The sequence below is a fragment of the Nocardia sp. BMG51109 genome, assembly GCF_000526215.1.
In the GTDB taxonomy this organism is placed as follows: domain Bacteria; phylum Actinomycetota; class Actinomycetes; order Mycobacteriales; family Mycobacteriaceae; genus Nocardia.
This window is the reverse complement of sequence record NZ_JAFQ01000004.1, coordinates 4,706,423-4,821,765: the sequence shown is the minus strand read 5'-3', so window position 1 is coordinate 4,821,765 and position 115,343 is coordinate 4,706,423. Positions and strand designations below refer to the sequence as shown.

Below are 115,343 nucleotides of genomic sequence, written 5' to 3'. Positions count from 1 at the left end.
GGCCGAGCTGGCGCGACTGCGAAGGCAGGTCGCCGAGCAGGACAAAGACATCGCGTTCCTGAAAAAAGCGTCGGCGTACTTTGCCGCGATGCAGACGAACCGGCCCGGTTCGGCCTGATGGTGAAGTACGCCGGCCCCGACGATGTCACCGGTGTTGCCGGTACCGGTCAGCCTGCAGGGCAACGGTTTTCGGTTCGCCGCATGGCACGACTGTTGCAGGTATCGAAGTCGGGCTACTACGCGTATGTGAAACGCAGGGCGGCAACGGTTCTCACCGACCGCCAGCAGCGGCACGCGGATCTGGAAACGAAAATCGCCACGGTTCATCGCGAATCGCACGGCACCTACGGATCACCGCGGATCACCGGCGAGTTACGTGATCAGGGTGAGCGGTCACCACACTGCCGCAGCAACTACGCAACTCGCTGACCTGGGACCGGGGCAAGGAACTGTCCGACCATGCCAGATTCACCATCACCACCGGAGTGAAGGTCTACTTCGCCGACCCTAAGAGCCCCTGGCAGCGCGGCACGAACGAGAACACGAACGGTCTTCTGCGGCAATACTTTCCGAAGGGCACCGACCTATCCCGATGGGACGCCGAGGAGATCGGAGCGATCGCACACACCCTCAACACCAGGCCCCGCAAGACACTCGGCTGGAAGACCCCCGCCGAAGCGTTCGACGAACATCTACGATCACTCCAACAAGCCGGTGTTGCGACGACCGATTGAATCCGGCCAATTTCGTTCCCGCCGATTTGTCCACGCGCTCAACCGTTTCGGAATGTCCGGGTCGATGGGCCGGGTCGGTGCGGCCGGTGACAATGCCGCGATGGAAAGCTTCTTCAGTCTGCTGCAACGCAACGTGCTGGACCGGCAGCGGTGGGACACCCGCGAACAACTGCGGATCGCGATCGTCACCTGGATCGAACGCACCTACCACCGTCGGCGTCGGCAAGCCCGCCTCGGCCGATTGACTCCTATCGAGTTCGAAACCATCATGTCCCCAGCAGCCCGGCAGGCTGCTTAACCGCTGTCACCTGATCGTGCAGCAGCCCCTTGCTGAGCTGACCGATGACTTAACCATACTGAACAAGATCCACATCCGAATCGCCGAGTTGGAGCCGGAAGTACCTGCGCGACAACCACTTCAGCGTCTCCTCGGCTACGTCACCTGGAAGACCGAGCACGAGCTCGAACTGGTTCGGCACCAACGCACGATGACCGAGGTTGAGCGGCCGACCATGACGATGACGCACCCGGAGATGGAACCGCCGACGATGGAAATGTGATAGACGGCGAATCTCAGCCGAAATCACGCTCCGATTCAGCGGCTTCCCTCTCCAACTCATCAACCTCCTCCATGCAGCCGTCGCACAATACCGGGTATCGTCGGCGGCGGCCGCGGGTATGCACTACACCTTCACCTTCCCGAAGCTCCGTACCGCACTTGGCGCAGGTTGTTTCGAACCGGTTTCTCACGACGACTCCCTCCGTCCAGCAGCCCCCGACCACTCCGGCGACCCTCTGCCACACACCCATCGTGCCCGGCTCTACCGACATGCATGGGAATCCGACGCAACCCCCGCATGCTCACCACCACCCGGTATCTGGGGGACGGCGGCTCCGCCCGCGAGGTCAGGTGCGGAGTTGTCGGAAGTAGGCGCGGATGTCGTCGACGAACAGGTCGGGAACTTCGAAGGCGGGGAAGTGCCCGCCCTCGGTGTAGTCACGGAAGAAGGCGACGCTGTCGCCGGCGCCGAGGGCCTTGCGGAGGAGGTGGTCGCTGTAGAACAGCGACTGGCCTTGGGGCACCGGTGAAGACCCGCCCCCAGCCGGTGTTCCCGGCGTGGGCCATTTCCCAGTAGAAGTCGGCTGCCGCGGACCCGATGCGGGTGAACCAGTACAGGCTCGCGGTGATCAGGACGTTGTCGCGGCTCGGTGTCGCGGGGTTGGCCCATTCCTCGAGCTTTCGGCGATCCAGGCCAGCGGCAGGATCGGCGAATCGGCCAAGCCCACCGACAGGGCATTGGGCTCGGTCGATTGCAGCACCCGGTAGCCCTTCATCTGCGACCAGCTGTATTGCGCCGCTTCGAGTTTGTTCTGCTCGTCGGCGGTCAACCCTGCGAGGACGGGAAAATCCTAGCCGACCATGCCGAGCTGGAGACGGTCGCCGTGGGTGTGCGCGCCGATCACCCGCTCGGGCAACAGGCCCGCCACCCGGCCGGTTACCCCAGCGCCGACGTCCCCGTCCTCTACACCGAAACGCTCGCACCCGAACCGGGTCATCAGCTCCCTCCCCGAACGCCATCGCGGTGCGGTCGAGGTTCCAGCCACGCGCTGACAGCGGGCTGGAGAAGGCGAATCCCGGCAGCGAGGGGACGACGACGTGGAAGGCGTCGGCCGGGTCCCCGCCGTGGGCACGCTCATGCCGATTTCAGTGCGGTCTCTGGGTGGCGACGTGGAGGGAGTCGACGGCCTCGATGTTGAGCGGTCGGTCGCGGCCATGACTGTGGTTGGGTTCTCCCGTCGGTTCGGCTGCTGTCCGAGTCGAGTGTTCGGGTTCGGTGGGTGGCACATTGTCGGTGGCGGCCTGCAAGGCACCGAGCACGGTGGCGGTAGATTCCACGACGGCGCAACGTTTTGCTGCCCAGCAGAGGGCAGTGTGGTGGTGTTCGGCATCGAAGTCGGCTACTGCGTCGGACACCATGAACGGTCGGATGTCGCGCATGAATGCGTCGCAGGCGGTGGCGAGACAGCCGATGTGGGCGTAGATACCGCAAATGATGAGTTGGTCGCGTCCGGCGCGGATCAACTGCTCGTGCAGGTCGGTGCCGAAGAATGCGCTGTATCGGTATTTGGTCAAGCAAATGTCGCCTGGGCGCGGAGTCAGGTCCTCGACGATGCGGTCGCCGATTCCGTCTCCGGCGATCCCGTTACCCCACATCTCGCGCAGCAGGCCGCGTTCCCGTGCGCTCTGCCCGCCTGGTTGTGTGCTGTACACGACCGGAATACCCACGGTGTGACAGAGATTCCGGAGTCGTCCGATGTTGGTCAGCAGTTCTGTCAGCGGCGATCGGTCGCGCTCGAACGGCGCCAGGAAATGGTTCTGCATATCGTGGATCAGCAGTGCCGCACGGGACGGGTGCACCGGTCCGGACAGCGTATTCGCCGGCAGGCCATCGGTTGTGGGCATCGAGTATCCGGAGATGGCGGGTAGGGCCATAGGTGATCTTCCTGTCGGGTTGGAGGAGTCGTGCGGACGCGCACCGGTTGGATACGGCGATGGTGCTCACGTCGGGTCGGTGATTCCCAGCGCTGTCCGGATCGTGGCGAGTTTTGCGGTGGTTTCGGCCAGTTCGGCGTCCGGGTCGGAGGCGGCGACGATTCCGGCTCCCGCGTATAAGCGAGCAGTCGATTCGCCGAGGACCGCGCAGCGGATGGTGACCGCCCATTCGCCGTCGCCGCTGCCGTCGCTCCACCCGACAAGCCCGGTGTAGAAGCCGCGATCATACGGTTCGATCGAATCGATCGCGGCCAGTGCCGCGTTCCGGGGGCTACCGCATACTGCGGGTGTGGGATGCAGGGCAAGTGCCAATTCCAGTGAGCCGATCGAGGTGTCGTCGAGTTCGCCGACGATCGGGGTGCCCAGATGCCACATGGCGGCGGTCCGGGTCAACTGCGGTGTGGCCGGAACGGACAGCGCCCGACAGCGCGGCCGCAGTGTCGCTGCGATGGCGTCGACGACGAAGGCGTGTTCGGTGGTGTCTTTGCTCGATGCGAGCAATGCTTCGGCCCGGCGGCGATCCTCTCTCGAATCGGACGATCGGGGCAGCGACCCGGCCAGCGGATGACTGGTGACGGTGGCGCCGTGCCGTGCGACCAATAGTTCCGGGCTCGCGCCTACCAGGGTGGCGGGGGTTTCGTCCGGGGCGGGTAGTTCAGTGGCGAACACGTAGGCGTGCGGATCCCGGGCTGCCAACCGGGCGACCACCGACGGCACGTCGGCAGCACAGTCGACGTCCACGGCACGTGAGAGCACGACCTTGTCCACCACCCCGCCCTCGATCATTGCCAGGGCGCGCCGTACACCGGCACGGTACCCGGGCCCGTCGGGCGTGTGACCGATGACGGACCCACCGGCCCCGGGCGAGGCATCGATGTCCGGTTCGAGGACGGGACATACCGTATCCGCACAATAGATAGCGCTGGGACGGTCCGGCCGAAACGGCAATGCCCCCACCACGATTGGATTCGGCGCGCCCGCGTCGTGAGCCGCACCCAGCGCACCGGCTACTGCCGTCGGCAGTTCCGGACCGGTCGGGGCTTCGATCCGCCGCAGTGGTCCGCGGGCGCGAAATCTGGTGTGGGGCGAGAAGAAAAGAAAATCACCTGCCCGATGGTCGAAAGGTTCGATCGCGCTCGCCGACGATTTCCCTGTGGTCGTGGTCATCTGTCCCCGTACGAGTGAAAGGTGGTCGTTGTGGTGGGTCCGGATGGCGCTACAGGCCGGCGCCGCCGTCGACGACGATGTCCTGCATCGTGATATGGCGGGCGTGGTCGGAGGCCAGGAACAACACGACATCGGCGATGTCCTCCGGGGCGGCGATCCGCCCGAGCGGTATTCCCGCCCGGAACCCCTCGAGTGAACCGGCGATGGTCTTCCGGGCGCCGGTGTCGTCGGTCCACAACGCCCGCTGCATGGCGGTATCGGTGGAACCGGGAGAGACCGTGTTGCAGCGAATTCCGTAGCGCGCCAGTTCGAGTCCGAGGCATCGGGTGTACTGGACGGCGGCGGCCTTGGCCGCGCAGTAGGCCGCGAAATTCATGCGGGGAACTCTGGCGGCGTTCGACCCGACAGTGACGATATTTCCGCTGCGGCGCGGCACCATCGTGGCCGCGGCGCGACGACAGCAGTGCATGACGCCTGCGGCGTTCACGGCGAAGGTCGCCGCCCAGTCGGCGTCGGTTACCTCGGCCGCGGGCGCGATCCGCAGAATCCCGGCTGCGTTCACCAGCAGATCGATCGGCCCCTGGTCCCGCTCGATCCGATCGAACGCCGCCTGCACCGCGTCGGGGTCAGCGACGTTGCAGCCCGACACGGCGACATCCGCTGTCGGGATGGTTTCCGGTTCGGGACGAACGTCCAATCCCGTAACCGCCCAACCGTTCTTCGCCAGCAACACGGCCACAGCAGACCCGATTCCACCCGCAGCCCCGGTCACCACCGCCACACCCGACACCCGGTCCGTCCTTCCCGATCATGGTCCGTTTCGGGCCGTACGGCTGCCCGGCCGCTGCTAGCATCGCCTCGATGACAAGGGCAGATCCTTGCTCGCAGGACACATTCGGTCAACTTACGAGAGGTGCTCGCGTGTCGCTCGGTACCGCAATCGACGAAATCCTGCAGGCACCGGTCGATGCCCTCCCCGACGAAGACGCCCTCATCCGCGCAGCAATCCTTTGGCACTTCTCACCCGAGACCGGTGCACCGTTCTGGCTGCGGCGCGCCGAATCGCTCGGATTCGATCCGCGGGACCAGGTGCACACTCGTACGGATCTGCTGCGTTTCCCGGACGTCAGCAGCGAATGGCGGACCGCTCCGATCGAGGATCTGGTGCCGCGCGGCATCGCCGAATCCGGATCGGCGATCCCGTACGTCTACGACAGCGGCGGCACTACGGGCGCACCGAAACGGATCGCCGAGTTCGAGTACTGGCGGCGCACCGCCGCCTGGACCAGTGACCGGCTCGACGCCATCGGTATGCCGCGCGGCGGGAACTGGCTCTACCTCGGCCCGACCGGTCCGCATGTCGCCGGGGCCTTGTTCATCGACATGGCCCGCCGCCGCGGCGGCGCCTGCTTCACCGTCGACTTCGATCCTCGCTGGGTGCGCCGCTGCGCGCAGGAGGGGCGCACCGACGACGTCGACCGCTATATCCGGCACATCCTCGACCAGGCACGCTGGGTACTCGAAACCCAATCGGTGCAAATCCTGTGGGCCACACCGCCATTGCTCACGGCCATGGCCGACACTCGACTCGGCAATCTCGTTCGTTCCAAGGTCGGCGGCATCCTCTGGTCCGGCACCTCCACCGATCAGGAAACCCTGCGGCTGCTCGACGACGAAGTGTTCCCCGATCTCCCGCTGGCGGGGATATACGGCAACACCCTCATGGGAGTCGCACCGCAACGCCCCCCGCTGCCCGACGACGAATACCGGTGTGTATTCCAGCCGTTCCATCCGCACGTGCTGCTCGACGTCATCGACCCCGACACCGGAAACCAGGTCGATCACGGGCGGCGCGGACAGGTCCGGCTACACCATCTGAGCCGCGAGATGTTCCTGCCGGCCGTGCTCGAACGCGATCTCGCCACCCGGCTGGCACCGGCTCCCGGTTCGGCGGGCGACTGTGTCGCCGACATACGGCCCGCCCCGACCACAAATCGGCCGATCGTCGAAGGCGTGTACTGACCGTGGAATCCGTCGACATCATCCGCGACGGCACCGACTATCGATCCCTGCACCGCGAACCGCTTCCCGACGTCACCGGCCGGCCCGTCGCCGATCTCGGGCTCGCGCCCGAACTACTGATCCGTCGCATCCTCGCGACCGGAACCGCACTGGCAGAACCGGATTCGCGCCTGTTCGACGCCATCGCCGCCGCCGGGCAGCTGTTCGCGACCGGGAACGTCGCCGGAGAATCACCGGAACAGTACTGCCACCATCAATCCCGAACATCGGGGATCCCGATCCGGGCGGCACACCGAGCCCTGCACACGATCGCCGAGGCCACTGCTGGACTCGCCGACGCCCTCACCGCGCAGCAGCCGCGCGCCACCGGCAGCGACGGTGTGGCATGGGCCCGGCGCGGCCACACTCTCGCCGTGCTCGCGCCCGGCAATCATCCACTGCCGCATGCCGAGTGGCTGCCCGCTCTCGGCCTCGGTTACCGAGTGCTGGTCCGGCCGTCCCGCCGCGACCCGTACACACCACGCCGACTGATCAGGGCCCTGCTGGCCGCCGGTGTCGCTCCGGAGCGCCTCGCTCTGCTGCCCACCGACCACGCCACCGCCGCAACACTGGTCCGCGCAGCCGATCTGGGGCTCGTCTACGGCGGCACGGACGTCGTGACTGCATACGCCGGTAACCCGGCCGTGCGTGTCCAGGGCCCGGGCCGGTCCAAAGTCTTGATCACCGGCGACGCCGACCCCTACGACTACCTGGACGTGCTCGTCGAGTCGGTGGCCGGGGACGGCGGAACCCAATGCCTCAACGCGACCACGATCCTGCTCGAACAGGGCTTGGATCATGCCCGCTTCGCGCGGGAGCTCGCCGAGCGTCTCGCCGCCCTCGTGGGGCGGCCACCCGAACATCCCGATGCCGAGTTGCCGGTGCGAACCGTCGCCGAAGCCCGAGCAGTCGCCGACCATGTCACCAGCGTTGCCGGAGCCCAACTCGTCGGTGACAGCAGGCACCGGTACACCGACCTCGAAGACGGCAGCGCCGCACTACTTCCCGCCGTATTCCACACCGACACACCCGGCGCCCCAACCGCGACCGAACAACCCTTCCCATGCGTGTGGATCGCGCCCTGGACACGCAACATCGGAATCGGCGCCCTCGCAGACAGCCTCGCGCTCACCCTCCTGAGCCGCGACGCCACCCTTGCCGCACGCTGCGCCGCCACCCCGACGATCCGTGCCGTCCACCTCGGCCCCACCCCGACCACCACATACCACCCGCACCGACCGCACGACGGCTACCTGAGCCACTTCCTCATGGAAGCTCGCACCTACACAAGCGATTGGGGCCGCAGCACGGGCGTGCGCAGCACCCCGTCCGACGTCGATTCCCCATAACGACAACACCACCTTGGGTCCCGACACGGCCATACCGACGAACGGATCTCGGCGAAGGCCCACCCCAGGGCTCAGGTACGCCACCACAGCACGCGACGAGGCAGCGGGCGCCGAAGGTCTCGCGGTGCATCTCCTCGGCGACCCGCCGAACGCACGGTCAGCGCAGGCCGCCCGGCCCACCGACCCAGCAGCCCCCCGGCCCTCGAACCTCAGCCCTGACCGTCCACCAAATCACCGGGTGATGCCGAAATTCGCCTGGATTTACCTGGTCACACGATGATTCACTGGCCGACCGCAGTCCTCTGACCGGCTGCGGATCCGGTTCGTGGCTTGTCAGCGGCCCCTGTAGGTTCCCCGCTGGGCTTCCTCATGGGCGGCCAGTTGTTGGTCGTCCGGCACACCGCCAGCATCTCGCCCGTGCGCACGCTCGTGCCGAATAGAGCGAGTCTCGTGTAGATCATCCGTTTCGGGTGAAGCGGGTGTGCTCGGCTGGTGGATACGGTCCCCCGGGAACTGAGGAAGAGATCCGGGTGGAAGGGGAGCTGTCGATGTCCGGTACCGGTGCGTTCGGCGATCCGAGGGTGCTTCCCGACTACGCGAGCGCGGTGGGGCGCTCGGCGTATCTGTGGGGCTGGCCGCTGGTGAATCTGCACAACCGGCGGGTGTTCATGCAGCAGCTGCCCGCACCGGGCCTGCTGGCCGGGATCGTGCCCGCCGGCCCGCCCGGAACGCTCGGCATGCTGCGTGACTACGTGCGCCCCGAGGAACGAATCGTCGCGTGCCCGAATCAGGATGTCGCCTACGGATTCGGGGTCCTCGACGCCGAGCGCGGCCCGTCGGTGGTGCAGGTACCCGATTTCGGTGACCGATTCTGGGTGTACCAGGCCGTCGACCAGCGCACCGACTCGTTCGTGCAACTCGGCAAGATGTACGACACCCCACCGGGCTTCTACCTGCTCGCACCCACCTCCTGGGACGGCACGGTCCCCACCGGCATCACCGGCGTGTTCCGGTACGACACCCGCGCCGCAGTGGTAATCCCGCGGGTGTTCCTCGACGACACCCCGCGAGACCGCGAAGCGATCACCCCGCTGATCGACCGGATCAGCATGTACCCGCTGTCGGAATTCGACGGCAGCACGAAAGTCGTGGACTGGTCACAGGCCCCCTCCTACGGCGGCGGGGACGCCACCGGCGACCAAGCAGAAACCCAATGGGTGGACCCCGAAACCTACTTCTCCGTGCTTCCCGAAGTGCTCGATGAGGTGCCGCCGCTACCCGGCGAAGAAGCCCTCTACGCGTGGTTCCGGTCCATCCTTGCCGCCGCCGACCGTGACTCCGGTGTCGCAGAAGCGTTGCGGCAGGCCGCCATCGACGCCGACACCGTCGTGCGGGAACTCTTCGAATTCCGCAACTACGGACTCCCCGCTGGCGGCAACTGGACCACCCAGCGCAACGGGGCCGCGTTCGGCACCGACTACCTGTCCCGCACTGCGGTCGGCAAGTCGAACATCTTCGTCAACACCCCGAACGAAACCTCCTACTACTATCAGGATCTCGACAACACCGGGAACCGGCTACACGGCGCCAACACCTACACCGTGCACTTCCCCGCAGGTCAACTACCGCCGGTGCGCGGATTCTGGTCACTGACCGTGTACAACAAACACCACTTCTTCCACCCCAACGACCTCGACAGGTTCTCACTGGGCACCAAGAACCAGAACCTCACCTACGGCGACGACGGCTCCCTCACCCTCACCATCGGCGGGCCCGCCCCCAGCGACGAGAAACAACTCACGAACTGGCTCCCCGCACCCGACGACGAATTCACCCTCTACCTACGCGCCTACTGGCCCGACCACACCATCCTCGACGGCACCTGGAAACCACCCACCGTCACACTTGGTCAATAACCCCGCACTCTCCTCTGCCGCATAACGTTGTCGGTTGGACGCCATCATGCGCCTCCGGGCGCTGTACCAGGCCGGTCCGGATGTCTCGCCACACCGCGGTGCGAGTGTTGCTGCGGATTCCGCTCCCGCACCGACCGATTCCACCGGTCGTCAGCGTGGACGACTTCGCGCTGCGGCGCCGAAACCGATACGGCACAGCGGTCATCGACGCGGTCACCCACGAACGGATCGATGTTCTGGCCGACCGCAAGTCCGACACGCTCGAAGCGTGGCTGCGTGACAACCCCCGGCGTAGAGGTCGTCGTCCGCGATGGATCAGCCACCTACGCCGAAGCGATCCGGCGCACACGGCCCAGCGCGTTGCAGGTCAGTGACCGCTGGCACCTGTGGCATGGCCTGGCCCGATCGGTGAAGGAGGTCGTTGCCGCGCACGGCCGATGCTGGGACGCAGCCGGGACGCAGCCGCTCTGAGAGAAGGGGCGAGCGCGGGCTGGTCACGTACTCGTCGAAATGCCGGCGACGGCGAATGCGCTGCCGTTGCGCGTCCTGCCGTTGCTGATCGAGTTGCGTCAGCGTCAGCGGCGCGTACTCGGCGACGCATCCCGAAAACCATCGACGACACGAGGTCCCGATCAGGCCCGGTCAACTGTCAGCGCAATCATGAGGTCCGGATTCATCCTGAAATTCGAGGATGCGCTCGCCGGGCCCGTGTTGCCTAGTCCGGACGTCGAGGCCGCCACCGCCGGAGGGCTGCGGCACCGACCACCGCTCGTCGCGTCAGTGCGCGCGCAGGATGGATTCGAATGCTGCGGCGAGACGGTCCAGGGGCGCGTTGTCACCTTCCGCGCGGCACAGCACCAGCGCGCCTTCGATCCCGGCGATCAGCATTGTCGCCAGGTTTTCGGCGTCGGGGTCGGGAGTTCCGTTGCGACGCAGACAGTCCCGGAACGCACCCTGCCAGCGATCGTAGATTCCGCGGGCGATCTCACGCAGTGTGTCATCGCCGCGGTCCGCTCCGAGCGTGACGGCCGCGACCGGGCTACCGGGCGGATGTTCCCCGCTGGTCAGCATCATCTTGACGCCTGCGATGATCGCGCGCACCGCCGAGATCGGATCCTGGTTGACGCACCACGACTCGATGAACGCGCCCACCGTGGCATCGGTGGCGGCCAACACTTCCGCGGCGACCTCGGTCTTGCCACCCGGGAAGTGATGATAGATCACACCGCGATGAGCACCGGCCTGACTCGCGATCTCCCGAATGCCCGTCGCACCGTAGCCACGGCCACGAAAAAGCAGCGCCGCCTGCTCGATCATCTGATTGCGAGTATCCCGCGCCACCTGCGTCCCTCCACAACCTTGACTAAGCCGATCGACATAGACAATACTCACCCATGCCACTAAGTCGATCGTCTTAGCACTGGTCCGCCACATCGCATCCGCGAGAAGGACACGCTCATGAGCCACAACGTCACGGTCACAACCCATTCCAGCGTCATGGTGGTGACCATCGATCGCCCCGCCAGGCGAAACGCCGTCGATCTACCGACCGCTCGGGCGCTGATCGACGCGTTCGAACGATTCGATCTCGACAACACCAGCAACGTCGCCGTCCTGACCGGCGCCGGGGAGGCGTTCTGCGCGGGCGCCGACCTCGTGGCAATCGACCGAGGCGAGCGCAAACCACTGGTACCGGACGGAACCTTCGCGCCCATGGGGCCGGTGCGGCTGACTCTGTCCAAGCCGGTGATCGCGGCGATCGAGGGACCCGCCGTCGCCGGCGGTCTGGAACTGGCCGCATGGTGTGATCTGCGAATCGCGGGCAAGTCCTCCTATTTCGGTATGTTCAACCGCCGGTTCGGAGTGCCGTCTTGTGATCTCGCCAGCATCCGGCTCCCCCGGCTGGTGGGCTACGGGCGCGCCATGGAACTCATACTCACGGGCCACAGAGTCCCGGCCGACGAAGCACTGGCGATCGGGTTGATCAATCAGGTGGTCGACGACGGCACCGCCCTGTCGGCCGCACTCGAACTCGCCGCCGAGCTCGCCTCGGTTCCGCAAACCGCGATGCGCAACGATCGACGGGCGCTCATCGAGGCCGCCGACCTCAGTGAATCGGATGCGATTGCCAACGAAATCCGATTCGCCCTGGCAACACTCGAATCGGGAGAGCTACAAACCGGAGCCGCCGAATTCGCGCAGGGAGCCGGCCGAAACGGCCGCCGGAATTGATCGCGAACCACGAACGGAGCGGGCGATGAGTGAACAGTCGCAGAATATCGAGTACGAAAAGGTTGATCGAATTGCCGTTATCACCTTGAATCGCCCGGATCGCCGCAACGCCATCGATCCGGGAATGGATGCGCGGCTGCGGGAGATCTGGGCCGATTTCGCCGCCGACGACGACGTCGATGTCGCGATCTGGACAGGCGCGGGAACGTCATTCTGTTCCGGCGCCGACCGCGATACCTGGTTCATGCAGTGGCTGTCCGCTACCCCGGCCGATGTCCAGCGTCATGCCACTGCGGTCGGATTCGGCGGCCTCACCCGGGGCCTGCACCACATCACCAAACCGGTGATCGGCGCCATCAACGGCTGGGCACTCGGCGGCGGATTGGAGTTGGCCCTGGCCTGCGATATCCGCATCGCCTCGGACCGCGCCATGTTCGGCAGCCCATTGGTGGGTCTTGGTATTCATCACGGCGATGGCGGGATCTCCCGGCTGGTCAACACATGCGGAGTAGCAGTCGCGCTCGATCTGGAACTGAGCGGCGAACCGATCGACGCCGAACGCGCACTGGCATGCAACCTCGTAACTCGGGTCGTTGCCCACGATGAACTCATGTCGTCGGCACATGCTTTGGCGCGCCGTATCATCGACCACGATCAGGGTGCGGTGCGATCGGCCAAACGCACCGTACTCGACGTCGTCGGCCGTCGCCTCGACGACCAACTCGAGCGGGAGGCGCTGGCAGCGTACGCGACTGCCGGCGGTAGCCACACGAAACAGGTTTTCGACACCATCAGCAACCGCCGGTGACCGCAGGCAGTCGACAGCCCAGAGACGCCGCCGGCTGGTCAGGTAATCGGCGATCTCGGAATCCGGGCGTCGCTCTGCCGCCAGGAAAGCAGCATTCCCCCACACACCCCACAGCATGTTCTTGACGTCGTGAATCGCGGCGAAAAAGGGCGGCATCGACCGCGAGGACCTGACGCCGCCGTTCCGCGGACAACACCCGATGGTGTTCGATGGAGCGCCGGTAGACCAGCCGCGCCAGCCGGCCCGCTTCGGTGGTCACCGAGTCGAACGCGGCCAGCAGCGTGTCCGGCTCGGCGTGGACGAGGTAGTCACCATCGGCGATCAACTCATCCAGCCTGCCGGCGGGGGCAGCGTGAGTGGCGATGTGCCTCAACGCGTATGGGGGTGCGGATTCCCATACTCGGCGGCCGTCTTCGGTGACCGGAATTCGATCCAGCAGGGCGTCCACGAGATCGTCGCAGGGGATGCCTGGTGTCTCGGCACAGGCGAACGGTCGCGAACTCCGTGGGTTCGCCTCACCGGCCGAATCGGGCACAGCGCCATACCTCCAACCACCGGCGCCGACCGTACCGCCGGGCGGCCCACCGAGGCCCGTGAAATTCGGTGCACCGACTCGGCCGTATCGCGCCGTTCACCGCAACGGACCGCCCGGCCGCGGAAAATCGCCCTGGGTTCGGGCCCGGGAAGCCGTTCGGGTGCCGATGTCTTCGTTCGCCGCTTCCCGCTTGACCTGCTCGAACATTCGCTTCAGCCGCGCCTCCCGCTCCTGCGCGTTCGTGCCGTCGAGCTGGCCGGCGAAGGCGCGGCGCGCGGACTCCACCAGGGAGTCGGGGATGTTCGGGTAGGCGCGGGCGATCTCCCACAGGGCCGCCTCGGTCTGCCCGTCCAGACCGGAATCCGAGGCCAGGCCGCGTCCCGCGCGCACCGAGGCGAGTTCCTCCTCGAAGCTGCCGCGCAGTTCGTCCTCGGTGGGGTGGTTCATGCGCACGTCGACTCCTTACCGTCTCACCGGCGGTTCATCTGCTCGATGCCCGCTCGAATTGCGGCGCAGTTCGTCGTCTCTCGAGTCTTCGTTGCGCATCGTCTCTCCCTTCTTCGAATGTCTCGCGCCGTCACCGGCCGAAGATTCGCGCGCGGCGGTCCGGGTCGGCGCAGACGTCGCGAATCAGCAGCCCGATGTCGTATCCGGGCGACATCGCGCGATACCGCAGCTCACAGGCGACGGCCCCGCCGACCACCACCATGAACCGAGTCAGGTTCTCCCCCAACACTTCCCAGACCACCGACACCGAGGCAGGCTCGAGGTCCAGCAGCCGGTCACCCACCCGCAACGCCAGCCCGTCGACGTTCCGATAGAACACCACGGACACACCACCCAACTCGCCGTAGACCCCACCCGGCGCCTGCATCACCGCCGCGACCGCCTCCAGCCTGCCGGTGGCCGGGTCGAACCGGGCGTACTCCCCGAATCCACCGTAAGCCTGCACTGTGATCTGCGCATTCGCCTGCTTCGGCGTGGTGGTGAACATCCGGCGACGAGCAGCGTTACCTCTGTCCATGGCCGGGGCGCCGGGCGGTCCGGATGGCCTCATCGAATCCGGACGGGACCACGGCGGGGGCGGAGGAGTCGTCCATCCGGTTCCCGAGGGCGGAGCCGTTGGGGTCGTGGGTTGTGTCACCTGATGCCCCGCACCCCAAACATGTTGTGCTGAGCGGTGATCCGTGGAAGGAACCTGGGGCGCAGACTGCTCGGAACCGTAGGGCACCGGCGGCGGCGAACCCGACCAGGCAGAATGCACCGACGCACCGTGTTGGCCCGACTGACCCTGTTGCGGAGAATACCACTTCTGCTCCGGAGGAACCGGCCACTGCGTCCTCGGCTCATCCCGCTGTTGCCCGGAAGGCATCGGCGGCTGCCCGGCTACTGGCTCCTCAGGGACGGCCCGGGGCGTTCTGGGGAGCGTGAAGTCGCCCGGCGGGCTGGATTGGGTCGGCGGCACCGGTGTGTCCGGCGGCCCCGGAGGCACAGGGGAATCCGGAACCTGCGGAGGCTGGGGCGGGTACGGAGACGTCGGCGATTCCGGCGGCACCGGCAGTTCGGGCGGCTGCGGCAGCTCAGGCGGCACCGGCAGCTCAGGCGGCTGCGGAAGGTCGGGCGGCTGTGGGAGTTTCGGAGGATCCGGCGGGCGGGCAGGTTCGGCGGGCTCCGGAGGTGCTGGTGGCACTGGCGTGTGTGGGGGTCTTGGGGGGTGCGGAGGCTCCGGAGAGTGTGGAGGTTCCTCAGGTTGGGCGAACGAGAGGCATGGGTCTATGGGGGTGTTGGGTTCTACCTCGGGGAGTTCAAGATCGTCGTCATGCGGCGGGTGGGGGATGTTCGAGCGGAGGATGGGGCCGCGAGGGCGAGGGGTTTCCTCGTCCGGTTGGCTGTGGTTGCGATCGATCCGGTCTTCCAGCTTGGCGTGCCAGAATTCCAGCTCCCGCGCGAGGTTTCGGCGCTGCTGCATGAGCCGGTCGTATTCCGCGTTCGCCCACCGGGTTGCGTCGTCATCGTCCGCGGGCGGCCGCGTACCGTCGGGCTCCGGGCCCTCGGCCGCATCCACACCCCGCAGCGTGTCGGCGTCGTTTCCCGTGTGCGACCGCACGATTCGGCCGAATCCGCCGTGCTCGAACCGCGCCACACCGGTCAGCAACGCATGCAGCACACGGGCGGGTTCCGAAGCGTCACGACCGTTCAGCGCGACGTCGAGGAAAGCGTCCGCGAGTGCCTCCCCCGCCCGCAGCGCGCCGCGCTGGAAGCTGTAGCGGCTGAGCTGCCGCAGCCAGGCGTGGTACTCCTCGGCGTCGACGTGGCCCCGCGTCGACTTGTAGTGCGCCAGCAGCACATCCTCGGCCAGATCCCGCGCCCACTTACCGCCCGCGTAGTCCAGCGCATGACCCAGCTCGTGCACGATCGTCGCGTACACCGGCCGGTCGGCCACGCCGCGCGGCGAGTATCCGGTGCGCTCCGCACGCTCCTTCGACGCCCGCAACTCCTCCGGGTGCGTAGCGAAATGCCGGTCCAGCGTGATGGATTCGGCGTAGTAGGTGCCGTCGGTACGCTTGCGCCAGGCCGCCTCCGCGTGCCGGTTGCCGTCGAGGTCGGCGATCTCGACGCGACGCAGGTCGATCTGCGGATGCCGGCTGAGGATCTCGTCGACCGCCCGCGCGTATTCCCGCAGCGTCACCACGTCCGTCTCGGAGTCGAAGCCACGGATCTCGAGCCACGGATACCGTTTCCCGAGTTCATTCACGATGCCGCCGCGATCCAGCGCCGACCACACGTCATCGGTAGGCGGCTGCCGGTTCGACAGCGACTCGTCGGGACGCACGAACGCATCGTCCGGGGAGTCGTTGCGGTGCACCGTATCTCGCGTGGCCGGGGCCTCGGTACGGTGCACCCCATCCCGCACAGCCGGGGAACCGGCGCGGTGCACCACGTCTCGCACGGCCGGGGCCTCCGCGGGATCCGTTCCGCGGTCCCGGGTTTCGTACCCGGACTCTCCATTCCGGGGCGTACCGTTGCCGGAATCACCGGTGTCGGAAGGTGGTTCGTCTCGGCGGAGCAGTCGGTCGGCGATACGTTTCAGCCTGCCGCCGCCCGCCTCGTCCGAGGGGTCCAGGGCGGCGGTGCCGTCGCGCAGCGTCTCCGCGATCCGGTTCACCAGCCGCTGCGGATCCGCATCCGACATACCCTCCAGGTACCGCGACAGCACGTCGCCCGCATCGCCCCACGGCGTCGGCGCGGGTACCCGCCATCCGCCGCTCCCGTCACGCTCGAGCCACACCGACAGGTCGACCCCGCCGACCTGGAACGTGTGCAGATCGTAGCGGAGCGTGTCGCGCGGCGTCAGCCCGTCGGTCGAGGTCGTCGGGATGCGGCGCATCTTCAGCTGTTCGGCCACATGCGCCGGATGCGGCTCACCCAGAGTGGGATCGTTACGCGCCTGTTCGAAACCGATATCCACGAAGTCGCCGACGAGCCCGCTGGGCGACCGATCGAACCGGGACCTTGCCGGGGTGTCGAAGGCGTAGGGACCGAGTTGCGCCAGCCACGCGTCGTATCCCAGATCGGTGAGGCCCTCGCTGCGATACCGCAGGTAGTGCGCCAGCATCTGGGTCGTGGCCTCACCGAATTCGGGCATGCGGTACTGGCCCTCGGCCGTGCGCCGATCGGTGTCGACGAATGTCAGCAGCCCGTTCTCGCCCACGACCATCGACCGGTACTCGAGGCGATGCGCACCGTCCCACAACGCGTCGATGTACTCCGGCCGCTGCTCGGCCAGCCGCCGCAACGCGTCCAGATGCCCGCCCGCCTCGGCGATCACCAGCAGCCTCGGCCGCGGATCCATCGCCCGGGAAGGCAGCAGCGCGACATTATCGGTCAGCCGCTCCCCCGCGGACGTGCGATCCAGTTCCCTATCCAGCGCGGTACGAGCCACCTCCGACAGCTGCTCCGGAGTCCACTTGTACGTTGATTTCTTTGCCGCAGTGAGTGTTTCGAGAGAAGTATCGGTCTCACGGATCTCGGGCGGACTACCCCAGCGCCGGTGCGGGCCGTCGATCGCGGCCCGGACCACGTCGAAGGCGATCTCGGCGCGGTTCAGCCCGACCTTGTCGATGTAGCGGCGCAACGCCTTTCGCCCCGCCTCGTAGGCCACCTGTTCCGGCGGGGGTGCGTCGGCCGAGCGCTCCGCCGCCCGCACCGCCTTGCGGTATGCCTTGTCGTAGGCATTGCCGTACACACGCTCGGCGGGACCGACCGGCGCCGGCGTCCCCGCCTCCCGCATCACACGGATCGTTTCGATCTCGTCGGCGAAATCGTGCGCCCGCTCGCCGCGCAGCGCCGGGCTGTCGACCGGACGCGGCGGCGGCACCTCGTCGGCGAAGTCGTAGGCGGGCTCGGCACGCACCGCCCGAATGTCGAGGGGTTGCGGCGGCACCTCGTTGGACGGCGGAATCCCGTGCGCCCGATCCCATTCCGCGGCATAGAACGTGGCCGGATTGCCACCGTCCACGGTCGGCCCCAGATCATGCAGCCGAGCCCGGACAGCACGCACACCAGCACGGAAAGCCGCCGCCTCATGCGTCCACGGATGCACGGCGTCGCTGTCACCGAACATCCGCTCAGCGGCCCGCAACGCGTCCCGGTGAGCGTCGAGATACGCGACCTCCAGCGGATCCCGATACTTATCCCGCCCACCGTCACGACCACGCGCCTGCCGGATATCCTCGAACGCCAGCGCATGCGCCTCAGCCTGCCGATCCAACATCCGATCGACATAGCCCGCGCGATCCAGAATCGACCGCTCCTGCGGCCAACCACGCTGCTCACCAGCCAGATCCGCCATCACGGCGGCGCGGATCAGATCGCCCATCCGAAACTCCGGCGCGCCGTAGGTGGACAGGCGGACGGAGCCGGTGGCCGGGTCGTAGCCGAGCGCGGACGTAACCTCGGGCTCACCGCTGAACCGGATATCGATGCCCAGACGATCCAGGAACGACACCGCCCACCGGCCGACGGGGCTCCCACGGAGCGGACTCTGGGTCGAACTACCCGGCGGCAACCGCAAGCCATTCCATTGGTCCGCGGCCCAATCGGCAAGTGTCGGCCCGGACCGCGGTGTCGAATCACCCTTCGCCGCCGCGGCCGGTTCGTTGTCGGGTATCCCGGCGGCCGCGTCGTCCGAGACATGAACCAGCCGCACGACCCCCGACTCGTCGATGGTGATCCGGACCAGATCGGCGGGCCCCAGTTCGGTGTGCAGCACCGGGGCCCCGAGATCCGCTGCCAACGTGTCGAGCAGATCCAGCCCTACTCGTTCGGCGATCTCACGCTCGATGGCCTCGCGACGACCGGCGATCTCGGCGTGCCGCGGAATCAGGTCCTCCATGAGGAGCCGATCGGGCCTCCGGCTGTGGTCCGGATTCGGGTCGCGCTGCCGCATCTGCTCCAACTGCTCGGCCCGCGTCCCGGTAAAGGCGGGCCCCTGCACTCCGCCCGACAGCATGTTGAGGATTTGCGTCACGCCGTCGAACGCACGATCGAAGCTCTCCTCCACGGCGCGTAACCGGCGGGTCGCGGCGGCGTGCTCGCGCACCAGCCTCTGCACCTGCTGGGCCGAATCCGCCGAGTGCGGAACATATTCCGGCCATGCCGGCGGTGCGGCGCCCTGCGGCGGTGCGGGATCGTGAGCGGCGTCCCACTCCCGGCCGGGCGCTTCGCGCTCGTCGGTCGTCGCACCCGGGCGGCCGAAGGCGTCGAAGTCCCCGTTGACCAGCAGCGCGTTCGTCCCGGCCTCCCGGCCGAGACCGCGCAGCGACTCCGCGGACAGGTTCACCCCGGAATTCCGCGCCTGGTCCACGGCGGCGTTGTAGGCGTCGCGATACACGCCCCGCATCTCGTCACGATAAGAGAGCTGGGCGGGACTCAGCCCGAACGGACGGTCGATCCCGAACCCGGCATCACGCAGCTGCTGCTCGAACTCGGCCTTCCGGCCGAAGGCCGCCGCCTCGATACGATCATGCGCCGCAAGGTGATCCGACCGATCCATCGCCGCGATCCGCGCCGGAGTCACCTCGACATCACCCGAGACAATCGCGCGAACCCGCTCGGCCGCCCGCACCACCGCGGCCGCCTGCTCCGCATGCGTCCGGCCGTCGGTGGCGATCAGAATGTCCATCGTCCGGCCGTTGAACGAATCGACCTCGGCCGGAGCCTTCCCGAGTTCGGAGAACCGCACCGACGCTTCCGCCTCACGCAGCACATCGGCGGCCTCACGACCGACCTCGGTGTGCGACAACAACTCCCAGACCTGAACGAAATTCGGATCCGGAACGTGGGCGAGCCAGCCATCGGCCTGGGTCTCGGGATCGTGGGCGGCACGGTGCGCGTACTCCCGCGCCTGCCGCTCCCTACTCACTTCCTCGCCGCCGGGCGAATCCTCGTGCGGCAGTGGGCCGTCCATCGCATCGGTGCCGCTGCGCGCGCCGGCGAGCGGCTCGACCTCGCCGATGCCCACGCTCCGCGGATCGGTCTGCCGGTGCTTGCCGAGCATCCGGTCCGTGGCGCGGGCGATGTCGCGCACGATCTCCGCGTTGACGCCGTCCTGGTCGAATCCGGAGACGTCCAGGCCGTGCCACTCCGCGAGGATCTCGGCGATCTCCTCGGGCGTAGGGCGCGCCCACTCGTCACCGTTCCGATCACGCGCACCGTCGTCGAAACGGCCGTGTGCATAGTCGGATTCGGGCTGCCGGGATACGTTCGAATCGGGGTCGGCACCGGGGTCGGGGGCGATGGGCGGGGCGTTGCGGGCGGCCGCCTCCAGCAGGTCGTACAGTGCGTGGGCGGGCTCGCTCGCCCGGTCCCCCCACAGCATGACCTCGGCGAAACCCTCTGCGAGTCCCTCGCCGGGCCGGAAGTCCGTCTTCGTCGCCGGGTCGGTGAAGCTGTAGCCGCTCAGCTGCTTCAACCACTCCTCGAATTCGAGAACGTCCGCGCTCGGATTCTTGCGAACGTAGACCCGCAGCAGGTCCATCGGGGGATCGCCCCCCAAACGCACCCGGGTCATCTTCGACCCGGCGTTATCCAGCACATGGCCCATCTCGTGCAGGATCATGGCGCGTACCGGACGCTCGGCGAAGCTCCGATGGAAGCGGCCGTCGCCGATATTGAGATCGACCGAGCGGTGGAATTTGGCCAGGTCCGTGGCAATAGTCCGGTTGACGGTCATCACGGAGTACTGCTGGGTATTGTCGTGGGGCCGTGGAATCGCCGTGGTCTTGGCGAATTGCCCCTCCGCCAGCTCACCGATCCGGATCAGCCGCAGGTCCATCTGCGGATACTCGGATCTCGGGAATCGGGTGAACATTTCCTCGACCGAGCGGCCGATCTCGCGGGCCACGTCCGGGTCGACGCCGTCGTAGTCGAGGAAGTCCACCCCGAACTCGTCGCGCAGGCGTTCGGCGACGCCGTCGGGGTCCAGCGGCAGCCAATCGTCATCGATCCGGGAGCGGCCGTCGGCCCCGCTGTCACCATCGGTCGGCGACATCTCGCCCGCTATCGCGTCCGATCTCGCATTCTTGGAATCTCCTGTGTCCGAGGTGGATCCGTCGGCGGGCAGCCGCCCGGCGCCTCCGCCCGGCCGGTCGGGTTCCGGGCGTGGCCCATCCGCGGGCACGGCGTCCGGCGGATCGTCGCCGCGATCGCCTCGCCCATCCGGATCACCGAACAGGCCCCGGCGAAATTGTGCGAGCCAGTCCTGGAGATCCTGGAAATCCTGCTCCAATTCCTCGTTCCGGCGTCGGAACTCCGCCTCGATCTCCTCGCGGGTCAGGAACGGATCCTGCTGCCGCTCAGAATCGTTCGCCTCGACGTCGGAAGCGCGCAACCGCTCGACCTCGTCCATCAGCCGCTGGTGCTGCCGCTCCGCCTCCGCCTCGTTACGGCGGAAAGCATCGTTCAGCTCGTCGATCTCGTGTCGCGCCGCGTCCCGGATCGCTTGGGCCGCCTGCTCCCCCTGCGACTCCCGCACCCGGCGCATGAGTTCCTCGTGCTGCCGCGCCGCCTGCTCCTCATTGCGCCACGATGCCTCCTTCGCCTGCGCCACGGCCCGTTCCAGCGCCGCGTCGAACGGATTCACCCTCGCAGCCGAATCCCGCTGCACTCCACCATCTCTCGCCACGTCAGACGGTGCCGAACTCTCGGGAACAGTGGTCTCCGCGCGCGGCACCGCCCCCTCGGCAGGCGCCGCTCCCGCAGACGAGGTGACCTCCCCGCGCGGCACCGCCCCCTCAGTGGGCGGCGCGCTCTCAGGCGGCGGCGTTCCTTCGGGCGGCGGCGCACCGTCAGGCGAGGGTGAAGTCTCAGGGGGCGTGGAACTTTCAGGCGGTGTGCCCTCGAGAGGTGGCGCATCACCCTGGACTCGGGGGGACGCGGGGGGTGGGCCGTCGGGCGGGGCGGAGGGCTTGCCGGGTTCGTCGCCCGCGCCCACGGCACGGTTCCGCCGCAATTCCTCCGCGAGGGCGGCCAGCCGGTTGATCCGGTCCTGCCGCTGCCGGACTTCCTCGCGCAACTCCTCGACCGCGGCCGGGAGATCCTCCGGACCCTCGTGCTTATCGATGCGGCCGTCCCGGTACGCCTCGTAGACCTTTGCCTGCGTCTCCGGATCGGCGTCGGCCACATCGACGCCGACCAGTCGCGACCAGTCGCCGGCGGGTTCGAGGCGCGGATCCGAATCGTTCCAGGACACACCGTCTTCGGCCGCCACCCGGGCGGCCGCCTCGGCGACGGCCCGGCCGAACTCCCGCGGATCCGCGGATCCCACGGCGTCGGCGATGACGTCGCGCAGGCCCGGCAGTGCCTCGGTGTCGTGCACGGGGGCTTCGGTGTCGGCGCCCCGCGGGTCGGCCGGAACTCGATTGCCGTCGGCCCCGTGCGAGTACGGATCGGCCTCGAGCAATGCGCCGGCGAACTCCTCGAATGCGGCGCGCACCTGCTCGGTGTTGCGTCGAAGGTGTTGGTCGAGAACCAGATTGAACAGTTTCTTCGGGTCCAGGCCGTGCTCGACGGGGAGCCAGTCGACCGGCCCCTTGGGGGATATCTCGGGTCTCTCGGGCGACAACTCGGTGAGATCGGTGTCTTCGCCCAGCAGCCGCCGCACGAACCGGTCACGGGCGACGTCGACAGCCGGTTGGCCGACCCGGCGCACCAGTGCCGCGTAATCGGTAAGTGCCTGCAACTGCTGGCGGCGCACCGCATTCCGCTGCTCCGGGTCGGTGATCCGGTCGGCCACCGCCTCGGCGGTCAGCTCCTCCTCCGACAGGCCGAGCAGCTGCGCCAGCGGAGACCGGCCCTTGCCGTTGTTGGACAGCAGGTCGTAGAAGTCCTGAATGTCGTTCATCGAGCGCGCGAAATCGCTGAGCGCCTCGAGCTGCCCCGCCCGCACCGCATTGTCCAGCTTCAGATCTGCGATGGCGCGCTCCAGAGCCTGCGGACTCTCCAGCATGCGCGTCAGATCCTCGGGGGTGAGCCCGAGGTCGCGCGCCACGTCCACCAGGTCGCCCAGCATTTCCTGCGGGGACCGAGGCCGGGCGATGCCGCCGTCCGCGGGGCTCGGATCGATGGAGTGCGGGACCGCGCGCCACTCGCCGTCACCGTGCCGCACCATCGTCGCGACGAGTTCGCCGTCGTCGATGGTGCCGCGGTGGTGCCGAACCTCCGGGGTGTCGACCCGGTCGAGGTGGATATGCCCGTCCTCGTCGCGCACCTGCCGGTAGTCGACGACGACTTCGCCGTTGTTGACGGCATCGGCGAGATCGCGGTCTGCGGCAAGCACGTCCGCGAGCACCTCGTCACGATCGCGCGGCCCGTCGATCACCACCAGCCGGTCGGGATCGCCCTCGCCGACGGGAATCCGGGCGGCCTGGTCGTCGAGTGTCTCCCCGACGGGCGGCTGCTCCGGCGGCAGCTCCGCCTCGGCCGCCTCCATGAGTTCGGCGAGCCGCTCGGCGCGGGCGTCGTTCTCCTCTCGCAATCGGGCCAGCGTCCCGTCCAGCACCGGCGTGCCGTCGGGGTTGCGCCCGATGACCTCGTCCAAGCCGAGGCCGAACATCTGTCGCCACGACTGCAATTCGTCGGCCAGCTGGTCCCGCCGTAGCGCGTGCTCGAACCATCCGGGCGTGCCGTCGTCGCGGCCGAATTCGGGGTTCTCGCCGACGTTGGTCCATTCCGGCAGCGGATCCGCGCCGTTACCGACCTCCTGAGTCTGCCGCAGGCCCATGCCGTCGCCACTGGCGGCCATGAACTGGGTGAGGAAGTGACCGGCCGGGTTGTCATCGAAGAAACTGCGCGGGACCGACTCCATATCGATCGGAACCGTCACCCGTCTCTCTGTGCCGTCGGCGTCGCGGAATACGTAGGGGCGGGTCTCCTCCTCCGCATAGCGGCGCGCGGCGTCGGCGAGCCCCTCGATCGCGGCCGCGGCACGCAGGCAGCGGTATTCCTGTTCGGCGAGAGCGGCGCGGATGGCCCGCGGATCGTCGTCCGGGAGCCGGAAGCCCAGGCGCTCCGCCATCTCCTGCAAGGTCTCGTCGTCCGGTGGCGGCCCGTCGTCGTGGTCGGGATCGGGTCCGGACTCGGGCGGCGGATCCGGAATCGGCGCTTCCTCGAGTGCCTTCACCTGGTCGGTGTCGATCAGATAGTGGGTTTTCAGATCCCTGATGATCTGCTGTCGCAGTGCGGGATCGGTGACCGTGTCGAAGTGGTCGAGTATCGCCTGCACGGCCTCGTCGCCCGCCTCGGTGTCGAATCGCGCCAGGTCGAGCAGGATCTTGTGACGCAGTTCCGGATCGATCCGGTGGCGCGTGTCCGGGTGCTCCAACAGGTCGCGAAGATCCTCCAGGGCGTCCTCCGGACGGAAGTGGTCTTCGTCGAGGCTCTGGTGGAGCCGAGCGTGCACCTCGGCGAGATCTTCGTCGGACAGCCACCACTTGTACTCCACGCCGTCGGAGTTGTACGTCGGCACATGGTCTCCGGCGTGCAGGATCATCCGCGACGACAACTGCCCGAAGAACGGCAGATACTCCCGGCCCTTCCAGACGACGACGCTTTCCTTCAGCATCCGCGCCACCGGATCCTCCGCGCTACCGCTGTCGCTGCCGGGGCCTGCCTGTGGCCCGTCCGGCGGGGTCGGAGACGTCGGCGGGGTCGAGGACGGCGGGTGAGGATCCAACAGATCGGGCGCATGGACGATGCCGTCCTTGATGGCCGCCTGGCCGCGCGAGTCCCACCGCGACCCGGACGGATACTTGGCCGCCCCACCCTCGTATCCGCGCGGTGTGATGAATTCGCGGATGCTCCGCAACAGCCGACGCAGCCGCGACTTCTGTTCAGGCCCATCGAAATCCCGGGAAGCGGGCGATCCGGCGACCTCGTCGGGCGCGGGTTTCCAGCCGCCGTCGCCGTCGGGAACGCAGCGCACCGTGACCTGCTCGCCGTCGATCTCTATGGTGATGTCGCGCGACCCCTCGGGCACCTCGATGGAGGTCGGCGCGAGGGGACTCCGCTCGTAGTAGTCGGTGTCCTTGTTGTCGGTGTCCTTGTCACCAGCGTCCTTGTCACCCGGATCCTTATCGCCCGGATCCTTGGCGGCGGAGTTCTCGTCGACGGGGTCCTTGCCCTGTGGGTCGTCGCGGTTCGAGCCCGAACCGTCGTCGCCCGGGTCGTCCGGGGAACCGGCCGGCTTGGAACGGTTGGACGGTGGCTCCTTCCCACCGCCACCCGCGCTGCGGGCGGGCTGGGGCGGCGCTTCTCCAGCCGCCACCGGGGCGACGAACTGGGCGGAACCGTCCGGCTCTTCGGCCTTTCCACTTGCGTCCGGGTCCTGTCTCGGTGCCTGCGGAACCTCCGATCCACCGGACGTTGCCTGAACCCCGGACTGACCCGCACCGTACGGCGGCAAACCGGAGACACCGGCACGACCCTCCCCCTCCGGCGTTGCGCCGGAACGGTTCTGACCATTCGGACCCGCGTTCTCCCCCGCACCACCGGCTTTCGGCGGCGCACCGGAACCACGCTCACCACCGCCCGGCTTACCCGCTTCCGGAGCCCCGCCCTGTGCACGCTGATCCCCACCGGTGACGTCACCCGGCCCACGCACCGGACTCGCCCCACGTGCGGAAGACGAACCACCACTCTGACTTTCACCACCGGGAGGCGAACCCACACCCGACGACGGCGCGGCACCCGCGACCGGACCCGACGGTGCGGCACCGGCAACGGGAGCCCCCGAAGCAACCGGCGCAACCGAATTACCCCCACTCTCAGACGATTCCGAGACCGGCCGCACACCCTCGCCCCCGACCTTCGACACACCGTCCTGCACCCCACCCTCAACACGCGAGCCTTCCGACCCACCCTCGACACGCGAATCCTCCGCACCACCCTCGACACGCGAACTCTCCGACCCACCCTCGACACGGGAACCCTCCGACCCCGCCTCCACACGCGAACCCTCAGCCCCACCGGAGACATCCGCCTGCTGCGACGACGCCCCCGCACGACCGTCGGACTTATCACCAGAATCCCCGGAATCGCCCGAATCCTTCTGCCCCGCACCATCCTCCGCACCAGAGTCCGCCCCCGGACGATCACCGACATCAGACGACCCACCGGACCGCTCCGGCCCCTGCTCACCCCCAGCCGCACGATCCCCCTGCTCGGACGACCCACCTTCACCCGGCCCCCGCTCAGAACGACCGGGCCCCGCACCACCCACAGAATCCTGTTGCCCCGCACCATTATCAGACGACTGCGCCCCCTCCTGCGGGGCACTGTCCTGCCCACCTTCGGGCGTCTGCCCACTGGACCCAGCCGGCTGAACATTCCTCCCCCCGGCCTTCCCCGAACCCTCACTACTCGAATCATCCTTCCCACCAGGCAAGTTCGACTCCCCCGACCCCCGAGGCGCACTCCCATCACCCCCACCCGGAACCCCCATCTCGTCGAACATATTGTTCAACTGAGCCCCAAACCCCGGCCGATTCATCAGTTCCGGGCTATGACCATTCCAGAAATGCGTCGCCCCAGCTTTGTTCGCCCCACTGATCGCCCCATTCGAAGCCCCAGCGGAAAACATGTGCGGATCGATCCCAGCAGATTTCGCGTTTCCCCACGCCTGATCCCAGCCGTGGTGGTAGGTATCGAGGGCCAGCTGGGTCCCGGTCGCGGCCACATACCCCGCACCAGCCCCCGCCAGACCCGCGGTAGTTCCGGTAATCGCACCGCCAGCCACCTTGGCGCCCAGCGAATCACCGAGTTTCTTGCCCAGCGCATTACCCAGCTTGTCGCCGAGCGGACCGGCCGCCGCGCCACCGGCCGCCGAGCTGACGCCGGTGACAAGGACCTGCCCCCAGTCGATTCCGCCCTTCCGGTGCCCGGCGCCCACCTGATACGCCTGGATGCCGATCTCCTGCATCAGGCCCAGCGCCGTATCGATGGCGACATGCCTAGCCATGAACTTCAACGTCGCCGAGGGGATCATCTTGGTGACGATCCGCCGCACGGCTTGCTGCAACGCCTCACTGAGCATGCGCAACCCGATCCGGGTGAACGCGATCGCCGTGGCTTGCACGGCGGGCGCGGTCGGCGGCCAGATCCACGCCGCCGCGATCTCCGCCGCCAGCAACCCCAGCGACGTGATGAACATCAGCTGGGTGTACTCGATCTCCGTGCCGACCTGATAAGCCGACTCCGCGATCAGATCGAAGTTCTTGGCCAGTTCCTCCACGGAGGACTTGCCGTGCATCAGCTGATCGAACGCCTTGGTGATCTCCTCGATCCCCGCGCCCGACGGATAGGCGTTCAGCGAGGCCACCTTGGCATCCAGGATGTCGTCGGAGATCTCCCGCAGGCCCTCCGCGGCCTCACGCCACGGTTGCGCGACCCCGTTCCACATCCGGTCCGGATCACCGTCGGGCCATTCCGATCCCGCCACCCACTCCAACCAAGTGAGCCAGCCGGGCAGCTCAGCCATGCCGATCCACCCCGACGTCACGCATGTTCGTCTTTGATCACCCGGACCACCTGCGCAACACGGGAATTGATGACGGCAGCGAACCTGTCGGCGTCAACGGGTGTGGCAATCGGGTCGCCGTTGTCGGTGGTGATCGAATAGCGGCCGTCATCGATCACGTCGCGCCATTCGAGCTTGTGGTGGGTGATACCGCGCGGACCGAACCGTGATCGGCCCTGAACGATGTCGATCCGGCCTATCAGGGAAGTCGGCCTGCGCAGAAATTCCTCGGACCGGTGGTGGATCGGCGGCTCGGAGACGACTGATCGGCGATATTCGTAGTCGACATCGTCCCGGCCGCCGTATGTGGGGAGAACGATTTCCTCGACGGTGCCCGGCTCCGCATGCGGCAATTCGCCGATGGCGGTTCGTGCCAGGTCGACTGCGGTGCACTCGATGACGACGTAACCGCCGCTGTGCCAGATGCTCTCGCCCGGTAGTTGTTTCACCACGAACCCCGCGCCTGCCGCGCGGACGCCGAGCAGTCGAACCATCGCCTCGGGATTGCCCCGGTCCCGGTCATCCCAGCCGAACACCGCGATCCGGATATCCGGCCTGGACAAAGCTGTGATCACATCATGGATTACGGGGCCGAAGTCGGCGCGGATCCGTGCCCGGGCCTCGTGTTTGGCCTGCTCGTAGTCGTCGTAGTACGGAATTCTGGCGAGGGCCGCGAACGGCCACGGCAGGGCACCTTCCCGCTCGGATTCCCAGAGGCCGACCAACTCCACATCCGAGAATCGCCACCGTCGGCTCATTGCTCGATCACCGGTATGGCAACATGTCTCGGCGCGCCGATCGCGTCATCTGCGTTCGCGCGGTTGGTCAGGTCCTTCAGGCGCTCGTGGCCCTTGTTCTGTCCTTGTCCGGCGCCTTGGCCCGGTGAGCCCCCACCGCCCGGAGTACCGGCTCCCGGCCCTGACGATGCGAGACCTGCTCGCGGTGTCGGCGCTGCGGGGGCTCCCGTGACGCTTGCGCGCGGAAACATTCGCGATTGCGGATTCTGTGCGCGGGCTTCGGGTTTGGTGGCGTTCGCGGCAGGGCCGCCGCCTCGGGCACCGCTCGACGACTGTCCTGTCCGCGCACCGGCGCCTGTCGGAGCGAGTCCGCCGGGCACCTGGGTCGACGTGGGCGGCGGCCCGGCTTTGGTGGCTTCCTCGAGCGCCCGTTGACCGGCCTGCATCGCTTGCTGCGCGGCCTGCGCCGCCTGCGCCGCCCCTGGCGTACTCGCCTGCGGGGTCAGCTGCCCGGTGTCAGGTCGAGACGGCGCGCCGTGGCGGTTGTCGAGACCGGGACCAGGGCCGAGCCCCGAACCCGCCGGACCGGTTCCAGCGGGACCACCGGGACCTCCACCGGCAGGACCACCGGGACCTCCTCCAGCGGGACCACCGGGACCTCCTCCAGCGGGACCACCGGGACCACCGGGACTCGGCTCCGGAGCGCCGGATTTCGTCGGGACCGCACCGTCCAGGATCGGCATCTGCGCCGCCGCACCTTTGACACCCGGGACGTACACCGCGGCGAAAAGCCTATTCGCCTCGTTCACCTGCTCGTGGGCCCGCTTCGACCGCTCTGGATAATCCTCACCCGGGTAGAGAGCCACCTCGGCCGTCGCCGGCAGACAGCCCTGCATGAAATCCCGGGTCTGCCACATGACTTTCACCGCATACTTGAGATTGTCGCTCACATCGTGCATCGCGGTTGTCAGGGTGTGGGATTGCTTTCTGAAAGCCGCCGCGGCGGCTCGCGCTTGGTCGGCGCCACGGCCCTGCCAGTCGTCGTCATTCCAGTCTTCACTGGACATTATTTCGAATGTTTTCCCCACTGCCCGCGATAGCATCGACCATCGAGCGGCGCTTTCGGTGCCCGGCGCGACATTTATCTCCCGTGCCAGTCTGTCGATCTGCGACGGGTCGATACCAGCCTCGATAAGTGGTGGCGGAACTCCTTTGCGACCACCTGCGGATCCGATCGGCGCCTGGTAGAAGTTGTTCGTCCGCGGCCGCGTGTCTCGCTCGGTTGCCACCGGTGGCGAACCCTCCATGCGATAGGACTTGTTCGAGGGTTGGTTGCCGAATCTGGGGATCGTGAAGGTCTGCCCGCCTCGCAGGTCGACGTCGTACCGGTCATACGCGACGGGGCCCTTTTTCAGGAGATCTCTGAATCCCTTGGTCGATCCGGCCTCGGCTTCGGCATGGATGCGGCCCGCGGCCAGCAGGCTGTCCACCATCGCCTCCAAACTTTCGATATTCCGACCGATCATGCGCCGCAATTCGTCACATTTGGAATTGAACAGCCTCTCCAAATCCTTACCGGATTGCAGTGGCCCGAACGCTCCGGTCACCGTGAGATTGTCTGTCTCTGCCTTGATCAGCTTCAACTGATCGATGGCCGTAGCGGTCGCATTCGCCCGCTTCTGCGCCGCTTCCTTTCCGAATTTCAGCCCTTGGCCCGATGCGGCACGCCACAGGTCGGCAATCTCGTTTCTGTGTCCCATGGGACTTCCCCTTTCGGAAACCCTGTCCGTCACAGTGTGCCGGGGCGACATCGGATGATCCTTGTTTTTTCACGCACTGCGGTTGTCCATTTGCGCATTACACCGTTTCGGTGACGTCACCGCGCCGACCATTTCGAACGGCTACTCGTCCGAAGCCACCGTGGTCGACGGGCCGAGCGGCCGGTCGATGCAGCCCTCAGATCTCCACTATGTGGGTTGTCGACATGCCGGCATATCCTGCGTCATACTTGGCGTGGGTGATTCGGGGGTGCAACGCGATGCTTGTGACAGAGTTCAGTACGGAAGGGCTGTCGGCTGAGGACCAGCTCGAGTGCTGGCTGGATTTAATGGATCAAGACCTTGTTCCCACTCGGGTGCGCAGTACCTCTGGCGCGGGCTTTCCCGCTTCGACACGAACGGTGACTTGGGACGGTATGCAGGTCGCGCAGATGACATACCCGTCGCTGCATGTACAGCGGGCACCGAAGCTCATCCGGCGGTCCGATCCGGAGGCATACCAGGTCAATGTGGTACTCGACGGTGCCGGTGCTGTTCTCCAGGATGGCAAGGAGGCCACCATGGGCGCCGGTGACCTCTCGGTGTTCAACACCTCTCGCCCGTTCGAGGGTTGGCGAACCTGTGGGCCCGCGGATCGGACGATCACCGTGCAGATCTCCCGATCTCTGCTACCGCTGCCGGCCAAGACGATCGATCGCCTCACGGGCACGACTTTCGGCGCACGCCACGGTATGGGCGCCGTTTTCGCCCGCTGGTCGTCCGATCTGATCACGCGGGCGACGGAGTTCACCGCCGCTGACACCTCCACGCTCACCTCCGTCACCGTAGATTTGCTGTCGGCAGTGCTCGCCGCCCACTCGGATACAGCGGACACACTGGACCCCGAGTCGCGTCGACAGGCGCTGCGATTGCAGATCAACGACTACATCGAGCACAGACTCGGCGACCCCACCTTGACACCGACGACGATCGCGGCGGCGCACCACATATCCCTGCGCACCCTGCAAAAACTGTTCGCGGCCGACGGCACGACCCCGGCCGCCTGGATCCGCCTGCACCGCTTGGAACGATGCCGCCGCGATCTGGCCGATCCACGCCTACGCGGCCGGCCCATCCAGTCGATCGCCGCCCGATGGGGGTTCACCGACCCGGCCCATTTCAGCCGCGTCTTCCGCCGGGCCTTCGAGGCATCGCCCAGCGACTACCGACACCACGCCCTGCTGCGCGAACAGACAAGTTGAGTGCGCAAATCGGTAAGGACCCGGCCCCCGCGCCCCGACACACTGACCAACGTCATTGAATAATGCCGAGAAAGGGCGACCCGTCCTCTCTATCGCACCACCCGAGAGTCGACGGCCGTGGAGACCGAGATGTTCACCGACCGCCGGAATTTAATCACGCTGCTCACCCTGATCCTGCAAGCCGGCACCGACTCGACATCGACCGACGCCCCCTTCCGCACCACGTTCTGGTGGATGACCGGCGCGGGCGTGGTCATCGCCCTCACCGCCAGGATGCTGCCCGGCAGGCCGGTCCCGCATCCCACGCCGGCACCCGACGCCGCAGCCGTGTCCGAACCCCGGTGATCCGGCCCGATCTCATGGAAATGTCCTGCGCCCCACAGCCTTACACGGAGACGATCATGCCCCGGACGTACGTGATCACCGGCGGCACCGACGGCATCGGTGCCGCGGTGGCCCGAACCCTGTTCCGGCGCGGCGACCACGTCGTCGTCATCGGAACCGACCCCGCCGAGGCGGCCCGCCTCGCCCGCGAAGCACACGATTCGACGGGCAGCGCAGACTTCCTGCCCGCGGACCTCAGTCTGGTGTCCGACACTCAGCGTGTCGTCCGTGCGCTGACCGAAAGCTACGCCGTCATCGACGGTGTGATTCTGTGCGCCCGCTACTTTCAGACCTACCGGCGGCAGACCCCGGAGGGATTCGAGCACAACTTCGCGCTGTTCTACCTCAGTCGTGTACTGATCAGCTACGGACTCGTGCCCGCGTTGGAGAAGTCGGATCACCCGGTGGTCGTCAACGTTGCCGGGCCCGGCAACGACACCCCGATCGACTGGGACGACCTACAGTGTGCCCGGAACTACAACGGCGTGCACACGATGTTCGTAACAGGACGGTACAACGACCTCCTCGGCGTGGCCTTCGCACAGCACCACGGGACCGGACCGATCCGATACGTCTTGTTCCACCCGCTGACGACGTCGTGCCGCCACTCGTCCAGGTTCTCGACGAACCTCCCGCCGAGCCGCTCAGCGCGTTCCACCTGTACTCGAGAATCAGCACCGAGAACGACTTCTTCGCGATCGAGTCGGCTGCTCGGCTCGCCGCGGCAACGGAGGACACGCTGGGCTACCTCGAACAATCGCCGGCCGTGCGGGCACAGCCTCGCCACCGAAGTGTGCAGGCTCGACGTCCGATGCCATGCTCGTTGATATCGGTCGGCGACACAGCATCCCGGTCGGTGGCTCATGGCATCGGTCTGCTGACCACTCCGGCGGTAGGTCGGGTGCGCAACACGTGGCCGCGCTCGCCCCGGGCGCACATGTGGTCAAAGCATTTCATCTGTTTCCCGCGGAGCAGTGGAGCGATCCGGAGAGTCGCCCTGTGACCGTGACAATCTGCGGAGACCACGACCATGCCTTGCACGTCACCCAGGCTCTTGCCCGTGACACCGGCACTGAGACCGCGGTGCTGGGCAGGCTCGACCGCGCCCGGCAGTAGGTGAGAGACCGCCGCCTCCGGCCTGTCGTAACAGGTCGGTGGAGCTGAGGGCAGCCTGATCCGGGTGTTGCCGGGAAATGTGACGACGACGATGCGGTCGCCTCGGTGGGCGTTAGTCTCGGGCGAGAAGTGCTCCGCCGAGGCCGATCAGGGCGATTCCGGAGAGGCCGGAGATTGTGCGGCGGGTGTTGGTTCGCTGCAGGAGTTGTTCAAGTTTAGCGAGCAGAGTGACCACGGCGCTGTACCAGGCGAGGGCGAGGATCCAGAAGGTCGCGGCGAGCAGGGTGTGTTGTGCGAGGGCACCGAGCGGTGTGAGGTCGAACTGGGGGAACAGCGAGAGGTAGAAGGCGGCGACCTTGGGGTTGAGCAGGTTCGACAGCAGACCTTGCCGGAAGGCCGTGCGCCATGAGTGATCGTGGCGAGCAACGGGTTCGACGTGGGTGTCGTTGTAGGTGGCTGGGCGGGGGCTATGGCGATGGGCGAAGAACTCGCGGATTGCGCTGATTCCGAGGTAGATCAGGTAGGCGGCGCCGGCGATGCGCAAGGCGAGGTAGAGCGGTGCGGAGGCGGCCAGCAGGGCAGTGAGGCCGGAGACGGCGGCTGCGGCGAGCGCCGCGTTGCCGGTCATGATGCCGATTGCGGTGGCGGCCGCGCCGCGGCGGCCGGCGAGGGCGGCGTTCTTCAGCACCAGGGTGAGGTCGGGGCCGGGTATCACGATGATGAGGATCGAGACGGCGACGAAGCCGAGAAATTGTGAGAGCACGGCACCTCCTCTGCCATGGATTCGAGTGTCCGGATATCGGCATCGTTGATACCGAAGCATGCGCGGACGTAGGGCCGCAACGGGGGTGGTGGTGGGACACGTCGCCGGGGATGGTGGCCAGATGGTGCTGGTGGAGCAGGATGTCGGCGGCGTGGCGACCGCTGGCCACGTTCATCGCCGAGCAGTCGATGAGTAGGTAGTAAGCGCCGTCCGGCTGTTCGGGGTGAGCCCCAAGCGTGAAAACAGTGTGGCGACGACGTCTTTGCGGTGTCCGAGATCGGCGCGCATGGCGTCGTAGTAGGGGGCCGGGAGGTCCAGCGCTGTGATGGCGATGTCCTGCAAGGGGGTCGGTGCGCAGACAGCGAGCAGGTCGACGGCATTGGCGATGCCGACGGCCAAGTGGGCGGGGGCGGCGGCGTAGCCGAGTCGCCAGTCGGCGACGCCGGAGGTTTTCGACAACCCGGAGATGGTGATCGTCCGAGCCCGGGACGACTCATCCAATGCAGCCATGGGTCGTTCAACAGGGTCCGGTGACCGTTCGCTGGCTGCGGCGCCGCCGCCCAGCATCGAGGTCGGCGACCGGGGGCTGGTGTTCGGCAGCGTTCTTCTCCAGTGTGAGCAGCTGGATCACTGATGCGTAGAGCTATAGCTGGGCTTCGAGGTCGGCGCAGTGTGCGAGCAGTTCGGGTCTGGTGGAATTCCCATGCGTCACTGATGATCTCGGCGAGGTCGGTTCGCTGTGGCTCCCAGCCGAGCATCCGGTGTGCCTTGTCGCTGGAGGCCACACTCACGATCGCGTCGCCCGGCCGCCGGGGTCCGGTGGTGATCGGGAAGTCGGTGCCTGTCACGGATTTCACCGCGTCGACGACTTGGCGGAACTGGTTGCCGCGGCTGACAATTGGATCAACTGGTTCGATAATTGCCGACGGCGCTCCGCGATCGGGATGATCAGTCCCGTCCGTTACGAACAGCCCCGACAGTCGCCGAAAAAGCTGCGTGATCCCCTGCCCACCACTCGGAGGGAACCTCAGGGGAAGAGCGGGCGCGGTCTGTGGTGTATGCAGCCGTTGTCTTTGGAGCGGGTGATTCGGTCTCTGCTGGTGGCTTTGGCGCGGTACATGGCGATGTCGGCGGCGTGCAGGATGTCTTCGGGGGTGCGGGGGTCGCCGTGTCGTGTTGTGGCGGTTCCGATGCTGGCGGCGATGTCGATGGGGTGCCCGTTCACGGTGGCCGGTGTGTTCAAGGTGTGGCGGAGCCGGGTGAGCTGGTCGGTGTGGTCGGCGGGCCCGGTCAGCAGAATCAGGAATTCGTCACCGCCGAGGCGGCCGACCACGTCGTCGTGGCGTGTGGCTGCACGCAGGCGTTCGGCGACCACGCACAGCACGGTGTCGCCGGTGTGGTGGCCGTGGGTGTCGTTGACGGCCTTGAAGTTGTCCAGGTCCACGTAGAGCACCGTCAGGGAGGGCCGGTCGCTGTCTGCCATCGCGGTGGACAGCTGGTCGAGGACGGATCCGCGGTTCATCAGTCCGGTCAGTGGGTCGTGGGTGGCTTGGTGTTCCAGGCGCTGACGGGCTGTGCGGATCTGGGTGACGTCGTCGATGAAATAGACGACCGACGGTTCGGAGTGATTGTCGAGCAGCTCGGATGCGGCGACGTCGGCCCACAGGATGCTGCCGTCGGCGCGTTGGCAGGGGTATTCGAAACGCACGCGGTCGCCACCGGAGGCGCGGTGTGAGGGCAGGGGCCAATCGTGCGGCAGGCCGGCCGATGCGAGCGATCGCCCACGCAGGTCGCGATGCGTTCGTCCGAGCATGTGGGTGAGGGCTGGGTTGGTGTCGATGATCCGGCCGTCGATGGTCGTGATGACTATCCCCACCGGCGTGGTCGAGAACAGTGTGCGGAAGCGGGTCTCGCTGGCCTGGTAGGCCTGCATCATCCGGTGGCGGGCCTCGTCGACCGCGCCGTGGATGCGGGCCTGTTCACTCTGCACCCGACTGCGCAGGGCTTCGGAATGACCCGCGACCAGTCCGCCGAGCAGGCGGGCCAGGCGGGCCCGCCGGTCGCCGGCGGGTTGACAGTCGAACCGGACGCACCCGATCCGTTCTTCGAACCTGCCGATGATCAGCTCGACCGTTCCGGCGAGCGCGGCGGCGGAGATGAGGTGCGTGACCGCCAGCTGCCGTCCGACGGCTTCGGCGGCGGCGACGTCGGGGTCGGGAGCGTGTAGTTCGGCCGCGAGCCGCGCGGTGGCGGCGGCGAGCTGCTGGTCCAGTTCGGTCGGATGCTTCCCGATATAGCCGGTGGCGATCACCCGTGCCCACTCGGCTGCGAATGCCGCGGTATCGACGGGGTGAGCATGCGGTGACGGCGTCGGCCGGTTCGGCATATCGACACAACCCCCTCTCGACTGAGTACACCGCACACCATGCCCCCGGCGGACCCACTCGCCCGCCATCATGTCGCCCACAGCGGTCCTTCCGGTAGCCCGGTGAGCTGCGCACTCGCATCCTCTCGCGGAGCATCGCCGGCCGCAAGCAGGGCCCCGCCCCGGTGTGCCTGTTGTAGGCTTCGGCGACAGAGAACGACATCGCGGAGGATGGTCCATGGACGGCGGCGGCACGGTGGAGCGCCCGCAGTGGGCGCCCGCGACGATCGACATCACCCGGCCCAGCGCCGCGCGCGTGTACGACTATTTCCTCGGCGGCTCACACAATTTCCCGGCCGATCGGGCGGTCGCCGAGCAGGCGCTGTCGGTCAAACCCGACCTGCCCGAGGTGATGCGGCAGAACCGGGGCTTCCTGCAACGGACGGTATGCCACCTCGTCGAGCAGGGAATCACCCAATTCCTCGACATCGGCTCGGGTATCCCGACAGTCGGGAACGTGCACGAGATCGCCCACGCACTCGACCCGGACGTCCGGGTCGTCTACGTCGACCACGATCCCGTCGCGGTCACCCACGCGCACCAACTACTGACCGACGAGCGAAACGTCACAGCCTTACTCGGCGACCTCCGCGATCCCGGCACCTTCCTCGACGACCCGCAGCTCACCGGGCTGATCGACTTCGATCGTCCGCTCGGACTGCTGGTGGTCGCCGTCCTGCACTTCGTCTTCGACGCCGACCACCCCCACGACATCGTGTCGCGGCTGCGGGACCGCACCGCACCCGGCAGCTATCTCGCGATCGAGCACGCCACCCACGACTGGATGCCCGCCGAGGCACGCGAACTGCTCGGCGTGTGGAACAAGAACTCGCCCGAACCCATGCAGTGGCGATCCAAGGCCGACATCACCAACTTCTTCGGCGATTTCGAGATCATCGAACCGGGTATCGTCAACGTCCATCTATGGCGGCCCGACACCTCCACCCCCATCGACCCGAACCCGGAACGATTCGCCGCCTACGCCGGGGTCGCGAAGAAGCACTGACCAGCCGCCGCGCGGCGACCAAACGGCCGCAGCGGATCACCTCACATTTCACAGCGGCGCAGCCGGCACCGATCGTCGCGGCGCGGGCGGCGAGCGCGGCATTGCCACCGAAGATCGCCAGACCGCCGGTGAGCTCCGCAATCAACGCTGATCCGAACCGCACGCCAACGCGTCACCATCCACGATCCCGCAGCCCTGCGTAACCACTACCTCGCGGGGTGTTGTAGCCAAGCCAGCAGGGCGTCGGTCACCTCCGAAGGCCGCTCCTCCATGACGTAGTGATCGGCTCCCGCGATCCGGGTGAGGGTGGCGTCCGGGAACTGGTGTGCCAGATCCTCGGCAATCGTGAACGGGCACGCGGTGTCTCGATCGCCCCAGATGATCGCGCTCGGGCAGCGAATCGCGGACAGCTCGGTCCGCTGCGGCCGAACACTGTAGCCGGCGAAATAGTCCGCGTACCGTGCGCGCCCTGAACGGGTATCGAGCCATCCGACATAGTCTTCGAGTCGGGCGGTGTCGAAAGCGCCCTGCCGCACATAGCGTTTCATCGCATGCCGATGCACCGTACCGAGCGGCGCGGACAGCAGGGCCCGCCGCAGAATCGGCTGTCGCGCCTGCACACCCAGCATGGCGAACAGCAGATAGTACGGCAGGGGAAAGGTTCGGTGGGCTCGCGAGTTCAGAATCGCCAAACGCCGCACACGATCCGGGTGAGCGGCCGCGAATCCCACTGCGAGATAGCCGCCGTAGTCGTGCCCGGCCAGGTCGACCCGGTCCACACCGAAGGAGTCCAGCAGCGCGGCCACGAGCGCAACCTCGGATTCGTAGTCGCACCTCGAGCCAGGCGGACGCTCGGACGCGCCCCACCCGAACCAGTCCGGAGCAATCACTCGCCGACGTGCCGCGAGCGGGCCGATCTGTGCGCGCCAACAACTGTGATTCTCCGGAAAACCATGCAGCAGCAAGACCATCTCACCCTCGCCGTGCTCCAGGTAGCACAGTCGCGCACCCGCCACAGTCCTCATCAGGAGCCTTTGTGTCCCCGCCATAACCTGACGCTAAGCGCAACCGACCTCGACCACATCGTCGCGTGGTGGGACTGGCCACTCCTCCCCTGGGCGGACATCCTCAACAGAACGAACAGTTGGGTAGACCGTCCGGCGAGGTGCCCGCGGTGTGCGAGTCCCTCCCCCTGGACCTCTCGCCGAACCCGCCGTGCACCTCTCGACGCGACGGGCTCTCCACGGTTTCTGTCGTCAGTATGTTTGCAGGGTCGTCCCTCGGTTCGGGATCATGAACAGGCGCGCAACAAGTGAGGCCCGGCCGGAGCCGGGCCTGACCTGTACCGATATTGGTGCGCGACACGGGCATTGATCCACGGTCAGGTACCGGGCTGCTTCATCGAGGGCCGGTACCGGGTATCGAGTCGTCCAGCTTGTTTGTGTCAGTCGATGCCGAGATCCAGTCGTACGTGGCCGTTGCCGGCCTGCCAGGTAAAGGTGAGGTGCGGCAAGGTCGCTTCGGCGCCGGTTTGCCGACGATGCAGAACACCCACGAGGTGGCTCGAGGGGTCGCCCCCGATGCCCGGGTCGTGTACGTCGACGATCCCCTCGTCCTCGCCAATGCCCGCGCCTTGCTGACCAGCACCACCGACGAAGGTGTCACCACCTACGTCGACTGCGACTTCAACGACGCCGAGCGACTCGTTCTCGACGCCCGCAACCTGCTCAATTTCACCCGGCCGATCGCGGTGATGTTCATCGGAGTGCTCGGTCACGCGACCACCACGACAAGTATGCGGCAGACGGTGCGCGCGATGATGGATGCGGTGCCGTCGGGCAGCTATCTGGTGCTGTGCGACGGCACCACCGACGACCCGGCCTATGTGCGCCTGTGCGAGGAGTACGCGAAAACCGGTGGGGTGCCCTACAATCCGCGCACCCAGGAGGAGATCCGGTCGGCATTCGAGGGACTGGAGTTCGTGGACCCCGCCTTCGGGCCGATCGCGCACTGGCGGATCACCGGCATGGGCATCGGCGAGGTTCCCGACATCGCCTCCTACGGAGCAGTCGCACGGAAGCCGTAGACCCCGGCCAGCCAGTTGGTTCAGAATTCGAAGCGAGGTGCGGCTTCGGAGAGTAGCGCGTACCCGGCGGTCGCCGACCAGATCGACCGAAGTGCCTCGGTGACAGCGGCAGTCAGCGCGGCGATATTGTCGGCTGCCGATTCGTGCATCGCTTCGGCCACGATCAGCACGGCCGAGGTGTTCTCCGAGACGGCCGAGTACAGACTCTGCCGATTCGTCCAGCGCCGCGCATGAACTCGGTCCGTCGCATCGGCGAAGACCACCTCATCCGGCTCCGGATGCTCGACCTCGCCGGAGAAGGCCAGATAGTTCTCGGCACCCGCCGCCTGTCGAACCTCGAGATATTCATCGATCTCGGCCACGTCGAATACGGCTATCGGTATCGCATAGGCGAGCGAGAGGGCGTTGCATACGTCGATGAGCGGATGGATGCGGGGCAGTGACCGCTCCTTGCGGAAGCGTCGCAACAGTGATTCTGAGGCACACCGATACTGTGTGGGTTTGAGACCCATCTTCGAGAAGGTGCGCCGCCAGGCCTGGATCTCGGGCAACTCCGATTCGGAGGCCACCGATAGACGTTGCTCGGCGATCGCCTGATAGTGAGTGATTTCCTTCTCGGGATCGGCGTCCTTGGTGATCCCGGCGACGAACAGGGCGCCGGCGGCGAGTTCCGGAAATTTCGCCCAGATTCCGTTCGAATGCTGGAAGTGCACTGCAATGACCTCGCGATCTGTGTGACACGGTGGCCGACGATACGGTGGCTGTCGCTGCGGGAAACCCTACACGCCCGGTGCCCTATGCTGGCGTGAACGCGAGACTCGTTGCGAGAGCGACGAATCCGGCGGCGAAGGTTCTGCGGATCCCGGTCAGGATCCTGGGCCGGTCGATGACACGGCGACGTACGAGGGCCGCGAACTTGCCGTAGGCGACGAACACGACGAACGTGAGCAGCATGAAAACGCCACTCAGCGCGAGCATGCGCAGGAACGCGTGCGGCTCCTCCGCGCTGACGAACTGTGGGAGAAAAGCGAAGAAGAAGAGCGTGAGCTTCGGGTTGAGCAAGTTGAGCAGAATCCCGGAAGTGATTGTCTTCGAGGCCGAACGGGGTGCTGTCTCCTCGTCCATGGTCAGTGCGCTGCGGTCACGCAGCATTCGCACGGCCATGTAGAGCAGGTACGCGACACCGGCGTAACGCAGCACCGCGAATGCGGTGCTGCTGGCATTCAACAGCGCCGCGAGACCGGTGATCGAGGCCAGCATGTGCGGGACGATGCCCAGCGTACATCCCAGGGCCGCAACGATACTCGGGCGGAAGCCGTGGGTGATACCGGTTGCCATCGTGTATACGACCCCGGTTCCGGGAGTCAGGACCACGATCAGCGATGTCAGCCAGAACTGCAAGCTCATGCTGTCTCCTTCGGAGATTCGACGTGCCGTGCCGCGCGCCGAGTTCGCCCGACGACCACTACGGCTTCAATTGTCCTGCAATGTATTACCGATTCGTCTACTGTCGGGAGGTGTTCGTCAAGATCTGCGGCGTCGGTACGCCCCGTGATGTCGAAGTCGCTGTCGGCGCGGGGCCGACGCGATCGGGCTGGTCTTCACCGACAGTCCTCGCCAGGTCGACATCGCCACTGCCCGGCGGCTCGTCTCCGCGGCCGCGGGCGCCGCACTCACCGTGGGCGTATTCCACGGTATAGACGCGGCCGCCGCCTCGCTCGGTGAACAGTCCGGCGTCGATGCGCTGCAACTGCACGGACGCTACCCGCGCTCCGCGTTCCAGGACCTGGCCGGGCTTCCGTTCGAGCTGATCCGTGCGACGACTCTTTCTCGGCGAGGTATGTGCGTAGCCGGTCATAGCTTCATCGTTGAACCTGCCGCTGATGTGACACACAGCAGCCGCGAGTCATCGCATGGTCACAGTGGACTGTCGCCGATGATCGAACGGGGCGAGGATGGGCGGAAGTCAAGCGCCGACTGCAAGCCCGACCCCACGTTAGCGATCAGCAGCGGCGACTATCGGCCGATGATCAGCCCGGCGCGGTTATTGCAAGATAGGGCACACACGTAAAGTCGGTTGTCCAGACAATTGGTGCGTTAAATCGGTCAGCGACGAGGTCTCATCTCTGCGCCACATCAAGTTCTTTTCGAACGACGGAAATTATTCCGGACTGTGCGGATGCTATATGTGCATGATTTACTGACCATAACTCGAATTGCTTCTCTGCTTCGTCATGATTTTCTTGTTCGAGCATCGCGAAGTACCGCTTCGCGTGATGCGTTATTTTGAATACCAGTATGTCGGCGGCAAGTATCTTGTCCGCTATGGGAAGATTTGAAACTATCATCAGAGAATGGTAGCTCATCATAATTTTTTGACGCGCTGCCGGAACATTTGCAAGTTTCTCTGCATATTCTTCCGGGGTTCGTTCGCCGATCTTCCGGGGAGATAGTGAATCAGCCACTTCTTCAGTTACGGAGAGTGCAGAAACTGCGATAGTCAGAACTGAATCTCTTCTCCATTTATCGTGCTCTCTTAGGGCGGCCTCCGCGTTGGACTTATCTGCGTTGGATTGAGCGGCAGCGAGTGTTTCTACATTTCTTTCATCGGCGGCCTGGATCGCCGTACGGTTGGTGTGATTGTTGATCAGCACTCCGATAAATGCGACGACTGCCACAACGAGCGAGGCGACGAACGGGATCCACGGCAGCCACCAGTTCGGGGAGTCTCCGATGACCTGGATGGGGATGGGTGTCATACAGGAATGATCGCGCTGTGCCGGTCTGCCGATACAACTGCGCACGATCGGCCTGGGCATCGCGGCACCGACCCGGACGAGATCGGCCGGTCGCGGGCCCGGGCTCGCCTGCGCTTATCGTTCGCCTCGCGTAGTTCACGATTCTATCGGGGTCACGGTTTGCTGTATTCGGCGGCTTACCCAAATTGATCAGGTGTACGCAATCATGATCCCCGCCGAACGCAAGCCCGAGCTAGATTCACTACGAACATCGGCGACGGCGGGCCGAGGATCGGCCTGGCGCTATGCTTGCTCGACAGAGTGCTCAGGCGAGGTCTGTTGCCCAGGCGGTTGGGATTTCTTCGTGAGAGTTGATATCGTCTGCTGGATCTTGCTAAATTCTTCCTCATCCATTTCGTTTCCCAGCTCGAAGCGTGCTGCTGCTGTAATTTGATCCGTTACTCGGATCACCTGGTCCGCGCTCACGCCCAACAGCACAAGCGCACATACAAGCGGTGGCAGCGCGAAGCGCCGATGCAGCTGTGGCAGATGGACATCGTCGGCGGAGTGTTCCTGGCCGACGGCCGCGAATGCAAGATCGTCACCGGCATCGACGACCACTCCCGCTACATCGTGATCGCCCATGTCGTTGTCGTTCCCACCGGACGTGCGGTCGCGGAGGCGTTCGTCGCGGCGATGCGCCGCAACGGTGTGCCCTCAGAGGTGTTGACGGACAACGGCAAACAGTTCACCGGCCGGTTCACGCGCCCGTTCCCGGCCGAGGTGCTGTTCGAACGCGTCTGCCGCGAGAACGGGATCAGCCAGCGCCTGACCAAACGCCGATCACCCACCACCACAGGCAAAATCGAGCGGTTTCATGCCACCCTACGGTCCGAACTGCTCAACGAGGTCACCACCTTCGCCTCGCTGGACCAGGCACAGGAGGCGATCAGCGCCTGGGCGGGCACCGACAACGAGACCAGACCACACCAGTCACTGGAAATGGCAAGCCCCGCAACACGATTCCGGCCGAACCCGCCCCAGCCACTGACTGTGACCACCGCCGACTGGCAGCCCCAGCCGCCCGCGATGCCCGAACCGGACAATGAACCGATTCCCACAGTCATCGACGAGGCGGTCGGCTGGCCGAGCGCGGCGCCCTGCGCGATCGAGTGGGAAGCCACGGTCCCACCCCGCGGCATCATCACCATCGCGAGCGCGCAGAGCTTGTGGCCCGGTCCCGCCTTCGCCGGTCGCGGCGTCACGCTCTGGGCCGACACCCGCAGCATTCACGTGCTGCTCGATGGCCACCACCTCAAAACGGTTCCTTCCAGACTCAACAGCGAGCACCTGCGGCACCTCGGCATGCGCGGCGCGCGATCAGCCGCAACCGCGCCGGCCGCCCCCGCGTTGCCCAGCACCAACGGCCGACGCCGACTGCCCGACAACACCGCGGTCGAGGTCGACCGCACCGTCAGCCGCGACGGCGTAATCCGTTTCCGCACAGAAACTTTCACCGTCGACCCGAACCCGACCGGGCAACGCATCACCCTGCGCCTCGACGGCCACGTCATGCATGGCATCGCCGACAACACCCTGATCAGATCGTGGCCCTATCCGATCACCCTCGAACAACGCCTCGAGCTGGTCGGCGCGCGCCAAGCCGACAACCCGCCGCCCCAGCCTCCAAGCACCGCTCAGCGCGCCGAACGCCGCGTCCCCCGCGACGGCGTGATCATGGTCGCCCGCCAACGACTAAGAATCGGCACCACCCACGCCGGGAAGATCGTCACCATCCTCGTCGAGGACACCCACTTCCGCGTCCTCGACGGCGACCACGAACTCGCCACCCACCCCCGAACGACGAACCACCCCGTCACCAGGGTCAAAGCCTGGTCAAGAACCCAGGAAGACGACAAGGATCTCCCGAGCACGAAAGGGTAAGCATGTCCTGAACCTTCACACGTCACTACATCGGATATGTGGTCTGGAAGGGACAGATCTACCCTGGCCGCCACGAACCACTCGTAACCCAGGAGCTTTTCGACCGAGTTCAGGACATCCTGCGGTACCGCAGCGCCAACGGCAGCCGCGACCATGTACACAACCACTACCTCAAGGGCTTCCTTTTCTGCCGACGGTGCCGCAACAACGGCCAGACCTCACGGTTGGTCTTCAGCAAGTCGACCGGCCGCAGCGGCAATCGGTACGCGTACTTCGTCTGCCGCAGGAGCAAAGAAGGCGACTGCGACCTTCCGGCACTGCCCGTGGAGAAGGTGGAGGAAGCAGTCACCGAGCACTACCGTGCCCTTCCACTTCCGCCCGACTTTGCTGCCGATACGCGAGCCCTGCTCGATAACATCGTTGCTGACGAACAGGCCTCGACCTACGAGAGACATGCCAGCCTCAATCGGCAACTGAAAGAACTCGACCAACAGGAAAACCGCCTGATCGACCTACTCGCTGACGGGACAATGCCACAGGCGAAGGTTCGTCACAAGTTGGCCGAGATCAAGAACAAGCGCCGACGGCTCGAAGCCGGACTCGCCGACACGACCGAGCAACTCGCCATCGGCACAAGCGTCCTCAGACACGCACTCGACCTCATCGAGAACCCCTACGCCCTCTACCGCGACGCCGGCCCAGACGTTCGCCGCCGCCTCAACGAGACGTTCTACAAACGCTTCTACATCGATGATCTCGCAGGCGCGACGGCAAAGATCGCCGACGAGAAGACCGCGATCTTTGCTGACCTGCACCACGCCACAGGCAAACACGGCAGCCCCAAAGAACCAGGTCAAAGCACATAGGAAAGCCGCGAGACGCACCACCGGTCGGCGGTTTGAATAAGCAAGTCATGGTGGGCGCAGAGGGGTTCGAACCCCCGACCGCTGGTGTGTAAAACCAGTGCTCTACCACTGAGCTATACGCCCGAGTCCGCGCCGGCTTGCGGGCGGAGGGAGGTGCTGGGTTTGCTGGGGTGCAAGCGCAGCGGGTTATGAATCTAACGCAGCCAGGGCTTTCTCCCAAGCTGCCTGGTCACGGGGCTCGCCGGGGCCGTTCATCTCCGCGAAGCGGATGATGCCGTCCTTGTCCACGACGAAGGTGCCGCGGTTGGGGAAACCGGTCGTGTCGTTGAAAACCCCGTAGGTCTGGGCGACCGCGCCGTGCGGCCAGAAGTCCGACAGCAGGGGGAAGGTGTAGCCCTGCTCCGCCGCCCAGATCTTGTGGGTGGGCGGCGGGCCGACGGAGATCGCGATGATCTCCGCGTTGTCGTTCTGGAACTTGGGTAGCTCGTCGCGTACCTTGCACAGTTCGCCCTGACAGATTCCCGTGAACGCCAGCGGGTAGAACACGATCAGGACGTTCTTGTGCCCGCGGTAGTCCGCCAGGCTGACGTCCTGGTTGTTCTGGTCCTTCAGCGTGAAATCCGGTGCGACCGTGCCCTCTTCGAGCGGCATGTGCAGTCCTCCTGTGATCGATGGCGACGTCCGACGTCCACGGGCCCGGGCGTGGCTACACAGGCGGGCAGCACGATCCCACCCCGCTCACAACAGTAGTCGAGCCGATGGTCAGCGCTGCTTCGAGGGCGTCTTGGGCTGCATCAGTTTGGTCCCGGTCCACGATCCCAGGCTGACCGGTGTGGTCGATGTCAAACCCGCGGTGGGCGCCGACTCGGCGATCTCGCTCGGATCGACGTGGCCGGGCTGGCCGGTCTTCGGGGTGAGCACCCAGATGACGCCGTCGTCGGACAGCGGGCCGATCGCGTCCATCAGCTCATCGGCCAGGTCGCCGTCCCCGTCGCGCCACCACAGCATGACGACGTCGACCACCTCGTCGGTGTCCTCGTCGACCATCTCGGAGCCGACCACCTCCTCGATGTCCGCCCGCAGGCCGTCGTCGGTGTCCTCGTCCCAACCAAGCTCTTGAACCACCATTCCGTGCGAAATGCCAAGCTTCTGAGCGTTGTTCTGCGCGTCCGCCGCGGCGACCACGGTGGTGTCCTCCTCAACTGCCGACAGTAGATAGGTGCAAGCGAACATGGTTATCGGCCGCAGCGCAAGCCGATCCGCCCAAAAATGCCCCGAAATGTCGCGTAAGAACAGGTATCTCGGCTGGTCCGAGAGGTCCTGTCTCAGCGGTTGGGACAAGAGTTCCGGACCGTGTTGAGCGCGTCGTTGACCCGGTTACTGGCGTCGTTGAGCGGTCCGACGGGCGCCGTGTAGGTCATCTTGCGCGCCTCGGTCGCCAGCTCTCGCGCCGCCGTCACGTACGCGGTGAACTTCTGCGACAGATCCACCGGTAGCGCCTCGCCGGAGGCCGTCACCCGGCCCTCCACGGTGCGCGCGGCGTTCTCCAGGGTCTCCGCGGAGGCGTCCCGCTTGGCGTCCTGATCGGGTGCGTTGGCGTCGTGGGCGTCGACGAACTCGTTGTACTTGGCCACCGCAACCCCGGATAGATCCCGGAACGGGCTGCAGTTGTCGGTGATGGCCTGCGCCTGCGCCGCCGCCTGGCGCGACGACGTCGCCGCGGCCGACGACGCGGACATCTCGCTCTTGAACGCCGTGGCGTCCGACTCGTTCACGGTCGCGGTACCGTGGACGGCGCTGGTGCAACCAGCTACCACCAATCCTGTGCCGACCGCGATGGTCGCGCACACCAACCCGAACCCGCGTGGGTTCAGCTGCTTCATCATCCTCCCCGCTATTCGACCTCGGCGGTGTCCATCCGGCGGTGCTGCTGGTGTACTCCGTGGCCCCGCGTCACCGCCTACCGGACCCGTCACACGCACACACTGCCTGGAGAACGGTACTGGATTTCCGGCTGACATGATGACCTGGGACGCATCATCGGCAAGTATGTGAGATGCGCCCCAACCGTAAGCGACGGATAGCCCGCCCACCAGCGCGGCTACCCGGGGTTAGAGCCATCAGCTTGTCCACCCCTGTACGAGGAGCTTTGATCTTGACAGACCTGATGCACCCGATGTCGTCGAGTTCCACCGCCAACGGCACCACCGCCGGCGAGGAGTCGGCACGCACGCGGCCGGCCGGGGGGCGCGTGCGCGTGATCCGGGAGGGGGTGGCGTCGTACCTACCGGACATCGACCCGGAGGAGACCGGCGAATGGCTGGAGTCCTTCGACGAGATGCTCGATCGCGAGGGCCCCGGCCGCGCCCGCTACCTGATGCTGCGCCTGCTGGAGCGCGCCGGTGAGCGCCACGTCGCCATTCCCTCGCTGACCTCGACCGACTACGTCAACACGATCCCCACCGAGAACGAGCCCTGGTTCCCCGGCGACGAGGAGGTCGAGCGCCGCTTCCGCGCCTGGATCCGCTGGAACGCCGCGATCATGGTGCATCGCGCGCAGCGGCCCGGAATCGGTGTGGGCGGCCACATCTCGACCTACGCCTCGTCGGCGGCGATGTACGAGGTCGGCTTCAACCACTTCTTCCGCGGCAAGGATCACCCCGGCGGCGGCGACCAGATCTTCTTCCAGGGCCACGCCTCCCCCGGCATGTACGCCCGCGCGTTCCTCGAGGGCCGGCTCACCGAGGATCAGCTCGACGGGTTCCGCCAGGAGTACAGCCACGGCGGCCCGGGCCACGGCCTGTCGTCGTACCCGCACCCGCGCCTGATGCCCGACTTCTGGGAATACCCCACGGTGTCCATGGGATTGGGCCCGATGAACGCCATCTACCAGGCCCGGTTCAACCACTACCTGCACGATCGCGGGATCAAGGACACCTCCGATCAGCACGTGTGGGCGTTCCTGGGCGACGGCGAGATGGACGAGCCGGAGTCGCGCGGCCTGATCCAGGTCGCCGCCAACGAGGGCCTGGACAATCTGACCTTCGTCATCAACTGCAACCTGCAGCGGCTGGACGGCCCGGTGCGCGGCAACGGCAAGATCATCCAGGAGCTGGAGTCGTTCTTCCGCGGCGCCGGCTGGAACGTCATCAAGGTCATCTGGGGCCGCGAGTGGGACACGCTGCTGAGCGCCGACCGCGACGGCGCCCTGGTCAACCTGATGAACTCCACCCCCGACGGCGATTACCAGACCTACAAGGCCAACGACGGCGCTTACGTGCGCGAGCACTTCTTCGGCCGCGACCCGCGCACCAAGGAACTGGTGAAGGGCCTGTCGGATCAGCAGATCTGGAACCTCAAGCGCGGCGGCCACGACTACCGCAAGATCTACGCGGCCTACGCGGCGGCGCTGGCGCACCAGGGGCAGCCGACGGTGATCCTGGCCAAGACCATCAAGGGCTACGGCCTCGGCAAGCACTTCGAGGCCCGCAACGCCACGCACCAGATGAAGAAGATGACGCTGGACGACCTGAAGGCGTTCCGCGACGTGCAGCGCATCCCGATCACCGACGAGCAGCTCGAGGCCGACCCCTACCTGCCGCCCTACTACCACCCCGGCAAGGACGACCCGGCCATCCAGTACATGCTGGACCGCCGGCGGTCCCTCGGCGGTTTCCTGCCGGAGCGGCGCACGGCGGCCAAGCCGCTGCAGCTGCCCGGCGACGAGCCCTACCGCACGGTGCGCAAGGGATCGGGCAAGCAGAACGTCGCCACCACGATGGCGTTCGTGCGCCTGATGAAGGAGTTGTTGCGGGACAAGGAGATCGGCAAGCGGATCGTTCCCATCATCCCCGACGAGGCACGCACCTTCGGCATGGATTCGTGGTTTCCCTCGCTGAAGATCTACAACCGCAACGGCCAGCTGTATACCTCGGTCGACGCGGAGCTGATGCTCGCCTACAAGGAAAGCCAAGTGGGCCAGATCCTGCACGAGGGCATCAACGAGGCCGGGTCGACCGCGTCGTTCACCGCGGCCGGTACCGCGTACGCCACCCAGGGCGAGCCGATGATCCCGCTGTACATCTTCTACTCGATGTTCGGCTTCCAGCGCACCGGCGACGGGCTGTGGGCGGCGGCCGACCAGATGGCGCGCGGATTCATTCTGGGCGCCACCGCCGGGCGGACCACGCTGACCGGTGAGGGGTTGCAGCACAACGACGGTCATTCACTGCTGCTGGCGTCCACCAATCCGGCGGTGGTGGCCTACGATCCCGCGTTCTCCTTCGAGATCGCCCACATCGTGCGCGACGGCCTGCGGCGGATGTACGGCGGCGGGCAGCCGGCGCCGGAATCGACCGTGCTGCCCGGCACCCACGCGCACCGGGAGGGCGACGGCTTCGGCGGCGAGAGCGTCATCTACTACATCACCATGTACAACGAGCCCTACCCGCAGCCGGCCGAGCCGGACGACCTCGATATCGAGGGTCTGCTCAAGGGCGTCTATCTGTACAAGCGCGGCGGCGCCGGCGAGGTCCGCGCCCAGATCCTGGTGTCCGGCGTGACCGTGCCCGACGGGCTGCGCGCGCAGGAGCTGCTGTCGTCGGAGTGGGGCGTGCAGGCCGACGTCTGGTCGGTGACGTCGTGGGGCGAATTGCGCAAGGAGGCGGTGGCCAAGGAGATCGCCGCCCTGCACGATCCCGGCACCGATCCGGGCGTTCCCTATGTCACCCAGGCGCTGTCGCAGGCCCCCGGTTTCGCGGAGGGCCAGGCGGGCCCGTTCGTCGCCGCCTCGGACTGGCTGCGCTCGGTGCAGGACCAGATCCGCAAGTGGGTGCCGGGCGACTACGTCACCTTGGGCACCGACGGGTTCGGTTTCTCCGACACCCGCCCGGCCGCGCGGCGGGTGTTCAACGTCGACGCCCAGTCGATCGCGGTCGCCGCCCTGCAGGCGCTGGCCCGCGCCGGCCGGATCGACCAGGCCAAGGTCACCGAGGCCGCCACCCGCTACCGCATCGACGACGTGGCCGGCGCGGAACAGTCGACCAGCACCGAGGAACAGTTGGCGTGAGCACCTCCCGTCGTCCCGGCGTGCAGACGACACGCCGGGACGGCGGGGGTCTCGGGCCCGGCCATACGGTCGACGGCGCACCGACGGAACCGGGGGCATGCGGGGCGCGCCGCCACCGCAGGAGAGTATGGAGTAGTGGAACGTAAACCGCCGCGACCGCGCCGGATCTCCGACACGTCCTCCGAGCACGAGGTATACCTGCCGACCGGCGCGCTGTCGCCGTATCAGCAGACCCGCGACCCGCTGCCGGACACCCTGCTCAAGCGGGTCAAGCAGTTCTCCGGCCGGCTGTCCACCGAGGCGATCGCGTCGATGGAGGACCGGCTGCCGTTCTTCGGCGATCTGGACGCCGCGCAGCGGGCGGGCGTGCAGATGCTGGTGCAGACCGCGGTGGTGAACTTCCTGGAGTGGCTGCAGGACCCGGAGAGCGACATCCGGTTCAGTCTCGATGCCTTCCAGGTGATTCCGCAGGATCTGGCCCGGCGGCTGACCCTGCGCCAGACCGTGGACATGGTCCGGGTGGCCATGGAGTTCTTCGAGCAGTGGCTGCCGGCGCTGGCCCGCAACGACCGGCAGCTGGTCGCGCTGACCGAGGCGGTGCTGCGCTACGGCCGCGAACTCGGCTTCGCCGCCGCCTCGGTGTACGCCAGCGCGGCCGAGTCGCGGGGCGCGTGGGACACCCGGCTGGAGGCGCTCGTCGTCGACGCCGTTGTGCGCGGCGACACCGGCCCCGAAATGCTCTCGCGCGCGGCCACCTTGAACTGGGACGCCACCGCACCGGCGACGGTGCTGGTCGGCACTCCCCCGAGCGACCAGGTCACCGTGGTCGGCTCGGTGCACACCCTCGCCGCCCGGCACGGACGCGCGGCGCTGGCGGTGATACAGGGTTCGCGGCTGGTGATGGTGGTCAGCGGCAATCTCGGGGATATCGGCTATCCGTCTCCCTTCCTGGTGGACCTGCTGGCCGAATCGTTCTCCGACGGCCCGGTGGTGATCGGGCCGACCACCCGCACGCTGTCGGCGGCGCACGTCAGCGCGGTCGAGGCGATGGCCGGCATGGAGGCCGTGGTGGGCTGGCGCGGGGCCCCGCGACCGGTGCATGCCTCGGAACTGCTGCCCGAACGGGCGCTGCTCGGCGATCGCGCTGCGGTCGACGCCCTGAACGAGTATCTTGTGCTACCGTTGTCCGCCGCCGGGTCGGCCCTGGCCGACACCCTGGATGCCTATCTGGATTGCGGCGGAGCCGTCGAGACTTGCGCCCGCCAGCTGTTCGTTCATCCAAATACGGTCCGCTATCGGCTGAAGCGTATCGCCGACATCACGGGCCGCGATCCGATGAATCCGCGGGATGCCTACGTGCTCCGGATCGCCGCCACAGTAGGTCGGCTGACACGAACTCGTAACGAATCGCCCACTTCTGTCCCAGAAGCCTCATCCACGACCTACTACGACGACGGGGTGTAACAGACCCGGCGAATCGGTCGATCGCGACATGCCACATGCTCTTTTGTGGGGTCCGAACAAAAGCGATCGACAAGCTTCATTCGCGTCGACATCTCCGCGGGAGCCTCACACGGTGTTTGGTAGAGAAGTGATCGCGTTGTACGCCCCCGGACAGGGCTCCCAGACTTCCGGCATGCTCGCGCCTTGGCTCGATCTACCCGGCGCGCGCGACCGCCTCGAACTGTGGTCCAAGGCCTCCGGCCTGGACCTGGTGCGACTCGGCACCACGGCTACCAAGGAGGAGATCACCGACACCGCAGTGACCCAACCCCTCGTCGTCGCCGCGGCGCTGCTCGCGTTCGCGGAGATCACGGAGGAATCCGTACCGGCCGACACCATCGTCGCCGGACATTCGGTCGGTGAACTCGCCGCCGCCGCCATCGCCGGCGTCATCACGCCGGACGACGCGGTGCGGCTGGCCGCCATCCGCGGTACGGAGATGGCCAAGGCCTGTGCGCTGGAACCGACCGGCATGTCCGCCGTCCTCGGCGGCGACGAGACCGCCGTGCTCGACCGGCTCGCCGAACTCGATCTCGTAGCGGCCAATCGCAATGCGGCCGGACAGATCGTGGCCGCCGGCCGGCTGACCGCGCTGGCGGAACTGGCGGAGAATCCGCCGGAGAAGGCACGCATCCGCGCACTGCCCGTCGCGGGTGCCTTCCACACGGCGTTCATGGCACCCGCCCAGGACGCTGTGACGGAAGCCATCTCGCAGATCGTTCCGGGCGAGCCCAGCCGGACCCTACTGTCGAATTACGACGGTCGGCCGGTCGCTTCGGGCAATGACGCCGTCGAGAAGCTCGCGGCGCAGGTCACCCGGCCCGTCCGGTGGGACCTGTGCACCGAAACCGTCCGCGCGGCAGGGGTCTCCGGAGTGGCCGAGCTGCCACCTGCGGGAACCCTGGTCGGCATCGCCAAGCGGGAGCTCAAGGGCACCCCGAACCTGGCGCTGAAGACTCCCGAGGACGTCCCCGCCATCCCCGCGTTGGCCGATCTGTCGGCAGACGGATAGCTTTCCTCGCGGCACGCAACGATGCGGCCGCGAACGAGACGGGCGGGAAACGTTCGACCGTCTCGAACCGAAGAAACAATCGGACGCTAGAGAGTAACTAGAAGGGAGCCACCAAGTGGCCGCTCTGACCCAGGAACAGATCGTCGAAGAGCTCGGCAAGATCATCGAAGAGGTGACCGGCATCGAGCCCTCCGAGGTGACGATCGAGAAGTCCTTCGTCGACGACCTGGACATCGACTCGCTGTCGATGGTCGAGATCGCGGTGCAGACCGAGGACAAGTACGGCGTCAAGATCCCCGACGAGGATCTCGCCAGCCTCAAGACGGTGGGCGACGCCGTGGGCTACATCCAGAAGCTCGAGGCCGAGAACGCCGATGCGGCCGAGGAGCTCAAGGCCAAGTTCGGCCAGGCCGAGTAAGGGCCGACACCGTGACCACTCCTTCCACCTTGAACGGGAACTTCCCCAACGTCGTCGTAACGAGCCTGGCGGCGACCACGTCGATCGCGGGTGACGTCGATGCGACGTGGAAGGGACTCCTCAACGGCGAGAGCGGTATCGACACGCTCGAGGACCCCTTCGTCGAGGAGTACGACCTTCCGGTCCGCATCGGCGGACACCTGAAGGTGCGCCCGGAGACCCTGCTCACGCGGGTCGAATGCCGTCGCATGGCGTATGTGGAACAGCTCGCGACCGTTCTCGGTCGCGAGGTGTGGCGCAACGCAGGCTCCCCTGAGGTCGACCCCGAACGACTCGGTGTGTCGATCGGCACCGGCCTCGGGGGCAGCGACGCCCTCATCGACTCGGTGGACAAGCTGAAGAACGGTGGCTACCGCAAGATCTCGCCGCTGGCAGTTCAGATGGTCATGCCGAACGGGCCGTCCGCTGTGGTGGGTCTGGAATTGCAGGCCCGGGCAGGAGTGGTCACGCCGGTCTCGGCATGTTCGTCGGGTTCGGAGGCCGTGGCGAATGCCTGGCGGATGATCGCGATGGGCGATGCCGACATGGTCGTCACCGGTGGCGTCGAAGGTTACATCGACGCGGTGCCGATCGCGGCGTTCTCCATGATGCGCGCCATGAGCACCCGCAACGAGGATCCGAAGGCCGCCTCGCGTCCGTTCGACAGCGCCCGCGACGGCTTCGTCTTCGGCGAGGCCGGTGCGCTCATGGTCATCGAGACCGAGGAGCACGCCAAGGCGCGCGGGGCCACCATCCACGCCCGGCTGATGGGCGCGGGCATCACCTCCGACGGTTTCCACCTCGTCGCCCCCGAGCCCTCGGGGAACGGCGCGGCCCGCGCCATGGAGCGCGCGATGCGCACCGCCGGACTGTCGGCCAAGGACATCACGCACGTGAACGCGCACGCGACCGCCACCCCGATCGGGGATACGGCGGAGGCGAACGCGATCAACAAGGCCGTCGGCAATCACGCCTCGGTCTACGCGCCCAAGTCCGCCCTGGGCCACTCGATCGGTGCCGTCGGCGCCCTCGAATCGGTGCTCACCGTGATGAGCATCCGGGACGGCATCGTGCCGCCCACCCTGAACCTGGAAGACCAGGATCCGGAGATCGACCTGGATGTCGTGCACGGCGAGGCCCGCCGGCAGGACATCGAGTACGCGATCAACAATTCGTTCGGCTTCGGTGGGCACAACGTGGCGCTCGCCTTCGGCCGGTACTGACAACCGGTCCCGATCCACTTCGTCACGACCCCGGTGGGGTTTTCGCGGCGGTCGATTCCGCCGCGAAAACCCCACCGGGACTTCGTCATTCGCAGCCGCGCGGGCGGCTCCACACCCTCCGAGGAGAGAACGCGATGACCACGATGGTCCCGGCCCAGGCGGACACCACGACCGATCCCCGTGATCCGATGAGTCGGCTGCAGCGCTTCTTCGATCCCGGAACCGTGTTACCACTGCACCCCCGCGACAAGTCTGGCGCGCTGGCCGCCATCGGCGAGGTCGACGGCGTGCGCACCGTCGCGTACTGCTCGGACGCCACCGTGATGGGCGGCGCCATGGGCGTGGAGGGCTGCAAGCACATCGTCTCGGCGATCGACACGGCGATCGATTCCGGTATCCCGGTGGTCGGCATCTGGCATTCCGGCGGGGCCCGCCTGGCCGAGGGTGTCGAGGCGCTGCACGCGGTCGGCACCGTGTTCGAGGCGATGGTCCGGGCCTCGGGCCTGGTTCCGCAGATCTCCGTCGTGGTCGGCTTCGCCGCCGGTGGCGCCGCCTACGGGCCCGCGCTCACCGATATCGTGATCATGGCGCCGGAGGGCCGGGTCTTCGTCACCGGGCCCGACGTGGTGCGCTCGGTGACCGGTGAGGATGTCGACATGGCCACCCTGGGCGGGCCGAAGACGCATGGCAAGAAGTCGGGCGTCACCCATATCGTCGCCGACGACGAGGACGATGCCCTGCACCGCGGCCGCAAGCTGGTGTCGATGTTCGCCGAACAGGGCGAGTTCGACATGCTGGCCGCCGAACACGGTGACGTCGACCTGAAGGCGATGCTGCCGGCGTCGGCCAAGCGCGCCTACGACGTCAAGCCCGTCGTCCACGAACTGCTCGACAATGTCGAATCTCCCGACGGCGACACCGAATCGTCGTTCGAGGAGCTGCAGGGCGGTTACGCGCGCAGCATCGTCACCGGTCTCGGCCGCCTCGCCGGGCGCACCGTCGGTGTGCTGGCGAACAATCCGCTGCGGCTGGGTGGCTGCCTGACCTCCGAAAGTGCCGAGAAGGCAGCGCGTTTCGTGCGGCTGTGCAACTCCTTCGGCATCCCGCTGGTGGTCGTCACCGATGTGCCCGGATATCTGCCCGGTGTCGGGATGGAATGGGAGGGCGTGGTGCGCCGCGGCGCCAAGCTGCTGCACGCCTTCGCCGAGGCCCGCGTGCCGCGCGTCACCCTGGTCACCCGCAAGATCTACGGTGGGGCCTACATCGCCATGAACGCCCGCTCGCTGGGCGCCACCGCGGTGTACGCGTGGCCGGAGTCCGAGGTCGCCGTCATGGGCGCCAAGGCCGCGGTCGGCATCCTGCACAAGAAGACCATCGCCAAGGCCCCGGAGGAGGAGCGCGAGGCGCTGATCGAGCGGCTGACCGCCGAGCACGAGGCCCTCGCGGGCGGCGTCGGCCGCGCCGTCTCGATCGGCGTCGTGGACGAGGTCATCGACCCCGCCAAGACCCGCTCCACCATCGCCGCCGCCCTCGCGTCGGCCCCCGCACGGCCCAGCAACAACAAGAACATCCCACTGTAAACCCTGTAAACCCTGTAAACCCTGTAAACCGTTGTGCCACAGGAGCGGACGGTCCGACGATCGGGCCGCCCGCTCCGTCGTCGGTACGGGTGTTTTCACAGCACCGCGGAGCGACACCCCGTGGGCTTCGCGGCTCCGCCCGGGAGACCGCCCATGAGATCCACGCGCCGACGGACCGGCGGGCGACAGTAGCCGCCGACCGGGCCGCGGGTGAGCGCGTCGGGCCATGTTCACGGCTCGGCCGGATCGGGGGCATCCGAGGTGCCTGTGACCGTCAACTCCACCAACATCAGGGCCGGGGCGTTCGGCGCCGGCAGGACGGTGCAGCGGGCGTCTACGACCACCCAGCCGGTGCCGATGCGGCGCAGGCGAATTCCCTCGAGATACGTGTGTGTGCAGGCGCCGCGCACCATGTCGCCGATCGCCGTGCAGATGCGGGCCATATCGTCCGGATGGGGTGTGTCCCGAGAGTCGGCGGTGCCGTGCCATCGGACCTCCGGTACCGGTTCGGTGATCCATCGGATCAGGCGTACATCGCGCACCGCGGTGAGTGCCAGGTGGTGGCCCTCCTGCTGCCGCCCCAGCGCCGACAGCGTGGCGCCTTCGAGTGAGATCGGTTCGGGAGCAAGCGAATCGGTCACATCGTGCAGCAGGCCGCGCCACAGCAGCCGGTTGTCCGGATCGGAGCGCAGGGCCAGGCGGATCCGGCGGGGCGCGCCGGCCATGGTGACGGTGATATCGGCCGTCCAGCGCAGCCGGTCGGGCGGGTCCAGGGTGTGCAGGATCAGCTCCATCGAGCGGTCGAACCGTTCGACGAACCGGAATGCCTCCGGCACCGTCCAACTCGCGCGGCCGGCGGGAAGGTCCCAGTCGAAGGTGTTGTCTCCGAGTCGAATCGAGCGTTCCGGCACCGAATATCCGAATGCCGCAACGGTATAGAGATCCGGCAGCGCCGAACCATCGGGCGTACTGCGCATCTGGACGCTGTGCACCCGACGGCCCGGACCGACCATCGGCGTCGCGGACACCGCCATCGTGCGCCGGTCGCCCGGCAGCCACGACGACAACCATGTGTCGACCGGCTCGCGGCGGTCGTGCGCATCGGCGAGGACGCCGAGCATTCTCGGCGGCAGCACCCGCACCAGCGAACGCCACTGTGCCGGGCGCCCGTCGACGGCCAGAGCCGTCCACGTATTGCGCTCCCCCAGCGTCTCGACCAGAACTCGCTCCCCATACACCACGTTCCCCCTCCTCCGTGTGTGCTGCAAGCACTGTTCCACACGGGCAGGGGCACATCCAGATCGTTGTGCGCCTCGCCGTCCGGACCGGACGAGGTGCCGGGCGGCCGCGCCGCTATCCGACGTCGCGGCGCAGCCAGGTCACCTCGGCGCCCTCACCGCCCCACCGGAAGGGCTCCAGATCGTCGTCCCAGGCGGTGCCGAGCGCCCGGTCGATATCGGCCGCGATCTCCGCGGGCGTGTGCCGGCCGCGCTCGCGCGCGATCCGCACTATTTCCCGCAGACGCATTTCCCCCACCATCACGTCGCCGTTGGCACTGGTGGCACCGCGCCACAGACCCAGGCCCGGGACGAAACTGAAGCGCTCGCCGTCGATGCCCTCGCTCGGCTCCTCGGTGACTTCGAAACGCAGCACCGGCCAGTCTCGCAAAGCGGTAGCAATCCGCGATCCGGTGCCCACGGGACCCATCCAGTCGGTGGTCGCACGCAGTTGACCGGGCGCCGCCGGCTGCGATGTCCAGCGCAATTTCGCGGGAGCCTTCAGTGCCGATGCGAGCGTCCACTCGATGTGCGGGCACAGCGCGGCCGGCGACGAATGGATGTACACCACTCCAGACGTCGTGTCCGCGAACTGACTCGATGCGCGCACCAGTACCTCCAGCCTCGACGTGGGACGTCTTCCCCAACATCCCGCCGAGAGCCCGGCGCGTTGCCCGAGTTTACTGGAGTGCCCGATGTTACGGGAGTTACTTTACGGCCGTGTCGCCCGGTACCGTGATCTCCGCGATCACGGCGTCGCTGAACGTCGGCCACACCGCGCGCGCCCAGTCGCCGAAATTCTCGTCGCTCAGCGCCACACACGCCACTCGGAGGGCCGGATCCACCCACAGGAAGGTGCCCGACTGGCCGAAGTGACCGAAGGTGCGCGGCGAGTTGGCGCCGCCCGTCCAATGCGGAGATTTATCGTCGCGGATCTCGAATCCCAGGCCCCAATCATTGGGGCGCTGCGACCCGTATCCGGGCAGCACCCCGTTGCGGTCCGGAAATTGCACCCCGGTGGCCTCGGCGAACGTTTGCCCGGAAAGCAGTGTCGGACTCAGCAACTCAGCAGCGAATCGCATCATGTCGTGCAGCGACGACCGCGCGCCGTGCCCGGCCGAGCCGCCCAGGACCGAGGATTTCATTTCGAGTGGCTCGAATACCGCCTCGTGCAGATAATCGGCGAACGCGATTCCCGTCCGATCGGCCACGAACTGCGCCAGCACCTCGAATCCGGAGCTCGAGTAGATGCGCCGCTCCCCCGGTTCGGCCATGATCACATTGGTGTCGAAGGCCAGGCCGGAGGTGTGTGCCAGCAGATGCCGCACCGTCGATCCGGGCGGACCGGCCGGCTGGTCGAGCTCGATCGCGCCCTCCTCGACCGCCACCAGAACCGCATACGCCGCAAGCGGTTTCGTCACCGAGGCGAGCGCGAACACCCGCTCGCCGTCCCCTTCCGCTCGGGCGGCACCGGAGGCGGTCACCACTCCCGCAGCGGCATGCCGAACCGGCCAGTCCCGTATCTGCTCCAGCGCTCGCACGCGCACGAGCCTACGACCCGCCCGCCGGGCGCACTCACACGGCCGTCACTCCGTCAGCCCGCGCGCGGTGTCGAACAGTTCGAGGGTGATGGCGTGCAGGTAGTCGCCGACCTTCTGGGGCGCCTTGCCGGCGAAGGCGCGCGCGTACGTGCCCTCCAGCACGATGCCGAGCTTGAAGCATGCCAGCACCGTGTACCAGCTGACATTGCTCAGATCGCGATCGGAGAACCGCCCGTAGTGCTCGATCATCTCCGCCGGGGTGGGCAGGCCGCCGACCTCGCCGAGCTTGCCGATCAGCGAGCCCGTCGTGGTCCCCGGTTCCGGGCGGGTCGCGATCTGCCAGCCCAGATCCAGCAGCGGATCGCCGATGGTCGACATCTCCCAGTCCACCAGCGCCGCCACCTGCGGGCCCTCGTAGGAGAACATGATGTTGGCCAGGTGACAGTCGCCGTGCAGGATGCCCGGCCGCCAGTCGGCCGGCCGGTGCCGCTCCAGCCAGTCGCCGACCTGCTCGACGCCGGGGATCTCCGGACCGGGGTAGCCCTCGTTGGCGCTGTAGGACTCGAGCTCGCCGAGCCAGCGCGGCACCTGGCGCTCCAGGAAGCCCTCCGGCTTGCCGTAATCCGCCAGGCCCAGGGCCCGATAGTCGAGCGCACCGAGCCGGGCGACGGCCTCCACCGCCGACAGCCCCATCTGCCGCCGGATCTCCGGATCGCCCGCGTGCAGGGCGGGCAGTTCGGTCTGCGGGTTGAATCCGGTGATCGGCTCCATCAGATAGAACACCGCCCCGAGCACGGACTCATCGGGGCAGGCGGCGATCACCTCGGGCGCGCGCACCCCGGTGCCGGTCAGCGCGCCGAGCAGCCGGCCCTCGCGGCGGATCACGTCGTTGCTCTTGGGGCGCAGGTGTTTCGGCCCGCGGCGCAGCACGTAGTCGCGCCCGCCACGGGTGAACCGCAGCATGATGTTCTGGGTGCCGCCGCCCAGCGCGGACACGTTGTCGAACTCGCCGCCGGGCAGGCCCTGCTCATCCATCCACTTCCCGACGATCGCGAAGTCCACGACGTCGCGATCCACATCGGCCGGTTGCACCTCAGACATGTCCCACATTGTGCACCAGCGGGCCCGTTCAACTGAAGGCACATGCCATCAATATGCCGTCCGGGGTCGTGAACAAGCACCCGATACGGTGTAGAGCCATGAGCACGACCGGTTCCCGTTCGGAGAAGAGCATCGAACAGGGGGCCGCACCCGGGATCGGGTGCGTGCACACCGTGCGGGACGTCCGGTGAGCGTCGACCGGTCCGTTCGCCCGCTCCGCACGCTGCTGGTCGACAACTACGACTCGTTCACCTACAACCTCTTCCAGCTCATCGCCGAGGTGAACGGCGCCGAGCCGGTCGTGCTGCGCAACGACGAGCCCGAACCGCCGACACTCGCCGGCTTCGACAATATCGTCATCTCACCCGGGCCCGGAAGACCGGACGTGCCAAGGGATTTCGGTATCTCCCGGCACCTGATCGAGCGGGCGGAGCTGCCACTGCTCGGCGTGTGCCTGGGCCATCAGGGCATCGTGCAAGCGGCGGGCGGGACGGTCACCGCCGCACCCGCCGCGCGGCACGGCTACCCCGACCGGATCGCCCACGACGGCCGCGACCTGTTCGCCGGGGTGCCCGGCGAGTTCACCGCCGTGCGCTACCACTCGCTGTGCGCCGCCCGCCCGCTGCCGGACGTCCTCGACATCACCGCGACCGCCCCCGACGGCGTGATCATGGGCGTGCGGCACCGCGAGCGCCCGCAGTGGGGCGTGCAGTTCCACCCGGAGTCGATCGCCAGTGCGCACGGTGCCGCGCTGCTGCGCAATTTCGCCCGGCTCACCATCGAACATGCCGTGCGCCCCGGGCAGGCCGCCCCCGGACGCACCCCGGCACCGGGTCCTCACGACCACCGCGCCCGAGCGAACGTCCGCGCTCCGTCGGTGCCGCGCCCCCGAACCGGCGAACCCCGGTCGATCGCCCCGGCAGCGCCGCACACGGTTCCCGAGCCAGCCGTACACCATCAGGTTCCCGAACCGACGGCACACGAGGCCGGCGAACCGACAGAGCAGCACACAACACCGGAACCAGCAGGACTCCACCAGACTCCCGAACCGATCCGGCTGCACAGGACTCCCGACCCCGCGGAGCTGCGTGAGGCCCCCGAACCGGCAGAACCGCACGAGGCCCCCGAACCGACGGCACGACATGAGGTCCCCGAACCGGCGGTTCTGCACAAGACCCCCGAACTGACAGCACTGCACGAGGTGGTCGACCGGGCGGTGGACACCGAAACGGCGTTCCTGCGGCTGTATCGGGATGCGGGGACCGCGTTCTGGCTGGACGGTGCGCATGTGGAGCGGGGGCCGGACCGGTTCTCCTTCCTGGGGGACGCCTCCGGCCCGCTGGCCGAGGTGGTGCGGTATCGGGTGGGCGACGGGTCCGTCGAGGTCGAGTCCCGCACGGGACGGCGCGGCGTCCCCGGGACGGTCCTCGACCACCTGTCCCGGCAGCTGCGCCGGCGGCGGATCCGAATCCCCGATGTGCCCTTCGATTTCGTCGGCGGCTACGTCGGCTACCTGGGCTACGAGGTGAAGGCCGACTGCGGCGCCGCGGCCGCGCACCGCGCCCCGGCGCCGGACGCGCAGTGGATCTTCGCCGACCGGGTGATCGTCGTCGATCACCTCGCGCAACGCACCCACCTGATCGCCGTCACCGACGCGGATCACCGTGCGGCGGGCCGGCGCTGGCTCGCCGAGACACGCGCGGCCGTCGACGACCTGCCCGGCCCGGTGCCCCCCGACGAACTCGACCTGCCCGCCGACGAGGAGCGCGTCGCCGCCGGGCTCACTCGCGGCCGGGACCGGTACCTGGCCGATATCGCCACCATCCGTGCCCGCCTGCATGCCGGGGAGACCTACGAGGTGAACCTCACCGACACCGTGCACGTCGACGCGGACTGCGACGGGCTGGCGGTCTATCGCGCGCTGCGCCGGAGCAACCCGGCCCCCTGCGCGGCCTATCTGCGCTTCGGGGAGCTGGAGATCGCGTGCTCGTCCCCGGAACGGTTCCTGAAGGTGGACCGCGCCGGGCGGGTAGAGAGCAGGCCGATCAAGGGCACCGCGCCGCGCGGCCGGACCCCGGTCGCCGACGAGAACCTGCGCCGCGCCTTGGAATCGGATCCGAAGACCCGCGCCGAGAATCTGATGATCGTCGATCTGCTGCGCAACGACCTGGGCCGCGTCTGCGAGGTCGGCAGCGTGCACGTGCCGGAGCTCATGGTCGCCGAGAGCTACACGACCATGCACCAGCTGGTGTCCACCGTCCGCGGGCGGCTGCGCCCGGACGCCGACGTCATCGACTGCCTGCGCGCGTGCTTCCCCGGCGGCTCGATGACCGGGGCGCCGAAGCTGCGCACGATGGAGATCATCGACGAGCTGGAAACCGAAGCACGCGGGATATATTCGGGCACCCTCGGCTTTCTCGGCCTGGGCGGCACCGCCGACCTGAACATCGTCATCCGCACCGCCGTCCGCCACGACGGCCACTGGCGCATCGGCGCCGGTGGCGCAATAGTGCTCGACTCCACCCCTCAGGACGAATACCGCGAGATGGTCCTCAAGGCCGCCGCCGCCCTCCGCGCGATCATCGCGGCGGACCGGACGAACCCGGCGGCCGCACCCGCCTAGCCGGACCCGGCGACCTGCCGAAATACGCCGACAGGCGCCCGCACAGTTCCCTCAGCCCGGCGTCGTCGATGCGCGGGGCATCCGCCCAGGAGTCGACATCGGACCAGTGCACCGTGGCGGGCGTACCGGGTGGCCTGGTGAAGACGTGCTGGTGAAAGTGCCCGACGCCGCGGCCGGTGACCGCCGAGAACACCGACTCCGGCCGGAGCCCCCGCCGTAACGCGGCGGACCGCCCAGCCCACCGCGACGGCCTCGGCGTCGGTCGGATCCGGCAGCGCGGGGGCGTGTCGGCGGGTCTCCACGAACAGATATCCCGGGATCGGCGAACCCTCGGTCAGCGGCCGGTGCGTCACCACCACCGAGTCGCCGGCGAACAGCACCGGCCCGGCCGGGCGCCCGAGTCCGCGGTGCTTATCGCAGATCAGGCATTCGCCCGGGATACCGACACTCCAGGAGCCGCACGGGATTTCGGCCGGATGCGGGCACGGTGGCCGGTGCGCGCCACGACCGGTCCGGCGTATCGGCGGCAACCGCTCGGCACAAGCGGCATTTCGTCGTACTGTGGGCCAAACACATTGAGATGTAGCATAATTCACGCGACGGGAGGCTGGCGGTAGGGTGGGATGCGCCGCAGCGCCCGCCGAGAAGACCTCGTGCACCGGCTGAACCCGGGTGTCCGCGACACCCACCGCCGCAACGATGCCGCTTCCAGTGCCGCCGGTCCCGCTCAGGGACCGTTCTCTTCCCTCAGTCGGGCACATCCGATCGATGAAGGGACTGAAGTATGCAGCGATCGGTCGCTCGGGACCGAGCCCGGACATCGATCGTCGCCGAACCGGGCGAGCAGCCCGCCGCGCGGCCCCGACGAGCGGACGGCGACGAAACCCTCACCATGCTGTTGCCCGGCGGCGATCCGGACCGGCTGCGGGCGGCCTGCGCCGTGGCCGTGCTGGGCGGCGTCGCCACCACGAACCTCGCCGCCGATCTGGCAGAGGCCGATCCGGACCGGATTCGCGACGTCGTCGCGGATTTCGCCGAGGTCGGCTGGGTCGCGCAGGAGCGCTTCGCGCATCCGGCGATCGCCGCGCGGGTGCTGCGCGAGATGCCCGTCGAACAACGGCGCACGCTACACGGGCGGGCGGCGGAACTCCTGCATCGCAACGGCTTTCCCGCCTCGGTGGTGGCGACGCAGCTCGTCGCGGCCGGCGAGACACGCGCCCCGTGGGCGACGCAGGTCCTGGTCGACGCCGCCGACCAGGCCCTCGCCGACGACGAAATAGATTGTGCCGTAAAGCGATTGGAACTCGCCTATCGAACCGGCCGCCGGGTGGCCGACCGGGCCGGTATCGCCGGCCGCCTCGTCTCGGTGGAATGGCGGCTCGACCCGTCCACGCGCAGCCGCAATTTCGGCCGGCTCAAGGCGGCGGTGTACACCGGCCGGGTGCCCACCGCCGACCTGCCGGGAGCGGTGCTGCACATGCTGTGGCACGGCTACGTACAGCATGCCGATCACGCCCTGGACCGCCTGGAACGCGCACCGGCGGGGACACTGACCTGCAACCCGCGCGTCGACTTCCTGCGCGCCTGGCTGCGCTACACCCATCCGACGCATCCGGAGCGACATCAGCAGCTGTTCGCCGACCGGACCCGGACGGGCGACGCCGCGCACCGGGAGTCGCCGCATCGCCAGGCCGCCGACCTGCTCGCGGCGCTGACCGTCCAGCATCCGCCCGCCGATCTGGCCGCCGCCGCCCAGCGCATCCTGGCCTGTCACCGGCTCGGCCCCAGCACCGTCGAGCCGCTGGTGGCCGCGATCGACTGCCTCCTGCACGCCGACCGCCTCGACACCGCCGACGCCTGGTGCACCGCACTGCTGGCCGAGACCGAGGCCCGGCACGCCCCGACCTGGCGCTCCATCTTCGCCGCCCTGCGCGCGGACACGCTGCTGCGCCGGGGAAACCTGGCCGCGGCGGTCGACAACGCCACGCTGGCGCTCGACCTGGTGCCGACCGAACACCTGGGGGTCTGGGCGGGGCGGCCGATCGGGACCCTGGTGCGGGCGCTGACGGCCCGCGGCGACCACGCCGAGGCCGCCGCCCACCTGCGCCGCCAGCTGCCGCAGGCCATGTTCGAATCCCGTTTCGCCCTACCGTATCTGCATGCCTACGGCCGGCACTGCCTGGCGATCGGGAAGCCGGACGACGCCCTGCGGCACTTCCGCCAGTGCGGCACCCTGATGCGGCAGTGGAATCTGGACTTCGCGTGGCTAGTGCCGTGGCGCAACGATATGGCGGCGGCCTGTCTGCGTCTCGGCGAGCGGCGCCGGGCCCAGTCACTGGCCACCATGCACCTGGAGCTGATCGGCGGGCCGGAGCGGCACGCCAGCGGCGGAGTGTCGCTGCGCCTGCTGGCGGCCACCGGGGATGCGCATCGGCGGGTGCCGCTGCTGCGCCGAGCGGTCGCGCTGGCCCGCTCGGGCACCGACGATCTGGAGCTGGCCACGGCCCTGTCCGACCTCGGCCGCGCACACCGCGCGATCGGCGACGCCGACAAGGCCGGCCCCCTGCTGCGCGAGGCCGCCCAGCTGGCCGAATCGTGCGGCTCCGGCGTACTCGTGCGCCGGTTGCGCGGCGACCGCACGGCTCAGCCCGCACCGCGAGCCCGGCCGACCCCCGGCCGTGCCGATTCGCTCAGCCCGGCCGAGCGCCGGGTCGCCGAACTGGCCGCGCTGGGTAAGCGCAATCGCGAGATCGCCGAGACGCTCGACATCACCACGAGCACCGTCGAGCAGCACCTGACCCGGGTGTATCGCAAGCTGTCGGTCGCGCGCCGGGGCGATCTCCGTTTCGCCATGGCCGACCGCGCCGAGGAATCGGCCGCCGGATAGTGAATACCGGTCGTGGAGGGGCACCACAATGGCGAGATTTGAGATGTAAATCCCTATTGTCCGATATTCCCCGCCGATTAACTTTCTCGCAACTCGGACCCGGGGAATCTCGCCGTTAACCCACGAAAAACCACGATCGGCCCATTCGGAAATAGTAGCCGAGCAGTGGCCGATGATTAACTCGAAGTCAGCTGGAGAAAGATCAAAAACCTTGCCACGCAAGGATGTTGATCTGTGTATGCTGAGGATCGACCGAGTTCCCATAACGACGTGGGACGACGCGAGGCGGTGTCGCAAGTGAACGTCAACAGGCTCGGGGTTAGCCATGCGGCTGTCAAAGCGATAGCCCTCGGCGTGCTGGCCCTGATGGCTACCGGGGCACTGGATAGATTGATGCTGGGTGTATTTATCTGCGTCGGCCTGGCATTGGGTTGGTTGAATACCCGAATCACCTGGTCTTCGGTAACCCGGATAACCCGATCGGAAATGCCGAATAAGCACGCCCTGACGGTTTCCATCGCGGTCCGATTGTTCGGTATCACAGCCCTTTCCCTGCTGGTTGCGTTCCTGGCGCGCCCGAGCGGAATCGGCATCTTCTTCGGGCTGGCCGTTTTCCAGGTCGTCGTGATTCTGAGCACCGTCCTGCCTCAGGTGAAAGGGCTTCGCCGACTGCCATGACGACTCACATTGCACTCCTCGCCCAGGAGGGCGAGTCCGAGCCGAAGATCGAGGTCGGCCACCACACCATGGCGCACTGGCTCGGCACGGACTTCAATGTCGACACCATCGTGTCCACCTGCGTGGCGGCGCTGATCGTCATCGTGCTGGCGATCATCCTGCGCATCAAGCTGACCTCGGGTGTGCCCAACGGTGTTCAGCTGTTCTTCGAGACCGTGACCGTCGGCATGCGCAATCAGGTGGAAAGCGCGATCGGCATGAAGGTCGCGCCCTTCGCACTGCCGCTGGCCGTCACGCTGTTCACCTTCATCCTGCTGTCGAACTGGCTGTCGGTGCTGCCAGTGCAGTACGGCGACGGCGAGCTGATCGCTCCCCCGGCGTCGGACGTCAATTTCGTCTACGCGCTGGCGCTGTTCGTCTTCGCCTTCTACCAGGGCGCGGGCATCGCCCGGCGCGGGCCGTTCACGCACGGCAAAATGCTGCTGAAGGGCCATACCGGTTGGGGCCCGATGATTTTCGTCAACGTCATCGAGGAGATCGCCAAACCGATCTCGCTGTCGCTACGACTGTTCGGGAACATGTTCGCCGGCAGCGTGATGATCTCGGTGATCACGCTGTTCCCCTTCTGGATCAGTTGGGGGCCCAATGCCGTGTGGAAACTGTTCGACATGTTCGTCGGGTTCATCCAGGCATTCATCTTCTCGCTGCTGACCGTCCTCTACTTCAGCCAATCGATGTCGCTGGAGCACGAGAACCACTGAGCCACGCAAATCCCCGATCGGCGTCTCCGGTCGACCGTTTTCGAGAACAGGAAGTGACATGGCAGATCCAACCACCGCGACCATCGTCCAGGGCGCCCTCATCGGCGGCGGCCTCATCATGGCGGGCGGCGCCATCGGCGCCGGCATCGGTGACGGCCTCGCGGGTTCCGCCCTGATCGACGGCGTCGCCCGGCAGCCCGAGGCCGAGGGCCGGTTGCGCGGCAACTTCTTTCTGACCGTCGGACTGGTCGAGGCCGCGTACTTCATCAACCTGGCCTTCATGGCGCTGTTCGTCTTCGCGACTCCCGGTAAGTAACGCACCATGTCTCCGCGAACAGATGTGGCCGCCGAGGGGAATTTCCTCATCCCCAACGGCACCTTCTTCGCCGAGCTGGCGATCTTCCTGATCGTGCTCGGGATCATCTGGTTCTTCGTCGTTCCGCCGATCCGGAAGGTGCTGGCGGAGCGCGAACAGCGGGTCTCCGAGACCACGACCGCCAGTAAGGAGGCCAAGGAGGTGTTCGCCGAGGCCGACGCCCGCTATCAGACCGCGCTGGAGCAGGCGCGCGCCGAGGCCGCCGAAATCCGTAACCAGGCGCGCGCCGAGGGCCGGGCCATACTCGAGGAGATGCGCGGCGAGGCGCAGCGGGAGGCCGACGGCATCGTCGCCGAATCGGAGGCACAGCTGCGCGCGCAGGCGGATCAGGTAGCCGCCGAGCTCCGCCAGGAGGTCGAGCCGCTGGCCCAGTCGCTGGCCGACCGCGTAGTGGGCGGCGACGATCGGCACGCCGGATCCGGATCCGGCCATCGAACAGGACGGGCGTCGTCATGAACCATCCCACCAGCCTGCTCGCCGAGGGCATCTACCACATCAGCTTCGACTGGCCGGTGTTCTTCAGCCAGCTGTTCGGATTCGCGGTCATCATCTTCGTGGCCGTGAAATGGATTGTCCCACCGGTCAAATCGCTGATGGCACGCTCCCAGGACATGGTCCGCAGGCAGCTCGAGGAGAGCGAGCGGGCGGCCGCCAGGCTCACCGAGGCCAAGCAGGCCTACGACAGCGCGCTGGCTCAGGCGGAGGTCGAACTCGAGGTGATGCGGGCCGAGGCCCGGGCCGACGCCGGGCACATCATCGCGCAGATGCGCGAGGCCGCCGCCGCCGAGGTCGAGCGGGTCCGCAAGCAGGGCCGCGCCCAGATCTTCCAGCTGCGCCGCCAGATGGTCAGCGACCTGGAGGCCGACCTCGCCGCCGCGATGCTGGAGCTGACCGAGGAGAAGGTCCGCGACCAGGCCGCCTCCGCCCGGGCGAAGTCGGAGAGCATCGAGAAATTCCTCGAAGACCTGGAGGCCCTGGCCAATTCGGGCTCCGGCGCCCAGCGCCAGGTCCAGCAGCGCCGCAACTGACGACCGCGCCGCCGGGCGCAACTCCTCGGCGGCGATCGGTTTCGTGGATCGGTGGTTGACCTCAAGTCGACTCGAGGTTTCACACTGTGATCATGACAACCTGGATCTGCGACGGATGCGGCCTGGAACATCCCGAATCCGCAACGGCCCCACCGGCGGACGGCTGCGTCTTCTACAGCGACGAGGTCTCCGACGAGATGCGCGGCGATCTCGGCCCGCACGGGCAATGGACCACACACGAGGAATTGGCCCGCCTACCCCACACCACCATGCACCGCCAGCACGGCCGCGGCGTCCACAGCTTCCGCCGCGAACCGCGCTTCGCCATCGGCCACTGGTCGTTCCTCGTCCGAACCCCGCGGGGCAATCTGCTCTGGGACCCACCCGCCTACCTGGACGACGAGGTCGAGGGCCTGATCCGCACGCTCGGCGGCGTCGCGGCGATCGCCACCAGCCATCCCCACATGTTCGCCGCCCAGATCGCCTGGAGCCACGCGTTCGACCGGGCCCCGGTGCTCGTGCACACACTCGGCAAGGAGTGGATCCCCCGCCCCGACCCGGTGATCGAGTACTGGGACGACCACGCGACCCCGCTACCCGGCATCGAACTCATCCACGTCGGCGGCCACATGCTCGGCAGCGCAGTAGCCCACACCACCGACGGCACCCTGCTCACGGGCGACACCATCGCCGGTTGCCTCACCCCCAACTGGGTGTCGTTCCAGCGCAACTACCCCCAGCACCTCCCGATGTCAGCCTCAGTAGTCCGCCGCATAGTCGACACCTTGACCCCCTACCCCTACGACCGCCTCTACACCCTAGGCGGCGACACCATCGACCACGACGCCGAACGCATCGTCGCTGCCGCAGCGAACCGCCACATCCGCTGGGTGAGTGGAGAATTCGACCATCTCACGTGAACGCTGCGAGAGTCGACTCGTTTCTGGGTGTCCAGGCAGTTCACGAGAGCAAACCACGCCCAGGCATCTCGGCTTGTCACTCCCGTTCCGCACCCTGCGTCAGTCCGACACCTCGAAAGTCCCCGCGATACCTTGGGCCAGACCAGGTCCCACCGTTGTCGGCAACATCAACGCTGGGAGCCCTACACTCCGGACAATGTCGGTCAGAGCAGCACGCCCATAACCGAGTACATAATCGACGCCAACCTCATTGATGAACAACTCAACTTCATCATGCGGTAGGTCCTCGGGATCATTCGCGAACTCGAAGAGGACAGCACACTCCAACTCGACAGTTACCTGCGGTTCCTGGTGTTTCAAACCGAGACGTACATCGATCTTCGGCTTACCGCTATCGTCGTCTACGCTGACGTGCGCGCCGCCCCCGACTTCGGTCCCCCGCTCGGTACCAGGGGCCGGCTCCCACGACTCGAGATCCTCGCCGAAGCGCCGCTCGACCGATCGCTTGTACCAGCGCTGACGCGCGCCGGTAGCACGCTCAGCGAGACTCATCGACTGCCTGTCGGATCAGCGGCCTCGACTTGGTCGTCCACTGCTCGTACTCTTCATCCGACGATGGATCGGAACTGACCCATGCGTCGACTGCTGCCCTCACACGGTTGGTACGGTCTTCGCTCCAACTGCTCGTCGTCACCCGGAAGATCGCGCCAACTACCTTGGCGTACCGGCGGACTGTCGACATCGTCGGATTGGTAGCACCACTTTCGAAACGCGACACCTGAGACGGGTCGACGCCCATGGCTTCCGCTACATCGCTGATACTCATGCCACTGTCTACACGCACAGCCCGAAGGCCGAGGACCAGATTGAGCTGCTCATCAGCAAGCTCGACAGCCAGATGATCGCGCGGTGTCGGGTCCTTGACACCAGGGAACATGTCGACGCCCATCGAACTCTCCTCTCACCCCTTGCCACCAAGGATGCCTCACAGGACAACGACTGTCATGCGTTATAACGCAAAATTATCACTTGCTGTTCCAACGCCTCCAGCGCTTGCGGGTGTTCTCACAGCGAGCCACGCCCGACACCATGGCGTCGTGTATCTCTCGAGTCTGTACACCACTGGTCCAGTCGGCCGTCTCATCAACCGGCTTGCCCCCGATCCCTGACCCGATGATCTCGTCGGTGACCTGGTGCCATCCTGGCCGGCGTTCGATGAAATACAGCCGGTACTGGATTCGGCCGTCATGCGATTCGGCGTACAGCTCGCCAGTCCACGGCATGCTCGGCTTCCACAGCCCAGACCTCCGCCTTCCCCCACAGGATGCCGGTCTGCCATCAACAACAAACGGCCCAACCCGCCATCAGTTCGAATACATCACCAGACGTACCGCCGCCGAAGCCGTACCGCGAAACCTTAGACCATGGCCTTCGCCACCTCCATTGTCGACTCCATGCAGGCGCTCACGCTGACGCTGACTCGCATCGGGGACGTGCTGGCTGCCGGCGGGGACGGCTACACCTACCTCGGCGGAGCGGATCTGGGGTTCCCGCGGAGTTCGGCATAATCCGCGCCGGGTTATCCGATGAGCCCGTCAGCCTGCCGAGGCTGACGGGCTTTTCCGTTGTCTCGCAAGGTAATCCGGCCACAACTACGCGAGCGGCTGCTCCCGCAGATATCCGTCCAGCTCCACCACCGGTGCCGATCCCTGCCACTGGGCCATCGAGGCACGGACGGTCTGGATGCGTTCGGCCAGCTGCACACTGCGGTTCTGCCGTGCCCAACCGGCCGCATCCATCAAGGTGCTGACGGCTTGTTCGGGTTCGTTGGAATGGACATAGGTGGTGGCGAGGTAGAGCTTGGAAAAGGCGTTGTCGCGCACCAGCTGCGGATCGTGCAGTACCAACGACTGTTCAGCTTGCGCTACGGCCCGCTCCGGCTGTCCCAAGTTCAGGTAACACTGACTCTCGGTATGCGGCAGGAAACCATCGTCGTAGAAGTACGCCAACGACGAACTGGCGGGGGCCGCTTCGGTTTTGGCACGCTGGTACGATGAGCGGGTCTTCTCCAGAGTATCCAGGCACTTCGCCTCGTCTCCGGCCTTCGCACGAGCCCGCGCCAGTTGGTCGTAGGCGAAGGTATGGACGAGCGGCTCGGCCTGCTTGGTGGTGGCCACCGCGGCTGAGGCGTAATCGACGGCAAGATCCAGCCGATCCTGTGCCTTGGCGACGTGGCTCATCCGGGCCAGGGTGAACCCGATGAGGGCCGAGGCGCCGGCCTGATGAGCTGCGGCCTGGGCCACTTCGAAATAGCGCCAAGAGTTGGCGAACTGTCGCGCATCGAGCGACAACCATCCGGCCAAACCCGCGAACTTGCTGTACACCGCGAGCAGCTGCGGCTGGAGGCGGGCGGGACAATCCGGCAGCATGGCGTGCAGGAGCCGCAGTTGCGCCCGAACCACGGTCAGCACCGCCTGAGCACCTTGGATATCGTCCTGGTGGCGGCAGTAATCGCAAATCCGGTCGAAGTGCTCGATCAGGGCAGCATCGACGCGCGGTGGCTCATCTGCGGCCTTGACCAGGCGATCGTGGGCTTCGGTCAGTCCGGCAGCGCCGAGAGCGAGGCCCGCCATGGAGCCGGTGAATACCTGCAGAAAGGTCTTGCGCTCCACAAAATCCTCTCCTTCCACACCCAGAGGACTTCCTCCTACGGTAGCCGCTTCCGGAAGTGGAGAGGAGGGAGCGCCGCTCTGATTCAGGACGGCCTCGCAGGGGATCACATCCCTGGCGGTCGGTCGGTCATGCCGTGCCCGCCAGAGGGATTCCCCCTCGGCCACAATCTGATCGAATCTCGCGCGGTCTTCCGACGTAGCCCTTTGTTGCAGGGTGGTGTCGAGCATCTCCTGGGTGACAGACCGTGGAAGAACGGAGCCCAGCCCGGTACGCCAGTTGATGACAGTCGAGGGATTGGTGCCCAGAAGGGCCGCGAACTCACGGACGGATTTGCGCATGGCCTCCTGCAGCGCCACTGCTTCGAACCCGGTCCACTCCCGCCCTCTGACCATAGCCCCCACCCTAAGCTAGCCACTCTGACCTGGGCAAACACGTCCAGTAACCGCACACTACCCCACCACTGGCCTGTCGCGGCCGAAACCGCCTGAGGACCAAGGTTGAAGCGGTACCCGGTACCAAGCCGACGCCGCATCTCTGGGTGGCGCACCGGCCCGGATGCCCGGGTCGGTGGCGAAAGCCCTTGGTACCGGGTGCTTCTCAGGATGACCGGACGCACCAGGGGAGGTACCAGCACGATGCTCTACAGCACGCTCGCCATATACCAACTCGCCCGTATGACCCGGCCCGAATACCTCACGCGACCCCCACGCCGACCACGTCGAATTCGGCATATTCACATCGAATCCGGTGTGCTGCAACTGGATTACCGAGCCGGTGCCGAACAGGCGCAGAGCGTGGCGGACGAGTTGGCGGGCGCGTTCGCTGAGCTCGGCTTACGGGTGACGGTCGACGATGACGTGCGACCCGATCTGCCGCCGTTGCCGTGCGGCCGACTGTGGGACTGACTGTCCCAAACATTCTCTTTGCCAACGCTTTCCACATCTCGCTGATACCGAAGGGAGGCATCGCCATGCCCCGAGACCAAGGGGAGCACGTTGTCTACGGATTCACCCCGGACAGGCCCGTGGCCTTCACGGTGCCGCCGGTCGAAGCTCGTCCGGATCAGCCGCTCCCCGAAAGCTCGGCGTTCCTACGGGTGTGCGAGGGAGCGGAGGAACCGAGCACGGTGCTGCTCCGCTGCGCCGGCCAGGTGATCGGCGTCTGGCGGTACCTGCACGAGCAGCGCCCGAGCGACACGTCCTCGGTCGATGAGCAGCTCAACCTGCTGATCTGGCTGATCGACCGCGAAGCGAGCGGGCATATCCGGAACATCGCGGTCGCGCCGGAGGCCCCGATCAGTCCGTCGTCGTATGGCGACTGGGTTGCGTGGCTTGCGTGGAAGTACGCGCTCTACGCGCTGCGGCAAGACGATCCTCGGCATCACGAGTGGGACGCTACCGAACTCGAGTGCTGCGTCGAGGCCCTCGACGAGTTGGTGGCCGACGTCCGGGCCGGACGGGTGCGGCTGCGAGCGACAGCCGGAGCATTTCCGCCGAAGGGGATGGCACCGGACGCCGGAGGAACCTCGTGACGCTGCCAGGCCCCTTGCCGCACAGGGCCTTCGTGCATGCCGACGGCTGGCTGGCCGAGCATGTGTGCCAGGTGTACTTGTTGGAACTCACGCAGGAGCGGGCACGGGAACTGCGCCATATCCATCGGCATCATCATCCGGACATGTGCGTCGTGCATCTGGAAGCGGCGGCCTTTCTACTGCTGTCCGAGGACGACTGCTGACCGGTGCGCCGACTTCGGTTCGCAAACACCCGGGCCTGACCTCCCACGAACGCTTCCACGGGTGGTCACCCCCAAGTGGTCGAGCGTGAGGCCGTGATTCGCCGAGTTGTACGGCGCCGACCAGATCGACCGGAGCACCGGATGCCTCGAAGTTCTCCGCTCAACGTCCGGGGCCGGACGTTGACGACACCGGACACGCCCGGCTCCGGGATACTGCCGGGGCGGTTGCAAGGGTTCATCGATGGGGAAACCAGTCGCTCGAAACCGGTGTCATGCGGCGTCCGGCACGCGAGAATCCGTTGCTGGTGAAGCGGCGATCCGGATGACCCCGCACCGCCGGAACGGGGTTTACGCTGGTGGGGCGGGGTTTGTGGGACGGGTGGGGCTCGAACCCACGACCAACGGATTATGAGTCCGCGGCTCTAACCGACTGAGCTACCGTCCCCCGACCGCAGCGTGTGTATGCGGGCGTCAAGATGTTACCGGGTCGGGCGTGTTAGCACCTATTCGGATCGCCGTTGGGCGGATTGCGGACTAGGGTGAGGGCGGTACCGACCCCCGATGGGAGGGCAGGCGTGGCGGATCTGTTCGTGAACGTGTTGCGGGCGCATCAGTGGTTGTACGAGAAGTCGGACGGGCTGGTGGGGCATCGGCTGCTGTTCGGGAATCCGACCTTGTTGCTGCGGACGGTCGGGCGCAAGACGGGGCTGGCGCGGACCAACGCGCTGACCTATGCGCAGGACGGTCAGGACTATCTGGTCACCGCCTCCAAGGGCGGGGCGCCCGAGCCGCCGGGATGGCTGGCCAACCTGAAGGCCAAGCCCGACAACGAGATCCAGGTGGGCAAGCGACGGATACCGGTTACGGCCCGGGCGACCTATCCCGACGATCCCGACTACGCGCGCCGGTGGAAGCTGGTCGACAAGGTCAACCACGGGCGCTACACCCAGTACCAGACCAAGACCGACCGCAAGATCGCGGTCGTGGTGCTGACCCCGCGCAACGCCTGAACCGAGCCCCGGCCCGGCCCGGGCATCAGCCCGTGGCCGACCGGCGTCGGATCGCCTCCTCGCGTCACATCGTCAGAATCGTGCGCCCCACGGCCTGCCGAGCCTCGATGGCGGCATGGGCGGCGGCGGCCTGATCGAGCGGGAAGGTCTGGCCGACAACGACTTCCAAATCTCCCTCGGCAGCCATGTCGAAAGCTCGCGCTCCCAGTGCCGCCCAGTCCACGCCGGAGTTGGTGATGTCCATCAGGGACAGGACGGTAATGCCCGCCGCGGCAGCGCGTTCGGTGTCCAGTTCCGCGAAGCCGCCTGCCGCGTTGCCGTATCCGAGATACCGGCCGCCCGGGGCGATAGCGCCCAGGGAGTCCCCGCCGATCGGCCCGCCGGCGCCGTCCAGCACCGCGGACACCCCGGTACCGCCGGTCAGCCCCAGCACCTGGTCCGCCCAGCCGGGTTCCTCGTAGTCGATCGCCTCGCTCGCGCCCAGCCGACGCGCCAGGTCGAGCTTCGTATCCCCGTGCGCGGCGGCGATCACCGTGGCCCCGGCCGACCGCGCCAGCTGGGTGAGCAGCGTGCCCAAGCCGCCGCCCGCGGCGGTGATCAGCACCGGCTGCCCCGGCCGGAATGCCGCGCTCCCGGCCACCGCCATCGCGGCCCTGCCGTCGTGCACCAGCGCCGCGGCGTGCACGAAGTCCAGGGCGCCAGGTAGTTCGGTGAGCGTCTGCGCCTTCGCCGGCGCCCGCTCGGCGTAGCCGCCGACGGGTAGCCCGCCGCCGATCCCGCTGGCGGCGGTGGCGGTCGCTACCCGTTTGCCGACCCATCCCGGATCGACGTCCTTCCCTACGGCGGACACGACTCCGGCGACCGCCCCGCCCGGCACGTACGGCGGGCGGACGGCGAAGAAGTCGGTGCCCCATCCGCTGCGCAACCGCACGTCGAGGAACATCACATCCGCCGCCGCGACATCGATCACAACTTCGCCGGTCCCGGCCACCGGATCCGGCGCCGTGCCGGCCACCAGCACGCCCGGACCACCGAACGACTTCGCCTCGATCACCCGCATCTTCGACCACATCCCTTCGTTCTCGCGATGAGCACAGCCTTCTACCTGAAGCAAGGTTCAGGTCAAGCGCGGATGCGGGAACTTCGCCGATCCGGGTGTGCCGTTTGGTGATCGGCCGAAATGTCCGTTACCCTCACAGGTGAGGGGAGTACTTCCCAAGTGCCATACCGGTCAGTACGGATTCCGCCATCGGAATCCCCGGGTGGCCACCCGAGTGAGGGTGAAGGAGACCTCGGGTGTTGAGCCATGCCCGAGGAGATCTTTTTATGAGCCCTACCGACACCGTTCTCGCAGCGTCCATCCAGACCATCGGCACACCCTGGTTATGGACCGCCACCATCCTCGGTGTTATCGCGCTGCTGGTACTCGACTTCGTCGTCACCCGCAAGCCGCACGAGGTGTCGATGCGCGAGGCCGTCGGATGGACGATCTTCTACATCGCCCTGCCCGTCGTCTTCGGGCTCGTCATCTGGGCCGCGTACGGCGGCACGCCCGGGACCGAATTCTTCACCGGCTACGTGCTGGAGAAATCGCTGTCGGTCGACAACCTGTTCGTCTTCATGCTGCTGCTGTCGGCCTTCGCCGTGCCGGCGGCGCTGGCACAGCGGGTGCTGCTGTTCGGCATCGTCGGCGCGCTGGTGCTGCGCGGCATCTTCATCGCCCTGGGCGCCGCCGCGCTCGCCTCGCTCGACTGGGCGTTCCTGCTGTTCGGCGCGATCCTGCTGGTGACGGCGGCGAAGTTGCTGGTCGACACCGCTCGCGGGAACGACCAGCACGTCGACATCTCGAGCATGCGATCGGTGCGACTACTGCGCAAGCTGATGCCGGTGACCGACGACTACCACGGCACCCGCATGACCGTGCGCGAGGCCGGCAAGCGCGCCCTGACGCCGCTGGCGCTGGTGGTCGCCGCCGTGATGGGTACCGACGTGGTCTTCGCCGTCGATTCGGTGCCCGCCGTGTACGGCGTCACCGGCGACCCGTACCTGGTGTTCGCCACCAACGCGTTCGCGCTGCTCGGACTGCGGGCGCTGTACTTCGTGCTGCAGGCGGCACTGTCGCGGCTGGTGCATCTGGCCTACGGGTTGGCGATCATCCTGGCGTTCATCGGCGTGAAGCTGGTGTTGCACTGGGCGCACGGCACCTGGGAGCAGGTCCCGACGATCCCGACCGTGGCCTCGCTGGGTGTGATCGTGGTGGTGCTCGCCATCGTGACCGTGACCAGCCTGCGCGCGACGCGAGGGGCCGGCGAGGTCGATTCGGCGACAACGACGCCCCAGTCGTAGCGCCGAGCCGGACGGATGCTACGAGTTGCCCGCCGGATTCTCGCGACCATACTGTGAATCGTGCTGTTTCAACGGTTGCGCCGCATCGACCTGAGCCGGGTGCACCGGGCCGTGGACGATCTACAGCTGTCGGAGGCGGTGTTCAAGACCTGTCCGTGGCAGCCGCGTGAGCTGGTGGAAACCGGCCTGCGACAGTGGCTGCGCTGCTGCGGTGCGGCCATGCGCGACGACCAGGTGATCGGCATGCCCTCGCATGCCGTCGACGAGGCGTGGCATGGGCTCATTCTCTGCACCACCCGATACGCCCGATTCTGCGACGCGGCCTACGGCCGGTTCCTGCATCACTTTCCCGAGGGTGACGGGCCGTCGAGCGGCTCCGGAGAGGCCGGAGATGCCATGGACTCCCAACTGGGCCGGACCGTCGTCGCGTGGTCGATGGTGGCCCGGCCGGGCGAGGAGTGTGTGCTGTGGGATCTCGACAGCAGGGTGGGCGTCGAACGGCCGTGGGGAATCCCGCGCGGACGCGTCGAGATCATCGAATCCGACCTGCGCGCCGCCGATTCCCGCTGAGGACCGGCCGGGTCCGGCTCAGCCGCCGCCGCAGCCTCCACCGCTGGAATCGCCACCACCGTCGCTAGAGGAAATGCCGACGCCACCCGAGTGGTACCGGCCGCCGCCGCATCCGGCGCGGCCGTACTCCCACCGGCCGTGCCTCCGCGGTGATGTGCCGGACCGCACGCCCCACACGCCGACCGCGACAATGACGCCCACCATCGCCACATAGCCGATTACTCCCCCAATTCCCATGTTCCGGAACGTATTCGGACTTCCCAAAGGTGCGCCGAAGATTCGGTTGCCGTGGCGTCTCGGTACTCGTCGATGGTGGCCCGGCACGGTGCGGCTCAGCTGCCCCCGCCACCGCCGCCTCCACCGCAGCCGCCGCCTCCGCCGCCCCCGCAGGAGCCGCCGCCGCAGCCGCCTCCCCCACCGCAGCCGTTGCCGCTGTCGCCGCCGCCGAAGGAGCCGCCGTCCGAGTAGGTCCCGCCGCCGTATCCGGATCGGCCGTGCCGCCACCGGTCGCGCCGCCGGCGAGATCTGCCGGACCTCGCACTCCACACGCTGCCCGCGATGACGACGAGCACCATGGCCACCCAGATGATTACTCCCGCTGTTCCCATACCGCGGACGGTAGCCCGTCTCGCCAAAGATCGGCCAAAGATCCAGTTGCCGTGGCGGCGAACGGTACTCGACCGCGCGTCACGGTCCTTCGAAGCACCCGTCGTCGGGATCGCCGCACGTCTCGTCGCAGTAGCCGGTGTCGTCGTATCCGTGACCGCCGTGGTTCCGGGAAAACGCCACCGACCTGCCGATGAGCACGACGCACCCGCAGATCAGGGCAATGGCCACGACCACGGTCACAGTTTCCATGCACCGCAACGTAAGTACGGAGCCCTATGACCTGCTTAATGTTCGGTTGGAGGGCGGACCGGCTACGTCAGCTTCACCCGTGCCGCGAGGAAACGGTCCAGGGCGGGGGCGAACCGGTGGAAGTGGTATCGGAGATGGGCCTCCGGGGTGACGGGGACGACCGCGCGGCCGCGTTCGACGGCCTGGACGATCTGGGCGGCCACCTTCTCCGGGCCGTAGCCGCGCATCCGGTAGAGGTCGTCGTACCGGGTCTGCCTGTCGGCCTCCTCCTCGGCGGAGAGGCCCGAAAACCTGGTCGCGGCAACAATATTGGTGTGCACGATGCCGGGGCAGATGGTGTGCACCTCGATGCCCTTGCCGGCCAGTTCGGCGCGCAGGCAGTCGGAGAACATGAACACCGCCGACTTGCTGGTCGAGTACGCGCTGAACCCGCGCTGCGGGGTGTAGGCGGCCATGCTGGACAGGTTCACGATGTGCCCGCCGAGACCGCGTTCGGCCATCGCGGCGCCGAAGGTGCGGCAGCCGTTGACCACTCCCCCGAGGTTCACCCGCATCACCCGGTCGAATTCGGCCGCGCTGGTGGCGAAGAAATCGCCGGCCTGACCGATGCCCGCGTTGTTGATCAGGATGTCGGGCACGCCGTGTGCGGCGAGCACGATGGCGGCGTGCTCGGCCACGGCGGTCTCGTCGGAGACGTCCAGCTCGTACGTGTGCGCGACACCCCCGGCGGCCGTGACGAGTTCGGCGGTCTGTTTCGCCGCCTCGAGATCGAGGTCCGACAGGACGATTTCGGCACCGCGCCGCGCGAACTCCAGCGCCGTCTCGCGGCCGATTCCGCTGCCGCCGCCGGTGATCACCACCAGGTTGTCGCCGAACGGACGGCGTTCCCGGCCCACCTCGGCCCGCCGCAGCCCCCGCGCCTGCGGACCGCCGCCGATCGATTCGACGAGTTCGGTTGTGGCCGTGGCCAATAGTTCCGGATGCGAGAACGGCAGCCAGTGGCCTCCGCCGACCTCGCGCCGCCACAGTCGCGGCGCCCACTGCCGGGTGTCGGCGTATCCCGCGGGCCGCACCGCGACATCGCGGCGCGCGATGATCAGCTGCACCGGGACCTCGGTGCGGCGCTCCCGGGGGTTCAGCACGCGCTGCAGGATATTGGCGCGGTAGATCCGCATCCCGTCGAAGAAGTCCGCACGGAACGTCGGGCCCAATGCGACGTTCCGCGGGGAGGTTTCGTTCATCAGCCCGACGAAACGCTGCCAGACCTTCTCCATCGACAGCGGCCGCAGCACCACCTTCGGCACACCGGGTGTCATGAACAGGAAGGTGTACGTGGACGAGAGCAGCTGCGTGAACGGACCCCACATCGCGCCGCGAGACAGTTTGGCGCGCATCCACTTTCCCATATGGTCGAGGTTCGGCCCGGACACCGAGGTGAACGACGCGATGCGATCGGCGGCGCGCGGCTCGCACACCGCCTCCCACATCTCGACCGAACCCCAATCGTGCGCGAGCACGTGCACGGGCTCATCCGGGCTCACGGCGTCGGCGACGGCGAAGAAGTCGGCGGCGAACCGGTCCAGGCGATAGTCCTGCGTGCGCGCAGTACGGGTGGACCGGCCGTGCCCGCGGGTGTCGTAGGCTACGACGTGAAAGCGGTTGGCCAGCAACGGGACAACCCGGTCCCACAGATGGTGGTCGTCGGGCCAGCCGTGCACCAGCACCACGGTCTCGGCGTTCGGTGCGCCGTATTCGTAGACGGCAAGCTCGAATTCGCCGCTGCGCACGGTCCGCTCGACATCCGCAAAGGGCCTCTCATCGGTCACTGTGTTCTCCTTCGGCGCTTCGTCGTGCGGGGTGGTACGTGCTAGAGATCCAGTACGAGACGTTCACCGGCACAGCGGGATACGCAGATCAGCAGCTCCCCGTCGGCACGTTCCTCGGGGGTGAGCACCGTGTCGCGGTGGTCGACCACGCCGGACAGCACCCGCACGGCGCAGGTGCGGCAGAAGCCCTGACGGCAGGAGTACGCGGTGTCCGGACGCACCGCCAGCACCTCCTCCAGCGCCGAACGGTCGGCCGGTACCTCGATCACCTCACCGGTGCGGGCCAGCTCGATCGTGAACGGCTTGCCGTCGACCACCGGCGGCGCGGAGAACCGTTCGGAGTGCAGTTCGACGCCGGGCAGGGTCCGCACGCCCTCCGCGACCAGCGCGGTCATCGGCACCGGACCGCAGCAGTAGACCGCGGTGTCGGGCCCGACGCCCGGCAGCAGGTCCGCCGCGATGGGCAGGCCGTGCTCGTCGTCGGTGCGCACGGTCACCCGGCCGCCGAAGCTGTCGATCTCGTCGAGGAAGGGGAGGGTGTCGCGGCTGCGCCCGGCGTACACCATCGACCAGTCGATACCGAGCCGATGCGCCATCCGCACCATCGGCAGGATCGGTGTCACGCCGATGCCGCCGGCCACGAAATGCACTCGGGCGGAGTCGGATCCGTACCCCGGCGGCACGAACGGGAAGGCGTTGCGCGGACCCCGGACCGTCACCCGGCTGCCGATCCGCAGTGCGTCGTGCACCTCGCGCGAACCGCCGCCACCGCCGGGAATGCGACGCACCGCGATCCGATAGCCGTGCCGGTCGGCCGGGTCGCCGCACAGCGAGTACTGGCGCAGCCGTCCCGACGGCAGTTCCACGTCCAGATGCGCGCCGGGCCGCCACGGCGGCAGCGCGCGGCCATCGGGCGCGGCGAGCAGCAGGCTCACGACGTCGGTGTCGTGAGCCTCGACGCGGCGCTGCACGACCGTCAGGTCCAGCCGCCGATCGTCCACGCGGCCCGCGGGATCCTTCCGGTTGATCAAGGTCGTCCATCGGAAACGGGTCTCGGCGACGGCATGGAACACCCGCATCGCGCGGTCCGGCCGGCGGCGGCCGTACAGATCGACCGGCGGCTCGGACGGCGCGGGACGCCGGACGGTCACGACGCCGTCGCCCGCGCCGCCGGCGACTTGGCCAGGTAGGCGACGGCCTGTGCGGTGGAGCCGACCGCCGCCGGGGTGTAGCCGGGCTGGAAGACCGACAGTGCGCTCCACAGTAATGACGGGACACCGGGCAGCGCACCGCGCCACATCGACGCGAAGACCTTCGCGACCAGCCGCGGGTACCGCATGTCGGGAAGCGAGGAGTCCTCGTGCACAAGATATTTCGTCCCGCGCAACACCAGCGACAGGAAGATCGGGAAGACCACCAGCATCAGCGCGCAGCGCCGGACGTAGCCGACGTCGAAGTACTCGGCGACCTCGTGGGCGACGAAGCGGTGCTCGACCTCCTCCGCACCGTGCCAGCGGAACAGGTCCAGCACGTTCGGGTCGGCGCCGAACCGCTCGAGATCGGCGTTGAGCACCCAGTCGCCGAGGAAGGCGAAGAAATGCTCGAGCGTGGCGATGAAGCCCAGGCGCTCCACCAGCGCCTGGAACTGCGCGCGGGCGTTGTCGTCGGCACGGGGCCCGAGCGTCTCGCGGAACAGGAACTCCATCTGCCGCACGTACGGCTCGACATCGATGCCGTGCGCCGACAGCACCTCGTCGAGCACCCCGTTGTGGGTCTCGGCGTGCATCGACTCCTGGCCGATGAAACCGAGCATCTGCTCGCGCAGTTTCTCGTCCTTGACCAGCGGAAGCGCCTCGGAGAACGTGCGGCAGAACATCCGCTCGCCCTCGGGCAGCAGCAGGTTCAGCGCGTTGATCAGGTGCGAGGCGATCGGCTCGGCCGGCATCCAGTGCAATGGCGTCTCGCGCCAGTCGAACCGCACATTGCGCGCCTGCAGGGCCACCTCACCCGGATCCATCGGGCCGCGGCGCGCGCGAAAGGGCAGTAACTTCATCGGTACTCCAGGTGTTCCGGTCCGGCTGCCGGCGCCTCGTCAACAGCCATTGCTTCACCAACGTAGCAAGAGTCTACCTATACATGGGACCAGGAGTAACACCTAGCGGCGCGGAGCGGGCGGCTCAGCGCTTGGTCAGCGGCTGAGTGAGCGTGACGCCCTGCTCATCGATGGTGGTGGCCTTGGTGAATACGTGACCGGGCTCGATCACGTCGGACAGGATCAGATGGACCGGCTTGTCGATGAAGTGCCCGGCCGCGCAGTTCGGATCGCAGGTGTTGAGATGTTCGATGCCGTCGCCCTCGGCCTTGTCCGGACCCCAGGACTGCCACTCGATCCGCTCGACCCGCACCCCGAGGTCGGCGCACGCGAGGATGAGATCCGGCGGCCGAACGGCGGGTTTGTCGAACGAACAGCCGATCACTTCCGGTGGCGTGTTCGCCACCGGAGCCGCGGCCGCGGACTTCGTCGCACCGGCATCCTCACCACCGCAGCCCGCGGCCATCAGCACCGCCGACACCGCCGCCGCGGCGGCGAGCCCGCGGCGAGCAGCCGGGAAATCGATCCTCCGCACGCGTCCGCCTCCATCCAGCCGCCGTTCACCGATATCGGCGTGGCGAAGCTCCGACACACCGATCAGACCCGGATCATGACCCATCCGCGCCGCATTCGCACGCGGCACGCGCAAAATCACCGCCGCCGCGGCGATGACCTGCCCGGACACTTTACTCGGCAGGGCCGCCCCCGCCGCCGAGCCGGTGCCGCGACCAGTTCCACAGCGAGTGCAGGGCGGTGGCGAGTTCCGCTCCGGCGGCGGTCAGCTCGTACGCCTTGTCGGGCCGCTTCACGGCCAGACCGGCGGCCTGCAGGTTCTGCAGCCGTACCGACAGCATGCTCGACGAGCAGTTACCCATGCGGCGGCGCAGTTCCAGGAAGCCGATCGGCCCCGGCTCGAGCTCCCAGACGACGCGCAGCATCCAGCGCTGACCGAGCAGGTCCATTGCCGCGTGGATCGGCGCGGGATCCCCCGGCCGCGCGCCGGCCCGTCTTGCGCTTCTCATTTCGAAGCAGCATAGTTGGTTCTGAAACAGAAGCGTTCGAGCGGAGGTGTGCGGTGGATGGGCAGCGAATCGCGCTGGTGACCGGGGCGTCTCGCGGGATCGGTGCGCAGACCGCCCGGATCCTCGCGGCACGGGGTGACCATGTGGTGCTCAACTACCGCGAGAAACAAAGGCGCGCACAGCAACTCGCCGACGATATCGGGGCGGCCGGTGGCAGCGCATCGATCGCCGGGGCGGATCTGTCCGACGAAGCGGCGGCACGATCGCTCGTCGACGACGTGGTGCGACGGTTCGGGAAGCTGGATGTGCTGGTGCTCAACGCTTCCGGAGGACTGGAACAGGGCGCTCCAGCCGACTACGCGATGGCGATCAACCGCGACGCACAGCTTCGACTGGTGCGATTCGCGTTGCCGCACCTACGATCCGGGGCGCGTATCGTCTTCGTCACCAGCCATCAGGCCCATTTCCACGGCCGCAAGCCGGTCCCGGAGGCCTACGAGCCGATCGCGGCGAGCAAGCGGGCCGGTGAGGATGCGCTGCGCGCGTTGGTACCCGAATTCAGCTCGCGCGGTATCGGTTTCACGGTGGTGTCCGGTGATATGATCGACGGTACGATCATCGTCCGGCTGCTGCGGCGTCGCGATCCGGACGCCGTCGCCGCCCGCGCCGAGCACGGCCCGCTGCCGACGGTCGAGGAGTTCGCCACCGCGGTCGCCGACGCCACCGAGGCGGCCGCCGAGCCCGGGCACACGGTGTACATCGGCGGCACCGACTACCTGATTCGGCACTGATCACCTGTTTCGAGTGAAGACGCCGGTCGCCGTGGACTTTCCGACGACGCGGGTTCGGCCGCAAGGCCGGCTCGCCCCGGAGTTTGCGATGCCTGCGATGCCACAGCCATGACCCCGACGGCACCGGCGTAGGCGTCGCGCTCCGGGCACGACGAGGTCGATCGGACCTCGGACAGCCTGTGCGGGCAGCGCCGTGCGGCCTACGCGGGCAGCTCCGTGCGACGCGTGTCACGGCGCACCGGATCCATCAGGATCGGGTCGTCCGGACCGCCGGTGAACGAGAACTGCCGCCGGACCGGCTTGTCGTCGTGGGGGTTCAGCTCGATCCGCTGCGTCACCGTCGCCAGCGCGAGCACCGCCTCCATGGTGGCGAAGCCGGAGGCGACGCACATCCGCTTGCCCGCGCCGAACGGCAGCGACGCGTGCTTCTGCGCCGGCCGCAGGTTCTCGGCCAGGTAGCGGGTGGGGTCGAAGAGTTCGGGGTTGTCCCAGACCCGGTCGTTGTAGTGCAAGCCGTGCAGGGCGATCGAGATCGTGGTGCCCGCCTTGATCGGGTAGCCGCCGAGGACGTCGTCACCGATCGCCACCCGCGCCAGGCCGAGGATCGGCGGATACACCCGCATGGTCTCCGCGACAACGGCTTTCGTCCACGGCAGCCGATCGACGTCCTCCGCGGTGGGCGTGCGCCCGCCCAGCACGGTCTCGAGTTCGTCGTAGAGGCGCTGCCGCACATCGGGATTCCGGCCGAGCAGGTACCACGCCCAAGCCAGCGCCGTGGCCGTGGTTTCCATACCGGCGCCGATGAAGGTCATCAGCTCGTCGTGGATCTCCTCGTCGGTGTAGGCGTACCCGGTTTCGGGATCGCGAGCCTCCATCAGCAGGGCCAGCAGGTTGTCCGTGCGGGTGATCCGGCCGCCGCGATGGTCGGCGATCAGCCCGTCGACCACGCCCTCGACGTGCCGCAGATCGCGCATCGCCCGCGGTGCCAGCACCCAGCTCAGCACGCGCATCACCCGCATCGGCAGCCGCGGGTTCTCGGCGGCCTCCGGGTGCGGGCCGTGCCTCAGCACCCAGGTCGACATGGCGCGGATCGGCCGGCTCAGGTTCGTCACGAAGCCGACGCCGAAGTAGCGCAGCAGCGACGACAACCGCACCTCCGTCATCGGGCCGGACAGATCGGTGCCGAACATGGTGCGGGCCACGACATCCAGGGTCAGCCGGTTCATCTCGGCGTTGATGTCGACCGGCGCTCCCCCGCGGCTCAGCTCCATGATCCGCGCGGCGGCATCGCCCGCGGCGGCGGTCATCGGGCCGGCGAACCGATCGAGGTTGCGCCTGCCGAAGACGGGCTGCACCAGCCGGCGATTGCGCATCCAGCGCTGGTCGTCGAGATCGGTCACGAGACCGCGGCCGAAAGCGACTGCCAGCATGTCGTATTCGGCGCTCTTGGCGTAGTTGTTCTGATTCGAGATCAGCACCTGCCGCGCCAGTTCCGGGCTGCGCACGATCACCAGCTTCAGGAACGGCACCCGCGCCACCATGACGTCGTCCTGTCCGGGGAGCTCGTTGATGTACTCCACGACCGTCTTGTCCCGCAGCCGGGGCAGCACCGCCAGTGCCAGCTTCCACGACTGCCACCACGACACCCGGGTGCGGTGCCAGCGGAGGAACGTCGGCAACCAGCGCGACGGATACAGCGATGCGCTGCGAGTTTCGGTGAACGCCATGGCTTTCTGCCTCCCGAACCGCGATGTTCCTGGCGTGATCGGATTTCAGTGTACATGTGTGCACCGAAATGGCAATGGGGGGTCGGAAAAGGTTCGAGGAGGGTTCGAGAGGTCTCCGGAAGTCTTCGGATTCGAGTAACCGACTACTCGCGAGCCGACCGCCCATCGACGCGCACAGTGGGAGGACCAGACCCGCATCGTCGAGGAGGCGAGCCATGTCAGCCACCATCCGGACGCCCGCACCGGTCGCCGAGCAGTACCGCGACCTGATCGCGGAGTTCCAGGCCCTGATCGCGAAGTACCCCGACGCCGAAGGAAAATTCGTGCTGGCGCATCTGCCCGAGGGCACCCGCGCGCAACGTCCCGGCACCGTCGACGAACCGATCGTCTGGGAGTGCGAGACCACCAGCTACGGATTGGACTGCCGCCCTGTGATTCTGCAGGCGTGACGACCGATTCCGCAGGCGTGACGGCCTCAGATCCGGCCGGTGTACTCCATCGGCGGCGGCCCCACCGGTTCCTCGGCGGCGAACCGGTGGATCGGGCCGTCGGTACCGCTCAGTGCGTGCCCGGTGCCGCCGCGGCGGACCGCGACGATCTCGGCGGCGACCGCCACCGCCGTCTCCTCCGGGGTGTGCCCACCCAGATCCAGGCCGATCGGGGAATGTAGCCGTGCCAGTTCCGCTTCGGTCAGCCCGGCCGCTCGCAACCGGGACAGTCGGTCCCGGTGCGTGCGCCGCGAGCCCATCGCGCCCACATAGGCGACGGGGCGCCGCAGTGCCACCTCCAGCACCGGGACGTCGAACTTCGCGTCGTGTGTGAGCACGCAGATCACCGTGCGCGAATCCACCTCGGCGCCTTCGAGATAGCGGTGCGGCCACGCCACCACCACCTCGTCGGCCTCCGGGAACCGTGCCGGTGTGGCGAATACCGGGCGGGCGTCGCAGACTGTCACGTGGTAGCCGAGGAACTTGCCGATCCGGGTGACCGCGCCCGCGAAGTCGATGGCGCCGAAGACGATCATCCGCGGCGGCGGTACCCGCGACTCGACGAAGACCGTGACTTCGTCACTGCCGCAACCGATCACCCGGACGCCCGTGGCCCCGAGGCCGAGCATGGCCCGCGCCTCGGCCACCACGCGCCGGTCCGCGGCAGCGACCGGTCCGTCCTGCTGCCGCTCGGCCGTCGCGGCCCCCTGCGCCGCACGAACCGGTTCCGGACCGGGCGCCTCGACCCGATCCGGGCCCACGGCCAGTGCCGCACCCGTGTCCATGTCCCGGACCAGCGCCACGGCACCTGCCGTGCCCATCACCCGCTCCATGACGGCCCGATCGCGCGGGCCGACCGGATGGACGAACACCTCCAGCACACCGCCGCAGGTCAGCCCGACGGCCAGCGCGTCGGAATCGCTGTAGCCGAACGTTTCCCGTCGCGGGCGCCCGGTGCGCAGCGACTCGAGGCACAGGTCGTACACCGCGCCCTCGACACAGCCACCGGAGACGCTGCCCACGACGGTCCCCTCCTCGTCGACCGCCATCGCCGCGCCGAGTGGCCGGGGCGCGCTCCCGGTGACACCGACGATGCTGGCGAGGGCGTATCTCGTGCCCGCCGAATGCCATTGCCGCAGTTGCTCGGTCAGCTCATGCACGATCATCACCCGCCCAGCAGAACTTCGATGCCGGAGATGGCGAAGTAGGCGGTGAACACCACCGTCACCACCCACACCAGCCAATGGATTTCGCGGAACTTGCCGCGCGCCGCCTTGATCACCGTGTAGGCGATCAGGCCCGCGCCGACGCCGTTGGTGATCGAGTAGGTGAACGGCATCGCGACGACGGTCAGGAAGGCCGGCACCGCGACTTCCAGGTCACCCCAGTCGATCTTGCGTGCCTGCGTCATCATCAGCGCGCCCACCAGCACCAGGGCCGGCGACGCCGCCTGGATCGGCACCACGCCGGCGATGGGGGTGAAAAATACGGCCAGGCAGAACAATCCGCCCGTCACCACACTCGCCAGGCCGGTACGGGCGCCCTCACCGACACCCGTCGCCGACTCGACGTACACCGTACTGCCCGCGCCGCCGGACGCCCCGCCGATGATCTGCGCGACACCGTCGGTGGTGAGCACCCGCCCCAGGCCCGGCATCCTGCCCTGCTCGTCCAGCAGGCCCGCCTCGTCACAGACCCCGAAGATCGTGCCCATGGCGTCGAAGAACCCGGTGAGCACCAGCGTGAACAGCACCACGCCCGCGGTGAGCGCGCCGGCCCGGGCGAATCCGCCGAACAGATCGACATTCAGCATGAGTCCGAAATCCGGTGCGGCGAAAAGCTTCTCGGGTACCTCCGGGACGACGGTCCCCCAATCCTCCGGGGCGATGTCCCCTGTCGCGTTGATGAGGATCGCCAGCGCGGTGGCGGCGGCGATACTGATCAGGATCGCGCCCGGCACCTTGCGGATGTACAGCGCCAGCATCAGCAGCAGCCCGACCCCGAACACCACGACCGGCCAGCCTTGCAGATGCCCGTCCGGGCCCAGACCCACCGGCGGCCCGGTCGGCGAGCCGTGCCCGACCACCCCGGACGACACCAGGCCGATCATCGCGATGAACATGCCGATACCGACGCCGATCGCGTTCTTCAACGCCGGCGGAATCGCGTTGATGATCATGGTCCGCAGGCCGGTGGCGGCCATGATCACGATGACCACGCCCATCAGCACCACCAGGCCCATGGCCTGCGGCCACGTCATGTGCGGGGCGGCCTGGAAGGCCACCACGGGCACCACGCCGAGCCCGGCCGCCAGCGCCAGCGGCACGTTACCGACCAGGCCCATCAGGACGGTGGACAGTCCGGCGGAAAACGCCGTGGCCGTAGTGATCTGGGCGATGCCGAGATGGTTGCCGTCGATGTCGGTGGCTCCGCCCAGCATCAGCGGCACCAGCAGGACCACGTAGGCCATCGCGACGAAAGTGGTGATGCCGCCGCGTATTTCGCGTGACATACTCGTGCGCCGCGCACTCAGTCCGAACAGCCGGTCCACCGGTGATCGGGTGGCCGCGCGGATGGTGCGGGTCTGTACTTCGGTCATCTGGCGATGCCCTCCCTCGGGCAGCACCGACCTGCGGTCCCGCCGTCGGGGCGGACCTAGGGTGCGGTTGTGCGGTTGTGGGGGTTCGGGGCTACGGGCCGAACCTCCTGTTGATCAACAGCTTCGGATGATGTCCTCCGGCCGGACCGGGACCCGGGTGAGGTGTCCGGTGCCGCCGGCCGACCGGCAGGCGTCGCGTATCGCGGCGACGATCGCCGGGGTGGACGAGAGCGTCGGGGGCTCTCCGGCGCCGCGCAGGCCGTAGGGGGCGTGCGGGTCGGCGTTCTCCAGAATCTCCAGCTTCTGGTGCGGAGTGTCGAGAATGGTGGGGATGAGATAGTCCGTGAACGAGGGGTTGCGCACCTTTCCGTCGACGACCTGAATTTCCTCCATGACCGCCAGGCCGAGGCCCTGCACGGACCCGCCGTGGATCTGCCCTTCGAGCGACAGCCGGTTCATGATCCTGCCGACGTCCTGGACGGCGTCCAGGGCGACGACCTTCACCAGGCCCAGCTCGGTGTCGACGTCCACCACCGCGCGGTGCACACAGACCGCCAGCTGGGTGTGGCTGTCGCCCTGGCCGGTCACCGGGTCCATCGCGGTCGTCGGCCGATGATGGTATTCGCGGATCTCTTCGACGGCCCCCTCATCGAGCACGTCGACGAGGGCGGCGAGCACCTCACCGGTACCGGAAACCACCTTGCCGCCAACGAGATTCGCCGCGGCGGTATGTCCCTTGGCGGCAGCCAGTTCCAGCACGCGCGCGCGGACCGCCTCGCAGGCCGTCTTGACGGCGCCGCCGGTCATATAGGTCTGCCGCGATGCCGAAGTAGATCCGGCGTCGCCGATCCCGTTGTCGGCCGGGTGGATCGTCACGCGGTCGACGCCGAGTTCGGTGCGGGCGATCTGTGCCTCGACGGTGACCAGCCCCTGCCCGACCTCCGCGGCGGCGGTGTGCACCAGCGCGACGGGCTCTCCCCCGGCGACCTCCAGCCGCACCCGGGCGGTCGAGTAGTCGTCGGAGCCCTCGGAGAAGCAGATGTTCTTGATGCCGACGGCATAGCCGACGCCGCGCGCCACGCCCTCGCCGTGCGTGGTCTGGGAGGCGCCGCCGGGCAGATTGCGAATGTCGGTGGCGTCCAACCCCTCCGGCGGTGCCATCGCCTCCAGCCGGCCGAGCATCTCGCGCAGCGGGGTGGGTGCGTGTACCACCTGGCCCGTCGCGAGGGTGGAACCCTGTGTGACGACGTTGATCTGGCGCACATGCACCGGATCCATGCCGAGCGCGCCGGCCAGCTCGTCCATCATCGACTCGTGTGCGAAACACGCCTGCACGGCGCCGAATCCGCGCATCGCCCCGCACGGCGGGTTGTTGGTGTAGACGCCGTAGGCGTCGATCTCGAGGTGCGGAAACTCGTAGGGGCCCACCGCGAGTGAGGAGGCGTTGCCGGTGACGTTGGTCGTCGCCGAGGTGTAGGCCCCGCCGTCGAGGACGATCCGCACCTTCGCGTAGGTGAGCTTGCCCTCGCGCGTGGCGCCGTACTCGTACCACAGCTGCGCGGGATGGCGGTGCACGTGCCCGAAGAACGATTCCTCGCGGTTGTACACCATCTTGACCGGCTTACCGGTGTACAGCGCCAGCATGCCGGCATGGATCTGCATGGACAGGTCCTCGCGGCCGCCGAACGCGCCGCCGACGCCGGCCAGGGTCATGCGGATCTTGTCGTCGGTCAGGCCCAGGCACGGGGCGATCTGCGCCAGATCGTTGTGCATCCACTGGGTGGCGACGTAGAAGTCGAGACCGCCGTCCTCGGCCGGGACGACCAGGCCCGATTCGGGGCCCAGGAAGGCCTGGTCCTGGATGCCGACGTCGTACTTCTCACGCACCACCACCTCGGCGAGGACCCGGCCGGTCGCGATATCGCCGACCCGCACCGGCTGGTGGCGCACGATGCCGCCGCGTGCCTGGACCCGGTTGCCGTCCGGATCCTCCACCACCGCAACGGGATCGGTGATCGGCTCCAGTACCTCCCACTCGATGTCGACGGCTTGTACCGCGCGCCGGGCGATCTCGGGATGGTCGGCCGCGACCAGCACCACCGGCTCACCCTGATGACGCACCTCGCCGATGGCCAGTACCGGCTGGTCCCAGGTCATATCGAGCCCATAATGCTTGCGGCCGGGCACGTCGTTGCTGGTCAGCACGGCGTGCACACCCGGAAGCGCCAGCGCCGGACCGATATTCACGCTCACGATCCGCGCCCGCGGGTACGGGCTGCGCAGCGTCGCCCCCCACAGCATCCCGTCGATCCACAGATCGGACGAATAGGCGAACTCCCCCTTCACCTTCAGCGTGCCGTCGGGCCGCAGCGGGCTCTCCCCGATACCGCCCTTCCCCGGCGCGGCCACCTGCCCGGGGAAACGGGTCGCACGCGTCGAGGTCATCGGAACTCCTCCCACCGGTCGAGGTCGCGCCACAGCACGGCGTCGGCGCGGCGCGACCTCTCGCCATCCCGGTGTGACCTGCCGTCACGCCGGCACGACACATCGACGCTCCGGCGTCCGTTCATCCGGAATCCAGCAGCACCCTGTGCGCCACCGTGTATCCCGGCCGACAGCATGCCGCGACGACGATGCGCGCTGCGCCGGCAGCAGTACGCAGCGCGATGTTCGGCGCCCGCATCGAGCTCATCCGCGCTCACGGCGACAACGGGTCTCATCTCTTTTCCTCCCCGCGCAGCAGGCGTCGGCGAGCTTCGGCACCCGCCTGCGCCACCGCATCCTGGGACACCGTGCGCAATTCGTCGTTCTCCACCACCGTGCGCCCGCCTACCAGCAGCCGGGCCAGGGGCGGAGCCGGGCCGAAGACCAAGGCGCAGACCGGGTCGGCGAGGGCGGCGCGGAAGCCGTCGACGCGCCAGACGGCGATATCGGCCAGCTTCCCGATCTCGAGACTGCCGATCTCTCGCTGCCGGCCCAGGTTCCTGGCGCCACCGAGGGTGCCGATCTCGAGGGCCTGCCGGGCGGTGAGCGCGTCCGGGCCGTGCACCGCCCGCTGGAACAGCATGGCCTGCCGCATTTCTCCGGCCATCGAGGTCAGCTCGCTGGAGGCGGCGCCGTCCACGCCGAGACCGACCGGAGCACCGGCGGCGAGCAGATCGACGACCGGCGCGACCCCGGCGCCGAGGCGCGCATTGGAACTCGGACAGTGCGCCGAACCGCTGCCGGAGTCGGCGAACCGCCGAATGTCCTTGTCGTGCAGATGAACCGCGTGGGCGAACCACACGTCCTCGCCGAGCCAGCCGATCCGTTCCATGTACTCGACCGGGGTGCAGCCCATCTGCTCGAGGCAGTGCTCTTCCTCGTCCAGGGTCTCGGCGAGATGGGTGTGCAGGCGCACGCCCTTGTCACGGGCCAGCGTGGCGGATTCGCGCATCAGGGTCTCGGTGACCGAGAACGGCGAGCACGGCGCCACGGCCACGCGCAGCATGGAATCGAACGACGGATCGTGGTACCGGTCGATGGTTTCCGCTGTGCCGCTGAGGATGTCGTCGGTACGCTCGACCACCTCATCGGGCGGCAGCCCGCCGTCGGACCGCCCTCGATCCATGGAGCCGCGGCACGGGTGGAACCGCAGCCCGATCTCCCCGGCGGCGCGCACCTCGGCCTCGAACAGATCGCCACGCCCCCGCGGGAACACGTAGTGGTGGTCGCTCGAGGTGGTGGTGCCGGTCAGCGCCAGCCAGGCCAGGCCCGCGGCGGCGGCACCGTAGGTGACCTCGGCGTCGAGGCCGGCCCAGAGGCGGTACAGCCCGGTCAGCCACTCGAACAGGGTCGAGTCCTGGTACATCCCCTGGGTGGCCCACTGATACAGATGATGGTGCGTATTGACCAGCCCCGGAGTGACCAGGCAGCCGGTGCCGTCGATACGCTCGGCGCCCTCGAACTCCGGTGCCGGGCCGGCACCCATTCCGGTGATACGGCCGTTCTCCGCGGTGAGGTAACCGCTTTCGATCTCCGCGCCCACGATCGTTGCGAGGTAAGCGTTTTCGATGACCAGCCGGGGCGAGCCGGCCGGGCCGGACGCGTTCACCGTGCGGCCTCCTTCCGCTCGGCGGCCATCCGCACCGCGTCCAGGATCTTCTCGTAACCGGTGCAGCGGCACAGGTTTCCGGCCAGCGCCTCGCGGATCTCGGCGTCCGACGGGTTCGGGTTGTGCTCGATCAGGTCGTGGGCCTGCACGATCAGTCCCGGGGTGCAGAATCCGCACTGCACGGCACCGGCCGCCACGAAGGCCTGCTGCACCGGATCCAAGGTCTCCGCCGCGTCCTCGGCCGATCGGGTCGCCAGGCCCTCCACCGTGCGCACCGAGCGGCCCTGCGCCTGCCCGGCGGCGACCAGGCACGAGCACACCGGCGTGCCGTCCAGATAGACTGTGCACGAACCGCATTCGCCTTGTTCGCAGGCGTTCTTGGAGCCGGGCAGCCCCATGCGCTCGCGCAGCATGTACAGCAGGCTCTCGCCCTCCCACACGTCGTCCACGTGTTCGGCGCACCCGTTGACCTCGAGGCTCACCCGCATCAGGCCGCCCTCCTCGGCGCCGCGTAGTCGTTCCAGGCCCACGTCAGGGTGCGGCGCGCCAGCACCGACAGGGCATGCCTGCGATAGTCCGCGGTACCGCGCACGTCATCGATCGGCTGCGCCGCGGCCGCGACCAGCTCGCCGAATTCGCGTCCCACGGAATCGGCCAGCGGCGCGGGACTTTCCCACGGCAGCGCCTCGGCCAGATATTGTTCGGCCGCCACCGCGCGCAGCGGCACGGGCCCGGCCGAACCGATTCCCGCGCCCACGGCGCGCCGTTCCGGATGCAGCGCCACCGCGAACGAACAGACCGCGATCACCATGGCATTGCGGGTGCCGACCTTCGAAAAGTATTGCGGCCCGGTAGCGGGGGCGAGCCAGACGGCGCGAATCAATTCGTCCGGCTCCAGCGCGTTCTGCTTGACCCACACGTAGAAATCGTCGATCGGAATCATCCGGCTGCCGCGCGCGGCCGATTCGACTTCGATCACCGCATCGGCGGCCAGTAGCGCCGGATGGCTGTCACCGGCCGGCGACGCGGCACCGAGATTGCCGCCCACCGATCCCCGATTGCGAATCTGCGGCGAACCGACCGTCCGCGCCGCCTGCGCCAGTGCGGGCACCTGACGCTCCAGGTCGCGGATGATTCGCACGTACGGCACGCCGGCGCCGATGCGCAGCCGGCCGTCGCTCTCCGTCACGTCGAGCAATTCCCGGCACGGATTCAGATCCAGCAGCGCGGGCGGCCGGGCCTTGTCGAAATTCAGCTCCACCATGATGTCGGTGCCGCCTTGAATCGGAGTGGCCTCGGGGCGGGTGGCCCGCATGTCGAGGGCCGCCGCCCAGTCCGCCGGTCGCAGGAATTCCATCGTCACTCCCCCCAGCCTGCCGCGGGCGGGCGCCCGGGAAACTTCTGCGCCATGAAACCTCCATCGGCAAGAATCGGTGTCCCTCGAGTACACCCGCGCGGAGGGGGTCGCTGCCACGACCGGACCGACGAACCGTGCCACGGTTCACACGCCGGTATTTGTGCTTATCTCCAAACCGTATGACGGCCGGGTTTCCCACGGTCACGACCGCATTGCGCCGGTAACGACGCAATGGCGTCCGCCAGCCGCGCCCGATTCGACCGGTGCCGGACCGGCTGCTGTTAGCGTCGGCGACTATGCGCCTTCGTTCCCTGCTCGCCATGACGGATCTGGGTCTGGAGCTCGTCACCGGGGAGGAAGAGCTCGACCGGTTCGTGCGCTGGGTGGTCACCCAGGATCTGCTCGATCCGAGCCGGTACCTGTCCGGCGGCGAGCTGGTCCTCACCGGCATGCAGTGGCGGAGCACACCGGAGGACAGTGAGCGTTTCGTCGCGTCGCTCGCCCGGGCCAAGGTGGCGGCGCTGGCCACGGGGGACGCCCGCTACGGCGCCCCGCCCGAGGACGTCGTGGACGCCTGCCGCCGGTACCGCATCCCGCTGTTCCGGGTGGACACGAACGTGGCGTTCGCGGCGGTCACCGAGCGGATCACCCGGGAACTGTCCACCGGGCGGGCTACCGATTTGTCGGCCATCCTGGACCGGCACCGGCAGCTGGTCTCCGGTGCCGGGCTCGGCTCGGTCCTGGAACTGATCGAACGCGATCTCGGGATGCGCTGCTGGGTGATGTCCTCGACCGGGCGCGTGGTGGCCGGGCCGCCATCGGCACCGCCCGGCGGGGCCGTCGCCGCATTCCTCAGCGCCCGGCGCCTGCCCTGCGTGATCACCGCCGGCGAACGCCCCTACTCGCTGTTCGCCGTCGACGAGCACGGCACCTCCCGTGCCGCCGACTGGCTGCTGATATTCGACGCCGACTGCGCCGACTGGCCGGAGGAACGCCGCGCCCTGACCGGCGAGCTGGCCGCGGTGGTCTCGCTGGAACGCGCCCGGCAGGACGATCGGCAGAGCGCGGAGGGCCGGCTGGCCGAGGAGCTGATTCAGTTGATCGTCTCCGATACCAAACCGGCGGAGATCATTTCGCGTCTCGAGCTCACCGGGCTCGGTTCCGCCGACAGCCACATCGCCGTGGCGGCCGCGGCGGAAAACGGCTTGCGGCCCGGGGAATTACGGTCGCTGCTGCGCGAAATCCTTTCCGGCAGAACGCCGGCCGTCGGCGTGGTGGACGGTGAGGCGATCGCGCTGATCCCCGCCGACACGTCCGTGCTCGACGCCATCCACACCGCGCTCGACACCCTGGAACCGGGCCTGGGCGAGAGCCGGCTGTCGATCGGGGTCAGCGGCATCGTCGACGGCGAGTCGCTGCGCGGCGCGGTCGACGAGGCCCGGCACGCCCGGCGCGTGGCCGCCGACCGGCAGCGGCCGGCCTGCGTGGTCGGCCACGACGAGCTGGCCACCCACATGATGCTGCTGGCCAGCGTGCCCGACGAGGTGCGGCGGATGTTCCGGTTGCGCCTACTGGATCCACTGATCACCTACGACCGCGACAACAGCTCCGACCTGGTGCACACCCTCGAAACCTTCCTGGAGACCTCGGGGGCCTGGGCCCGCAGCGCCGAGCTGCTGCATGTGCACGTCAACACGATGCGCTACCGGATCGCCCGCATCGAGGAGCTGACCGGACGCGACCTGTCCCGGCTCGCCGACCGGGTGGATTTCTTCCTCGCACTCGCCCTGCGCTGAGCCGCGTCACGCCGGAGGGCCGCCTCGGCGGACCGCGCTCGGCGGCCGCCGGCGGACCAGTTCCACCTCGGGTAGCGCCGCCGTCACCGAGAGCATGGCCAGGCCCGTATCGCGAATCATGCGGTCGAGCCCGTCGAGGATCTCGGTGAGTGCGGCCTGGGTCTTGTCCAGCCGCGCCGCCGGCGGCTCATCGCTGTCGAAGGTCGCGGCGACGGTGTCCAGCCGCAGCCCGATATCGAACAGCTGCCGCACCAACTGATCGGCGATTCCCGCGAATAGGGCAGTATTACACCGACATTCGCCGACTCTGTCCGCACAACCCACCGGCAGGTCGCTGCTGTACCCGTGCATTCCGCCTCGCCTCCCCGTCGACGGCACACGGATCCGGAAAACCCATGATCGCCAAGCCGCCGGCGACAGTCGCAAATGCCGGGCCACCCGCTCGATACCGTCGGCATCCGGATGATGGCATTTCCGCTTTCCGCCCTGGAATATCCGGGCCGCGCGGCGACCAAACCCGCCCGCCCCCGGTATTCTCCGCCGGAAACACGGAGAAACCACCCGAGGTCGGCGGCTCTCGCCCGCGGTAGCGTGGGGCGTCATGGCGGCGCCGCACCCAGCACTCTCGACTCCGGGCACCCGGCGGCTCGCGGACGCCTGCCGGACGGATATTCCGGTGCTGACCAGGCGGTTGATCTCGGCGATCTTCACCGACAACCCGGAGTGGACCGATTACACCTCGGTCCCGCGGGCGGATCTGCGGGACGGCTGCAAGCGGTATCTGACCCGGATCCTGGATCTACTGGCCGGGGCGGCGGGCGATCCGGAACGCGACGACGTGGCGGCGTCGATCGGCAGGCGCCGCGCCGACCAGGGCGTTCCGATGGAGGCGATGCTGCGCACGTTCCGGCTCGGCGGCGGGATCGTCTGGGAAGCGCTGCTGGACCAGGCCGAGGACGCCGGACCGCAGGAGATCCGGGAGGCCGGTACGGCGATGTGGACGGTGATCGACGGCCTGTCGTCCGCGCTTGTCACCTCCTACCGCAACACCGAACTCGAGCGGGTGCGCAGCGACGAGCGCCGCCGGCACGCGCTGATCGAGGATCTGCTGGCCGGGCGGGCACACGACGCGGTCTTCGCGGCCCGGGCCGCACGCGAGCTGAACCTGCCGACGACCGGTGCGTACCTCGTGGTCGCGGCGCGCGGAGACGGCCGGCCGCTGCGCGCGGGCGCCGAAACGACGTTGTCCGCATGGGGAATTCACTCGGTGTGGCACGACCGGGTGGACACCACGATCGGCCTGGTGTCCCTGGAGCACCGCGACGGCGCCGCCGTGATGAACCAGCTCCGGCCCCTCATCCGCGGCCGTGCCGGCGCCTCACCCGCGGTACCCGGTCTGGCACACGTGGACTCGGCGCACGCGCTGGCGCTCGTCGCACTGGAGACATTGCCCGGCGACGCAACGGGTTTGGTCTCGCTGGACGACCGCTACCCGGAGGCGCTCCTCGTCCGCTCCCCCGACCTGACCGACCTGCTGTCGCAACACACCCTCGGGCCCGTCCTCGAATTACCTGTCAAGGAGCGTGACGTTCTCCTGGACACCTTGGCCGCCTGGCTGGCGGAGAACTGCTCCGCCGCCAACGCCGCCCCGCTCCTGCACTGCCACCGCAACACGGTCATCAACCGCCTGCAACGGATTTCGACACTGCTCGGCCGGCCTCTGGAAGGCCAGCGCTCCTACGTGGAACTGTCCCTCGCCTTGGCCGCCCTCGAACTGCGGTGAGCCGACGGGACACAGTGCCGTCGCTCGACGACGCGCTCAGCGGCGAGCGGAACGCGGCGACGCGGAGGCGGTCAGTCAGCGAGTTCTCGGCGATCGGGTTACCGCCCCATCCCTGTGGCGTAGATCACCACCAAAGAGGCTGTCACAGTTGGCATTCCGGCAAAACCTGGTAGGTTGGCCGCATTAAGTTAATGTTCATTCTCTCAATGAACATAGCCCGACTCGGGAGTCGGGCCTCCGCGCGCGGCAGTGTGGCCGAAGGATCGCGGGCGTGTCAACCCAGTAGAACGCTCTAGTACAGGACGGAACTGCGTCATGTCCGATATGTTGCCGCTACCATCGTCCGCGCCTAAGTCAACATTAAGTGTCCGACAATTCAGTAGAAGGAAGCTGCTTCAGGCAGCCGGGGGCGCGGTGGGTGCGGCCGGGCTGGGGCTGACGTTCGGGGCGCCCTCCGCGGGCTCCCGGCCGGGTGGGCGGCGGCAGACGGTGGCCGTGCTCGGTGGGGGTGTGGCCGGGCTGACGGTGGCGCACGAACTTGCCGAGCGGGGGTTCGATGTCACCGTCTATGAGCGAAAGGCGCTCGGGGGCAAGGCGAGAAGCCTGGCCGTGCCCGATACCGGGCGGGGCGGGCGCCGCGATCTTCCCGGCGAACACGGGCATCGGGGCTACTTCGGCTTCTACCGGCATCTTCCGGATACGTTGCGCCGCATTCCGTTTCCCGGCAATCCCCGGGGTGTTTTCGACAACCTCACGGTGGTCGACTACGTCATGCTGGCCCGGGACGGGGGGCGGTTCGGCCTCGGCGTACCCGCCGGGATCACGAATACGTTCGACGATCTCGACGGGCTCCGGCAGGCCGTCCTCGGCGCGCTCCAGGCCGGGGTCGATATCTCGCCCGCGGAGCAGGCCTACCTCGCCGATCGCATGCTGATCTTCCTGACCAGCTGCGATGAGCGTCGCTTCGGCCAGTGGGAGTTCATCACCTGGTGGGACTTCATCCGCGCCGAGACCAAATCGGTGAACTACCAACGACTCTTCGGTCAGCAGTCGCAGATCATCGAGGCGCTGAAGGCACAGGTGGGCAGCGCGCGCACCATCGGGCAGGGGCTCGAGGCGATCTTCTACTCCGCACTCGACTATCCCGGCAGCGACGGACAGCTCAACCGAATCATGAACGCGCCCACCAACGATGCCTGGATCGACCCGTGGGAGCGCTATCTGCGCGGCCTGGGTGTCGACATCCGGACGCCCGCCGAGGTCACCGGGCTCACCGTGCGGGACGACCGGATCGCCGCCGCACGAATCGAGGGTCCCCGCGGCACGGAAACGGTGACCGCGGACTGGTTCGTTCTCAGTGTGCCGCTGGAACGCGCGCGGCCGATCCTGTCCACGCCGGAGCTGCTCGCCGCCGATCCCGGATTCGGGAAACTGACTGCGCTGCAAACCACTTGGTCGGCGGGGATCCAGTATTACCTCAACCGGGAGCTTCCCGGTATCGCCGGGCACATCGCCTACATCGACTCGCCCTGGAAGCTGGTATCGATCTCGCAATCGCAGTTCTGGCGCGAGAATTTCGCCGCGACCTGGGGTAGCGGCGCGGAGAAGGAGTCGTTCTCGGTCGTGGTGTCGGACTGGACCGATACGCCCGGGATGCTCTACGGCAAGCTCGCCAAGGACTGCACCCCACAGGAACTCGCCGACGAGACCTGGGCGCAGATGAAGGCGCACCTCAACGGCACCGGCCCCGCCGTGCTCACGGACAACCTGATCGAGTCGTACTACATCGGCCCCGCCGTCACCGATCTCGGCACCCCGCGGGCCGCCGACGACGAACTGTTCTTCGTCAACAGCGTCGGCTCCTGGTACGACCGCCCGACGGCGAAGACCGCGATCCCGAACCTGTTTCTCGCGGCCGACTATGTGCAAGCGCCGAAGAACGTCGATTTCGCCTCGATGGAGGCGGCCAACGAGGCCGCGCGCCACGCGGTCAACGCGCTGCTCGACGAGGCGGGCTCCACCGAGCACCGCGCACCGCTGTTCGACGGCTACCGGCCGCCCGAGGTCGAGGCGTTCAAGGCCGCCGATCTGGCCCGCTATCGCGCCGGCCGACCCCACGCGCTCGACCTGGGATGAGCTATTCGCGTCGCGCGCCCTCGGGCCAGACGATGTCGACCGGGACGCCGCGGCGTAGTGCCGCGGCGACGGCGTCGGAGGTGCCGCCGGGTTCGCCGTCGCTGCCGTCCCACACCGCGAACAACCGGTCGACGTCGGCGAGGAGAGCTGCATTGGCGGCCCGGTACGCGGCGGGCGACGGTTCGGCATAGGGCATCACCCGCACGGTCGCGGCGCGGTGCAGCAGGGTGTCGAAGGCCGGGCGCTGCGCGGCCGCAATCGCGTTGTCGCGGTAGCGGTTCGCGGGAAGAATGACCTCGAGCCTGCCGCCGAGGGTGAGAACGGTGTCGGCGAATACCTGGTCCGCACCGGGCGCCAGGCAGCTCATCCCGACGAGCCCCGAGCCGCAGACGTGCAGCCGGCCCGCGAGGGCGTCCTGCACGAGGCGGGTGGTGGCGGCCGTGAGCCCGGTGTGGCCGGTGATGCCGATCCGGGTCATGGATGCGCACTCCTCACCCTCGACTATCCGGCCCGGGGAATTTCTGCCGGATACGCATACGCCATAGCCCGCCGCCGGGCAGGATCCGGCGGACCGAGCACCATCAACGCTACCTCCGCCCGGCCATGCGCGGCACCGGGCCCAGGCTCACGACCGCCCGCGGCCGGATCGCAACACGGATCGACCATGTCGGCAGCACCCGGCTCGCACACGTGCTCGCGGAGCGCCACCTCCCACCGCGCGACCAGCGGACCCACCGTGGGACGAAGAGTTGGCACACGCATCGGGACAACGGGCATTGATCTGCCGACGCCGGCCGCACCTCGTCAGCGCACTCATGGACCCCGGCACGAACGTGCGCTGAGGCCGTGCGCCGCAGGCGATCACCGCACGTCGGTCCCGGGCTCCCGGCGCCGGTGACGAACCGGGCAAGCATGCGTGCGTCGATCGCAGTCAGCGGATACTGCTGAGGCCCAGCCTCTTTCGGCCGTCGTGCCGAGAGCGGCCGCGGCCATGATGAGTTCGGCGGGGTGCCCAGGGCCTCGGTAGGCTGCGCGGGCCGGTTCTTATGAACAATTCGTAGTTTCCCGGCGCCGAGCGCGTTGTTCCTCAGGCGCCGAGCGCGGCGGCCAGCTGCGGCCAGGAGTCATGCAGGTCCGCCTCGAACTGGCCCCAGGTGTGTGCGCCCTCCGACCGGTTCACGAAGGTCGCGGGCACGCCGACCTGCGCGAGCCGTCCGGCGAAGGCGCCGGTGCACGAGCTGGCGATCGCCTCCACCGGCGGGAACGGCAGGCCGCCCTGATCGACCCGGCCCGGAGTACCGGAGCCCGCCGACAGATAGACGGACTTGCCCGCCAGCGCGGGAGCCCTGGCGAACGCGTCGTGTGCCTGCCAGACCGCGGTGCCGGGCACGCCCCACATGTTCACGGGGTTGGCGCCACCGCGCGCGAGCTGGGCCGTGATCAGGCCGGTCCCGACGGGATCCGCCGACCAGGGGCACCCGCTGTAGGCCGCGACGGCGCTGTACCGCCCGGGAGCCTGAATGGCCAGATCTATCGCGGACGCGGCGCTCATCGACACCCCGGCGACGGCATTGCGGCCGGTGGCGCCCAGATGCGGATCGAGGGCCGTCGGCAGTTCCCGAGTAAGATAGGTCTGCCAGCGGCCCCGGCTGACCACGGCATCCTCCGCGAGCCAGTCGGTGTACATGCTGTAGGCGCCGCCGATCGGCATCACCACGTTGACGTGCTTGTCGGCGAAGAACTCCCGGACATCCGTATCGTCCCACCAGGAGATCCCGTCCAGACCGCCGCCGATACCGGTGAGCAGATACAGCGTGGGCGCCGGGCCGTCCCCGGCGGCGCGGATCACCCTGTTGCTCACCACCCGATCCATCGCCGGCGAGTACACGTCCACCTGCGACACGGATCCGCCCAGGGAACTCTCGCCGACCACCCCCGCACCCGCCGCCGCGGCCGGACCGGTGGAGAGCAGACACGTCGCGACCGTGGACAGCACCACGCCCAAGAGCGCGGCCAAATACTTGGAAGCCCTCACATCTCCGTTGTACGCCGGAAGATCACCCGCGCGCAGCAATCCGCGAAAGGTCGTGCGGCTCGGCCGATCACCCGGACGGCCGGACGGCGAACGCCGCGATGTCCACCGGCCTTCTGCTCCGCGCTGTGTCCCTGGTACCGAGCGACGGCGCCCCTGATACCGAGCGACTGCGACCCCATACCGAACGACTGTGTCCCTCGTACGGAACGACTGCGCGCCCCGTACCGAACGACTGTGCTCCGGGCACCGAGCACGGGCGCTCCCGGTCGCGCACGGACCGGGACGGACCGGGTCCGCGCCGCGGGTTGAAGCTATTACCGATCGGTAGCAGTTGGGCGGAGCGCCCAGTCTCGCACCGTGATTCCTGGGCTTCCGAGTCATTGTCTGTGCGGTGGGTGGCGGCAAAACTCTTTCGGGATGGCTCGCGCCACAACCTGGGCGGAGCCGGAATCGTTGAGATGAGGAGCACCACGAGTGCCGGAATTCGATCTGCTGGTCGTCGGCGGCGGCCCGGGTGGATACGTGGCCGCCATCCGAGCCGCCCAGCGCGGGCTGTCCGTGGGTCTGGTGGAGAAGGAGCGGCCGGGCGGAGTCTGCCTCAATTGGGGCTGCATTCCGACCAAGGCCATGCTGCGGTCCGCGGAGGTGTTCCAGACCGTCGCCGCCGCAGCCGATTTCGGTGTGCTGGTCGATAATGTGCGGTTCGATTTCGGCGCCGTGCGGCAGCGCAAGGACGGCATCGTCAAGGAGCTGACCGACGGTGTGGCCGGCCTGCTGAAGGCCAACGGCGTGACGGTTGTGGAGGGCCACGCCCGCTTCACCGGCCCCACCACCGTCGAGGTGCACGAGGTGGGCCCGTCACCGGTCTTTCCCGACGGCCCCCGCTACGCATCCTCCCCCACCGCGCCGATTCGCCGCGTCGATGCCCGGGACGTGATCGTCGCGACCGGGTCGGTCCCGGCCCGGCTGCCGATTCCGGGCGCGGATCTGCCCGGCGTGATCACCTCCGACGGCGCGTTCGGACTCACGGAGGTGCCGCGCCGGCTGGTGGTCGTCGGCGGCAGCGCGGTCGGCGCCGAATGGGCCAGCCTGTTCGCCACGTTCGGCAGCGAGGTGACGATCGTCGAACTCCAGGATCGCCTGGTTCCGCTGGAGGACAAGGACATCGGGGTCGCGCTGGGGCGGTCGTTCGCCAAGCGCGGGATCACCGTGCTGACCGGATCGACGGTCGACTCGATCGCCGAGGGCGATGCGCTGCGTGTCACCGTCGGCGGCCCGCAGGCGCGTGAGCTCGACGCCGATGTGGTGCTCGTCGGGGTGGGGCGCCGGCCCAACACCGCCGACCTCGGCCTGGAGGCCGCCGGGATCGTCACGGACACACGGGGATTCATCCCGGTAGACGATCAGCTGCGCACCGGTGTCGAGCACGTGCACGCCATCGGCGATGTCACCGGGCGGGCGCTGCTCGCGCACGTCGCCTCCCATCAGGGGCTCACCGCCGCCGACGTGATCGCCGGGCACCCGGCGCACATCGACTACACGGTGATCCCCGCGGCCACCTTCACCCATCCGGAGATCGCGAGCGTCGGCCGCACCGAGGAGCAGGCGCGCGCCGCCGGGCACGAGGTGATGACCGCGCAGTTCCCGTTCGCGGCGCTGGGCCGGTCGAGGACCTTCGGCGATACCGAGGGTTTCATGAAGATCGTTGCCGGACAACGGCATCGGGAAGTACTCGGCGTGCACATCATCGGGCCGTCGGCCAGCGATCTGATCATCGAAGGCGCGCTGGCCGTTTCGCTGGAGGCGACCCTCGACGAGCTGGCCGACACCATCCACGCCCACCCCACTCTCGGCGAGATCGGCATGGAGGCGGCCCTGACCGGGCTCGGCCTGCCGGTACACATCGCGCCGCGCAAGCGTTGAGGAGGTCCCACCCGTGACCACGACCACTGCCCCGCGCAAGACCGCCCGGAAGTCCGCCAAGCCGCGGGCCGCCGCGAACACCGAGGCCGGCAAGCGGTTCGACGCCGAGGACCCGCAGGCGCTGCGCGGCATGTACCGGGACATGCTGTTCGTGCGCCGCTTCGAGGAGCGCACCGCGCAGAGCTACCAGCAGGCCAAGATCGGCGGCTACTGCCACCTGAACCTGGGCGAGGAGGCGACCGTCGTCGGCCTGGCGGCGGCGATGCGGCCCACCGACTACCTGTTCACCAACTACCGCGAGCACGGTTACGCCCTGGCCAAGGGCATCGAACCCGGGCGGGTGATGGCCGAGCTGTACGGCCGCACCACCGGCACCTCCAAGGGCTGGGGCGGTTCGATGCACATGTACGACACCGCGGCCCGGCTGCTCGGCGGGTATGCCATTGTGGGCGGCCAGGTTCCGCTGGCCGTCGGCGCCGCACTGGCCATCGACTACCGCGGCGGCGACGACGTGGTGGTGTGCCAGATGGGTGACGGCACCACGAATATCGGCGCCTTCCACGAGTCGCTGAACATCGCGGCCCTGTGGCGGCTGCCGGTGCTGTTCCTGGTGATCAACAACCGGACCGGGATGGGCACCACGGTCGAACGGTCCTCGGCGGAGCCGGATCTGTACAAGCGGGCCGAGTCCTACCGGATGCGCGGCGAGCGCGTCGACGGCACCGATGTGCTGGCCGTCCGCGATATGGCGAGTGACTTGCTGGAAGGCGCTCGGCGCGAAGGTAAACCGGCGCTGCTGGAGGCGGTGAGCTATCGGCTCAAGGGCCATTCGGTCGTCGATCCGGCGAAATACCGGTCCGCCGAGGACGTTTCGGAGGCCCGCGCGCACGATCCGATCACCCGGTTCGCCGCCGAGCTGATCGAGTCCGGGGTGCTGACGGAGCAGGACACCGCCGACCTGGAGGCCGAGGTGCGCGAGGGCGTGGCGGCCGCGGTCGCGTTCGCCGACGCCGGCCCGCACCCGGATCCGGAAAGCCTGTTCGACTACACCTATGCCACGCCGGTGCCCGGCGATTCCCGCCGCCTGCCCGCCGACCCGCTGTTCACCGCCCGGCCCGACGGCGCCACCGCCTGAAACGAGGACCACACGACCGTGCCTGTCATGACCTATCGCGAAGCCTTGCGCGACACCCTGCGCCGCGAGATGCGGCGCGACGACGACGTCCTGCTGATCGGCGAGGAAATCGGCGTCTTCGAGGGCTCCTACAAGATCACCGCCGGGCTGCTCGACGAGTTCGGCGAGAAGCGGGTGCGCGACACCCCGATCGCCGAGGAGGGTTTCGTCGGCGCGGCCGTCGGCGCCGCCATGCTCGGGCTGCGGCCCGTCGTGGAGCTCATGACGATCAACTTCTCGCTGCTCGCGCTGGACCAGATCGTCAACCACGCCGCCAAGATCTACGGCATGTTCGGCGGACAGACCAGCGTGCCGATGGTGATCCGCACCCCCGGCGGCGGCGGTCAGCAGCTGGGTGCGACGCATTCGCAGAACATCGAGCTGTACTACGCCTTCGTACCGGGGCTGAAGGTGGTCGCGCCGAGCACCCCGGCCGACGCCCGGGCCCTGTTGCAGGCGGCGATCCTCGACGACGATCCGGTGCTGTTCCTGGAGAATCTCGCCCTCTACAACACCAAAGGCGAAGTGCCCGAGGATGTTCCGCCCGCGCAGATCGGCAAGGCGGCAGTCACCCGGGAGGGCGCCGACATCACGCTGATCGGCTATTCCCGCATGGCGACGGTGGCCACCCAGGTCGCCGAACGGCTGGCCGAGGACGGCACCTCGGCCGAGGTGATCGATCTGCGGAGTCTGCGGCCACTGGACCGCGACACGCTGGTGACCTCGGTCCGCAAGACCGGCTGCGCGGTGATCGGCGAGGACGACTGGCTCACCTACGGCATCGGCGCGGAGGTCGCCGCCTCGATCTCCGATGGGGCCTTCGACTACCTCGACGCGCCGGTGCGGCGGGTGGCCATGGCCGAGGTGCCGCTGCCGTATGCCAAACCGCTGGAACGGATCGCGCTGCCCTCGGCCGACTCGCTGTACACCGCCGCGGTGGAAACCCTTGCGGCCGTGGGTCGCTGAACCCGAAGGACACCACATTGCCTGAAATCACGATGCCCCGCCTGTCGGACACCATGGAGGACGGGGTCGTCGCCTCCTGGCTCAAGCAGGTCGGCGATCCGGTTGCCCGCGGCGAGGTGCTGGCCGAGATCGAAACCGACAAGGCCCTCATGGAATTGGAGGCCTACGACGACGGCGTGCTCGAGCGGATTATCGCCGATGCCGGGGCGCGGGTGCCGATCGGTGAGCCGATCGCCATCGTCGGCGACGGGAGCGGGGCGTCCGGCGCTGCGGCGGGCGCGGGCGGTTCCGGGTCGGCTGCGCACGCCGGAAGCGATGGCGGGCAGGCGAGTTCGTCTCCCGCCGAGCAGATCCCCGGCACGGGTCAGCGCGAGACGGCCGGATCCGAGGCGGAAACGCGCCGGAATATCGAGGGGGAGGGCAGCTCCGGCGCTTCCGGTGGCGACCACAGCGGGAGGGTCGGCGGGCAGGCGAACTCGGCCGCCGGCACCGAATCGGGTAGCGGTCGGCGCAAGTCGTCGCCGCTGGCACGCAAGATTGCCAAGGAGTTGGGTGTCGACCTGGCGGCGGTTACCGGGACCGGGCCAGGCGGGAGGATCACGCGGCGCGACGTCGAGTCCGCGGCGGCCACACCGGCGGGGACCGCGGCCGGCTCACCCGGTTCGGCCCGCGACACAGCGGGTTCCGGTCCCGGCGCACCGGCATCGGCCGGGGCGGCCCCGGGCGCTGATTCCGCTCCAGGCGAGGGGGCGTCGGGGGCCGATACCGCGACAGCCGGTTCGGCGCTCGACACACCCGCGGCCGAATCCGCCTATCGCGCTCCTGGTTCCGCTGCGTCATCCAACGGCACGATAGCTGCCTCCGGCGACTACGACGAGGTGCCGCTGACCACCATTCAGCGGGTCTCGGCCGGGCGGCTGACCGAGAGCAAGCAGCAGGCACCGCACATCTACCTCACCAGCGCGATCGACGTCACCGATCTGCTGGCCTTCCGCGCCGAGATCAACGCGACGCTGGAGGCCGCCGGTCAGGGCAAGGTCAGCGTCAACGATCTGCTGGTCAAGGCGGTGGCCTCGACGCTGCGCGCCGATCCGGCGGTGAACGTCTCGTTCGCCGGGGACAAGCTGTTGCGGCACCACGGAATTCACCTCGGCGTGGCGGTGGCCACGCCCGCGGGACTGCTGGTGCCGGTGATCCGGGACGCCGACCGCAAGAGCGTCTCCGAGATCGCCGCCGAGGCACGCGATCTCGCGGGCCGGGCGCGCGACCGCAAGCTGCGCGCCGAGGAGATGTCCGGCGGGACATTCACCCTCTCGAACCTGGGCATGTTCGGTATCGAGCAGTTCACCGCCGTCATCAACCCACCCGAATCCGGGATCCTCGCGGTCGGCGCCGCCCAGGACGAGCTGCGCCTGGACGACTCGAAGGTGGTCACCCGCAAGATCCTTCGCGTCACGCTGTCCGCCGACCACCGCGCCGTCGACGGCGCCGTCGCCGCCCGGTTCCTGCAACGCCTGAAGGAACTCTTGGAGCACCCCCTGCGCATCATCACGTAAACCGCCTCGGCCCGCGCGCATCTCCTCGGACCAGGTTCGGACGGCTGCGCAAGAGCCCTGGCGCACAGTACTTCCCGACCACCGGCACACCCGCCTTCCCGATGCCAGTGCCCGCCCAGAGCGGATATCGGGATTCCCGCCGGAGCACCACAAGTGCACGAGGGGCCCCGGAATCATCCGGGGCGACGGGAGCTTCGGCCGGGGTGATGGGTCCGGCCACCAGCCACCCATCACCCCGGCCCCACCATCGCACCCGCACCGTCGCACCAACTGCCGAGACGACCGGGGTCTCGCCCGCTCGGCATCCCGGCATACCCCACCAACCCTGTCATCCCGGCGCGCTCGGCCGGGATCCCACCAGGCGCTGGATTCCGGCCGAGAGAATGCCGGAATGACAGGCGAAACCCTGTGCGGAACAGCCGGGCAGTCGGCGCTGGCGGGAGAGGTATCGGCGACGCGGGCATTCGTGTGCCGGAACGTCCGCGCCGCCCCGGACCGGGCCGCGAAACATCCCGTGTGTCGAGATCCACCTCACAGGCCGGTCTCGCGGCGTGTGGGAATAGGGTGCCGAGCAAACCAGGTTGCGCGGGGTGAACGCGTGCTCCGGGGTCGGTAGAAATCCGAACCGGCGGTGACGGTCCGCGAGCCGGTCGCAGCCAGCGGCCGGTCGACCCGATGGGATTCCGGGACCGACGGTGAGAGTCCGGAGGGGAGGCAGTGCGCGGGGTTCGTTCTGTCCCGGAGCGATCGGGCCTTCCCGTGCGTCCGGAGTCGAGGAATCGAGGAGGTCCGGGAGATGCACATCCGCGAAACCCGCGTCGGCGGGCGGGAATTCGCCGCATGAACGCGGGGCTTCAGCTGTTCGGCGAGCACATTCTCTGGACGGACCTGCTCGGCAACCTGCTGTCGCTGGCCGTGGTGTGGCTGGCGATGCGCAAGACCATGTGGACGTGGCCGGTGCAGTTGGCCGGGGCGGCACTGCTGCTGGCCGCCTCGCTCGACGCGCACGTGCCCGGCAATGCGCTCAAGCAGGTGCTGTTCGGGGTGCTCGCCTGTTACGGGTGGCTGTCGTGGACCCGCGGCCGGCGCGACGATCACGGGCTGCTGGTGCGCCCGGCGACGCCGCGCGAGCGCATCGTCCTGCTCGCGGTGCTGGTGCTGGGCACCGTGCTGGTGGCGGAGATGTTCATCCACCTCAGCCGGCTGCACATCGCCTGGTCCCCGTGGGCGAACGCGTACATCTTCGTCGGCAGCGCGATCGCCACCTTCGCACAGAGCCGCGCGCTGGTCGACTTCTGGATCATCTGGATGCTCGTCGACCTGGTCGGCGTGCCCCTGGCCTTCCATTCCGGGCTGTTCGTGTCCGGTGCGGTCTACGGGATCTTCTTCGTCATGGTGCTGATCGGGTTCGCCCGGTGGCGCCGGGAGTATCGCGCCCGGCGTGCCCTCGAGCACGCCGGTCAGATGACCGCGTGATCGTCGCCGGCCAGCCCGCGCCGCCGGTCGATCAGCTCCGAGAACGAGGTGAACCGGACGAGTTCGCGCAGCAGCCGCAGCCCCGGCTCGACGTCCTGAGCGGGCAGCATTTCCCGCGCGCCACCGACCAGCGCACGGCGAATCTCGAGGACGTGCTCCCGCAGTCGCGTCCCCTCCGCCGTCAGCGACAGTTCGATGCGGCGGCGATCGGCCGCCGGGGCGCGGCGTTCGACCAGTCCGGTCTCGACCAGGCGGTCGACCAGCCGGCTCGGGTGTCCGCCCTCGGCGATCAACAGGTCACCGAGTTCCCGTAAACCGATCGGCTGGGCCTGGCCGATCACCGCCAGCGCATCGGCCTGTGCGGCGGTCAGCCCCAGGGGCTGCATCGCCTCGTTCATCCGACGCTCGAGTTCCCGGGCGACGGCCTTGATCAGGAGCACGAACTCGAACATGGGATCCACAGAACGAGGGTACTCAGCGTTGCCACGCCGCGATCTACCGCTTAGCATTTAGTTCGCACAGCATCTATTCACATAGCACGGAAATTCGGGGCCCCACCATGCCGCCTGTCCAATGGTCCGACGCCGCCGACGAGATCATCGGAAGCGACCAGGCGGTCGCCTTCGGATACGTCACGCCCGCGCGCGGTGTCATCCTGACACCGATGACGAACTTCGGCATCCGCGAGCGCACCGGCGGCACCATGACGCCGCTCAACACCTCGGTCGCGATGTGGCGGAAACTGCAACGCCTGCAAGAGAATCCGCAGATCGCCATCGCCTACCACACCCGGGATCATTCCTACACCGAGCGGCCGGAATACGTGCTCGTGCAGGGCCGGGCGCGGCCGACGGAGCTGGGTACGCGCGATTGGCTGGATCGCCACCGGGAGGCGTGGGAACGTTTCGCCGGACCCCGGAAGGTCGGGCCGCTGTGGGAATGGTGGCTGCGGCCCTATCATCGCCGCGTCGGACTGGACATCGACGTCACCCGCGTGGTCGTGTGGCCGGACCTCGGATGCGACAGCGCGCCGGAGGTCTACGGGGACGCGCTGCCGCCCCTGTCGGCCTCACAGTGGCCGCCCAAGGGCGGAGTGGAACCCCGGATCCGGCATCGACGGGCGGCGCGGCACACCGCGGCGCGACCGAACCGCCTGCTGTCCTGGGTCGGGGGCGACGGCTTTCCGGTCATCGTCCCCATCGGCGTCGAGGACACGGACAAGCAGGGAATCACGCTCACGGCACCCGCACAGGCGATTCCGCCGGGCGGCCGCCGGGCCGGATTACTGGCCCACAGCTTCGCCCGCTACACCTACGGCCAGAATCTGCGGCGGTACACGGGCTGGCTCGAAAATCTCGACGGCCGAATAACTTACGCACCACACACCGCGGGTGGGCACTACATTCCGCGCTCCCGGACGGCCTATCGCCTGGGCGCCGGGTACGCGACGTGGCGCGGCTACCTGCAAGGCCGTCGCGCGGGGGTTGTCCCGCGCTGACGGTCCAGACCTCTTGTGCTACAAGAGGTTCCGCAGTTTCAGGTCGCTGGCGTACTTCTCGATGAGGGCCGGAGACAGGTGCGGGATGTCGCCGTCGCCCAGTCCGGCCTCCTGCACCGCGACCTGGAACCGCTTGGCCGGCAGGGCGGCACCGCGGATCGGGAGGTCGGGATGCCGGTACGCGTGCAGCAGCGGCAGCACGGAATGCTGGCGTTGCCGCTCGGGTAGCGCGCGCAGAGCGGTCTCGAAGCGCGACAGCCAGTCCGCGTAGTCGTCGATCCGCTCGATCGAATGGCCGGCGGCGATCAGCCAGTCCACGAACACATCCAGCGACAGTCCGTCGTCGTGCGGGTTGAGCACGTCGAAGGTCTCGTAGCCGGTGGCGACCCGGGTGCCGAGGGTGGTGATGGCCGCGGCCGTGAAGTCGGCGGGCAGCCCATCGTAGTGCGCGCGCTGCCGGTTGCCGTCGGAATCGGTGGCGTAGAACGACTTCGGCGCCAGCCCGGTGGCCAGCACGCTCAGCAACAACCGCGTGAACATATCCGGCACGTTGAACTGACCGGCGTAGCGGCTGTGCGCCAGAATCATGTCCGACCGGAACACCGCCACCGGCAGGCCGTACAGTTCGTGCGCCTCGCGCAGCAGCACCTCACCGGCCCACTTGCTGTTGCCGTAACCGTTGGCGTAACTGTCGTCGAGCGCGCGGGCCGGGCTCACCTCGCGGATGTCGCCGTCCTCGGTGAACACCTCCGGATCCACCTGCGCGGCCACGCCCACCGTGGACAGGTAGGTCACCGGCTTCATCCGGGCCGTCAGCGCCAGCCGGATCACCTCGGCGGTGCCCACCACGTTGGGCCCGAACAGCTGGTCGTAGGGCAGCACGTGGTTCACCAGCGCGGCCGGGTGCACGATCAGGTCGACCGTCTCCGCCAACCGCTGCCACTCCCGCTCCCCCACGCCGGCATTCGGTTCGCCGATATCACCCGCCAGCACCTCCAGGGTGCCGTCGGCCACTTCCCGGTACCGCCGCAGCAGTTCCGGATCGCCGCTGTCGAAGACCTGGTCGAGCCGGGCCCGGGCGGCGGCCGCATCGCTGCCGCGCACCACGCAGACCAGCGTTCCTCCCGAATCGTGCAGGCGCTCCAGCCATTCCAGGCAGAGGAAACGGCCCAGATACCCATTGGCGCCGGTCAGTAGCACGGTGCGCGGCGGCCGGGTCGCCGCGGGAAGTCCGCCGGCCACGGCAAGGGTCGCGGCGTCGACGAACTTGTCGACGGTCAGGTCGGCGGCGCGGACCTCGGTGCCGCTGCCGTGCACCGACGTCGACGTCGGCCGGCCGTTGTCCGAATTCCGTTCGTCCTGGATGTAATCCGCCAACCGGCGCAGATCCGTTGCCGGGCCGACGATGACACCCACCGGCACCTCGACGCCGAAGACCTCCTGTAGCAGATTCGACAGCGACAGCGCCGACAGCGAGTCGCCGCCCAGGTCTGTGAAGTGCGCGTCCGGGCTCAGATCCGTTGTCGCACAGCCCAGTAGCGCCTTGGTGGCGCGCTCCACGATCTCCAGCACCGGCCGCTCGGCGGCCGCGGAACGCAGTGCGGACAGCTCGTCCTGCTGCTCCCGCTCCAGCTGCTCGTACCGCCGGTCGAGTTCGGCGCCGTAGCGCTCCTTCAGCCTGGGGCGCAGGAGTTTTCCGATTCCCGAGAGCAGGCCGCCGGCCATGGTGAACGGCTCGGTCTCGAGCAGGAAATCGCGCGGGATCTCGTAGGAGTTCAGCTCGGCGTCCTTGGCGACCTGCTGCAACGATTCACCGATGGCCGTCTTCAGGTCCTCGACCTGCGGATGCGCCGCCACCGCGTCGGCGGTCGGCACGATCACCGCCAGCAGGAAGGCGCGTTCGCTCGAGCCGTAGACGTAGATCTGCCGCACCAGTGGGCTGCCGGTGTAGACCGCCTCCAGCTTGGACACCGCCACGAACTCGCCCTGCGACAGCTTGAGCACATTGTTGCGGCGGTCGACGTACACCAGGTGATCCGGCTCGATCTCGGCCATGACGTCGCCGGTGTGATAGAAGCCGTCGGCGTCGAAGAGCTCCGCGTTGAGCTCCGGCCGCTTGTAGTAGCCGGGCACCAACGTCTGCGACTTCAGCAGGAGTTCGCCACGCGGATGGGGCTTGTCGGTGCCGAAGTACCCGAGCTCGGGGACGTCCACCAGCTTGTAGTCGACGACCGGCGGGCGCTGCACCTGATTGTCGACCAGCACGATACCGCCGGTCTCGGTGGCGCCGTAGCCGTCGAGCATGCCGAACTCCAGCACCGACTCCATGAAGGCCCGCATATCCGCCGAGACCGGTGCGCTACCGCACACCGCGACCAGGAAGCGACCACCCAGGAAGTGTTCGCGCAGTTCGGTTTTCACCTCCTGCTCGGCGCTCTCGCGTCCCTGCCCGGCCGCCATCCGCCGGTCCACCTCGCTGCGGAAGCGCTGGAAGACCATGTCGCACACGCGAGGAACGAAGAACAGAATGGTCGGCCGGACCAGCGCGATGTCGTCGAACAGCGTGGACATGTCGCTGCGCGCCGCGAAATAGACCGTGCCGCCGGTGGCCAGGCAGCCGATCATCGACGCACGGCCCGCGACATGGCTCATCGGCATGTAGCTCATGCCGATGGAGGGCAGCGGGCGGTCCTGGCCGCCGCGCCACATGCGCCCCAGCAGCTGCTCGGAATACATTGCCCCCTTGGGTGTCCCGGTACTGCCGGAGGTGTAGATCAGCAGGGCCAGGTCGTTCTCGTCGCCTGCGGTGTGCGGCGGCGCGGACGGCAGCTCGCGGCCGCGCGCGAGCACATCGTCGAGGATCTCGACCTCGACGGGGCTGTCGGCCAGGCGGCGGCGGGCGGTGTCCACGGTGGCACGGTGGTCGTCGTCCTCGGCGTGGTAGTCGAAGACGATCAGCGATCGCACCGAATCGGCGGCGATCGCCAGTTCCACTGCCGCACCGAGCTGTTCGACATCGGTGGCGAGCACCCGCGGTGCGGTCTCGGCGACGATCGGGGTCAGCTGCGCCTGCGCCGCGCCCGCCTGCAACGGCACCGAGACCGCGCCCAGGTAGGTGCAGGCCAGGTCGACGACCGTGTAGTCGATACTGGTGAAACCGAGAACGGCGACGAAATCACCGGCGCGCGTCGGCCTTTCGGGATCGTGATACCACGCGCCGCCCAGCGCGCGGACCCGCTCCCAGAGCTGACCGTAGGTGATGGTCTCGAAACGGGGCAGCAGCCGGGCATGCCGGCGCCCGTGCTCGTCGGCGACGAACTCGACCGCGCGCCGACCCAGCGCCGGGCGGTCGGCATAGCCCTCCATGATCGTCGCGAGGATCTGCGACAGCCGGGTCTCCGGTCGTCCGGCGGCCTCGCCCACCCGCTCCAGCGGCCGGGCCGCACGAATCTCCTCGTCGTTCTCGATCAGTTCGGTAGCCCGTCGAATCAGTTGCGCCTGCTCGTCCTTGATCTCCATCCCGAGGATGTCCATGCCCGATCTCCCTGAATTCGTCCGACACGTTCTTCGACAGTTCGATACGCGCGCGGGACACAGCGAGAAATCCCGCGCATTTAATTTACCTACGCTAATTATCTCTACGTTCTCGCTGCATACGGGGCACTGTCAAGAGCATCGCGTGCGGTCGTCGACATCCACCGAGCTAGAGGCAATTGAGGCGTGCGTCACGCTGGATGTTTTGTTCTCTTTGCCCGATTCGCCGATGCGCGGTTTTCTCGGAGCGTTTCCCGGGCGTTTCCGGAAAACTGCGACAACACTACTGATTTCGGTACGACCGGCCCGGAATTCGCCGCCTGTCCCGCACCCGGCCGCAGGTGCCGCGCACGACCGGGCGAGGCGCCGGGATCCGGCGCGGGCATCCACCGAGCAAGCAATCGCTTGGCTTGCTAACCTGGAGGTGCAGGAGGGCGGTGACCGGCATCGGCCGGGCGGCGATGCGGCCGCACCGCACCGGTTCGCGCGGGTGCGACCGTCGGGGAACTTCAATGGGGATGTGACCGGGAGCAATTCACTTGTGCCCGATGCCTTTTCGCGGCATCGGGCCGGGCCGTCGCGCACCGCCCCCGCATCGGCGACGCGAGAGACAGGACCCCGGATGACCGAAACCCGGCAGCACCCCGAGCCCGATCACCCACTGCTGCGGCTGGGGCGGGCCTACGTCAGCTACTTCACGCCGACCGTCACCGGTGCGCAGCACGTGCCCGCCTCCGGCCCGGCGGTGATCGTCGGCAATCACTCGTCGATCTACTGGGCCCCGGAGGTGTGGATCACCTTCATGACGATGCTGGATCGCCGGCCCGACGAACCCAGCTTCGGCCTGGCACACGAAATCCTCTTGCGGACACCGTTTCTCGGCGACAGCATGCGCGGCGTCGGCGCACTCCCCGCCTCGCGGGAACTCGCCACGACCGGCCTGAAGGACGGCGGCGCGGTGCTGGCATATCCGGGCGGCGACTGGGAGGCGTGCCGCCCCTGGTCCCAGCGGGACCGGATCGACTTCGCCGGCCGCAAGGGATTCGTCAGGCTCGCACTGGAACTCGGCGTACCGGTGATTCCCGCCGTCGCCAACGGCGGGCACGACTCCGTCTTCGTGGTCAGCCGCGGGGACCGCACCGCCCGGCTGCTCCGGTTGGACAAGTTGTTGCGCGCCAAGGTCTTCCCCTACACCGCCGGCCTGCCGTTCGGTGTGGCGCCGATCGTGCCGCAGTTCCCGCTGCCCGCGACCGTGCAGGTGAGTTTCCTGCCACCGCTGGACTGGTCCACTCAGCCCGGCGACCCCGAGAATCCGGCCGTGGTCGACGCCTGCTATCGCGACGCCGTGGACACCATGCAGGCCGAACTCGACCGGCTGCGGGCCGAGACCCCCCATCCCGTGGCGACCGGGATCAAACGGCACCTGGCCGGACTGCCGGGACCGCTGTCGAATCTGGCCGGGGCCGTACCGGTCTGAGCGTCAGGACGACATGGCGGCCTCGATCGAGCGCACCAGGCGCGGTGCGTGATCGTTGAGGTAGAAGTGGCCGCCCTCGTAGGTGGTCAGGTCGAAATCGCCGGTGGTGTGCTCGCGCCAGGCCCGCACCTCGTCCACGGTCACCCGCGGATCCTGCAGGCCCACATGGGCGTGGATCGGCACGGTCACGGTGGCCCCCGCCTCGGCGCGGTAGGTCTCGGCGGCGCGGTAGTCGCTGCGGAGGGCGGGCAGGA

General features: G+C 67.9%; 99 protein-coding genes, 2 tRNA genes and 5 pseudogenes (2 of these 106 running past the window's edge). 53 read left to right on the top strand and 53 right to left on the bottom strand.

Features of this window, described 5'->3' with window-relative positions:
* From D892_RS0123135 to D892_RS0123115, 5 genes and pseudogenes are all read left to right on the top strand, one after another.
* Positions 1-118, top strand: partial view of a transposase gene (locus D892_RS0123135; RefSeq protein ID WP_024802946.1) — the 3' portion only. 206 nt of this gene lie to the left of the window's left edge; only the last 118 of its 324 coding nucleotides appear in the window; its start codon lies beyond the left edge, outside the window; the stop codon is at positions 116-118.
* Positions 118-429, top strand: coding sequence for an IS3 family transposase (locus D892_RS0123130; protein ID WP_024803506.1), 312 nt, complete (start codon positions 118-120; stop codon positions 427-429). Before D892_RS0123135 ends, D892_RS0123130 begins: the two co-directional genes overlap by 1 nt.
* Positions 390-734: pseudogene (locus tag D892_RS0123125) on the top strand (IS30 family transposase); the annotation flags it as partial. The gene D892_RS0123130 and the pseudogene D892_RS0123125, both read left to right, overlap by 40 nt.
* A 7-nt stretch (positions 735-741) precedes the next feature.
* Positions 742-1,032: pseudogene (locus D892_RS0123120) on the top strand (IS3 family transposase); the annotation flags it as partial.
* A 16-nt stretch (positions 1,033-1,048) separates the two neighbouring features.
* Positions 1,049-1,294 (top strand): hypothetical protein, encoded by a 246-nt coding sequence (locus tag D892_RS0123115; protein ID WP_024803503.1) that lies wholly within the window; start codon positions 1,049-1,051, stop codon positions 1,292-1,294.
* A gap of 346 nt (positions 1,295-1,640) precedes the next feature.
* Here D892_RS0123115 and D892_RS47900 read toward each other — a convergent pair whose 3' ends face one another.
* From D892_RS47900 to D892_RS0123085, 6 genes are all read right to left on the bottom strand, one after another.
* Entirely contained in the window at positions 1,641-1,817 is a 177-nt protein-coding gene (locus tag D892_RS47900; RefSeq protein WP_198036974.1) for a hypothetical protein, read from the bottom strand.
* 105 nt (positions 1,818-1,922) lie between these two features.
* Positions 1,923-2,123, bottom strand: a complete 201-nt coding sequence (locus D892_RS47895) for a hypothetical protein (protein ID WP_024803502.1) — start codon at positions 2,121-2,123, stop codon at positions 1,923-1,925.
* A gap of 21 nt (positions 2,124-2,144) precedes the next feature.
* A complete protein-coding gene (locus D892_RS47890; RefSeq protein ID WP_198036973.1) occupies positions 2,145-2,291 on the bottom strand; it encodes a hypothetical protein in 147 nt (48 codons plus the stop codon).
* A gap of 148 nt (positions 2,292-2,439) precedes the next feature.
* Positions 2,440-3,198, bottom strand: a complete 759-nt coding sequence (locus tag D892_RS41995; RefSeq protein ID WP_232236144.1) for an isochorismatase family protein — start codon at positions 3,196-3,198, stop codon at positions 2,440-2,442.
* 96 nt (positions 3,199-3,294) lie between these two features.
* A complete protein-coding gene (locus D892_RS0123090; protein ID WP_024803500.1) occupies positions 3,295-4,455 on the bottom strand; it encodes an isochorismate synthase in 1,161 nt (386 codons plus the stop codon).
* A 49-nt stretch (positions 4,456-4,504) separates the two neighbouring features.
* A complete protein-coding gene (locus D892_RS0123085; protein ID WP_369801832.1) occupies positions 4,505-5,236 on the bottom strand; it encodes a 2,3-dihydro-2,3-dihydroxybenzoate dehydrogenase in 732 nt (243 codons plus the stop codon).
* Between the two features lie 140 nt (positions 5,237-5,376).
* On the opposite strand from D892_RS0123085, the gene D892_RS0123080 reads away from it, so the two are divergent.
* The 4 genes and pseudogenes from D892_RS0123080 to D892_RS45550 form a co-directional block, all read left to right on the top strand.
* Positions 5,377-6,477: a hypothetical protein gene (locus D892_RS0123080; RefSeq protein ID WP_024803498.1), complete on the top strand. Its 1,101-nt coding sequence runs from the start codon at positions 5,377-5,379 to the stop codon at positions 6,475-6,477.
* A 2-nt stretch (positions 6,478-6,479) separates the two neighbouring features.
* A complete protein-coding gene (locus D892_RS0123075; protein ID WP_024803497.1) occupies positions 6,480-7,865 on the top strand; it encodes an aldehyde dehydrogenase family protein in 1,386 nt (461 codons plus the stop codon).
* A gap of 548 nt (positions 7,866-8,413) precedes the next feature.
* Positions 8,414-9,781, top strand: coding sequence for a DUF1254 domain-containing protein (locus D892_RS0123070; RefSeq protein ID WP_024803496.1), 1,368 nt, complete (start codon positions 8,414-8,416; stop codon positions 9,779-9,781).
* A 74-nt stretch (positions 9,782-9,855) separates the two neighbouring features.
* Positions 9,856-10,249, top strand: a pseudogene (locus D892_RS45550) (transposase); the annotation flags it as partial.
* A 309-nt stretch (positions 10,250-10,558) separates the two neighbouring features.
* On the opposite strand, the gene D892_RS0123060 reads toward D892_RS45550, so the two are convergent.
* Entirely contained in the window at positions 10,559-11,248 is a 690-nt protein-coding gene (locus tag D892_RS0123060; RefSeq protein WP_198036971.1) for a TetR/AcrR family transcriptional regulator, read from the bottom strand.
* Between D892_RS0123060 and D892_RS0123055 the strand changes: the two genes are divergently transcribed.
* Both D892_RS0123055 and D892_RS0123050 read left to right on the top strand, forming a co-directional pair.
* A complete protein-coding gene (locus D892_RS0123055; RefSeq protein WP_024803493.1) occupies positions 11,240-12,013 on the top strand; it encodes a crotonase/enoyl-CoA hydratase family protein in 774 nt (257 codons plus the stop codon). The genes D892_RS0123060 and D892_RS0123055 overlap by 9 nt on opposite strands.
* Before the next feature lie 25 nt (positions 12,014-12,038).
* The gene (locus D892_RS0123050; RefSeq protein ID WP_024803492.1) at positions 12,039-12,821 is read left to right on the top strand and encodes an enoyl-CoA hydratase/isomerase family protein; all 783 of its coding nucleotides are present in this window, start codon (positions 12,039-12,041) and stop codon (positions 12,819-12,821) included.
* On the opposite strand, the gene D892_RS46970 is transcribed toward D892_RS0123050, so the two are convergent.
* From D892_RS46970 to D892_RS46965, 5 genes are all read right to left on the bottom strand, one after another.
* Complete coding sequence (locus D892_RS46970; RefSeq protein WP_156959646.1) at positions 12,805-13,269, bottom strand: hypothetical protein; 465 nt, start codon at positions 13,267-13,269, stop codon at positions 12,805-12,807. The two genes, D892_RS0123050 and D892_RS46970, sit on opposite strands and share 17 nt — an antisense overlap.
* Positions 13,270-13,452: 183 nt before the next feature.
* A complete protein-coding gene (locus tag D892_RS47885; RefSeq protein ID WP_063629970.1) occupies positions 13,453-13,803 on the bottom strand; it encodes a hypothetical protein in 351 nt (116 codons plus the stop codon).
* A 130-nt stretch (positions 13,804-13,933) separates the two neighbouring features.
* On the bottom strand, positions 13,934-27,391 hold the full coding sequence (locus D892_RS0123040; protein ID WP_084161189.1) for a hypothetical protein: 13,458 nt from the start codon (positions 27,389-27,391) through the stop codon (positions 13,934-13,936).
* Between the two features lie 17 nt (positions 27,392-27,408).
* Positions 27,409-28,188 (bottom strand): ESX secretion-associated protein EspG, encoded by a 780-nt coding sequence (locus tag D892_RS0123025; RefSeq protein ID WP_024803488.1) that lies wholly within the window; start codon positions 28,186-28,188, stop codon positions 27,409-27,411.
* Positions 28,185-29,927, bottom strand: coding sequence for a hypothetical protein (locus D892_RS46965; RefSeq protein WP_156959645.1), 1,743 nt, complete (start codon positions 29,925-29,927; stop codon positions 28,185-28,187). Before D892_RS46965 ends, D892_RS0123025 begins: the two co-directional genes overlap by 4 nt.
* A gap of 278 nt (positions 29,928-30,205) precedes the next feature.
* On the opposite strand from D892_RS46965, the gene D892_RS0123015 reads away from it, so the two are divergent.
* The 3 genes from D892_RS0123015 (at position 30,206) to D892_RS41980 (ending at position 32,397) form a co-directional block, all read left to right on the top strand.
* Positions 30,206-31,186, top strand: a complete 981-nt coding sequence (locus tag D892_RS0123015) for a helix-turn-helix domain-containing protein (RefSeq protein WP_024803486.1) — start codon at positions 30,206-30,208, stop codon at positions 31,184-31,186.
* Between the two features lie 117 nt (positions 31,187-31,303).
* Positions 31,304-31,531, top strand: a complete 228-nt coding sequence (locus tag D892_RS47880) for a hypothetical protein (RefSeq protein ID WP_024803485.1) — start codon at positions 31,304-31,306, stop codon at positions 31,529-31,531.
* A gap of 56 nt (positions 31,532-31,587) precedes the next feature.
* The gene (locus D892_RS41980; RefSeq protein ID WP_198036970.1) at positions 31,588-32,397 is read left to right on the top strand and encodes an SDR family NAD(P)-dependent oxidoreductase; all 810 of its coding nucleotides are present in this window, start codon (positions 31,588-31,590) and stop codon (positions 32,395-32,397) included.
* 401 nt (positions 32,398-32,798) lie between these two features.
* Here D892_RS41980 and D892_RS0122995 read toward each other — a convergent pair whose 3' ends face one another.
* Positions 32,799-33,449, bottom strand: a complete 651-nt coding sequence (locus D892_RS0122995; protein WP_024803484.1) for a LysE family translocator — start codon at positions 33,447-33,449, stop codon at positions 32,799-32,801.
* Positions 33,450-33,620: 171 nt separating this feature from the next.
* Positions 33,621-33,959, bottom strand: a complete 339-nt coding sequence (locus D892_RS0122990) for an aminotransferase class I/II-fold pyridoxal phosphate-dependent enzyme (protein WP_024803483.1) — start codon at positions 33,957-33,959, stop codon at positions 33,621-33,623.
* Between D892_RS0122990 and D892_RS49220 the strand changes: the two genes are divergently transcribed.
* Positions 33,958-34,083, top strand: coding sequence for a hypothetical protein (locus D892_RS49220; RefSeq protein WP_255360244.1), 126 nt, complete (start codon positions 33,958-33,960; stop codon positions 34,081-34,083). The genes D892_RS0122990 and D892_RS49220 overlap by 2 nt on opposite strands.
* Positions 34,084-34,141: 58 nt before the next feature.
* Positions 34,142-34,408, top strand: a pseudogene (locus D892_RS49690) (hypothetical protein); the annotation flags it as partial.
* 68 nt (positions 34,409-34,476) lie between these two features.
* On the opposite strand, the gene D892_RS41970 reads toward D892_RS49690, so the two are convergent.
* On the bottom strand, positions 34,477-35,835 hold the full coding sequence (locus D892_RS41970) for a diguanylate cyclase domain-containing protein (RefSeq protein WP_024803482.1): 1,359 nt from the start codon (positions 35,833-35,835) through the stop codon (positions 34,477-34,479).
* A gap of 217 nt (positions 35,836-36,052) precedes the next feature.
* Between D892_RS41970 and D892_RS0122980 the strand changes: the two genes are divergently transcribed.
* The gene (locus D892_RS0122980; protein WP_232236142.1) at positions 36,053-36,880 is read left to right on the top strand and encodes an SAM-dependent methyltransferase; all 828 of its coding nucleotides are present in this window, start codon (positions 36,053-36,055) and stop codon (positions 36,878-36,880) included.
* Between the two features lie 206 nt (positions 36,881-37,086).
* On the opposite strand, the gene D892_RS0122975 is transcribed toward D892_RS0122980, so the two are convergent.
* Positions 37,087-37,851, bottom strand: a complete 765-nt coding sequence (locus D892_RS0122975; RefSeq protein ID WP_232236369.1) for an alpha/beta fold hydrolase — start codon at positions 37,849-37,851, stop codon at positions 37,087-37,089.
* 470 nt (positions 37,852-38,321) lie between these two features.
* Between D892_RS0122975 and D892_RS0122970 the strand changes: the two genes are divergently transcribed.
* Positions 38,322-38,966, top strand: coding sequence for an SAM-dependent methyltransferase (locus D892_RS0122970; RefSeq protein ID WP_024803479.1), 645 nt, complete (start codon positions 38,322-38,324; stop codon positions 38,964-38,966).
* 20 nt (positions 38,967-38,986) lie between these two features.
* On the opposite strand, the gene D892_RS0122965 is transcribed toward D892_RS0122970, so the two are convergent.
* Both D892_RS0122965 and D892_RS0122960 read right to left on the bottom strand, forming a co-directional pair.
* Positions 38,987-39,679, bottom strand: coding sequence for a B3/4 domain-containing protein (locus D892_RS0122965; protein ID WP_024803478.1), 693 nt, complete (start codon positions 39,677-39,679; stop codon positions 38,987-38,989).
* Positions 39,680-39,761: 82 nt separating this feature from the next.
* Complete coding sequence (locus D892_RS0122960; RefSeq protein ID WP_024803477.1) at positions 39,762-40,373, bottom strand: LysE family translocator; 612 nt, start codon at positions 40,371-40,373, stop codon at positions 39,762-39,764.
* Positions 40,374-40,545: 172 nt separating this feature from the next.
* Between D892_RS0122960 and D892_RS49685 the strand changes: the two are divergent.
* Positions 40,546-41,037 (top strand): annotated as a pseudogene (locus tag D892_RS49685) (hypothetical protein); the annotation flags it as partial.
* A gap of 49 nt (positions 41,038-41,086) precedes the next feature.
* On the opposite strand, the gene D892_RS46960 reads toward D892_RS49685, so the two are convergent.
* Complete coding sequence (locus D892_RS46960; protein WP_156959643.1) at positions 41,087-41,725, bottom strand: hypothetical protein; 639 nt, start codon at positions 41,723-41,725, stop codon at positions 41,087-41,089.
* Between the two features lie 513 nt (positions 41,726-42,238).
* Between D892_RS46960 and D892_RS0122940 the strand changes: the two genes are divergently transcribed.
* Positions 42,239-43,648: an integrase core domain-containing protein gene (locus D892_RS0122940; RefSeq protein ID WP_156959642.1), complete on the top strand. Its 1,410-nt coding sequence runs from the start codon at positions 42,239-42,241 to the stop codon at positions 43,646-43,648.
* A gap of 29 nt (positions 43,649-43,677) precedes the next feature.
* On the top strand, positions 43,678-44,514 hold the full coding sequence (locus tag D892_RS0122935; protein ID WP_084161184.1) for a recombinase zinc beta ribbon domain-containing protein: 837 nt from the start codon (positions 43,678-43,680) through the stop codon (positions 44,512-44,514).
* Positions 44,515-44,562: 48 nt separating this feature from the next.
* Here the strand turns inward: D892_RS0122935 and D892_RS0122930 are convergent.
* The 4 genes from D892_RS0122930 to D892_RS0122915 all read right to left on the bottom strand — a co-directional run bounded on the left by D892_RS0122930 (position 44,563) and on the right by D892_RS0122915 (position 46,289).
* Positions 44,563-44,637, bottom strand: a tRNA-Val gene (locus D892_RS0122930).
* Between the two features lie 63 nt (positions 44,638-44,700).
* Positions 44,701-45,165 carry a peroxiredoxin gene (locus D892_RS0122925; RefSeq protein ID WP_024803473.1) on the bottom strand — a complete coding sequence of 155 codons (465 nt, stop codon included), beginning with the start codon at positions 45,163-45,165 and terminating at the stop codon, positions 44,701-44,703.
* A gap of 111 nt (positions 45,166-45,276) precedes the next feature.
* Positions 45,277-45,699: a DUF3052 domain-containing protein gene (locus tag D892_RS0122920; RefSeq protein WP_024803472.1), complete on the bottom strand. Its 423-nt coding sequence runs from the start codon at positions 45,697-45,699 to the stop codon at positions 45,277-45,279.
* Positions 45,700-45,839: 140 nt separating this feature from the next.
* Positions 45,840-46,289, bottom strand: a complete 450-nt coding sequence (locus D892_RS0122915; RefSeq protein WP_156959641.1) for a hypothetical protein — start codon at positions 46,287-46,289, stop codon at positions 45,840-45,842.
* Positions 46,290-46,690: 401 nt separating this feature from the next.
* On the opposite strand from D892_RS0122915, the gene aceE reads away from it, so the two are divergent.
* The 6 genes from aceE (at position 46,691) to D892_RS0122885 (ending at position 55,357) form a co-directional block, all read left to right on the top strand.
* Positions 46,691-49,582, top strand: a complete 2,892-nt coding sequence (aceE, locus tag D892_RS0122910) for a pyruvate dehydrogenase (acetyl-transferring), homodimeric type (RefSeq protein ID WP_369801831.1) — start codon at positions 46,691-46,693, stop codon at positions 49,580-49,582.
* Positions 49,583-49,747: 165 nt separating this feature from the next.
* Positions 49,748-51,046 carry a CdaR family transcriptional regulator gene (locus D892_RS0122905; protein WP_198037165.1) on the top strand — a complete coding sequence of 433 codons (1,299 nt, stop codon included), beginning with the start codon at positions 49,748-49,750 and terminating at the stop codon, positions 51,044-51,046.
* 127 nt (positions 51,047-51,173) lie between these two features.
* Positions 51,174-52,097 carry an ACP S-malonyltransferase gene (locus D892_RS0122900; protein ID WP_024803468.1) on the top strand — a complete coding sequence of 308 codons (924 nt, stop codon included), beginning with the start codon at positions 51,174-51,176 and terminating at the stop codon, positions 52,095-52,097.
* Positions 52,098-52,212: 115 nt separating this feature from the next.
* A complete protein-coding gene (gene acpM / locus D892_RS0122895) occupies positions 52,213-52,515 on the top strand; it encodes a meromycolate extension acyl carrier protein AcpM (protein ID WP_024803467.1) in 303 nt (100 codons plus the stop codon).
* Positions 52,516-52,526: 11 nt separating this feature from the next.
* A complete protein-coding gene (locus D892_RS0122890; protein WP_024803466.1) occupies positions 52,527-53,777 on the top strand; it encodes a KasA/KasB family beta-ketoacyl-ACP synthase in 1,251 nt (416 codons plus the stop codon).
* 134 nt (positions 53,778-53,911) lie between these two features.
* Positions 53,912-55,357 carry an acyl-CoA carboxylase subunit beta gene (locus tag D892_RS0122885; RefSeq protein ID WP_024803465.1) on the top strand — a complete coding sequence of 482 codons (1,446 nt, stop codon included), beginning with the start codon at positions 53,912-53,914 and terminating at the stop codon, positions 55,355-55,357.
* A gap of 230 nt (positions 55,358-55,587) precedes the next feature.
* Here the strand turns inward: D892_RS0122885 and D892_RS0122880 are convergent, their stop codons facing one another.
* The 4 genes from D892_RS0122880 to D892_RS0122865 all read right to left on the bottom strand — a co-directional run bounded on the left by D892_RS0122880 (position 55,588) and on the right by D892_RS0122865 (position 59,276).
* Positions 55,588-56,598 carry a GAF domain-containing protein gene (locus tag D892_RS0122880; protein WP_156959640.1) on the bottom strand — a complete coding sequence of 337 codons (1,011 nt, stop codon included), beginning with the start codon at positions 56,596-56,598 and terminating at the stop codon, positions 55,588-55,590.
* A gap of 112 nt (positions 56,599-56,710) precedes the next feature.
* Positions 56,711-57,244, bottom strand: a complete 534-nt coding sequence (locus D892_RS0122875) for a DUF3145 domain-containing protein (protein ID WP_024803463.1) — start codon at positions 57,242-57,244, stop codon at positions 56,711-56,713.
* A gap of 97 nt (positions 57,245-57,341) precedes the next feature.
* On the bottom strand, positions 57,342-58,175 hold the full coding sequence (locus D892_RS0122870) for a serine hydrolase (RefSeq protein ID WP_024803462.1): 834 nt from the start codon (positions 58,173-58,175) through the stop codon (positions 57,342-57,344).
* Between the two features lie 45 nt (positions 58,176-58,220).
* Positions 58,221-59,276 (bottom strand): phosphotransferase family protein, encoded by a 1,056-nt coding sequence (locus D892_RS0122865; RefSeq protein WP_024803461.1) that lies wholly within the window; start codon positions 59,274-59,276, stop codon positions 58,221-58,223.
* Positions 59,277-59,463: 187 nt separating this feature from the next.
* Between D892_RS0122865 and pabB the strand changes: the two genes are divergently transcribed.
* From pabB to D892_RS0122820, 8 genes are all read left to right on the top strand, one after another.
* Positions 59,464-61,899, top strand: a complete 2,436-nt coding sequence (gene pabB / locus D892_RS0122855; RefSeq protein WP_024803460.1) for an aminodeoxychorismate synthase component I — start codon at positions 59,464-59,466, stop codon at positions 61,897-61,899.
* Positions 61,900-62,683: 784 nt separating this feature from the next.
* On the top strand, positions 62,684-64,786 hold the full coding sequence (locus D892_RS0122850; RefSeq protein WP_024803459.1) for a LuxR family transcriptional regulator: 2,103 nt from the start codon (positions 62,684-62,686) through the stop codon (positions 64,784-64,786).
* Between the two features lie 270 nt (positions 64,787-65,056).
* The gene (locus tag D892_RS0122845; protein ID WP_024803458.1) at positions 65,057-65,464 is read left to right on the top strand and encodes a hypothetical protein; all 408 of its coding nucleotides are present in this window, start codon (positions 65,057-65,059) and stop codon (positions 65,462-65,464) included.
* Positions 65,461-66,225: a F0F1 ATP synthase subunit A gene (atpB, locus tag D892_RS0122840; protein ID WP_024803457.1), complete on the top strand. Its 765-nt coding sequence runs from the start codon at positions 65,461-65,463 to the stop codon at positions 66,223-66,225. The genes D892_RS0122845 and atpB overlap by 4 nt, the downstream gene beginning before the upstream one ends.
* Positions 66,226-66,283: 58 nt before the next feature.
* Positions 66,284-66,541, top strand: a complete 258-nt coding sequence (locus tag D892_RS0122835) for a F0F1 ATP synthase subunit C (RefSeq protein WP_024803456.1) — start codon at positions 66,284-66,286, stop codon at positions 66,539-66,541.
* Between the two features lie 6 nt (positions 66,542-66,547).
* Complete coding sequence (locus D892_RS0122830; protein ID WP_024803455.1) at positions 66,548-67,057, top strand: F0F1 ATP synthase subunit B; 510 nt, start codon at positions 66,548-66,550, stop codon at positions 67,055-67,057.
* Positions 67,054-67,629, top strand: coding sequence for an ATP synthase F0F1 subunit delta (locus D892_RS0122825; RefSeq protein ID WP_024803454.1), 576 nt, complete (start codon positions 67,054-67,056; stop codon positions 67,627-67,629). The genes D892_RS0122830 and D892_RS0122825 overlap by 4 nt, the downstream gene beginning before the upstream one ends.
* A 92-nt stretch (positions 67,630-67,721) precedes the next feature.
* A complete protein-coding gene (locus D892_RS0122820) occupies positions 67,722-68,549 on the top strand; it encodes a hypothetical protein (RefSeq protein ID WP_024803453.1) in 828 nt (275 codons plus the stop codon).
* Between the two features lie 99 nt (positions 68,550-68,648).
* Here the strand turns inward: D892_RS0122820 and D892_RS0122815 are convergent, their stop codons facing one another.
* The 4 genes from D892_RS0122815 to D892_RS0122795 form a co-directional block, all read right to left on the bottom strand.
* Complete coding sequence (locus D892_RS0122815; protein WP_024803452.1) at positions 68,649-69,101, bottom strand: hypothetical protein; 453 nt, start codon at positions 69,099-69,101, stop codon at positions 68,649-68,651.
* Positions 69,088-69,498 (bottom strand): helix-turn-helix transcriptional regulator, encoded by a 411-nt coding sequence (locus tag D892_RS43945; RefSeq protein WP_084161182.1) that lies wholly within the window; start codon positions 69,496-69,498, stop codon positions 69,088-69,090. The genes D892_RS0122815 and D892_RS43945 overlap by 14 nt, the downstream gene beginning before the upstream one ends.
* Before the next feature lie 76 nt (positions 69,499-69,574).
* The gene (locus D892_RS0122805) at positions 69,575-69,832 is read right to left on the bottom strand and encodes a hypothetical protein (protein WP_024803450.1); all 258 of its coding nucleotides are present in this window, start codon (positions 69,830-69,832) and stop codon (positions 69,575-69,577) included.
* A gap of 369 nt (positions 69,833-70,201) precedes the next feature.
* Positions 70,202-71,614, bottom strand: a complete 1,413-nt coding sequence (locus tag D892_RS0122795; protein ID WP_156959639.1) for a hypothetical protein — start codon at positions 71,612-71,614, stop codon at positions 70,202-70,204.
* A gap of 357 nt (positions 71,615-71,971) precedes the next feature.
* On the opposite strand from D892_RS0122795, the gene D892_RS46955 reads away from it, so the two are divergent.
* From D892_RS46955 to D892_RS0122780, 3 genes are all read left to right on the top strand, one after another.
* Entirely contained in the window at positions 71,972-72,127 is a 156-nt protein-coding gene (locus D892_RS46955) for a hypothetical protein (RefSeq protein ID WP_156959302.1), read from the top strand.
* Between the two features lie 65 nt (positions 72,128-72,192).
* Positions 72,193-72,753, top strand: coding sequence for a hypothetical protein (locus D892_RS0122785; RefSeq protein ID WP_156959301.1), 561 nt, complete (start codon positions 72,193-72,195; stop codon positions 72,751-72,753).
* Positions 72,750-72,956, top strand: coding sequence for a hypothetical protein (locus D892_RS0122780; protein ID WP_156959300.1), 207 nt, complete (start codon positions 72,750-72,752; stop codon positions 72,954-72,956). The genes D892_RS0122785 and D892_RS0122780 overlap by 4 nt, the downstream gene beginning before the upstream one ends.
* 371 nt (positions 72,957-73,327) lie before the next feature.
* On the opposite strand, the gene D892_RS0122775 is transcribed toward D892_RS0122780, so the two are convergent.
* Positions 73,328-73,401: transfer RNA gene (locus tag D892_RS0122775), tRNA-Ile, on the bottom strand.
* Positions 73,402-73,531: 130 nt separating this feature from the next.
* On the opposite strand from D892_RS0122775, the gene D892_RS0122770 reads away from it, so the two are divergent.
* Positions 73,532-73,966: a nitroreductase family deazaflavin-dependent oxidoreductase gene (locus tag D892_RS0122770; protein ID WP_024799313.1), complete on the top strand. Its 435-nt coding sequence runs from the start codon at positions 73,532-73,534 to the stop codon at positions 73,964-73,966.
* A gap of 64 nt (positions 73,967-74,030) precedes the next feature.
* Here D892_RS0122770 and D892_RS0122765 read toward each other — a convergent pair whose 3' ends face one another.
* Positions 74,031-75,038 (bottom strand): zinc-binding dehydrogenase, encoded by a 1,008-nt coding sequence (locus D892_RS0122765; protein WP_232235930.1) that lies wholly within the window; start codon positions 75,036-75,038, stop codon positions 74,031-74,033.
* 254 nt (positions 75,039-75,292) lie between these two features.
* On the opposite strand from D892_RS0122765, the gene D892_RS0122760 reads away from it, so the two are divergent.
* Both D892_RS0122760 and D892_RS0122755 read left to right on the top strand, forming a co-directional pair.
* Entirely contained in the window at positions 75,293-76,312 is a 1,020-nt protein-coding gene (locus D892_RS0122760; RefSeq protein ID WP_024799315.1) for a TerC family protein, read from the top strand.
* 60 nt (positions 76,313-76,372) lie between these two features.
* A complete protein-coding gene (locus tag D892_RS0122755; RefSeq protein ID WP_024803448.1) occupies positions 76,373-76,882 on the top strand; it encodes a hypothetical protein in 510 nt (169 codons plus the stop codon).
* 332 nt (positions 76,883-77,214) lie between these two features.
* Here D892_RS0122755 and D892_RS47875 read toward each other — a convergent pair whose 3' ends face one another.
* From D892_RS47875 to D892_RS0122725, 7 genes are all read right to left on the bottom strand, one after another.
* Complete coding sequence (locus D892_RS47875) at positions 77,215-77,490, bottom strand: hypothetical protein (RefSeq protein ID WP_036567409.1); 276 nt, start codon at positions 77,488-77,490, stop codon at positions 77,215-77,217.
* A 79-nt stretch (positions 77,491-77,569) separates the two neighbouring features.
* A complete protein-coding gene (locus D892_RS46945; RefSeq protein ID WP_156959305.1) occupies positions 77,570-77,740 on the bottom strand; it encodes a hypothetical protein in 171 nt (56 codons plus the stop codon).
* A gap of 62 nt (positions 77,741-77,802) precedes the next feature.
* Entirely contained in the window at positions 77,803-79,566 is a 1,764-nt protein-coding gene (locus D892_RS0122745; protein WP_024803447.1) for an SDR family oxidoreductase, read from the bottom strand.
* Positions 79,567-79,607: 41 nt separating this feature from the next.
* Positions 79,608-80,717, bottom strand: coding sequence for a PDR/VanB family oxidoreductase (locus D892_RS0122740; RefSeq protein WP_024803446.1), 1,110 nt, complete (start codon positions 80,715-80,717; stop codon positions 79,608-79,610).
* Positions 80,714-81,619: a metal-dependent hydrolase gene (locus tag D892_RS0122735; RefSeq protein ID WP_024803445.1), complete on the bottom strand. Its 906-nt coding sequence runs from the start codon at positions 81,617-81,619 to the stop codon at positions 80,714-80,716. Before D892_RS0122735 ends, D892_RS0122740 begins: the two co-directional genes overlap by 4 nt.
* Before the next feature lie 124 nt (positions 81,620-81,743).
* Positions 81,744-82,193 carry a hypothetical protein gene (locus D892_RS0122730; RefSeq protein WP_156959638.1) on the bottom strand — a complete coding sequence of 150 codons (450 nt, stop codon included), beginning with the start codon at positions 82,191-82,193 and terminating at the stop codon, positions 81,744-81,746.
* A gap of 151 nt (positions 82,194-82,344) precedes the next feature.
* Complete coding sequence (locus D892_RS0122725; protein ID WP_024803443.1) at positions 82,345-82,680, bottom strand: helix-turn-helix domain-containing protein; 336 nt, start codon at positions 82,678-82,680, stop codon at positions 82,345-82,347.
* 53 nt (positions 82,681-82,733) lie between these two features.
* Between D892_RS0122725 and D892_RS0122720 the strand changes: the two genes are divergently transcribed.
* On the top strand, positions 82,734-83,471 hold the full coding sequence (locus D892_RS0122720; RefSeq protein ID WP_024803442.1) for an SDR family oxidoreductase: 738 nt from the start codon (positions 82,734-82,736) through the stop codon (positions 83,469-83,471).
* Between the two features lie 200 nt (positions 83,472-83,671).
* Here the strand turns inward: D892_RS0122720 and D892_RS0122715 are convergent, their stop codons facing one another.
* On the bottom strand, positions 83,672-85,198 hold the full coding sequence (locus D892_RS0122715) for a cytochrome P450 (protein ID WP_024803441.1): 1,527 nt from the start codon (positions 85,196-85,198) through the stop codon (positions 83,672-83,674).
* 215 nt (positions 85,199-85,413) lie between these two features.
* Here D892_RS0122715 and D892_RS0122710 point away from each other — a divergent pair, with 215 nt between their 5' ends.
* Positions 85,414-85,647, top strand: coding sequence for a hypothetical protein (locus tag D892_RS0122710; protein ID WP_024803440.1), 234 nt, complete (start codon positions 85,414-85,416; stop codon positions 85,645-85,647).
* A gap of 26 nt (positions 85,648-85,673) precedes the next feature.
* Here the strand turns inward: D892_RS0122710 and D892_RS0122705 are convergent, their stop codons facing one another.
* From D892_RS0122705 to D892_RS0122680, 6 genes are all read right to left on the bottom strand, one after another.
* The gene (locus D892_RS0122705; protein ID WP_024803439.1) at positions 85,674-86,846 is read right to left on the bottom strand and encodes an XdhC/CoxI family protein; all 1,173 of its coding nucleotides are present in this window, start codon (positions 86,844-86,846) and stop codon (positions 85,674-85,676) included.
* 5 nt (positions 86,847-86,851) lie between these two features.
* Positions 86,852-88,285 carry an NCS2 family permease gene (locus tag D892_RS0122700; RefSeq protein WP_024803438.1) on the bottom strand — a complete coding sequence of 478 codons (1,434 nt, stop codon included), beginning with the start codon at positions 88,283-88,285 and terminating at the stop codon, positions 86,852-86,854.
* Positions 88,286-88,399: 114 nt separating this feature from the next.
* On the bottom strand, positions 88,400-90,730 hold the full coding sequence (locus tag D892_RS0122695) for a molybdopterin cofactor-binding domain-containing protein (protein ID WP_024803437.1): 2,331 nt from the start codon (positions 90,728-90,730) through the stop codon (positions 88,400-88,402).
* A gap of 271 nt (positions 90,731-91,001) precedes the next feature.
* On the bottom strand, positions 91,002-92,378 hold the full coding sequence (locus D892_RS0122690) for an 8-oxoguanine deaminase (RefSeq protein WP_024803436.1): 1,377 nt from the start codon (positions 92,376-92,378) through the stop codon (positions 91,002-91,004).
* Entirely contained in the window at positions 92,375-92,866 is a 492-nt protein-coding gene (locus D892_RS0122685) for a (2Fe-2S)-binding protein (RefSeq protein WP_024803435.1), read from the bottom strand. Before D892_RS0122685 ends, D892_RS0122690 begins: the two co-directional genes overlap by 4 nt.
* Positions 92,866-93,735 (bottom strand): xanthine dehydrogenase family protein subunit M, encoded by an 870-nt coding sequence (locus D892_RS0122680; RefSeq protein ID WP_024803434.1) that lies wholly within the window; start codon positions 93,733-93,735, stop codon positions 92,866-92,868. Before D892_RS0122680 ends, D892_RS0122685 begins: the two co-directional genes overlap by 1 nt.
* Positions 93,736-94,031: 296 nt before the next feature.
* Between D892_RS0122680 and D892_RS0122675 the strand changes: the two genes are divergently transcribed.
* Positions 94,032-95,531, top strand: coding sequence for a PucR family transcriptional regulator (locus tag D892_RS0122675; RefSeq protein ID WP_024803433.1), 1,500 nt, complete (start codon positions 94,032-94,034; stop codon positions 95,529-95,531).
* 6 nt (positions 95,532-95,537) lie between these two features.
* Here D892_RS0122675 and D892_RS0122670 read toward each other — a convergent pair whose 3' ends face one another.
* Entirely contained in the window at positions 95,538-95,783 is a 246-nt protein-coding gene (locus D892_RS0122670) for a hypothetical protein (RefSeq protein WP_156959637.1), read from the bottom strand.
* Between the two features lie 349 nt (positions 95,784-96,132).
* Between D892_RS0122670 and D892_RS41955 the strand changes: the two genes are divergently transcribed.
* Both D892_RS41955 and D892_RS0122660 read left to right on the top strand, forming a co-directional pair.
* Complete coding sequence (locus D892_RS41955) at positions 96,133-97,314, top strand: CdaR family transcriptional regulator (RefSeq protein ID WP_036567401.1); 1,182 nt, start codon at positions 96,133-96,135, stop codon at positions 97,312-97,314.
* 315 nt (positions 97,315-97,629) lie between these two features.
* Complete coding sequence (locus tag D892_RS0122660) at positions 97,630-99,450, top strand: FAD-dependent oxidoreductase (RefSeq protein WP_156959636.1); 1,821 nt, start codon at positions 97,630-97,632, stop codon at positions 99,448-99,450.
* Position 99,451: 1 nt separating this feature from the next.
* Here D892_RS0122660 and D892_RS0122655 read toward each other — a convergent pair whose 3' ends face one another.
* Positions 99,452-99,928 carry a hypothetical protein gene (locus D892_RS0122655; protein WP_024803430.1) on the bottom strand — a complete coding sequence of 159 codons (477 nt, stop codon included), beginning with the start codon at positions 99,926-99,928 and terminating at the stop codon, positions 99,452-99,454.
* 609 nt (positions 99,929-100,537) lie between these two features.
* Complete coding sequence (locus tag D892_RS0122650; protein ID WP_369801830.1) at positions 100,538-101,446, bottom strand: alpha/beta hydrolase; 909 nt, start codon at positions 101,444-101,446, stop codon at positions 100,538-100,540.
* Positions 101,447-101,959: 513 nt separating this feature from the next.
* On the opposite strand from D892_RS0122650, the gene lpdA reads away from it, so the two are divergent.
* From lpdA to pnuC, 5 genes are all read left to right on the top strand, one after another.
* A complete protein-coding gene (gene lpdA / locus D892_RS0122645; RefSeq protein WP_024803428.1) occupies positions 101,960-103,408 on the top strand; it encodes a dihydrolipoyl dehydrogenase in 1,449 nt (482 codons plus the stop codon).
* 13 nt (positions 103,409-103,421) lie between these two features.
* Positions 103,422-104,543, top strand: a complete 1,122-nt coding sequence (gene pdhA, locus D892_RS0122640) for a pyruvate dehydrogenase (acetyl-transferring) E1 component subunit alpha (protein ID WP_024803427.1) — start codon at positions 103,422-103,424, stop codon at positions 104,541-104,543.
* A gap of 27 nt (positions 104,544-104,570) precedes the next feature.
* Entirely contained in the window at positions 104,571-105,548 is a 978-nt protein-coding gene (locus tag D892_RS0122635; protein ID WP_198036969.1) for an alpha-ketoacid dehydrogenase subunit beta, read from the top strand.
* 17 nt (positions 105,549-105,565) lie between these two features.
* The gene (locus D892_RS0122630) at positions 105,566-107,104 is read left to right on the top strand and encodes a dihydrolipoamide acetyltransferase family protein (protein WP_024803425.1); all 1,539 of its coding nucleotides are present in this window, start codon (positions 105,566-105,568) and stop codon (positions 107,102-107,104) included.
* Positions 107,105-107,944: 840 nt separating this feature from the next.
* The gene (gene pnuC, locus D892_RS0122625; RefSeq protein WP_036567397.1) at positions 107,945-108,580 is read left to right on the top strand and encodes a nicotinamide riboside transporter PnuC; all 636 of its coding nucleotides are present in this window, start codon (positions 107,945-107,947) and stop codon (positions 108,578-108,580) included.
* On the opposite strand, the gene D892_RS43940 is transcribed toward pnuC, so the two are convergent.
* The gene (locus tag D892_RS43940) at positions 108,565-109,032 is read right to left on the bottom strand and encodes a MarR family winged helix-turn-helix transcriptional regulator (protein WP_051499146.1); all 468 of its coding nucleotides are present in this window, start codon (positions 109,030-109,032) and stop codon (positions 108,565-108,567) included. The two genes, pnuC and D892_RS43940, sit on opposite strands and share 16 nt — an antisense overlap.
* Before the next feature lie 107 nt (positions 109,033-109,139).
* Between D892_RS43940 and D892_RS0122615 the strand changes: the two genes are divergently transcribed.
* The gene (locus D892_RS0122615) at positions 109,140-110,078 is read left to right on the top strand and encodes a hypothetical protein (RefSeq protein ID WP_024803422.1); all 939 of its coding nucleotides are present in this window, start codon (positions 109,140-109,142) and stop codon (positions 110,076-110,078) included.
* A gap of 18 nt (positions 110,079-110,096) precedes the next feature.
* On the opposite strand, the gene car is transcribed toward D892_RS0122615, so the two are convergent.
* Positions 110,097-113,612 carry a carboxylic acid reductase gene (gene car / locus D892_RS0122610; protein ID WP_024803421.1) on the bottom strand — a complete coding sequence of 1,172 codons (3,516 nt, stop codon included), beginning with the start codon at positions 113,610-113,612 and terminating at the stop codon, positions 110,097-110,099.
* 622 nt (positions 113,613-114,234) lie between these two features.
* Between car and D892_RS47870 the strand changes: the two genes are divergently transcribed.
* Positions 114,235-115,089: a 1-acyl-sn-glycerol-3-phosphate acyltransferase gene (locus D892_RS47870; RefSeq protein ID WP_024803420.1), complete on the top strand. Its 855-nt coding sequence runs from the start codon at positions 114,235-114,237 to the stop codon at positions 115,087-115,089.
* Positions 115,090-115,092: 3 nt separating this feature from the next.
* Here the strand turns inward: D892_RS47870 and D892_RS0122600 are convergent, their stop codons facing one another.
* Positions 115,093-115,343, bottom strand: the end of a protein-coding gene (locus D892_RS0122600) for a thioesterase II family protein (protein WP_024803419.1). Its footprint extends 499 nt past the window's final position; 251 of the gene's 750 nt are visible here — the last part of the coding sequence; its start codon lies beyond the right edge, outside the window; its stop codon occupies positions 115,093-115,095.

Coding starts and splice junctions, on each gene's coding strand:
- D892_RS0122865 (WP_024803461.1), bottom strand. CDS start 59,276: ATGTCTGAGGTGCAACCGGCCGATGTGGATCGCGACGTCGTGGACTTC.
- D892_RS0123130 (WP_024803506.1), top strand. CDS start 118: ATGGTGAAGTACGCCGGCCCCGACGATGTCACCGGTGTTGCCGGTACC.
- D892_RS0122795 (WP_156959639.1), bottom strand. CDS start 71,614: ATGGTCAGAGGGCGGGAGTGGACCGGGTTCGAAGCAGTGGCGCTGCAG.
- D892_RS0123015 (WP_024803486.1), top strand. CDS start 30,206: ATGCTTGTGACAGAGTTCAGTACGGAAGGGCTGTCGGCTGAGGACCAG.
- D892_RS0122850 (WP_024803459.1), top strand. CDS start 62,684: ATGCAGCGATCGGTCGCTCGGGACCGAGCCCGGACATCGATCGTCGCC.
- D892_RS0122675 (WP_024803433.1), top strand. CDS start 94,032: ATGCGCCTTCGTTCCCTGCTCGCCATGACGGATCTGGGTCTGGAGCTC.
- D892_RS0122825 (WP_024803454.1), top strand. CDS start 67,054: ATGAACCATCCCACCAGCCTGCTCGCCGAGGGCATCTACCACATCAGC.
- pnuC (WP_036567397.1), top strand. CDS start 107,945: ATGAACGCGGGGCTTCAGCTGTTCGGCGAGCACATTCTCTGGACGGAC.
- D892_RS0123090 (WP_024803500.1), bottom strand. CDS start 4,455: ATGACCACGACCACAGGGAAATCGTCGGCGAGCGCGATCGAACCTTTC.
- D892_RS43945 (WP_084161182.1), bottom strand. CDS start 69,498: ATGGGCGTCGACATGTTCCCTGGTGTCAAGGACCCGACACCGCGCGAT.
- D892_RS0122990 (WP_024803483.1), bottom strand. CDS start 33,959: ATGGCTGCATTGGATGAGTCGTCCCGGGCTCGGACGATCACCATCTCC.
- D892_RS0123025 (WP_024803488.1), bottom strand. CDS start 28,188: ATGAGCCGACGGTGGCGATTCTCGGATGTGGAGTTGGTCGGCCTCTGG.
- D892_RS0122940 (WP_156959642.1), top strand. CDS start 42,239: ATGCAGCTGTGGCAGATGGACATCGTCGGCGGAGTGTTCCTGGCCGAC.
- D892_RS0122635 (WP_198036969.1), top strand. CDS start 104,571: ATGACCTATCGCGAAGCCTTGCGCGACACCCTGCGCCGCGAGATGCGG.
- aceE (WP_369801831.1), top strand. CDS start 46,691: ATGTCGTCGAGTTCCACCGCCAACGGCACCACCGCCGGCGAGGAGTCG.
- D892_RS41980 (WP_198036970.1), top strand. CDS start 31,588: ATGCCCCGGACGTACGTGATCACCGGCGGCACCGACGGCATCGGTGCC.
- D892_RS43940 (WP_051499146.1), bottom strand. CDS start 109,032: ATGTTCGAGTTCGTGCTCCTGATCAAGGCCGTCGCCCGGGAACTCGAG.
- D892_RS41995 (WP_232236144.1), bottom strand. CDS start 3,198: ATGCCCACAACCGATGGCCTGCCGGCGAATACGCTGTCCGGACCGGTG.
- D892_RS0122835 (WP_024803456.1), top strand. CDS start 66,284: ATGGCAGATCCAACCACCGCGACCATCGTCCAGGGCGCCCTCATCGGC.
- D892_RS0122820 (WP_024803453.1), top strand. CDS start 67,722: ATGACAACCTGGATCTGCGACGGATGCGGCCTGGAACATCCCGAATCC.
- D892_RS0122655 (WP_024803430.1), bottom strand. CDS start 99,928: ATGACCCGGATCGGCATCACCGGCCACACCGGGCTCACGGCCGCCACC.
- D892_RS0123070 (WP_024803496.1), top strand. CDS start 8,414: ATGTCCGGTACCGGTGCGTTCGGCGATCCGAGGGTGCTTCCCGACTAC.
- D892_RS0122700 (WP_024803438.1), bottom strand. CDS start 88,285: ATGACCGAAGTACAGACCCGCACCATCCGCGCGGCCACCCGATCACCG.
- D892_RS0123050 (WP_024803492.1), top strand. CDS start 12,039: ATGAGTGAACAGTCGCAGAATATCGAGTACGAAAAGGTTGATCGAATT.
- D892_RS0123040 (WP_084161189.1), bottom strand. CDS start 27,391: ATGGCTGAGCTGCCCGGCTGGCTCACTTGGTTGGAGTGGGTGGCGGGA.
- D892_RS0122760 (WP_024799315.1), top strand. CDS start 75,293: ATGAGCCCTACCGACACCGTTCTCGCAGCGTCCATCCAGACCATCGGC.
- D892_RS0122960 (WP_024803477.1), bottom strand. CDS start 40,373: ATGAGCTTGCAGTTCTGGCTGACATCGCTGATCGTGGTCCTGACTCCC.
- D892_RS0122975 (WP_232236369.1), bottom strand. CDS start 37,851: ATGGTCTTGCTGCTGCATGGTTTTCCGGAGAATCACAGTTGTTGGCGC.
- D892_RS0122710 (WP_024803440.1), top strand. CDS start 85,414: ATGTCAGCCACCATCCGGACGCCCGCACCGGTCGCCGAGCAGTACCGC.
- D892_RS0122685 (WP_024803435.1), bottom strand. CDS start 92,866: ATGCGGGTGAGCCTCGAGGTCAACGGGTGCGCCGAACACGTGGACGAC.
- D892_RS46965 (WP_156959645.1), bottom strand. CDS start 29,927: ATGGGACACAGAAACGAGATTGCCGACCTGTGGCGTGCCGCATCGGGC.
- D892_RS0122805 (WP_024803450.1), bottom strand. CDS start 69,832: ATGCCGTGGACTGGCGAGCTGTACGCCGAATCGCATGACGGCCGAATC.
- D892_RS0122615 (WP_024803422.1), top strand. CDS start 109,140: ATGCCGCCTGTCCAATGGTCCGACGCCGCCGACGAGATCATCGGAAGC.
- D892_RS0122680 (WP_024803434.1), bottom strand. CDS start 93,735: ATGGAATTCCTGCGACCGGCGGACTGGGCGGCGGCCCTCGACATGCGG.
- D892_RS0122735 (WP_024803445.1), bottom strand. CDS start 81,619: ATGAAGTTACTGCCCTTTCGCGCGCGCCGCGGCCCGATGGATCCGGGT.
- D892_RS0122830 (WP_024803455.1), top strand. CDS start 66,548: ATGTCTCCGCGAACAGATGTGGCCGCCGAGGGGAATTTCCTCATCCCC.
- D892_RS46945 (WP_156959305.1), bottom strand. CDS start 77,740: ATGGAAACTGTGACCGTGGTCGTGGCCATTGCCCTGATCTGCGGGTGC.
- D892_RS47870 (WP_024803420.1), top strand. CDS start 114,235: ATGACCGAAACCCGGCAGCACCCCGAGCCCGATCACCCACTGCTGCGG.
- car (WP_024803421.1), bottom strand. CDS start 113,612: ATGGACATCCTCGGGATGGAGATCAAGGACGAGCAGGCGCAACTGATT.
- D892_RS0122785 (WP_156959301.1), top strand. CDS start 72,193: ATGCCCCGAGACCAAGGGGAGCACGTTGTCTACGGATTCACCCCGGAC.
- D892_RS0122815 (WP_024803452.1), bottom strand. CDS start 69,101: ATGAGTCTCGCTGAGCGTGCTACCGGCGCGCGTCAGCGCTGGTACAAG.
- D892_RS41955 (WP_036567401.1), top strand. CDS start 96,133: ATGGCGGCGCCGCACCCAGCACTCTCGACTCCGGGCACCCGGCGGCTC.
- D892_RS0122925 (WP_024803473.1), bottom strand. CDS start 45,165: ATGCCGCTCGAAGAGGGCACGGTCGCACCGGATTTCACGCTGAAGGAC.
- D892_RS0122885 (WP_024803465.1), top strand. CDS start 53,912: ATGACCACGATGGTCCCGGCCCAGGCGGACACCACGACCGATCCCCGT.
- D892_RS41970 (WP_024803482.1), bottom strand. CDS start 35,835: ATGCCGAACCGGCCGACGCCGTCACCGCATGCTCACCCCGTCGATACC.
- D892_RS0122725 (WP_024803443.1), bottom strand. CDS start 82,680: ATGAGAAGCGCAAGACGGGCCGGCGCGCGGCCGGGGGATCCCGCGCCG.
- D892_RS0122715 (WP_024803441.1), bottom strand. CDS start 85,198: ATGGCGTTCACCGAAACTCGCAGCGCATCGCTGTATCCGTCGCGCTGG.
- D892_RS0123055 (WP_024803493.1), top strand. CDS start 11,240: ATGAGCCACAACGTCACGGTCACAACCCATTCCAGCGTCATGGTGGTG.
- D892_RS0122765 (WP_232235930.1), bottom strand. CDS start 75,038: ATGTGGTCGAAGATGCGGGTGATCGAGGCGAAGTCGTTCGGTGGTCCG.
- atpB (WP_024803457.1), top strand. CDS start 65,461: ATGACGACTCACATTGCACTCCTCGCCCAGGAGGGCGAGTCCGAGCCG.
- D892_RS0122660 (WP_156959636.1), top strand. CDS start 97,630: ATGTCCGATATGTTGCCGCTACCATCGTCCGCGCCTAAGTCAACATTA.
- D892_RS0122980 (WP_232236142.1), top strand. CDS start 36,053: ATGGACGGCGGCGGCACGGTGGAGCGCCCGCAGTGGGCGCCCGCGACG.
- D892_RS47885 (WP_063629970.1), bottom strand. CDS start 13,803: ATGAACCACCCCACCGAGGACGAACTGCGCGGCAGCTTCGAGGAGGAA.
- D892_RS0122695 (WP_024803437.1), bottom strand. CDS start 90,730: ATGACCTCGACGCGTGCGACCCGTTTCCCCGGGCAGGTGGCCGCGCCG.
- D892_RS49220 (WP_255360244.1), top strand. CDS start 33,958: ATGGGTCGTTCAACAGGGTCCGGTGACCGTTCGCTGGCTGCGGCGCCG.
- D892_RS47890 (WP_198036973.1), bottom strand. CDS start 2,291: ATGACCCGGTTCGGGTGCGAGCGTTTCGGTGTAGAGGACGGGGACGTC.
- D892_RS47875 (WP_036567409.1), bottom strand. CDS start 77,490: ATGGGAACAGCGGGAGTAATCATCTGGGTGGCCATGGTGCTCGTCGTC.
- D892_RS46960 (WP_156959643.1), bottom strand. CDS start 41,725: ATGACACCCATCCCCATCCAGGTCATCGGAGACTCCCCGAACTGGTGG.